This is a genomic window from Paraburkholderia sp. CNPSo 3272 (assembly GCF_024206495.1).
GTDB lineage: Bacteria > Pseudomonadota > Gammaproteobacteria > Burkholderiales > Burkholderiaceae > Paraburkholderia.
In genome coordinates, this window is sequence record NZ_JAMBPQ010000007.1 from 170,756 (window position 1) to 282,353 (window position 111,598).

106 protein-coding genes, 2 tRNA genes and 1 other RNA gene (2 of these 109 cut by a window edge) are annotated in these 111,598 nt (G+C 65.9%); 60 read left to right on the forward strand and 49 right to left on the reverse strand.

Annotation, left to right across the window (positions count from 1 at the left end; genetic code table 11):
• The 3 genes in view from fdhF to M3I53_RS11805 are tightly spaced (at most 13 nt apart) and all read right to left on the reverse strand, a layout consistent with a single transcriptional unit that may run on beyond the window.
• A protein-coding gene (gene fdhF / locus M3I53_RS11795; protein WP_254316109.1) for a formate dehydrogenase subunit alpha crosses the window boundary here: on the reverse strand, window positions 1-492 show its beginning. It extends 2,445 nt beyond the left edge of the window; 492 of the gene's 2,937 nt are visible here — the first part of the coding sequence; the start codon lies at window positions 490-492; its stop codon lies beyond the left edge, outside the window.
• A gap of 13 nt (window positions 493-505) precedes the next feature.
• Complete coding sequence (locus M3I53_RS11800) at window positions 506-2,077, reverse strand: NADH-quinone oxidoreductase subunit NuoF (protein WP_254316110.1); 1,572 nt, start codon at window positions 2,075-2,077, stop codon at window positions 506-508.
• Complete coding sequence (locus tag M3I53_RS11805) at window positions 2,074-2,586, reverse strand: NAD(P)H-dependent oxidoreductase subunit E (protein WP_254316211.1); 513 nt, start codon at window positions 2,584-2,586, stop codon at window positions 2,074-2,076. The genes M3I53_RS11800 and M3I53_RS11805 overlap by 4 nt, the downstream gene beginning before the upstream one ends.
• A gap of 130 nt (window positions 2,587-2,716) precedes the next feature.
• Here M3I53_RS11805 and M3I53_RS11810 point away from each other — a divergent pair, with 130 nt between their 5' ends.
• The gene (locus tag M3I53_RS11810; protein ID WP_254316111.1) at window positions 2,717-3,814 is read left to right on the forward strand and encodes a substrate-binding domain-containing protein; all 1,098 of its coding nucleotides are present in this window, start codon (window positions 2,717-2,719) and stop codon (window positions 3,812-3,814) included.
• A 112-nt stretch (window positions 3,815-3,926) separates the two neighbouring features.
• Complete coding sequence (locus M3I53_RS11815) at window positions 3,927-4,193, forward strand: hypothetical protein (RefSeq protein WP_028208188.1); 267 nt, start codon at window positions 3,927-3,929, stop codon at window positions 4,191-4,193.
• Window positions 4,194-4,389: 196 nt separating this feature from the next.
• Here M3I53_RS11815 and ssrA read toward each other — a convergent pair.
• The 4 genes from ssrA to ompA form a co-directional block, all read right to left on the reverse strand.
• Window positions 4,390-4,759, reverse strand: a transfer-messenger RNA (tmRNA) gene (ssrA, locus tag M3I53_RS11820).
• A 102-nt stretch (window positions 4,760-4,861) separates the two neighbouring features.
• Complete coding sequence (gene gph, locus M3I53_RS11825) at window positions 4,862-5,584, reverse strand: phosphoglycolate phosphatase (protein ID WP_254316112.1); 723 nt, start codon at window positions 5,582-5,584, stop codon at window positions 4,862-4,864.
• Between the two features lie 86 nt (window positions 5,585-5,670).
• The gene (gene ubiG / locus M3I53_RS11830) at window positions 5,671-6,369 is read right to left on the reverse strand and encodes a bifunctional 2-polyprenyl-6-hydroxyphenol methylase/3-demethylubiquinol 3-O-methyltransferase UbiG (protein WP_254316113.1); all 699 of its coding nucleotides are present in this window, start codon (window positions 6,367-6,369) and stop codon (window positions 5,671-5,673) included.
• Window positions 6,370-6,582: 213 nt separating this feature from the next.
• Complete coding sequence (gene ompA, locus M3I53_RS11835; RefSeq protein WP_042260999.1) at window positions 6,583-7,227, reverse strand: outer membrane protein OmpA; 645 nt, start codon at window positions 7,225-7,227, stop codon at window positions 6,583-6,585.
• A gap of 563 nt (window positions 7,228-7,790) precedes the next feature.
• On the opposite strand from ompA, the gene gyrA reads away from it, so the two are divergent.
• The 17 genes from gyrA (at window position 7,791) to cysM (ending at window position 27,239) form a co-directional block, all read left to right on the forward strand.
• A complete protein-coding gene (gyrA, locus tag M3I53_RS11840; RefSeq protein ID WP_254316114.1) occupies window positions 7,791-10,400 on the forward strand; it encodes a DNA gyrase subunit A in 2,610 nt (869 codons plus the stop codon).
• Between the two features lie 197 nt (window positions 10,401-10,597).
• Entirely contained in the window at window positions 10,598-11,203 is a 606-nt protein-coding gene (locus M3I53_RS11845; protein WP_254316212.1) for a DUF2059 domain-containing protein, read from the forward strand.
• 206 nt (window positions 11,204-11,409) lie between these two features.
• Window positions 11,410-12,492, forward strand: coding sequence for a 3-phosphoserine/phosphohydroxythreonine transaminase (serC, locus tag M3I53_RS11850; protein WP_254316115.1), 1,083 nt, complete (start codon window positions 11,410-11,412; stop codon window positions 12,490-12,492).
• A 63-nt stretch (window positions 12,493-12,555) separates the two neighbouring features.
• Window positions 12,556-13,641: a prephenate dehydratase gene (pheA, locus tag M3I53_RS11855; RefSeq protein WP_254316116.1), complete on the forward strand. Its 1,086-nt coding sequence runs from the start codon at window positions 12,556-12,558 to the stop codon at window positions 13,639-13,641.
• Between the two features lie 126 nt (window positions 13,642-13,767).
• Window positions 13,768-14,889 carry a histidinol-phosphate transaminase gene (gene hisC / locus M3I53_RS11860; RefSeq protein WP_254316117.1) on the forward strand — a complete coding sequence of 374 codons (1,122 nt, stop codon included), beginning with the start codon at window positions 13,768-13,770 and terminating at the stop codon, window positions 14,887-14,889.
• Entirely contained in the window at window positions 14,876-15,865 is a 990-nt protein-coding gene (locus tag M3I53_RS11865; RefSeq protein WP_302057650.1) for a prephenate dehydrogenase/arogenate dehydrogenase family protein, read from the forward strand. The genes hisC and M3I53_RS11865 overlap by 14 nt, the downstream gene beginning before the upstream one ends.
• Window positions 15,866-15,947: 82 nt before the next feature.
• Window positions 15,948-17,252 (forward strand): 3-phosphoshikimate 1-carboxyvinyltransferase, encoded by a 1,305-nt coding sequence (gene aroA / locus M3I53_RS11870; protein WP_254316119.1) that lies wholly within the window; start codon window positions 15,948-15,950, stop codon window positions 17,250-17,252.
• 28 nt (window positions 17,253-17,280) lie between these two features.
• Entirely contained in the window at window positions 17,281-17,976 is a 696-nt protein-coding gene (gene cmk, locus M3I53_RS11875) for a (d)CMP kinase (protein ID WP_254316120.1), read from the forward strand.
• Between the two features lie 182 nt (window positions 17,977-18,158).
• The gene (gene rpsA / locus M3I53_RS11880) at window positions 18,159-19,889 is read left to right on the forward strand and encodes a 30S ribosomal protein S1 (RefSeq protein ID WP_254316121.1); all 1,731 of its coding nucleotides are present in this window, start codon (window positions 18,159-18,161) and stop codon (window positions 19,887-19,889) included.
• A gap of 25 nt (window positions 19,890-19,914) precedes the next feature.
• Window positions 19,915-20,238 (forward strand): integration host factor subunit beta, encoded by a 324-nt coding sequence (locus M3I53_RS11885; protein WP_027817382.1) that lies wholly within the window; start codon window positions 19,915-19,917, stop codon window positions 20,236-20,238.
• Between the two features lie 296 nt (window positions 20,239-20,534).
• Window positions 20,535-20,828 (forward strand): lipopolysaccharide assembly protein LapA domain-containing protein, encoded by a 294-nt coding sequence (locus tag M3I53_RS11890; RefSeq protein WP_028208175.1) that lies wholly within the window; start codon window positions 20,535-20,537, stop codon window positions 20,826-20,828.
• Window positions 20,829-20,892: 64 nt separating this feature from the next.
• The gene (lapB, locus tag M3I53_RS11895; protein WP_254316122.1) at window positions 20,893-22,068 is read left to right on the forward strand and encodes a lipopolysaccharide assembly protein LapB; all 1,176 of its coding nucleotides are present in this window, start codon (window positions 20,893-20,895) and stop codon (window positions 22,066-22,068) included.
• Window positions 22,069-22,194: 126 nt separating this feature from the next.
• Window positions 22,195-23,592 carry a UDP-glucose/GDP-mannose dehydrogenase family protein gene (locus M3I53_RS11900; RefSeq protein ID WP_254316123.1) on the forward strand — a complete coding sequence of 466 codons (1,398 nt, stop codon included), beginning with the start codon at window positions 22,195-22,197 and terminating at the stop codon, window positions 23,590-23,592.
• Complete coding sequence (gene rfaE1 / locus M3I53_RS11905; protein WP_254316124.1) at window positions 23,564-24,568, forward strand: D-glycero-beta-D-manno-heptose-7-phosphate kinase; 1,005 nt, start codon at window positions 23,564-23,566, stop codon at window positions 24,566-24,568. The genes M3I53_RS11900 and rfaE1 overlap by 29 nt, the downstream gene beginning before the upstream one ends.
• Window positions 24,569-24,673: 105 nt before the next feature.
• The gene (rfaD, locus tag M3I53_RS11910; protein WP_254316125.1) at window positions 24,674-25,666 is read left to right on the forward strand and encodes an ADP-glyceromanno-heptose 6-epimerase; all 993 of its coding nucleotides are present in this window, start codon (window positions 24,674-24,676) and stop codon (window positions 25,664-25,666) included.
• Between the two features lie 73 nt (window positions 25,667-25,739).
• A complete protein-coding gene (locus M3I53_RS11915; protein WP_254316126.1) occupies window positions 25,740-26,087 on the forward strand; it encodes a helix-hairpin-helix domain-containing protein in 348 nt (115 codons plus the stop codon).
• A gap of 249 nt (window positions 26,088-26,336) precedes the next feature.
• Window positions 26,337-27,239, forward strand: a complete 903-nt coding sequence (gene cysM, locus M3I53_RS11920; protein ID WP_254316127.1) for a cysteine synthase CysM — start codon at window positions 26,337-26,339, stop codon at window positions 27,237-27,239.
• Between the two features lie 65 nt (window positions 27,240-27,304).
• Here the strand turns inward: cysM and mltB are convergent, their stop codons facing one another.
• Window positions 27,305-28,624 carry a lytic murein transglycosylase B gene (gene mltB, locus M3I53_RS11925; RefSeq protein WP_254316128.1) on the reverse strand — a complete coding sequence of 440 codons (1,320 nt, stop codon included), beginning with the start codon at window positions 28,622-28,624 and terminating at the stop codon, window positions 27,305-27,307.
• A 216-nt stretch (window positions 28,625-28,840) separates the two neighbouring features.
• Here mltB and M3I53_RS11930 point away from each other — a divergent pair, with 216 nt between their 5' ends.
• Window positions 28,841-29,767, forward strand: a complete 927-nt coding sequence (locus tag M3I53_RS11930) for a histone deacetylase family protein (RefSeq protein ID WP_254316129.1) — start codon at window positions 28,841-28,843, stop codon at window positions 29,765-29,767.
• A gap of 73 nt (window positions 29,768-29,840) precedes the next feature.
• A complete protein-coding gene (locus M3I53_RS11935) occupies window positions 29,841-30,626 on the forward strand; it encodes an enoyl-CoA hydratase (RefSeq protein WP_375542509.1) in 786 nt (261 codons plus the stop codon).
• Between the two features lie 13 nt (window positions 30,627-30,639).
• Here the strand turns inward: M3I53_RS11935 and M3I53_RS11940 are convergent, their stop codons facing one another.
• Entirely contained in the window at window positions 30,640-31,509 is an 870-nt protein-coding gene (locus M3I53_RS11940; protein ID WP_254316213.1) for an alpha/beta hydrolase, read from the reverse strand.
• A 321-nt stretch (window positions 31,510-31,830) separates the two neighbouring features.
• On the opposite strand from M3I53_RS11940, the gene M3I53_RS11945 reads away from it, so the two are divergent.
• The 6 genes from M3I53_RS11945 to M3I53_RS11970 all read left to right on the forward strand — a co-directional run bounded on the left by M3I53_RS11945 (window position 31,831) and on the right by M3I53_RS11970 (window position 38,192).
• Window positions 31,831-32,865: a methionine ABC transporter ATP-binding protein gene (locus M3I53_RS11945; RefSeq protein WP_254316131.1), complete on the forward strand. Its 1,035-nt coding sequence runs from the start codon at window positions 31,831-31,833 to the stop codon at window positions 32,863-32,865.
• Window positions 32,855-33,508, forward strand: coding sequence for a methionine ABC transporter permease (locus M3I53_RS11950; protein WP_254316132.1), 654 nt, complete (start codon window positions 32,855-32,857; stop codon window positions 33,506-33,508). The genes M3I53_RS11945 and M3I53_RS11950 overlap by 11 nt, the downstream gene beginning before the upstream one ends.
• Window positions 33,509-33,563: 55 nt before the next feature.
• On the forward strand, window positions 33,564-34,361 hold the full coding sequence (locus M3I53_RS11955) for a MetQ/NlpA family ABC transporter substrate-binding protein (protein WP_254316133.1): 798 nt from the start codon (window positions 33,564-33,566) through the stop codon (window positions 34,359-34,361).
• 211 nt (window positions 34,362-34,572) lie between these two features.
• Complete coding sequence (locus tag M3I53_RS11960; protein WP_254316134.1) at window positions 34,573-35,322, forward strand: electron transfer flavoprotein subunit beta/FixA family protein; 750 nt, start codon at window positions 34,573-34,575, stop codon at window positions 35,320-35,322.
• Window positions 35,323-35,337: 15 nt separating this feature from the next.
• Window positions 35,338-36,273, forward strand: a complete 936-nt coding sequence (locus tag M3I53_RS11965) for an electron transfer flavoprotein subunit alpha/FixB family protein (RefSeq protein WP_254316135.1) — start codon at window positions 35,338-35,340, stop codon at window positions 36,271-36,273.
• Between the two features lie 131 nt (window positions 36,274-36,404).
• Window positions 36,405-38,192, forward strand: coding sequence for an acyl-CoA dehydrogenase (locus tag M3I53_RS11970; RefSeq protein ID WP_254316136.1), 1,788 nt, complete (start codon window positions 36,405-36,407; stop codon window positions 38,190-38,192).
• An 81-nt stretch (window positions 38,193-38,273) separates the two neighbouring features.
• Here the strand turns inward: M3I53_RS11970 and M3I53_RS11975 are convergent, their stop codons facing one another.
• Window positions 38,274-39,560 carry a D-amino acid dehydrogenase gene (locus tag M3I53_RS11975; RefSeq protein WP_254316137.1) on the reverse strand — a complete coding sequence of 429 codons (1,287 nt, stop codon included), beginning with the start codon at window positions 39,558-39,560 and terminating at the stop codon, window positions 38,274-38,276.
• Window positions 39,561-39,737: 177 nt separating this feature from the next.
• On the opposite strand from M3I53_RS11975, the gene M3I53_RS11980 reads away from it, so the two are divergent.
• Both M3I53_RS11980 and M3I53_RS11985 read left to right on the forward strand, forming a co-directional pair.
• Window positions 39,738-40,226: an Lrp/AsnC ligand binding domain-containing protein gene (locus tag M3I53_RS11980; protein ID WP_042261052.1), complete on the forward strand. Its 489-nt coding sequence runs from the start codon at window positions 39,738-39,740 to the stop codon at window positions 40,224-40,226.
• Between the two features lie 129 nt (window positions 40,227-40,355).
• The gene (locus M3I53_RS11985; protein ID WP_254316138.1) at window positions 40,356-41,510 is read left to right on the forward strand and encodes a PA0069 family radical SAM protein; all 1,155 of its coding nucleotides are present in this window, start codon (window positions 40,356-40,358) and stop codon (window positions 41,508-41,510) included.
• Between the two features lie 16 nt (window positions 41,511-41,526).
• On the opposite strand, the gene M3I53_RS11990 is transcribed toward M3I53_RS11985, so the two are convergent.
• Both M3I53_RS11990 and M3I53_RS11995 read right to left on the reverse strand, forming a co-directional pair.
• Window positions 41,527-42,000, reverse strand: coding sequence for an NINE protein (locus tag M3I53_RS11990; RefSeq protein ID WP_254316139.1), 474 nt, complete (start codon window positions 41,998-42,000; stop codon window positions 41,527-41,529).
• Window positions 42,001-42,151: 151 nt separating this feature from the next.
• Complete coding sequence (locus M3I53_RS11995; protein WP_254316140.1) at window positions 42,152-43,345, reverse strand: sorbosone dehydrogenase family protein; 1,194 nt, start codon at window positions 43,343-43,345, stop codon at window positions 42,152-42,154.
• A 195-nt stretch (window positions 43,346-43,540) separates the two neighbouring features.
• On the opposite strand from M3I53_RS11995, the gene rpsP reads away from it, so the two are divergent.
• From rpsP to M3I53_RS12025, 6 genes are all read left to right on the forward strand, one after another.
• A complete protein-coding gene (rpsP, locus tag M3I53_RS12000) occupies window positions 43,541-43,804 on the forward strand; it encodes a 30S ribosomal protein S16 (RefSeq protein ID WP_028206744.1) in 264 nt (87 codons plus the stop codon).
• A gap of 97 nt (window positions 43,805-43,901) precedes the next feature.
• Window positions 43,902-44,654 (forward strand): ribosome maturation factor RimM, encoded by a 753-nt coding sequence (gene rimM / locus M3I53_RS12005; RefSeq protein ID WP_254316141.1) that lies wholly within the window; start codon window positions 43,902-43,904, stop codon window positions 44,652-44,654.
• A 65-nt stretch (window positions 44,655-44,719) separates the two neighbouring features.
• Window positions 44,720-45,487, forward strand: a complete 768-nt coding sequence (trmD, locus tag M3I53_RS12010) for a tRNA (guanosine(37)-N1)-methyltransferase TrmD (protein ID WP_069262619.1) — start codon at window positions 44,720-44,722, stop codon at window positions 45,485-45,487.
• A gap of 150 nt (window positions 45,488-45,637) precedes the next feature.
• The gene (gene rplS, locus M3I53_RS12015) at window positions 45,638-46,033 is read left to right on the forward strand and encodes a 50S ribosomal protein L19 (protein WP_028206741.1); all 396 of its coding nucleotides are present in this window, start codon (window positions 45,638-45,640) and stop codon (window positions 46,031-46,033) included.
• 86 nt (window positions 46,034-46,119) lie between these two features.
• A complete protein-coding gene (locus M3I53_RS12020; RefSeq protein WP_254316142.1) occupies window positions 46,120-46,842 on the forward strand; it encodes a CoA pyrophosphatase in 723 nt (240 codons plus the stop codon).
• A 150-nt stretch (window positions 46,843-46,992) separates the two neighbouring features.
• Window positions 46,993-47,931 carry a CobD/CbiB family protein gene (locus M3I53_RS12025; protein ID WP_254316143.1) on the forward strand — a complete coding sequence of 313 codons (939 nt, stop codon included), beginning with the start codon at window positions 46,993-46,995 and terminating at the stop codon, window positions 47,929-47,931.
• Window positions 47,932-48,008: 77 nt separating this feature from the next.
• On the opposite strand, the gene M3I53_RS12030 is transcribed toward M3I53_RS12025, so the two are convergent.
• From M3I53_RS12030 to M3I53_RS12040, 3 genes are read right to left on the reverse strand one after another with little or no spacing between them, the layout of a single operon-like run.
• On the reverse strand, window positions 48,009-48,332 hold the full coding sequence (locus M3I53_RS12030) for a DUF2007 domain-containing protein (protein ID WP_254316144.1): 324 nt from the start codon (window positions 48,330-48,332) through the stop codon (window positions 48,009-48,011).
• 23 nt (window positions 48,333-48,355) lie between these two features.
• Window positions 48,356-49,297: a ribosome small subunit-dependent GTPase A gene (rsgA, locus tag M3I53_RS12035; protein ID WP_254316145.1), complete on the reverse strand. Its 942-nt coding sequence runs from the start codon at window positions 49,295-49,297 to the stop codon at window positions 48,356-48,358.
• Window positions 49,294-50,571: a M48 family metallopeptidase gene (locus tag M3I53_RS12040; RefSeq protein WP_133183675.1), complete on the reverse strand. Its 1,278-nt coding sequence runs from the start codon at window positions 50,569-50,571 to the stop codon at window positions 49,294-49,296. Before M3I53_RS12040 ends, rsgA begins: the two co-directional genes overlap by 4 nt.
• Window positions 50,572-50,683: 112 nt before the next feature.
• On the opposite strand from M3I53_RS12040, the gene orn reads away from it, so the two are divergent.
• Entirely contained in the window at window positions 50,684-51,313 is a 630-nt protein-coding gene (orn, locus tag M3I53_RS12045) for an oligoribonuclease (protein WP_254316146.1), read from the forward strand.
• 67 nt (window positions 51,314-51,380) lie between these two features.
• On the opposite strand, the gene mog is transcribed toward orn, so the two are convergent.
• Complete coding sequence (gene mog, locus M3I53_RS12050) at window positions 51,381-52,004, reverse strand: molybdopterin adenylyltransferase (RefSeq protein ID WP_254316147.1); 624 nt, start codon at window positions 52,002-52,004, stop codon at window positions 51,381-51,383.
• Entirely contained in the window at window positions 51,991-52,605 is a 615-nt protein-coding gene (yjgA, locus tag M3I53_RS12055) for a ribosome biogenesis factor YjgA (protein WP_302057651.1), read from the reverse strand. Before yjgA ends, mog begins: the two co-directional genes overlap by 14 nt.
• A gap of 223 nt (window positions 52,606-52,828) precedes the next feature.
• Here yjgA and pmbA point away from each other — a divergent pair, with 223 nt between their 5' ends.
• Window positions 52,829-54,199: a metalloprotease PmbA gene (gene pmbA, locus M3I53_RS12060; protein WP_254316148.1), complete on the forward strand. Its 1,371-nt coding sequence runs from the start codon at window positions 52,829-52,831 to the stop codon at window positions 54,197-54,199.
• Between the two features lie 95 nt (window positions 54,200-54,294).
• On the opposite strand, the gene M3I53_RS12065 is transcribed toward pmbA, so the two are convergent.
• The 9 genes from M3I53_RS12065 to M3I53_RS12105 all read right to left on the reverse strand — a co-directional run bounded on the left by M3I53_RS12065 (window position 54,295) and on the right by M3I53_RS12105 (window position 63,180).
• The gene (locus tag M3I53_RS12065; protein WP_254316149.1) at window positions 54,295-54,792 is read right to left on the reverse strand and encodes a dihydrofolate reductase; all 498 of its coding nucleotides are present in this window, start codon (window positions 54,790-54,792) and stop codon (window positions 54,295-54,297) included.
• A gap of 91 nt (window positions 54,793-54,883) precedes the next feature.
• A complete protein-coding gene (locus tag M3I53_RS12070) occupies window positions 54,884-56,305 on the reverse strand; it encodes a sigma 54-interacting transcriptional regulator (protein WP_375542510.1) in 1,422 nt (473 codons plus the stop codon).
• A gap of 118 nt (window positions 56,306-56,423) precedes the next feature.
• Entirely contained in the window at window positions 56,424-57,926 is a 1,503-nt protein-coding gene (locus tag M3I53_RS12075; protein WP_254316151.1) for a hypothetical protein, read from the reverse strand.
• A 156-nt stretch (window positions 57,927-58,082) separates the two neighbouring features.
• Entirely contained in the window at window positions 58,083-58,928 is an 846-nt protein-coding gene (locus M3I53_RS12080) for a peptidase C39 (protein WP_254316152.1), read from the reverse strand.
• Between the two features lie 13 nt (window positions 58,929-58,941).
• Window positions 58,942-59,664, reverse strand: coding sequence for a C39 family peptidase (locus M3I53_RS12085; protein WP_375542502.1), 723 nt, complete (start codon window positions 59,662-59,664; stop codon window positions 58,942-58,944).
• Between the two features lie 114 nt (window positions 59,665-59,778).
• A complete protein-coding gene (locus tag M3I53_RS12090) occupies window positions 59,779-61,356 on the reverse strand; it encodes a cell wall anchor protein (protein ID WP_254316153.1) in 1,578 nt (525 codons plus the stop codon).
• Between the two features lie 27 nt (window positions 61,357-61,383).
• A complete protein-coding gene (locus M3I53_RS12095; RefSeq protein ID WP_254316154.1) occupies window positions 61,384-62,025 on the reverse strand; it encodes a hypothetical protein in 642 nt (213 codons plus the stop codon).
• The gene (locus M3I53_RS12100; protein WP_254316155.1) at window positions 62,022-62,519 is read right to left on the reverse strand and encodes a hypothetical protein; all 498 of its coding nucleotides are present in this window, start codon (window positions 62,517-62,519) and stop codon (window positions 62,022-62,024) included. The genes M3I53_RS12095 and M3I53_RS12100 overlap by 4 nt, the downstream gene beginning before the upstream one ends.
• A 121-nt stretch (window positions 62,520-62,640) precedes the next feature.
• Window positions 62,641-63,180, reverse strand: a complete 540-nt coding sequence (locus M3I53_RS12105; RefSeq protein WP_254316156.1) for a hypothetical protein — start codon at window positions 63,178-63,180, stop codon at window positions 62,641-62,643.
• A gap of 545 nt (window positions 63,181-63,725) precedes the next feature.
• On the opposite strand from M3I53_RS12105, the gene M3I53_RS12110 reads away from it, so the two are divergent.
• Together M3I53_RS12110 and M3I53_RS12115 are read left to right on the forward strand one after the other, a co-directional pair.
• Entirely contained in the window at window positions 63,726-65,111 is a 1,386-nt protein-coding gene (locus tag M3I53_RS12110) for a sigma-54 dependent transcriptional regulator (RefSeq protein WP_254316157.1), read from the forward strand.
• Window positions 65,112-65,414: 303 nt separating this feature from the next.
• A complete protein-coding gene (locus M3I53_RS12115; protein WP_254316158.1) occupies window positions 65,415-66,386 on the forward strand; it encodes a thymidylate synthase in 972 nt (323 codons plus the stop codon).
• A 96-nt stretch (window positions 66,387-66,482) separates the two neighbouring features.
• Here M3I53_RS12115 and M3I53_RS12120 read toward each other — a convergent pair whose 3' ends face one another.
• Together M3I53_RS12120 and M3I53_RS12125 are read right to left on the reverse strand one after the other, a co-directional pair.
• Entirely contained in the window at window positions 66,483-69,017 is a 2,535-nt protein-coding gene (locus tag M3I53_RS12120; RefSeq protein ID WP_254316159.1) for a DUF6600 domain-containing protein, read from the reverse strand.
• 227 nt (window positions 69,018-69,244) lie between these two features.
• Window positions 69,245-69,961, reverse strand: coding sequence for a helix-turn-helix transcriptional regulator (locus M3I53_RS12125; protein ID WP_254316216.1), 717 nt, complete (start codon window positions 69,959-69,961; stop codon window positions 69,245-69,247).
• Between the two features lie 222 nt (window positions 69,962-70,183).
• On the opposite strand from M3I53_RS12125, the gene M3I53_RS12130 reads away from it, so the two are divergent.
• The 3 genes from M3I53_RS12130 to M3I53_RS12140 all read left to right on the forward strand — a co-directional run bounded on the left by M3I53_RS12130 (window position 70,184) and on the right by M3I53_RS12140 (window position 72,100).
• The gene (locus M3I53_RS12130) at window positions 70,184-70,330 is read left to right on the forward strand and encodes a hypothetical protein (RefSeq protein WP_254316160.1); all 147 of its coding nucleotides are present in this window, start codon (window positions 70,184-70,186) and stop codon (window positions 70,328-70,330) included.
• A 102-nt stretch (window positions 70,331-70,432) separates the two neighbouring features.
• Window positions 70,433-71,470 (forward strand): GlxA family transcriptional regulator, encoded by a 1,038-nt coding sequence (locus M3I53_RS12135; protein ID WP_254316161.1) that lies wholly within the window; start codon window positions 70,433-70,435, stop codon window positions 71,468-71,470.
• 126 nt (window positions 71,471-71,596) lie between these two features.
• Entirely contained in the window at window positions 71,597-72,100 is a 504-nt protein-coding gene (locus tag M3I53_RS12140) for an acyl-CoA thioesterase (protein ID WP_254316217.1), read from the forward strand.
• A gap of 104 nt (window positions 72,101-72,204) precedes the next feature.
• On the opposite strand, the gene fumC is transcribed toward M3I53_RS12140, so the two are convergent.
• The 5 genes from fumC to M3I53_RS12165 form a co-directional block, all read right to left on the reverse strand.
• Window positions 72,205-73,587: a class II fumarate hydratase gene (fumC, locus tag M3I53_RS12145; RefSeq protein WP_254316218.1), complete on the reverse strand. Its 1,383-nt coding sequence runs from the start codon at window positions 73,585-73,587 to the stop codon at window positions 72,205-72,207.
• Between the two features lie 301 nt (window positions 73,588-73,888).
• The gene (locus tag M3I53_RS12150; RefSeq protein ID WP_254316219.1) at window positions 73,889-75,523 is read right to left on the reverse strand and encodes a phospholipase D family protein; all 1,635 of its coding nucleotides are present in this window, start codon (window positions 75,521-75,523) and stop codon (window positions 73,889-73,891) included.
• Window positions 75,524-75,757: 234 nt separating this feature from the next.
• Window positions 75,758-76,720 carry a bile acid:sodium symporter family protein gene (locus tag M3I53_RS12155; RefSeq protein WP_254316162.1) on the reverse strand — a complete coding sequence of 321 codons (963 nt, stop codon included), beginning with the start codon at window positions 76,718-76,720 and terminating at the stop codon, window positions 75,758-75,760.
• A gap of 346 nt (window positions 76,721-77,066) precedes the next feature.
• Window positions 77,067-78,476, reverse strand: coding sequence for an MATE family efflux transporter (locus M3I53_RS12160; protein ID WP_254316163.1), 1,410 nt, complete (start codon window positions 78,474-78,476; stop codon window positions 77,067-77,069).
• A 145-nt stretch (window positions 78,477-78,621) separates the two neighbouring features.
• On the reverse strand, window positions 78,622-78,843 hold the full coding sequence (locus tag M3I53_RS12165) for an RNA-binding S4 domain-containing protein (RefSeq protein ID WP_028206712.1): 222 nt from the start codon (window positions 78,841-78,843) through the stop codon (window positions 78,622-78,624).
• A gap of 309 nt (window positions 78,844-79,152) precedes the next feature.
• Between M3I53_RS12165 and M3I53_RS12170 the strand changes: the two genes are divergently transcribed.
• Together M3I53_RS12170 and M3I53_RS12175 are read left to right on the forward strand one after the other, a co-directional pair.
• The gene (locus M3I53_RS12170; RefSeq protein WP_254316164.1) at window positions 79,153-79,665 is read left to right on the forward strand and encodes a hypothetical protein; all 513 of its coding nucleotides are present in this window, start codon (window positions 79,153-79,155) and stop codon (window positions 79,663-79,665) included.
• Between the two features lie 199 nt (window positions 79,666-79,864).
• Window positions 79,865-82,090: an ATP-dependent helicase gene (locus tag M3I53_RS12175; RefSeq protein ID WP_254316165.1), complete on the forward strand. Its 2,226-nt coding sequence runs from the start codon at window positions 79,865-79,867 to the stop codon at window positions 82,088-82,090.
• Between the two features lie 46 nt (window positions 82,091-82,136).
• On the opposite strand, the gene M3I53_RS12180 is transcribed toward M3I53_RS12175, so the two are convergent.
• The 8 genes from M3I53_RS12180 to fdxA form a co-directional block, all read right to left on the reverse strand.
• The gene (locus tag M3I53_RS12180) at window positions 82,137-82,898 is read right to left on the reverse strand and encodes a DUF4088 family protein (protein ID WP_254316166.1); all 762 of its coding nucleotides are present in this window, start codon (window positions 82,896-82,898) and stop codon (window positions 82,137-82,139) included.
• A gap of 134 nt (window positions 82,899-83,032) precedes the next feature.
• Window positions 83,033-83,356, reverse strand: coding sequence for an AzlD domain-containing protein (locus M3I53_RS12185; RefSeq protein ID WP_254316167.1), 324 nt, complete (start codon window positions 83,354-83,356; stop codon window positions 83,033-83,035).
• Window positions 83,353-84,150, reverse strand: a complete 798-nt coding sequence (locus tag M3I53_RS12190) for an AzlC family ABC transporter permease (RefSeq protein WP_375542503.1) — start codon at window positions 84,148-84,150, stop codon at window positions 83,353-83,355. Before M3I53_RS12190 ends, M3I53_RS12185 begins: the two co-directional genes overlap by 4 nt.
• 70 nt (window positions 84,151-84,220) lie before the next feature.
• Window positions 84,221-85,159: an AraC family transcriptional regulator gene (locus M3I53_RS12195; protein ID WP_254316168.1), complete on the reverse strand. Its 939-nt coding sequence runs from the start codon at window positions 85,157-85,159 to the stop codon at window positions 84,221-84,223.
• A 28-nt stretch (window positions 85,160-85,187) separates the two neighbouring features.
• Complete coding sequence (locus M3I53_RS12200; protein WP_254316169.1) at window positions 85,188-85,679, reverse strand: CreA family protein; 492 nt, start codon at window positions 85,677-85,679, stop codon at window positions 85,188-85,190.
• Window positions 85,680-85,787: 108 nt separating this feature from the next.
• A tRNA-Asn gene (locus tag M3I53_RS12205) sits at window positions 85,788-85,863 on the reverse strand.
• Window positions 85,864-85,942: 79 nt separating this feature from the next.
• Window positions 85,943-86,018, reverse strand: a tRNA-Asn gene (locus tag M3I53_RS12210).
• Window positions 86,019-86,161: 143 nt separating this feature from the next.
• A complete protein-coding gene (gene fdxA, locus M3I53_RS12215) occupies window positions 86,162-86,485 on the reverse strand; it encodes a ferredoxin FdxA (protein WP_028206706.1) in 324 nt (107 codons plus the stop codon).
• A gap of 325 nt (window positions 86,486-86,810) precedes the next feature.
• Between fdxA and pncB the strand changes: the two genes are divergently transcribed.
• From pncB to M3I53_RS12240, 5 genes are all read left to right on the forward strand, one after another.
• Window positions 86,811-88,013 carry a nicotinate phosphoribosyltransferase gene (gene pncB / locus M3I53_RS12220; protein WP_254316170.1) on the forward strand — a complete coding sequence of 401 codons (1,203 nt, stop codon included), beginning with the start codon at window positions 86,811-86,813 and terminating at the stop codon, window positions 88,011-88,013.
• A 93-nt stretch (window positions 88,014-88,106) separates the two neighbouring features.
• On the forward strand, window positions 88,107-88,769 hold the full coding sequence (locus M3I53_RS12225; protein ID WP_254316171.1) for a lactate utilization protein C: 663 nt from the start codon (window positions 88,107-88,109) through the stop codon (window positions 88,767-88,769).
• Window positions 88,759-90,195 (forward strand): sodium:proton antiporter, encoded by a 1,437-nt coding sequence (locus M3I53_RS12230; protein WP_254316172.1) that lies wholly within the window; start codon window positions 88,759-88,761, stop codon window positions 90,193-90,195. The genes M3I53_RS12225 and M3I53_RS12230 overlap by 11 nt, the downstream gene beginning before the upstream one ends.
• A 106-nt stretch (window positions 90,196-90,301) precedes the next feature.
• Complete coding sequence (locus tag M3I53_RS12235) at window positions 90,302-91,291, forward strand: D-glycerate dehydrogenase (RefSeq protein ID WP_254316173.1); 990 nt, start codon at window positions 90,302-90,304, stop codon at window positions 91,289-91,291.
• Window positions 91,292-91,305: 14 nt separating this feature from the next.
• Entirely contained in the window at window positions 91,306-92,832 is a 1,527-nt protein-coding gene (locus tag M3I53_RS12240) for a DNA recombination protein RmuC (protein WP_375542511.1), read from the forward strand.
• Between the two features lie 80 nt (window positions 92,833-92,912).
• On the opposite strand, the gene M3I53_RS12245 is transcribed toward M3I53_RS12240, so the two are convergent.
• From M3I53_RS12245 to M3I53_RS12270, 6 genes are all read right to left on the reverse strand, one after another.
• Window positions 92,913-93,410 carry a GNAT family N-acetyltransferase gene (locus M3I53_RS12245; protein ID WP_028206700.1) on the reverse strand — a complete coding sequence of 166 codons (498 nt, stop codon included), beginning with the start codon at window positions 93,408-93,410 and terminating at the stop codon, window positions 92,913-92,915.
• Entirely contained in the window at window positions 93,410-93,685 is a 276-nt protein-coding gene (locus M3I53_RS12250) for a hypothetical protein (RefSeq protein WP_028206699.1), read from the reverse strand. The genes M3I53_RS12245 and M3I53_RS12250 overlap by 1 nt, the downstream gene beginning before the upstream one ends.
• A 67-nt stretch (window positions 93,686-93,752) precedes the next feature.
• Entirely contained in the window at window positions 93,753-95,057 is a 1,305-nt protein-coding gene (gene glp / locus M3I53_RS12255) for a gephyrin-like molybdotransferase Glp (protein ID WP_254316175.1), read from the reverse strand.
• Between the two features lie 107 nt (window positions 95,058-95,164).
• A complete protein-coding gene (gene mobA, locus M3I53_RS12260; protein WP_375542504.1) occupies window positions 95,165-95,797 on the reverse strand; it encodes a molybdenum cofactor guanylyltransferase MobA in 633 nt (210 codons plus the stop codon).
• A 7-nt stretch (window positions 95,798-95,804) separates the two neighbouring features.
• Window positions 95,805-96,926, reverse strand: a complete 1,122-nt coding sequence (gene moaA, locus M3I53_RS12265; protein ID WP_254316176.1) for a GTP 3',8-cyclase MoaA — start codon at window positions 96,924-96,926, stop codon at window positions 95,805-95,807.
• A gap of 161 nt (window positions 96,927-97,087) precedes the next feature.
• Window positions 97,088-100,342 (reverse strand): Rne/Rng family ribonuclease, encoded by a 3,255-nt coding sequence (locus tag M3I53_RS12270; RefSeq protein WP_254316177.1) that lies wholly within the window; start codon window positions 100,340-100,342, stop codon window positions 97,088-97,090.
• Between the two features lie 869 nt (window positions 100,343-101,211).
• Between M3I53_RS12270 and M3I53_RS12275 the strand changes: the two genes are divergently transcribed.
• Genes M3I53_RS12275 through M3I53_RS12290 form a run of 4 tightly spaced genes read left to right on the forward strand, consistent with a single transcriptional unit; the run spans window position 101,212 to window position 104,393 of the window.
• Window positions 101,212-102,255, forward strand: coding sequence for an RluA family pseudouridine synthase (locus tag M3I53_RS12275; protein ID WP_254316178.1), 1,044 nt, complete (start codon window positions 101,212-101,214; stop codon window positions 102,253-102,255).
• A gap of 33 nt (window positions 102,256-102,288) precedes the next feature.
• Entirely contained in the window at window positions 102,289-102,948 is a 660-nt protein-coding gene (locus tag M3I53_RS12280) for an HAD-IIIA family hydrolase (RefSeq protein WP_254316179.1), read from the forward strand.
• Window positions 102,945-103,349, forward strand: a complete 405-nt coding sequence (locus tag M3I53_RS12285) for a Rieske 2Fe-2S domain-containing protein (RefSeq protein ID WP_254316180.1) — start codon at window positions 102,945-102,947, stop codon at window positions 103,347-103,349. The genes M3I53_RS12280 and M3I53_RS12285 overlap by 4 nt, the downstream gene beginning before the upstream one ends.
• A 39-nt stretch (window positions 103,350-103,388) precedes the next feature.
• Window positions 103,389-104,393, forward strand: a complete 1,005-nt coding sequence (locus M3I53_RS12290; protein WP_254316181.1) for a S49 family peptidase — start codon at window positions 103,389-103,391, stop codon at window positions 104,391-104,393.
• A gap of 97 nt (window positions 104,394-104,490) precedes the next feature.
• Here the strand turns inward: M3I53_RS12290 and M3I53_RS12295 are convergent, their stop codons facing one another.
• Window positions 104,491-105,213, reverse strand: a complete 723-nt coding sequence (locus tag M3I53_RS12295; RefSeq protein ID WP_254316182.1) for an SAM-dependent methyltransferase — start codon at window positions 105,211-105,213, stop codon at window positions 104,491-104,493.
• Window positions 105,210-105,848, reverse strand: a complete 639-nt coding sequence (locus M3I53_RS12300) for a Maf-like protein (RefSeq protein ID WP_254316183.1) — start codon at window positions 105,846-105,848, stop codon at window positions 105,210-105,212. Before M3I53_RS12300 ends, M3I53_RS12295 begins: the two co-directional genes overlap by 4 nt.
• Window positions 105,849-106,278: 430 nt before the next feature.
• On the opposite strand from M3I53_RS12300, the gene M3I53_RS12305 reads away from it, so the two are divergent.
• The 7 genes from M3I53_RS12305 to acpP form a co-directional block, all read left to right on the forward strand.
• Complete coding sequence (locus M3I53_RS12305) at window positions 106,279-106,920, forward strand: DUF177 domain-containing protein (protein ID WP_254316184.1); 642 nt, start codon at window positions 106,279-106,281, stop codon at window positions 106,918-106,920.
• Window positions 106,921-107,054: 134 nt separating this feature from the next.
• On the forward strand, window positions 107,055-107,234 hold the full coding sequence (gene rpmF / locus M3I53_RS12310; protein WP_018441573.1) for a 50S ribosomal protein L32: 180 nt from the start codon (window positions 107,055-107,057) through the stop codon (window positions 107,232-107,234).
• A 135-nt stretch (window positions 107,235-107,369) separates the two neighbouring features.
• Complete coding sequence (plsX, locus tag M3I53_RS12315; protein WP_254316185.1) at window positions 107,370-108,509, forward strand: phosphate acyltransferase PlsX; 1,140 nt, start codon at window positions 107,370-107,372, stop codon at window positions 108,507-108,509.
• The gene (locus M3I53_RS12320) at window positions 108,509-109,498 is read left to right on the forward strand and encodes a beta-ketoacyl-ACP synthase III (RefSeq protein WP_254316186.1); all 990 of its coding nucleotides are present in this window, start codon (window positions 108,509-108,511) and stop codon (window positions 109,496-109,498) included. The genes plsX and M3I53_RS12320 overlap by 1 nt, the downstream gene beginning before the upstream one ends.
• A gap of 124 nt (window positions 109,499-109,622) precedes the next feature.
• Window positions 109,623-110,561 carry an ACP S-malonyltransferase gene (gene fabD, locus M3I53_RS12325; RefSeq protein WP_254316187.1) on the forward strand — a complete coding sequence of 313 codons (939 nt, stop codon included), beginning with the start codon at window positions 109,623-109,625 and terminating at the stop codon, window positions 110,559-110,561.
• Window positions 110,562-110,595: 34 nt separating this feature from the next.
• The gene (gene fabG, locus M3I53_RS12330; RefSeq protein ID WP_254316188.1) at window positions 110,596-111,345 is read left to right on the forward strand and encodes a 3-oxoacyl-ACP reductase FabG; all 750 of its coding nucleotides are present in this window, start codon (window positions 110,596-110,598) and stop codon (window positions 111,343-111,345) included.
• Window positions 111,346-111,512: 167 nt separating this feature from the next.
• Window positions 111,513-111,598 carry the 5' portion of an acyl carrier protein gene (gene acpP, locus M3I53_RS12335; protein WP_004197638.1) on the forward strand. 154 nt of this gene lie beyond the right edge of the window, so 86 of the gene's 240 nt are visible here — the first part of the coding sequence; its start codon is at window positions 111,513-111,515; its stop codon lies beyond the right edge, outside the window.

Consider the following 111,598-nt stretch of genomic DNA (forward strand, 5'->3'; position numbering starts at 1 on the left):
TTCGCGCAGGCCCGTCACGCCGGCCATGTCCTGCAGTTCGCAGTCGCCATTGGCGGGGCAGGTGAGGCAGTCGAGCGGGTGATCGGAGATGTACAGCTCCATCACGTTGCGGCGCAGCTTCTGCAACTGGTTGCTTTGCGTGCGCACCTTCATGCCCGCTTCGACGGGTGTCGTGCACGAAGCGGGATAGCCGCGGCGGCCTTCGATTTCCACGAGACACAGGCGGCACGAACCGAACGGTTCGAGCGAGTCGGTGGCGCAGAGTTTGGGCACGTTGATGCCGGCCTCGACGGAGGCGCGCATCACCGACGTGCCGGCCGGCACCGTGACGGACTGGCCGTCGATTTCGAGCGTGACGTCCACGTCGGCGTGGACGAGCGGCGTGCCGAAATCGGTATCGTCGAACGCAGAGCGTTGCTTCTTTGCCTGGGACTTGCAGGCGCAGTTGCCGGAACCGCAACCACCGGCTTGGGACATGAGCGTGTCGGACATGGTGGTTCCTCGTTCAGGCGGCCGCCGGTTGTTGGCCTGCGTGTTGGGCGACGGGTTCGAGACCGAAATCTTCAGGGAAATGGTTGAGTGCGGAGATCACGGGGTAGGGCGTCATGCCGCCCATCGCGCATAGCGAGCCGGACACCATCGTGTCGCACAGGTCGCGCAGCAGGGTGACCTGCTTTTCGGACGTGTCGCCCTTGCGGATCTTCGCGATCACCTCGACGCCGCGCGTCGAGCCGATGCGGCACGGCGTGCACTTGCCGCACGATTCGAGCGTGCAGAACTCCATGGCGTACTGGGCGAGTTCGGCGAGGTTCGACGTGTCGTCGTGCACGACGAGGCCGCCGTGACCTACGACCGCGCCAACCGCCGCATACGCTTCGTAGTCCATGGGAATGTCCCACTGGCTCTCCGGCAGATAGGTGCCGAGCGGGCCGCCCACCTGCACGGCGCGTGCCGGACGGCCGCTGGCGGTGCCGCCGCCGTAGTCGACCATCAGCTCGCGCAACGTCACGCCGAACGCAAGTTCCACGAGCCCACCGCGCGCGATGTTGCCCGCGAGCTGGAACGGCAGCGTGCCGCGCGAGCGGCCCATGCCGAAGTCCTTGTAGTACGCCGCGCCCTTGGCAAAGATGATGGGCACCGTGGCGAGCGTGATGACGTTGTTGATGACCGTGGGCTTGCCGTAGAGGCCGGCGAGCGCGGGCAGCGGCGGCTTGGCGCGCACGATGCCGCGCTTGCCCTCGAGCGACTCGAGCAGCGCCGTTTCCTCGCCGCATACGTAAGCGCCCGCACCCTTGGCCACGAACAGTTCGAAGCGCTTGCCGCTGCCGAGCACGTCGTCGCCGAGCCAGCCGGCAGCGCGTGCACGGCGGATGGCTTCTTCGAGCGCTTCGATCGAATGCGGATACTCGCTGCGCACGTAGATATGGCCCACGGTCGCGCCCACCGCGATGCCCGCGATCGTCATGCCCTCGATCAGCACGTACGGATCGCTTTCCATGACGAGGCGGTCGGAGAACGTGCCAGAGTCGCCTTCGTCGGCATTGCAGACGATGTACTTCTGGTCGGCTTGCGCATTGGCGACCGTGCGCCACTTGATGCCCGCCGGGAACGCCGCGCCGCCGCGGCCACGCAGGCCCGACTCGACGAGCGCTTCGCAGATAGCGGCGCCGGTCATCTTCAACGCATTGCGCAATCCTTCGAGGCCGCCGTGGGCGGCGTAGTCGTCGGTGGAGAGCGGGTCGGTGATACCGATGCGGGCGAACGTGAGGCGCTGCTGCTTGCGCAGATACGGGATCTGTTCGACGAGGCCGACGCTGCGTGCGTGCTGGCCGCCTTGCAGGAAGCCGGCGTCGAAGAGTGCGCCGACTTCATCAGGTTCGACGTTCGCATAGCCGACGCGGCCGTCGGGCGTTTGAACTTCGACGAGCGGTTCCAGATAGAGCAGGCCGCGCGAGCCGTTGCGCACGAGCTCGATGCTCGCGCCGCGCGCTGCGGCTTCGCGTTCGATGGCTTCGGCGATGGCGTCCGCGCCGAGCGCGAGGGCGGAGGAGTCACGAGGAACGTAGATGCGTGTCATGCGGCCTCCTCGGTGCGAACGGTCGCGAGCGCGGCAGCGTAGAGTTTGTCGAACTTCTGCGGGGTCACTTTTGCGTGCAACGTGCCGTTAATCATCATGGCGGGCGAGAGCGCACATTGGCCGAGGCAATAGACGGACTCCAGCGCGACCGGGCCTTCATGCGTGTGCGCATGTTCGCCGTCGTGGCCGTGCTGTCCGAACCGGCAGCCGGTATGCGCCTCGACGTGCTGCGCGAGCGCCTCGCTGCCCATGCTGCGGCAGGCCTCGGCGCGGCACAGCTGGACCGTGACCGGCGCGGGCGGCGCAGTGCGGAAATGGTGATAGTAGGTGATCACGCCGTGGACCTCGGCGCGCGAAAGATTCAGCGCCTTCGAGAGCGGCACGACCGTGGCCGGCGGCACGAAGCCGACTTCGTCCTGGATCGCATGCAGGATCGCAAGCAGCGTGCGGCCTGGTTGCGCGTGACGCAGGACGAGATCGTCCGGCGCGCTAACAGTTGTCTCGTCCATCATGGGGCTTCTCCTGGGCATATATGCACTTGTTATTCATAAAGTGTGCATCTATGCTGCGGTTGTCTTGTGGTCTGACCGAACAATAGGCCCGTGGAAAGGCAGACGCAATAGGAAGGAAAATTTCATAATGATCAAGGTCGAGTGCCAGGCACAGCTAGTCGTGCGCGACGCGGAAGGCCGCGAGGCAAGCCTGACGGACGTTGTGCCGTTGCTTGCGCTCGTCGCCGAAGAAGGAAGCATTGCGCAGGCGGCGCAGCGTAAGGGTTTGTCCTATCGCCATGCGTGGGGCGTTTTGCGTGAAGTGGAGGAGCGCCTGGGGGGCGCGTTGATCGCGAAAGCGCGTGGCCGCGGCTCCGTGCTCTCCGAACTGGGCGAGGCCGTGCTGCGCTCGCAGCGCCTGTGCGGGGAGCGGCTGCAGGGCAACCTCGAGGCGCTGGCTAGTGAAGTGGCGAGCGACCTGAACCGCTGGCTCGCGCCCGATGCGCAAGATCTGCGCATCCATGCTTCGCACGGTTACGCGGTGGCGGCGCTCGTGACGGCGTTGGTGGCCGACCAGGTGCCCGTGGAGATCAAATACCGCGACAGCGTGGATGCGATCACGGCGCTTGCGCGCGGTGAATGCGATCTCGCGGGTTTTCACCTCCCGCGCGGCGATTTTCGGGCCGCTTGTGCCAACGCCTACCGCAGCTGGCTCGATCCACAGCGGCACGTGCTCATCCATCTCACGCAGCGCAAGCAGGGACTCTTTGTCGGTCGCGGCAACCCGAAGCAGGTCACGGGTCTCGCCGACCTCGCGCGCGGCGATATCCGCTTCGTGAACCGGCAGCCGGGCTCGGGCACGCGCCTGCTGATCGATCTGCTGCTCACGCGCATTGGCGTCGATCCCGAGCGCGTGAACGGCTACGCGTCGTCGGAGCTCACGCATTCGGCCATCGCCGCGTTCGTGGCGAGCGGGATGGCCGACGTGGGCTTCGGCGTCGCGCCGGCTGCGCATCACTTCGGGCTTGATTTCATTGAAATTGCCGACGAAGACTACTATTTCGCGTGCGATCGCGGGCATCTCACGCACGAGCCGCTGGCGACCGTACTGGGTCTGCTGCGCGGCGCAGGGTTCCGTGCGTCCGTTGCGCAATTGGAGGGATACGATCCGGCGTCGTGCGGCGACGTAGTGGAACTCGAAGCGGCATGGGGCGGGACGCGTGAGGGCGATGCGCAGGCGTTGTAATAGAAGGCAACGGATTCGCCAGACTACGCTGCAGACTGGGGCGCTTTTTGTGATACTTTCAGTTTGTATCCGCTCTCACGTTTCAGATGCGCGCCCGCCGCGCCGATCGACCATGAAATTTGTCCTCAAAGTTGGTGCTGCTGCCGCTACGGCGGCAGCGTTGTTGGCTACATTCAACGTTGCGTTTGCGCAGAACTCGCCGGGCGTGCCTGGTGGCATTCTGAGCGATCAGTTCAAGTTCAACGAGCACCCACAGATGCAGTTCGCGGCTTCGGCGCCGTCGGCCAAGTATCAACATGGCAAGCCCACTGCCGCCCGCAAGCGTGGCGATCTGGGTGATCAGAACGGCTGTAATCTGCAGTGCCCGCAGGACAATTGACGATCTGGAGGCGCGCGCGAAAGTAGCGCCGCCGGTGGCATGAAGAAAAAACTCGCGAGGCCCGAAGGGGCTGTCGCGAGTTTTTTGTATGCGCTTTGGCGGGATGGTGAGCGTAAGGACCGTGGCAAGCAAAAAGCCCCGACCGCCTTGCGGCGCCGGGGCTCGAGTCCGTTCGTCGTGGACGAAAGGAGATATCTGGTGGAGCCGGCGGGAATCGAACCCGCGTCCAGAAGCAGTCCATAACCAGTTCTACATGCGTAGTTCTGTCATTTGATTTAACCGCAGCGACGCGGACGAACACGCTGCGCTACGGCGATTCACTAGATTTTCGACCTTGGCGTCGTGACGCCACCAAGGCTTAACTGACGTAAATGACCTCTGGCGGTATTGCTACCGGTCTTGCGACGCTAGCCCGTCAGTGAGCCAGGCAGAGGACGGCGGCCCTTAGGCTGCCAGTGCGAACGTATCGTCGTTTGCAGTTACGTTTTTCCCATTGATTAACGAGGTGACGGGTCCTCGGCATGCCCTGATTACTTCATAACCCCTGTCGAAACCAGGTCGGCCCCAGAGGAAAAAACATTATCCCATAGTTCGCCATATGAGGCGAACCGCGCCGGGTTCAAGGACGCACGGGACTCTTCGCGATCAAAAGCCGCTTTTACGTCGCCTCAGGCCGGCTTGCCGATGTGCTGAAGCAGGGCGAACAGCGTCGCCGTGGTGGCGGCGACATATTGCGCGTTCCACTGCGAGGGCGGTACGTCGTTGCCGCAGTAGCCGTAGGCGGCGGCGATCGTCGCCATGCCCGCCGCGGCGCCCGCCTGCACGTCGCGCAGATCGTCGCCGACATAGACCACGCGCTGCGGCGCAATGTCGAGCGCCTCGGCCGCGTGCAGCAAGGGCGCCGGATGCGGCTTGGAATAGGGCGTCGTGTCGCCGCTCACCACGCAGCTTGCGCGCGTGTCCAGGTGCATCAGCTTCACGAGCGGCTCGGTGAGACGGGCGACCTTGTTGGTCACGATGCCCCAGCGCACGCCGCGGGCGTCGAGGTCGTCGAGCACCGCATCGATGCCCGCGAAGAGCGCCGTCTCGATGCGTAGATTCGCCTCATAGTTGGCGAGGAACTCCTCACGCATTGCGGCGAACTTGCGATCGTCGGGGCCGATCCCGAACGCGCCGCCAATCAGGCCGCGCGCGCCCGCCGATGCGAGCGGACGCAGCTTCTCGAGCGGCGTGGGCGCGAGGCCGCGCGCGTGGCGCATCTGGTTGACGGCGGCGGCGAGGTCGGGGGCCGTATCGGCGAGCGTGCCGTCGAAGTCGAACAGCACGGCGTCGCATGCGGCAAGCGCTGCAGCGCTGTCTGCGGCAGGTTGGGCGTTCGTGGGTGAGTTCATGTCTGGAAGCGATGGCGCGGCGCGCCGGTGTGCAGGAAGTGCCGCCGGAGCAGGGGAAACCGGCGGCACCGCTCGCGCTAACGCCGTCAGGCGCCGCGCCGGCAGGCGATCATGTAATTGACGCTGGAGTCGTTCGAAAGCGCGAAGTGCCGCGTGAGCGGGTTATACGTGATGCCTTTGATCTCGGCGACGTGCATGCCGGCGTCGCGCACGAACGCGGCAAGCTCCGAGGGGCGGATGAAGCGCGCGTAGTCGTGCGTGCCCTTGGGCAGCATCTGGGCGATGTATTCCGCGCCGATCACGGCGAGAAGATACGACTTCACGTTGCGATTGAGCGTCGAAAAGAATACCCAGCCGCCAGGCTTCACGAGCGTCGCGCAGGCCTTCACGACCTCGGCGGGCTGCGGCACGTGTTCGAGCATTTCCATGCAGGTCACGACGTCGAACGATGCAGGTTCGCGCGCGGCGATCGCTTCGGCCGCGATCAGCTCGTAGTCCACCGTCACGCCGCTCTCGAGGCTATGCAGGTCGGCCACGCCGAGCGCCTCGCGCGACAGGTCGATGCCTTTTACGGTCGCGCCAAGCCCCGCCATCGATTCGGAGAGGATGCCGCCACCGCAGCCGATGTCGAGGACACGCTTGGACGATAGATGCGCATGGCTGTCTATCCAGCCCAGGCGAATGGGGTTGAGTTCGTGCAGCGGCTTGAATTCGGCATTCGGGTCCCACCAGCGATGAGCGAGATCGCTGAATTTTTGCAGCTCGTGGGGATCGGCATTCGTCATGTCGTGGCGGCCTGAAGCGCGGTGCGGGTCGGAAAGAATAAGCCCCGAGTATACAGGCGGGTGCACAGGGCAGCAAAATGCCGCACCTTGCCCTCAGGCTTTCCGCAACGATGACGCCGCGCGGAGACAGGCGAAATGAAAGAAGGATAAACGGGCGATAAAAAAAGCCCCGCCGAAGCGGGGCTTTTGAGACTTGCGGTCGAGAGCTCGCGATTACTGCTTTTGCGTGCCGACGACTTCGACTTCCACGCGACGGTCCGGTGCGAGGCAGGCGATGAGAGCCTTGCGGTTCTTCTGGTTGCAGCCCGTCGTAACCGGGTTGCGCTTGCCCTTGCCTTCCGTGTAGATACGCTCTGCCGGAACGCCCTTGCTGACCAGGTACGACTTGACGGCTTGCGCACGGCGCAGCGACAGGCGGTCGTTGTAGGCAACCGAGCCGATACGGTCGGTGTAGCCCGTCGCGACGACGACTTCGAGGTTCAGAGCCTGGATCTTGCTTGCCAGGTCGTCCAGCTTTTCCTTGCCAGCCGGCTTCAGGATGGCCTTGTCGAAGTCGAACAGGGCGTCAGCCTGGTACGTGATCTTCTGGCTGGTGATGGCCGGCGGCGGCGGAGCGACCGGCGGCTGCGGTGCCTGGGCGACCAGGGCGCCGTCGCACTTGGCGTTGGCGGTGGCCGGCGTCCAGAATGCATCGCGCCAGCAAAGCTCGTTCGTGCCGTTCATCCACACGTATTCGCCGGTGCCATTCACCCAGTTGTCATTGACGGCTTGTCGCGACGCCGGCACCGATTGTGCCTGAGCGGATGCAGCCACAACTGCGGTAGCTGCAATGAACGCGAGCTTTGAAAGTTTATTCATATTTCTCCTCTCGAAATTGAGATTACCGCAGGTTTACTGCGAGCCATGTGACGAAGACAAGTCATACATTGCTCGAAGTATAACATTGGCAAGTTGTGGGGAACGCTTTGCGTTGTGTAGACTTCGAGCAGTGTCTAACTTTGTGCGTTGGCATTTTGCCATATCGTTCCCCTCCGACGATAAAAAAAGTCCGCCCCTTTCACTGCTGCTGGTCGAACGTGGTACGCCCGCAACAAAAAAGTTCCCTTGATTTTACCTGGTATTGCGCCTGGGTAGCGCAAGCGTCACACATTGTCATCCAAATCGGTGGCGATGCATCTGATTCCGGTTCGCACTGCGGCGTTTGCGCCACGCTCAAGGCGCTTTTAAGCCCTTCGGCTTCATCCCTCTAATAGGTATACGCACGCCGCGGGCGAGGATGTCGTGCATGGTAGAATCGCGTGATGCGCTGCGTCCGCGGCGTCCATGCGACAGCTGGGCGTCCCGCGGTGACTGCGGCGACCTCCGCTCTTCCAGTTGGGGCGAGCCGCTAGCACACCGCGTGCCCAAATAAGACATCGATAATGGATCAATTCGCCAAAGAGACTCTGCCAATCTCCCTCGAGGAGGAAATGCGCCGCTCGTATCTCGATTACGCGATGAGCGTAATCGTCGGGCGAGCACTTCCGGATGTTCGTGACGGCCTGAAGCCTGTCCACCGGCGCGTGCTATACGCAATGCACGAGCTGAATAACGACTGGAACCGCGCTTACAAGAAGTCGGCGCGTATCGTCGGCGACGTCATCGGTAAATACCACCCTCACGGCGACACGGCTGTCTACGACACGATCGTGCGGATGGCGCAGAACTTCTCCCTGCGCTACATGCTGGTAGACGGCCAGGGTAACTTCGGCTCCATCGACGGCGACAACGCCGCCGCCATGCGATACACCGAAATCCGCATGGCGAAGATCGGCCACGAGCTGCTGGCCGACATCGACAAGGAAACCGTCGATTTCGGGCCGAACTACGACGGCAGCGAGAGCGAGCCACAGATCCTGCCCGCGCGCATTCCGAACCTCCTCATCAACGGTTCGTCGGGTATCGCGGTCGGCATGGCCACGAACATTCCGCCGCACAATCTCAATGAAGTCGTCGACGCTTGCCAGCATCTGCTGAAGACCCCGCAGGCAACGATCGACGAGCTGATCGAGATCATTCCCGCGCCCGATTTCCCGACCGCCGGCATTATTTATGGCGTCGCCGGCGTGCGCGACGGCTATCGCACCGGCCGCGGCCGCGTCGTGATGCGCGCGGCCACGCACTTCGAGGAAATCGATCGAGGCCAGCGCATGGCGATCATCGTCGACGAGCTGCCGTATCAGGTGAACAAGCGTTCGTTGCTCGAACGCATCGCCGAGCTCGTCAACGAGAAGAAGCTCGAAGGCATCTCCGATATTCGCGACGAATCCGACAAGAGCGGCATGCGTGTCGTGATCGAGCTCAAGCGCGGCGAAGTGCCCGAGGTCATCCTCAACAATCTGTACAAGGCGACGCAGCTGCAGGACACGTTCGGCATGAACATGGTCGCGCTGGTGGACAACCAGCCGAAGCTGCTGAACCTGAAGGAAATGCTCGAGCATTTCCTCTCGCACCGCCGCGAAGTGCTCACGCGCCGCACGGTGTACGAACTGCGTAAGGCGCGCGAACGCGGCCACGTGCTAGAAGGTCTCGCCGTTGCGCTCGCGAACATCGACGATTTCATCGAGCTCATCAAGGCCGCGCCGACCCCGCCCATCGCGAAGCAGGAGTTGATGAACCGCTCGTGGGATTCGTCGCTCGTGCGCGAGATGCTCACGCGCGCGGAGCAGGACAATGCCGCGGCGGGCGGGCGCGAAGCCTACCGTCCGGAAGGGCTGAACCCGCAATATGGTATGCAGTCCGACGGGCTCTACCGTCTGTCCGACACGCAGGCGCAGGAAATCCTGCAAATGCGCCTCCAGCGCCTGACCGGCCTGGAGCAGGACAAGATCATCGGCGAGTACCGCGAAGTGATGGCGCAGATCGCCGACCTGCTCGACATCCTTGCGCGCCCCGAACGCGTAACTGTCATGATCTCCGACGAACTCACCTCGATCAAAAGCGAATTCGGCGACGCCCGCCGCTCGAAGATCGAGATGAACGCCACGGAGCTCAACACCGAAGACCTGATCACGCCGCAGGACATGGTCGTGACCATGTCGCACGCCGGCTATGTGAAATCGCAGCCGTTGTCGGAATATCGCGCCCAGAAGCGCGGAGGTCGCGGCAAGCAGGCGACCTCGATGAAGGACGACGACTGGATCGACACGCTCTTCATCGCCAACACGCACGATCACATCCTGTGCTTCTCGAATCGCGGTCGCGTGTATTGGGTGAAGGTATATGAAGTGCCGCAGGGTTCGCGCAACTCGCGCGGCCGTCCGATCGTCAACATGTTCCCGCTGCAGGACGGCGAGAAGATCACGGTCGTGCTGCCGGTCAAGGAGTTCTCGGCTGACAAGTTCGTTTTCATGGCCACGGCGCTGGGCACGGTAAAGAAGACGCCGCTCGAAGCCTTTAGCCGCCCGTTGCGCAAGGGTATTATTGCGGTCGGCCTCGACGACGGCGACTACCTGATCGGCGCTGCGATCACCGACGGCGAACACGACGTGATGCTGTTCTCCGACGCCGGCAAGGCAGTGCGCTTCGACGAGAACGACGTGCGCCCGATGGGCCGCGAAGCGCGCGGCGTGCGCGGCATGCAGCTCGAAGACAATCAGCAGGTCATCGCGCTCCTCGTGGCGGGCGACGAGCAGCAGTCGGTGCTCACCGCGACCGAGAACGGCTATGGCAAGCGCACCCCGATCACGGAGTACACGCGCCACGGCCGCGGCACGAAGGGCATGATCGCAATCCAGACCTCGGAGCGCAACGGCAAGGTGGTTGCGGCCACACTCGTCGACTCCGAAGCACAGATCATGTTGATCACCACAACGGGCGTCTTGATTCGCACCCGCGTGTCGGAAATTCGCGAAATGGGCCGTGCAACGCAAGGTGTTACACTCATCAGCCTTGACGAAGGTACGAAGCTTTCCGGACTGCAGCAGGTCGCCGAAGCGGACGCAGAAGTGGACGCCGAAGGTGAGGGCGAACCGGGCGAAGGCGAAGAGTGATGCGTTGTCCGGGGCCCGCAGAAGCGTGTTCAATCGATGCGCTTACGCGGGCTTTAAGTTGGGTTTCAGCGAACCTTGTTAGTGTCAGCGAAATGAATGGTGTGCCGGGCGGACCGGTGAGCGGGCGCAGAACGCAATGCGGCGCCCCGCAGTCTGCGCGGCAGCGCAAATCGATTAATTTCTCAAAGGGAGTAATGATGCAAAAACGATTCAAGCAGGTGATGTTGCTGGCCGCTCTCGTGCCGACGTTTGCCATGGCTCAGGCGCTCCAGAACCAGGCGCCCGCCCAGGCACCGGCAGCGGCTGCAGCACCCGTCGATCCGGCCAAGCAAGCCGCGATCAAGGACCTGCTCGACGCAATCGATGCACAGAAGCTCGTCGGCGCAATCGGCAACAGCGCCCAGATGCAAGCCAAGCAGCTCGTCCCGGCGATCCTGTCGGACGCGCTCTCGGAAAACAAGACGATGACGGACAAGCAAAAGCAGGCTGCCGTGCCGTCGCTGCAGAAGAACGCCGTGCCGAAGCTGGTTGACTCGGCGGGCCAGGTCTTCGCGACCGACTCGTTCAAGACCGACGCCATGCAAGCCCAGTACGACGCCTATGCCAAGTACTACAGCACGCAGGAAATCAAGGACCTGACCACGTTCTACCGCAGCCCGACGGGCCGCAAGTTCATTCAGGTGCAAGATCAGGTTGGCCGCGACGTCGTGAACAGCCTGATGCAGAAGTACATGCCGCAGTCGATCAAGGCGACGCGTGACCAGGCCGACAAGGAAGTCGCTTCGGTGAAGATGAGCAAGTAAGCCGCCTGCTCCGCAGCCACGATGTAAGGGCAGCGGGGCCGGATCGGCCGCATAGACCGGGTAGCCCAGCGCCACGCTGTGCGTGGCGGGTTCCCGGCGACAATGCGATAATGGCCGTTTGCGCGATGAGCGCAAGCGGCCATTTTCTTTTTCTGGCGTGTTTTCCGGCGTTTGCCACAGCGCCTGCCTCGGGGATCCCTTTTACGATGCGCGTCTACAACTTCTCAGCCGGACCGGCAGCGTTGCCAGAAGAGGTTCTGCGTCAGGCCGCCGAGGAAATGCTCGACTGGCACGGCAGCGGCATGGGCGTGATGGAAATGAGCCATCGCGGCCCGGAATTCATGCAGATCCACGCCGAGGCGCTGCTCGATCTGCGCGAGCTGATGCAGGTGCCCGCAAGTCACCAGATTCTGTTCCTGCAAGGCGGCGGCATCGGCGAAAACGCGATCGTGCCGCTCAACCTGTTCGGTTCGAAGCCGCGCGCCGACTTCGTCGTCACCGGCTCGTGGTCGCAGAAGTCGCAAAAGGAAGCGCTCAAGTACGGCGCAGCGCATATCGCCGCGACGGGCCGCACCGAGGCTGGCTTCACGCATTCGCCGCCGAAAAGCGAATGGCAGCTCTCCGACGACCCCGCCTACGTGCACCTGTGCACGAACGAGACGATCGACGGCGTCGAGACCTTCGAAATTCCCGATCTCGGCGACATTCCGCTCGTGGCCGACGCCTCGTCGCACATCCTGTCGCGCCCGGTGGACATCGCCAAGTACGGCGTGCTCTACGGCGGCGCGCAGAAGAACATCGGCATGGCGGGCGTGACGGTCGTGATCGTGCGCGAGGATCTGCTCGACCGCTCGATGCCGATCTGCCCATCGGCGTTCGAGTGGAAGACCGTGGCCGCGAACAACTCGATGTTCAACACGCCGCCCACCTACGCGATCTATATTGCCGGGCTCGTGTTCAAGTGGCTGAAGCGCCAGGGCGGTCTGGAAGTCATCGAGGCGCGCAATGTGGAAAAAGCGAAGCTGCTCTACGACACGATCGACGCGAGCCGCTTCTATATCAACAAGGTGGAGCGCCGCGCGCGCTCGCGGATGAACGTGCCGTTCTTCCTCGCCGACGAAACACGTAACGCAGATTTCCTCGCCGGCGCCAAAGAGCGCGGGCTGTTGCAGCTGAAGGGCCACAAGTCCGTCGGCGGCATGCGGGCATCGATTTACAACGCGGTGCCACTCGAAGCAGTGAAGGCGCTGATCGAGTACATGAAGGAATTCGAGGCGAAGCACGCGTAAGCGCTCCTCGCTCACCGGGCGAGGCGGCGCCGCGCGCATCCTTTCAGATTGCCGGTTTCACGCATGGACGACGAACTCAACTCCCAACTCAAGCCGCTGCGCGAACGCATCGATGCGATCGACGCGCAACTCATCGCGCTCCTGAACCAGCGCGCCTCGGTCGCGCTCGAAGTCGGCGAGGTCAAGAAGCATTTCAACGCGCCGGTGTTTCGCCCGGAGCGCGAGCAACAGGTGATCGAGCGCCTGCAGAACATGAGCGACGGCCCACTCGGCAACGATCACATCAGCGCGATCTGGCGCGAGATCATGGCCGCGAGCCGCTCGCTCGAAAAGACGATTGTGGCGGCGTTCCTCGGCCCGGTCGGCACCTATAGCGAACAGGCGATGTACCAGTACTTCGGTCAGTCGATCGAAGGCCTGCCGTGCCCGTCGATCGACGAGGTGTTCCGCTCGGTCGAAGCGGGCGCCGCCGAGTTCGGCGTCGTGCCGGTTGAGAACTCGACAGAGGGCGCCGTTTCGCGCACCCTCGACCTGTTCCTCGAAACGCAGCTCGTCATTGGTGGCGAAATCGCGTTGCCGATTCAACACAATTTGATGACGCGAAGCGGCAACGTGCAAGGCGTTACGCGTGTGTGCGCGCACCCGCAGGCGCTTGCCCAGTGCCAGCACTGGCTGACGGCGAACGCGCCGCAGCTCGAGCGTCAGAGCGTGTCGAGCAACGCGGAAGCCGCGCGCCTCGCCGCCGCCGACCCGACGGTCGCCGCGATTGCGGGCGACCGCGCCGCCACGCATTACGGTCTCCTGATCGTGAACGCGCTGATCCAGGACGACCCGCACAACCGCACGCGCTTCGTCATGATCGGCAAGCAGCCGGCGGGCGCGACGGGTCGCGACCAGACCTCGATGATCGTGTCGGTGAAGAACGAGCCGGGCGCCGTGTACAAGCTGCTCGAGCCGCTCGCGCGCCACAGCGTGTCGATGACGCGTTTCGAGTCGCGGCCCGCGCGCCTTGGCAGCACGTGGGAGTACTACTTCTACATCGACTTCGAAGGTCATCGCGACGAACCCGCCGTGGCCGCCGCGCTCGACGAACTCAGCAAGAAAGCCGCGTATCTGAAGATCCTCGGCTCGTATCCGCGCGCGCGCTAACGGGCGGAAGGCGCGGGCGGCCCGCCGCCAATCGCCCGCGGCATGAGGATGCCGCGCGGCGCGCCTTTTCCGATCCGTCTGGATGAGACCGTTGTACGCACGGCGCCTTGAGCCCTGGAGAGACGCATGACCACGCAATTCGGCCCCTCGTATGTGCGCGCCATCGCGCCTTACATCGCCGGCAAACCGATTTCCGAAGTCGCCCGCGAGTTCGGGCTCGACGAAGCGCGCATCGTGAAGCTCGCGTCGAACGAGAATCCGCTCGGTATGCCCGAATCGGCGCAGCGCGCGATCGTGCAGGCCGCGAGCGAACTGGGCCGCTATCCCGATTCGAACGCGTTCGAGCTGAAGGCCGCGCTGGCCGCGTGCTACGACGTGCCGCCCGAGTGGATCACGCTCGGCAACGGCAGCAACGACATTCTCGAAATGGCCGCGCATGCGTTCGTCGAGCGCGGGCAGTCGATCGTCTATTCGCAGTACTCGTTCGCCGTCTACGCACTCGCGACCCAGGGCCTCGGCGCGCGCCATATCGTGACGCCGGCCGTGCGCTACGGCCACGATCTCGACGCGATGCTCGCGGCGATCGACGAAGACACGCGTCTCGTGTTCGTGGCGAACCCGAACAACCCGACCGGCACGTTCGTCGACGGCGCGCAGCTCGAGGCGTTCATCGCGAAGGTGCCCGCGCATGTCGCGGTCGTGCTCGACGAGGCGTACACGGAATACCTCGCGGCCGGGAAGCGCTATGACTCGATCGCGTGGGTGCGCCGCTATCCGAACCTGCTCGTTTCGCGTACGTTCTCGAAGGCTTACGGACTGGCCGGCCTGCGCATCGGTTTCGCGATTGCGCAGCCGGAACTGACCGATCTGCTCAACCGTCTGCGCCAGCCGTTCAACGTCAACACGCTTGCGCAGGCCGCTGCGATTGCCGCGCTCGGCGACGCGCCGTTCCTCGAGCGCAGCGCGGCGCTCAACGCCGAAGGCTATCGCACGCTCACCGCGGCGTTCGAGCGCCTCGGCCTCGAATACGTGCCGTCGGACGGCAATTTCGTGCTGGTGCGCGTGGCGAAGGAGGCAGCGGACGACGGCGCTGGCGAGCGCGTGAATCTCGCGCTGCTCAAGCAAGCCGTGATCGTGCGTCCGGTGGGCAACTATGGCCTGCCGCAATGGCTGCGTGTGACGATCGGCTTGCCCGAGGAGAACGGGACATTCGTCGCGGCCCTCGAGCGAGCGCTTGGCGCGCCGTGAGCGCGCAACCCTTACTTTTTTCGGTGACGTCGTGAGTACGTTTTCGTTTAACAAACTGGTGATTTTCGGCGTGGGCCTGATCGGCGGGTCGCTCGCGCGCGCGTTGCGCGAGCGAGGCTCGCACGGCGGCGAAGGCGCGCAGGTGATCGGTGTGGGCCGCAGTGCAAAGTCGGTATCGCGCGCGCTCGAACTGGGCGTGATCGACACCGCCGCGACGCTCGACGACGAAGCGGCGCTCGCCGCCGCGCTCGACGGCGCCGACATTGTGCTGATCGCCGCTCCCGTCGCGCAAACCCAGGCGCTGCTCGAGCGCATCGCGCCGCACGTGGGGCAAGCAACCATCGTCACCGACGCCGGCAGCACCAAGAGCGACGTGATCGCCGCGGCCCGTGCCGCGCTCGGCGCGCGCATCGCCCAGTTCGTGCCGGGGCATCCCATCGCCGGGCGCGAATCGAGCGGCGTCGACGCCGCGTTGCCCGATCTCTACGTGGGCCGCAACGTCGTGCTGTGCCCGCTCGCGGAAAACGCGCCGGCATCGGTCGAGCGCATCGCCGCGATGTGGCGCGCCACGGGCGCCGTGATCGGCGAGATGCCGGCCGCGCAGCACGATCGCGTGTTCGCTTCGGTGAGTCATCTGCCGCATGTGTTGTCGTTTGCGCTCGTCGACCAGATTCTCGCTTCGCCCGACGCTCAGCTGAAATTCTCGTTCGCAGCGGGCGGCTTCCGCGACTTCACGCGCATTGCGGCGTCGAGCCCCGAAATGTGGCGCGACGTGTGCCTCGCGAACCGCGCCGCGCTTCTCGCCGAACTCGACGGCTACACTGAAGTGCTGGCCCGCCTGCGCGCGGCCATCGACGCCGGCGACGGCGCAGCGCTCGAAACCGTGTTCGCGCGTTCGCGCGCGGCGCGCGAGGCGTGGCAGGAGCGCGGCGGCAAGGGCGCGGCAGCGTCCGTCGATATGACACCAGGCAAATAAGCAAGCAGGACTCAGCCCGACGGCGCGAGCGCCGCAACCCCAGGCAACTCCAGCTAACACCAGGCATTCTCAGGACACGCTCATGGAACACCTCGATCTCGGACCGTTCACCCGTGCGTCCGGCACGATCCGTCTGCCCGGCTCGAAAAGCATCTCGAACCGCGTGCTGCTGCTCGCGGCGCTGGCCGAGGGCGAAACGACCATCACGAACCTGCTCGACTCCGACGACACGCGCGTGATGCTCGACGCGCTGGAAAAGCTCGGCGTGAAGGTGAAGCGCGAGGACGACACCTGCGTCGTGCAGGGCACGCGCGGCGCGTTCCAGGCGGTACGCGCGGATCTCTTTCTCGGCAACGCAGGCACGGCGGTGCGTCCGCTCACGGCCGCGCTCGCGGTGAACGGCGGCGACTACCGTATTCACGGCGTGCCGCGCATGCACGAGCGGCCTATCGGCGATCTCGTGGACGGCCTGCGCCAGATCGGCGCGAAGATCGATTACGAAGAAAACGAAGGCTTTCCGCCGCTGCGCATCCGCCCGGCGCCGATTTCGGTCGAGGCGCCCATCCGCGTGCGCGGCGACGTGTCGAGCCAGTTCCTCACCGCGCTTCTGATGACGCTGCCACTCGTGCGCGCGAAGGACGGCGTGACGATCGTCGAGGTGGACGGCGAGCTGATCTCCAAGCCCTACATCGAAATCACGATCAAGCTGATGGAGCGCTTCGGCGTGAAGGTCGAGCGCCACGGCTGGCATCGTTTCGAGATCCCGGCGGGCGTGCGTTACCAGTCGCCGGGCAAGATCATGGTCGAAGGCGATGCGTCGAGCGCGTCGTACTTCCTCGCCGCGGGCGCGATCGGCGGCGGCCCGCTGCGCGTGGAAGGCGTGGGACGCTCGAGCATCCAGGGCGACGTTGCGTTCGCAGCGGCGCTCATGCGCATGGGCGCGAACGTCACGGTCGCCGACGACTGGATTGAGGTTCGCGGGATCGGCAACGATCACGGCAAGCTCGACCCCATCGATATGGACTTCAACCTGATTCCCGACGCAGCGATGACGATCGCCGTGGCGGCGCTCTTCGCCGACGGCGCGACTACGCTGCGCAACATCGCGAGCTGGCGGGTGAAGGAAACCGACCGCATCGCCGCGATGGCCACGGAACTGCGCAAGGTCGGCGCGAACGTGGAAGAGGGCCCCGATTATCTGATCGTGCGCCCGCCCGAGAAACTCACGCCGAACGCCGCGATCGACACCTACGACGATCACCGCATGGCGATGTGCTTCTCGCTCGTGAGCCTCGGCGGCGTGCCGGTGCGCATCAACGACCCGAAGTGCGTCGGCAAGACGTTCCCCGATTACTTCGAGCGCTTCCTGGCGCTCGCGCAACCTTGATTCAAATGAAGCCGAGTCCCTTTGCCGCATGAAATCGACCCGCCCCTTTTATCCGACGCCCGTCATCACGATCGACGGCCCGACCGCTTCCGGCAAGGGCACGGTGGCCGCGCTAGTCGCCGCGCAACTCGGTTTTCACCTGCTCGACAGCGGCGCGCTGTACCGGCTGGCGGCGCTCGCGAGCGTGCGCTATGCGATTGCGGCCGACGACGCCGAGAGCCTTGCGAAGCTGATCGACGATCTCCATATCACGTTCCGCGAGGGGCTTGCGCAGCTCGACGGCGTCGACGTTTCGAACGAAATCCGTGCCGAGGAAGTGGGCAACCGCGCCTCGACGATCGCCGCGCATCCGGCCGTGCGCACCGCGCTCGTGGCGCGCCAGCGGGCGTTTCGCAAGCTTCCCGGGCTCGTCGCGGACGGCCGCGACATGGGCACGGTGATCTTCCCCGACGCCGTCCTCAAGGTGTTTTTGACGGCCAGCGTGGAGGCCCGTGCGGCCCGCCGGCATAAGCAATTGATCCAAAAAGGTTTTTCTGCTAATATGGATGACTTGCTTCGGGATTTGCGCGAACGCGACGCGCGCGACAGTAACCGCGCGGCCGCGCCGCTCAAGCCTGCAGCGGATGCGCAGCTACTCGATACCTCGGCGCTCTCCGTCGACCAGGCGGTCGAACAGGTGGTGCAGTGGTATCAGGAGTTTAGCCAGCTGCGGCCCGTCCGGTAATCCGCGAACGGGGCAAAGCGCAGTCAAGAAAGCAGTAAGCAGTGCCAGTAGGTGCCCTGGAAAGCAACAGGGCGTGTGTTAAACCCTTTAACCCCGTATGGCTTTTGCATCTGCGCCGCGAGCATCGTGTTCCGGCCTCAACGCCCGGTAGTCAAGACCGACTGGCCGAGGTAGCGAAAACCATGCAAATCCAGATTTTTATGTCCGACCTGCAAACCTCCACCCCGAATACCGAATCTTTCGCGGCTCTGTTCGAAGAGTCGCTGACCCGCCAGGACATGCGCGCCGGCGAAGTGATTTCCGCCGAAGTCGTGCGCGTCGACCACAACTTCGTGGTCGTCAATGCTGGTCTCAAGTCCGAAGCCTATATTCCGCTCGAAGAATTCCTGAACGACGCGGGTGAAGTGGAAGTGCAGGCGGGTGATTTCGTTTCCGTCGCGATCGACGCGCTGGAAAACGGCTACGGCGACACCATCCTGTCGCGCGACAAGGCGAAGCGTCTCGCTTCGTGGCTGTCGCTGGAAAAGGCTCTCGACAACAACGAACTCGTGACCGGCACGATCACGGGCAAGGTCAAGGGCGGCATGACCGTGATGGTCAACGGCATCCGCGCGTTCCTGCCGGGTTCGCTCGTCGACACGCGTCCGGTCAAGGACACGACGCCGTACGAAGGCAAGACCCTCGAATTCCGCGTCATCAAGCTCGACCGCAAGCGTAACAACGTCGTGCTGTCGCGCCGCGCAGTGATCGAAGCCACGCAAGGCGAAGAGCGCGCAAAGCTGCTCGAAACGCTCAAGGAAGGCGCGATCGTCAACGGCGTGGTCAAGAACATCACCGACTACGGCGCGTTCGTGGACCTCGGCGGCATCGACGGCCTGCTGCACATCACCGACATCGCATGGCGTCGCGTGCGTCACCCGAGCGAAGTTCTCTCGGTTGGCCAGGAAGTCACCGCGAAGATCCTCAAGTTCGACCAGGAAAAGAACCGCGTTTCGCTCGGTATCAAGCAACTGGGCGACGATCCGTGGGAAGGCATCTCGCGCCGTTACCCGTCGGGCACGCGCCTGTTCGGCAAGGTCACGAACATCACCGACTACGGCGCGTTCGTCGAAGTCGAATCGGGCATCGAAGGCCTGGTTCACGTCTCGGAAATGGACTGGACCAACAAGAACGTTGCTCCGTCGAAGGTTGTCCAGCTGGGCGACGAAGTCGAAGTCATGGTCCTCGAGATCGACGAAGACCGCCGCCGCATCTCGCTCGGCATGAAGCAGTGCAAGCCGAATCCGTGGGATGACTTCAGCCGCAACTTCAAGAAGGGCGACAAGCTGCAAGGCGCAATCAAGTCGATCACCGACTTCGGCGTGTTCATCGGCCTGCCTGGCGGCATCGACGGTCTGGTTCACCTCTCCGACCTGTCGTGGAGCGAAACCGGCGAAGAAGCCGTTCGCAAGTACAAGAAGGGCGACGAAGTCGAAGCCGTGGTTCTGGGCATCGACGTCGAGAAGGAACGCATTTCGCTCGGCATCAAGCAGCTCGAAGGCGACCCGTTCAGCAACTTCGTTGCTGTCAACGACAAGGGTTCGATCGTCGACGGCGTGGTGAAGTCGGTTGACGCCAAGGGCGCAGTCGTGACGCTGAACGCCGATGTCGAAGGCTACCTGCGTGCTTCGGAAATCGCCCAAGACCGCGTCGAAGATGCTCGCAACGTGCTGAAGGAAGGCGACAAGGTCAACGCGATGATCATCAACATCGATCGCAAGTCGCGTGGCATCAACCTTTCGATCAAGGCGAAGGACTCGGCTGAAACGCAGGAAACCCTGCGCAGCATGTCGGCTGATTCGGGTCAGGCTGCCACCGGCACGACCAACCTCGGCGCGCTGCTGAAGGCCAAGCTCGACGGCCAGAACCAGTAAGCCTCAAACGGGGGCAAGCTGAAGTATGACCAAATCTGAATTGGTCGCGCAGCTGGCTACGCGATTTCCGCAACTTGTTCTCAAGGACGCGGATTTCGCGGTCAAGACGATGCTCGATGCGATGTCCGAGGCGCTTGCCAAGGGCCATCGCATCGAAATTCGTGGCTTTGGCAGCTTCGGCCTGAATCGTCGGCCGTCGCGCGTCGGTCGCAATCCCAAGTCGGGTGAAAAGGTGCTGGTGCCTGAGAAGTTCGTACCGCACTTCAAGCCGGGCAAGGAACTGCGCGAGCGCGTGGACCGTAATTCGGGCGAGCCGCTGAAGGCGGACGAGCCGGACGACGACCTGTAAGCGCTGGATCGTTTGCGATCAGGCGATTGCGGTCGTCGGCGGTCAATGCCAGATGGCCAGAATGCATGGACCGGTAAAAAGCGCTGGGGTGAACAACCCCGGCGCTTTTTTTTCGTCTGCGCCTTTTTGGACGCCGCTTGCGCGGGCGCCCCGGTTTGATCCGGCGCTGCGCTCGCTGACACGTGTCGGCCCGCGAGCCGTTCAATTACAATACGGGACACTTCGGCGCGGCTTGTGCTGCAGCGCAGCATGTCCGCCACGCCGGCGCCTTTCTCAACTGCCAAGAGAATCCTTCAATGAGATTGATCGCCTGGGTGATCCGTGTGCTGGTGTTCGTACTGCTGCTCGTACTCGCGCTCGCCAACACGCAAACCGCGACGCTGAACTTTCTGGCCGGATATTCGTGGCAGGCCCCGCTGATCCTGATCGGCCTCGCGTTTTTTGTCGTCGGGCTGCTGGCGGGGCTGCTGTCCGCGCTGCCCGGCGTGTTCCGGCTGCGCATGGAAAACGGCCGCCTCAAGCGCGACTTGCGGGTGGCGCGTGAAACCCCGACGCCGAGCGTCGAGCCGCCGCTGCCGCCGCTCATCTGATTTGTATTGCCGTGCCGCGCGCCTGAACGCGTGCGGCTGATTTTTCGCTCATACCATCGCTCGCATGGATCTCGATTTTTGGTGGCTACTCGTCATTCCCGTGGCTTTCGCGCTCGGCTGGATGGCGTCGCGCTACGACCTGAAGGCACTGCTTTCCGAAAGCGCCAATCTGCCGCGCTCGTATTTTCGCGGCCTGAATTTTCTGCTCAACGAGCAGCCGGACAAGGCCATCGACGCGTTCATCGAGGTCGCCAAGCTCGACCCCGAAACCGTCGAGCTTCACTTCGCGCTCGGCAATCTGTTTCGCCGCCGCGGCGAGACCGACCGCGCGATTCGCGTGCATCAGAATTTGCTCTCGCGCTCCGACCTGCCCGTGAACGAGCGCGACCACGCGCTCTATGAACTCGGCCAGGACTTCCTGAAGGCCGGTATGCTCGACCGCGCCGAGGAGACCTTCGGCAAGCTCAAGTCGGGCGACTTCGCGCTCGGCGCACAGCGCGCACTGCTCGCGATCTACGAGATCGAGAAGGACTGGAACCGCTGCATCGACACCGCACGCCATCTCGAAACGATGGGCGCGGCCTCGCTCGACCTCGAGATCGCACAGTTCCACTGCGAACTCGCGCAGGAAGCGCTCCAGCAGAAAAAGCCCGACGAAGCGCGCCGTCAACTGGCGCTCGCGCTGAAGGCCAACGTGCAGAACGTGCGCGCGACGATCCTCGCGGGCGACGTCGACGCGGCCAGCGGCGCTTGCGAGACGGCGCTCGACCACTGGCGCGAAGTCGAGGCGCAAAATCCCGCTTATCTGCCGCTCGTCGCCGAAAAGGTCATGAAAGCCTACGAGACGCTCGGCCGCGCCGAAGAGGGCGCGCAATTGCTCACGACGTGGGTCGACGCGTATCCGACGAACGATCTGCTCGACGTTGCCTACAAGTATGTCGCCGCACTGCGCGGCGCCGATGCGGCGCATGCGCTCGCCCGTACGCAGATGCAGAAGTCGCCGAACCTCGCCGGCATGGCGCGCCTTCTCGAAGCGCAGCAGGCAACGGCCGAAGAGCCGCGCCGCAGCGAACTCGAACTGATGCGCAAGCTGCTCCAGCAGCGCACCAAGAACCTGCCTCGCTACACCTGCCAGAACTGCGGCTTCCGGGCGCGCCTCTTTTACTGGCAGTGTCCGGGCTGCAGCGGCTGGGAAACCTATGCGCCGCGCCGCGTCGAGCCGGTTCCCGCCTCGAGCTGAGCCTCAAGGGCGCGCGCCCAGCCCGGCGCCTGGCCGGCCGCGCCTGGCCGGCCGCGCCTAGCCGGCCGCGCCTAGCCGGCCGCGCCCACAGTCATTCCATCATCAGCATCTGTCACCGGAGCGCCTATGAAGATCACCATTGTCGGTACCGGCTACGTCGGCCTCGTCACCGGTGCGTGTCTTGCCGAAATCGGCCACGACGTGTTTTGCCTCGATGTCGATCCGCGCAAGATCGAGATCCTGAACGGCGGCGGCGTCCCGATTCACGAGCCGGGCCTGCTCGAACTCATCGCGCGCAACCGCGCGGCCGGGCGCATTACCTTTTCCACCGACATCGCGGCGAGTGTCGAGCACGGCGAGGTGCAGTTCATCGCCGTGGGCACGCCGCCCGACGAAGATGGCTCGGCCGATCTCCAGTACGTGCTCGAGGCGGCGCGCAGCATCGGCCGCCACATGAACGGCTTCAAGGTGGTCGTCGACAAGTCGACGGTGCCGGTCGGCACGGCGCAGCGCGTGCACGGCGTGCTGGCCGAGGAGCTGGCAAAGCGCGGCCTCGCACAGAGCGTGGATCACCGCTTCTCGGTCGTCTCGAACCCCGAGTTCCTGAAAGAGGGCGCGGCCGTGGACGACTTCATGCGCCCGGACCGCATCATCATCGGCCTCGACGAGGACGAGAACGGCACCGCGGCGCGCGAGAAGATTAAGCGCCTCTACGCCCCGTTCAACCGCAATCACGAACGCACCATTTACATGGACGTGCGCTCCGCCGAATTCACGAAGTACGCGGCCAACGCCATGCTCGCCACGCGTATCTCGTTCATGAACGAGATGGCGAATCTCGCCGACCGCGTGGGCGCCGACATCGAGTCGGTGCGCCGTGGCATCGGCTCCGACCCGCGCATCGGCTATCACTTTCTCTATGCGGGCTGCGGCTATGGCGGCTCGTGCTTCCCGAAGGACGTGCAGGCGCTGATCCGCACGGCCGCGGAGTCGGGTCAGAATCTGCGCGTGCTCGAAGCGGTCGAGGAGGTCAATCACGGCCAGAAGGAAGTGCTCGTGAAGAAGATCGCCAGAGTGTGCGGCGACGACCTTACCGGCAAGCACTTCGCCGTGTGGGGCCTCGCGTTCAAGCCGAACACCGACGACATGCGCGAAGCGCCGAGCCGCCGCCTGATCGCCGACCTGCTCTCGCGCGGCGCCACGGTGGCGGCGTGGGACCCGGTCGCGGCAGAAGAGGCGCAGCGCGTGTTCGCGCTCGATCTCGCGCACGCGCCGGATCAGCACGCGCGCCTGACGTTCGCGTCGAGCCAGGACGATGCGCTCATGGGCGCGGACGCGCTCGTGATCGTCACCGAATGGACCGCCTTCAAGGCGCCCGATTTTGCGCATTTGAAGAAGGTGCTCAAGGCACCGCGGATCTTCGACGGACGCAACCTCTACGAGCCCGACACCATGGCGGAGCTCGGCATTGACTATCATTCGATTGGGCGGCCCCATGTCAATCTCGCAAACTCCGCAGCCTGAAGCCGCACCCGTCGCCGCGCTTGCCGCCGCCATCGCGCCCGAAGTGCGCGTCGTGCCGCGCGAAAAGCTCGCGACCTCGCGCGTGCTGGTGGTGGGCGACGTCATGCTCGACCGCTACTGGTTCGGCGACGTCAACCGCATCTCGCCAGAAGCGCCGGTGCCGGTCGTGCATGTGCAGCGCAAGGAAGACCGCCTGGGCGGCGCCGCGAACGTCGCGCGCAACGCGGCGGCGCTCGGCGCCCATGCGGGCCTGCTGTGCGTGGTGGGCCACGACGAACCCGGCGAGCGCATCGTCGAGCTGCTCGACGAAAGCAACGTGAACGCGTATCTCGAGCGCGATCCCGCGTTGCCGACCACCATCAAGCTGCGCGTGCTTTCGCGCCAGCAACAGCTGTTGCGCGTGGACTTCGAAAACACGCCCGCGCATGAGATCCTGCTCGCCAGCCTCGCGCGTTTCGACGCGCTGCTGCCCACGCACGACGTGATTCTGCTCTCCGACTACGCGAAGGGCGGCCTCACGCACGTCACGCAGATGATCGCGAAGGCGCGCGCTGCGGGCAAGGCGGTGCTCGTCGATCCCAAGGGCGACGACTGGGAACGCTATCGCGGCGCGAGCCTCATCACGCCGAACCGCGCGGAGCTGCGCGAAGTGGTGGGCACGTGGAAGTCCGAGGAGGACCTGCACGCGCGCGTGACCAAGCTGCGCCGCGAACTGCAGTTCGACGCGCTGCTGCTCACGCGCTCGGAAGAGGGTATGACGCTCTTTTCCGATGACGGCGCGCTGCACGCGGCGGCCGATGCGCGCGAAGTGTATGATGTCTCGGGCGCCGGCGACACGGTGATCGCGACCGTCGCGGTCATGCTGGGCGCGGGCTTGCCGCTCGTCGAAGGCGTCGCGCTCGCGAATCGCGCGGCCGGCATCGTGGTCGGCAAGCTCGGTACGGCCACCGTCGACTACGACGAACTCTTTCAATAATGTTGTGCACGCGAGCGCGCAGCGCTCGCACCCCAGCCGGAATTTCCGCAGCGTTTTTCCGGCCGGGCATCAACCACGCGTGAACCTCGTCACCGCAGAACTATCATGACCCTCATCGTCACCGGCGCGGCCGGCTTCATCGGCAGCAACATCGTCAAGGCGCTGAACGAACGCGGCGAAGACCGCATCATCGCCGTCGACAATCTCACCCGCGCGGACAAGTTCAGGAATCTCGTCGATTGCGAGATCGACGACTACATCGACAAGACCGAGTTCGTCGAGCGCTTCACGCGCGGCGATTTCGGCGACGTGCGCGCGGTGTTCCATGAAGGCGCCTGTTCGGACACGATGGAAACCGACGGCCGCTACATGATGGACAACAACTTCCGCTATAGCCGCGCCGTGCTCGACGCGTGTCTCGCGCAGCGCGTGCAGTTTCTGTATGCGTCGTCGGCGGCGATCTATGGCGGCTCGACGCGCTTCGTCGAAGAGCGCGAAGTGGAAGCGCCGCTGAACGTGTACGGCTATTCGAAGTTCCTGTTCGACCAGGTGATCCGCCGCGTGCTGCCCACCGCGCAAAGCCAGATTGCGGGCTTTCGCTACTTCAACGTGTATGGCCCGCGCGAGACGCATAAGGCGCGCATGGCGTCGGTGGCGTTCCACAACTTCAACCAGTTCCGCGCCGAAGGCCGCGTGAAGCTGTTCGGCGAATACAACGGTTATGCGCCGGGCGAGCAGACGCGCGATTTCGTCTCCGTCGAGGACGTGGTGAAGGTGAACCTGTTCTTCTTCGATCATCCGGAGAAGACGGGCATCTTCAACCTGGGCAGCGGCCGCGCCCAGCCGTTCAACGACATTGCCACGACCGTGGTGAACACGCTGCGCGCGATGGAAGGCAAGCCCGCGCTCTCGCTCGGGGAGCAGGTCAAGGAAGGGCTGATCGAGTACATTCCGTTCCCCGACGCGCTGCGCGGCAAGTACCAGTGCTTCACGCAAGCGGACCAGTCGAAGCTGCGCGCTGCCGGCTACGACGCGCCGTTCCTGACGGTGCAGGAAGGGGTGGATCGTTACGTACGTTGGCTTTCTGGCCAGGTGTAACGCGAAGCCCTGACTTCATAAACTGGACTCTCCTCGCCGGCGAGGGTCGCCGGCGTTTTCAGGGAGATCCAGCATGTTCCGAAAAGTCCTTGCGGCGGCCGCGCTTCTGGCCGGTTTCAGCCACGCCTTCGCGGCCGTGGACGTCAACACCGCCAACGAAGACGCGCTTCGCGGCATCAAGGGCGTTGGGCCCACGCGCGCGAAGGCCATTCTCGACGAGCGCAGCGCGCACGGCCCGTACAAGGATGCCAGTGACCTCGGCAAGCGCGTGAAGGGCATGGGCGGCCATACCGTCGAACGTTTGCAGGCCGAAGGATTGGCGATCGGTCCCGCGAATGCTCAGGCGGCGCAGGCGAAGGTTGCGCAGGCAACGCCCGCGAAGGCGGGCGCACCTCAGGCTGCCGTGGCGGTCAAGAAGTAGCAGGCCGCTTGCGCTTGCGTTTTACCCCGCGCGTCGTGCTTCGCCGTTGCGGGGCGCAGTTTCCTTCAGGTGTCGCTCAGGTGATGTCGACCCGCGACGTTGACCCGCGGCCCGGGCCGCGGGCTTTTTGCCGCGTATGGTGGCCGTGTCGCCAACCTGCGTCCATACCAGCGTTATGGGTCCCCTGCGGTCGCTGCCCACGTGGTTTAGAATCAATGGATCACGTCATCGCGCCTCACTGCCATTCCCATGCCCTACAAGACCATTGAAGACACGATCGGCAATACCCCGCTCGTGCAGCTCGTCCGCCTGCCGGACGATGAAATCCGCGCCCGCAACAACGTGGTGCTGGCCAAGCTGGAAGGCAACAACCCGGCTGGGTCGGTGAAGGACCGCCCGGCGCTCTCGATGATCCGTAAAGCCGAAGAGCGCGGCCGCATCAAGCCGGGCGACACTCTCATCGAAGCGACGAGCGGCAACACCGGCATCGCGCTCGCCATGGCGGCGGCTATCCGCGGCTACAAGATGGTGCTGATCATGCCGGAGGACCTCTCGGTCGAGCGCCGCCAAAGCATGGCGGCTTACGGCGCCGAAATCATGCTCACGCCGGTCAAGGGCGGCATGGAATATGCGCGCGACCTCGCCGAGCAAATGCAGCGCGACGGCAAGGGCATCATCCTCGACCAGTTCGGCAATCCCGACAATCCACTTGCGCACTACGAGACCACCGGCCCGGAAATCTGGCGCGACACCGAAGGGCGCATCACGCACTTCGTTTCGTCGATGGGCACGACCGGCACGGTCATGGGCACGTCCCAGTTCCTGAAAGAAAAGAATCAGGCGATCGAGATCGTCGGCGCGCAGCCGGAAGAAGGCTCGCGCATTCCGGGCATTCGCAAGTGGCCCGAAGCGTATATGCCGAAGATTTTCGACCGCAGCCGCGTGGATCGTGTGGAGAACGTGAGCCAGGCCGCCGCCGAGAACATGGCGCGCCGTCTCGCCTCGGTCGAGGGCATCTTCGCGGGTATTTCGTCGGGCGGCGCATGCGAGGTGGCATTGCGTCTTGCGCGCCAGCTCGAGAACGCGACGATCGTGTTCATCGTCTGCGATCGCGGCGACAGGTATCTCTCTACGGGTGTGTTTCCCGCCTGATTGAAGCGTGGACGCAGAAAAACGGCCTTCGATTCCGAAGGCCGTTTTGCTTTGTAGCGCCGAAATCAGTCTTGCTGCGCGGGAGGCGTCGTCGTGCCCGCACCATTCGGGGCGCTGTTCACCCCGTTGCCGTTGTCATTTCCGTTGCCGCCGTTGATGCCGCCATTTCCACCGTTTCCGTTCGCCGGGCCCACACCCACGCCCGGCTGCGTTGCCAGCATCTGCGCCTTCACGCGCATGCCCAGCTGATACACCGCGAGCGCGTAGAAGAAGCTGCGGTTATAGCGCGTCAGCACATAAAAGTTTTTGAGCCCGAGCTTGTACTCGGTGCCGCGGCCGGGCGAGGGCAGGTCGATCACCGTGACAGGCGTGCTTGCCTCGGCGGCGATATCCACGTCCGGCTGGTCGAGCGCGAGGCCCGAGTGCAGCAACTGGCTTAGCGGCCAGCGCGGTTCGGGCTTGCCGTCGGCGGCGGCTTGAGCGATGCCGAGGCTGCCTGCATCGGTGGCGATATTCCACACCACCGGCCGCCCTGATTCCCAGCCGTTCTGCCGCAGATAGTTCGCCACGCTGCCGATCGCATCGGCCGTGCTTCCGCGCAGGTCGATATGATTGTTGCCCTCGTAGTCCACCGCGTACTGCACGATGCTGCTCGGCAGGAACTGCGGAATGCCGATCGCGCCCGTGTACGAGCCGAGTACCGACGACGGATCGATCTGCGCGTCGCGCGTCCACACGAGGTAGTCCTCGAGGTTCTTGCGGAACGTCGCCATGCGCTCGGCGCGGTTCGGCGTGTTCGGGTAATCGAAGGCGAGCGTGGTGAGTGCATCGAGCGCACGGAAGTTGCCCATGTAGCGGCCGTAGATCGTCTCCACGCCGATGATGCCGACGATCACCTCGGGCGGCACGCCAAACTCTTCCGACGCGCGCTGCAGCGTGGCCTGGTTCGCGCGCCAGAAGCGCACGCCCGCATTGATGCGCACCGGGTCGAGAAAGCGCGCCTGATACGCGCGCCAGTTCTTCACGCCCGGAACCGGCGAGGGCGTGACGAGCTTCACCGCCGTCGCCGAATAGTTCGCGCTCGCGAACAGCGCATGCAGTGCGGTCGGATCGAAGTCGTAGCGCGCCACCATGTCGTTGATGAAGCCGTCGACGTCCGGATTGTTCGCGTAGCGCTGCGGGACGATTTCCTCTTCGAACGTCTGGCCCTGCGTCGGCGTTTGCGGCTGTGCCTGCGCGAGCGTGAGCGGCGTCTGTCGCGATTTCGGCGCGGCAGTTTGCGCGCGCGCCGCGCCGGAGCACAACGACGCGGCGACGCAAAGCGCGAGGGCGAGGGTCGTGCGACGTGGGCGGCCGGAGGCGGACAGAGCGGTCTTGAGGGTCATGAGAGCGAGAGGCGGAGAGCGGTCCAGGAAGAACCCGGGCAGTATAACCGAGCGCCTTCTGGGAATTGGGCCGCTGCGCGCCGGCGTGGCGCGTGAGCACCAGGTCGCTGTGGTAACGTGGTGTCTGTTCGCGCGCCAACCGGCGCGCCGCCAGACAATAGACAGAAGGAGACCCGCGGCCGCGCGCATGCGCGAAGCCCGCGGCGAGTGCGACTCATGACGACCGGTTTCTTCTCTCACCCCGATTTTCTGCTGCACGAGATGGGCGAATGGCATCCTGAATGCCCCGCGCGTCTGCAGGCCATCGAAGACCAGCTGATCGCGAGCCGCATCGACGCGCTGATCGAGCGCGACGAATCGGCGCCGCTCGCGACCGAGGCGGACCTCTTGCGCGTGCATACCCAGGCGCACATCGACTTCATCCGCAACACGGCGCCCAAGGAAGGCTACGCGAGCATCGACCCCGACACGCTGATGAATCCGCACACGTGGCTGGCGGCGCTGCGCGCGGCGGGCGCGGCGATCGCGGCCACCGACGCGGTGCTCGCCGGGCGCTACGAGAACGCGTTCTGCAGCGTACGCCCGCCCGGCCATCACGCGGAGCCTGCGCGCGCGATGGGCTTTTGCTTCTTCAACAACATCGCGATCGCGGCGCGCCATGCACTCGAAGTCCACGGCCTCCAGCGCGTAGCGATCGTCGACTTCGACGTGCATCACGGCAACGGCACCGAGGCGGCGTTCGCCGGCGATTCGCGCGTGCTGATGTGCAGCTTCTTTCAGCATCCGTTCTATCCGTACTCGGGGGCCGAGAATTCGGCGCCGAACATGGTCAACCTGCCGATCGCGGCGCGCACGAAAGGCATGGAAGTGCGCGAGGCCATCGACATCATGTGGCTGCCGCGGCTGCGCGAGTTCAAGCCGGAGATGGTGTTCGTCTCGGCGGGCTTCGACGCGCATCGCGAAGACGATCTCGGCAACATGGGGCTCGTGGAGGACGACTTCGCATGGATCACGGAACAGATTCGCGAGATCGCGGGCCGCTACGCGAAGGGGCGCATCGTGAGCAGCCTCGAAGGCGGCTATAACCTCTCGGCGCTCGGCCGCAGCGTGGTGGCGCATCTGCGCGTGCTGGCGGATATCTAGGCGGCCCGCGCGGCACTGAGCGCGGACCCGCATCGCGCACATTCGAACGAAGGAGACACGCAACGTGAGTGCTATCCCCTCTTCATCGCCGGCGCTCGTCGAAGTCACGCGCGAAGCGTATGGCGTGCCAGGCGTCGTGCGCCTCACGCTGAACCGCCCGGATGCGTTCAACGCGCTTTCCGAAGCGCTCATCGATGCATTGCAGGGCGAACTCGGCGCGCTGGCGCAATCCGATGCGCGCGTGGTCGTGATCGCAGCGGCGGGGCGCGCGTTCTGCGCGGGCCACGATCTCAGGGAGATGCGCGCGGCGCCCTCGCAGGAGTACTATGCGAAACTGTTCGAGCGCTGCTCGAAGATGATGCTCGCGATTCAAAAGATGCCGCAGCCCGTCATTGCGCGCGTGCAGGGCGTGGCGACGGCGGCGGGCTGCCAGCTCGTCGCGATGTGCGATCTGGCGGTGGCGGCGGACTCGGCGCGCTTTGCGGTATCGGGCATCAATCTCGGGCTCTTTTGCTCGACGCCCGCCGTGCCGCTTTCGCGCAACGTGTCTCGCAAGGCGGCCTTCGAGATGCTGATGACCGGCGAATTCATCGACGCAGAGAAGGCGTTGCGCGAAGGCCTCGTGAACCGCGTGGTTCCCGCCGACGAACTCGACGCCGCCGTGACCGCACTGGCCGCGAGCATCTGCGCGAAGCCGCGCGAGGCGGTCGCGGCAGGCAAGGGGCTCTTCTACCGGCAGCTCGAAATGGGCATCGATGCCGCGTATCAACTAGCCGGGCAGACCATGGCCTGCAACATGATGACCGACCCCGCGCTCGACGGCGTGCAGGCGTTCATCGATAAACGCGGCGCGAAGTAACGCGCCTGGCCGCTCAGTTGTGCCGCTCGATCCAGTCGATCAGCGCGTCGATCACGCGTTCCCGATCGAGGTCGTTGAGCGTCTCGTGGTAGCTGCCGTCATATAGCGTGAGCGTGCGATCTGGCGATCCCACGTTCGCGCCGAATGCGCGGCTGCCTTCGGGCTCGGTGAGCTTGTCCTCGGTGCCATGCCAGATCAGTACGGGTAGCCGCAGATGCGCGCGTCCCGCCTCGATGCGCTTCATCGCTTCCAGCAATTGCGCCCCCGTGCGGGCGGGAATCGCGCCGTGATGCACGAGCGCATCGGCGCGATTGGCTTCGACCACATCGCGCACGCGCGCGAGCAGCGCCGCGTCGATCTTCATGGCCGGAAAGGTCGGCCAGATTGCGCTCATTACGCGGCTCGCGGCGATTTTCCACGCGGGCACGTCGCGGCCCGGCGCCAGCGCCGCGCTCGAGAGCAGCAGGCCCGCGAGCGGCACGCGCGATTGCGGCAGGCGCTCGACGGCGTAGAGCGCGGCGATCGCGCCGCCCATGCTGTGTCCCATCAGGAAGAGCGGTGTGCCCTGAGTCGCGCATTGCGCGCTCGCGTAGGCGAGGAGCGCCTCGGCGTCATCGAGATATTCGTCGAAGTGCGAGATCCACGTCCGGCGCCCAGGGGCATGCCCGTGGCCGCGCAAATCGATTGCGTAGACATCGATGCCCGCGGCGTTCAGCCGAGCGACGAGCGCAGCATAGCGGCCCGCGTGTTCCGCCAGGCCATGAACCAGCGCAATGGCCGCGCGCGGCGGCGCGCTCGCGCGCCAGACGTAGCGCGGCAGTTCGACGCCGTCGCGTGTAGGCAGCGTCGTCGCTTGCCCGACGGGTTCTGCGGCTTGCGCCATGGCGATGTTCTGACTGGTCTCCATCTCGCTCCCTGTTTGGGCTGTACGTGGTGGTGCGGGGCGGTTCGTTTTCGGTATCAGTCTGTCGGCAGCAGTGTAGCGGCCGCGCGGCGGCCATGCGCCGCCAGAACCCTCTAATGCAAATCAGTTATGAAATTATCGAAATTGATTATTAAAAGGAATTTTGCGTGCCAGGGTAGAATCGCGGGCTAAATCCAGTCCATCAACGGCGGCTGTCTGCCGGCGCGACGCGTTTTCCGCTACTCACAAGGGCGGCCTGCGCGAGCGGCGCGCGGCACACCCGCCGTTTTGCTTTTTTCCATGATCGAAATTCGAAACGTGTCCCAGCGCTTCGCCGGCCCACAAGGCTGGATCGAGGCACTGCACAACGTCAATCTGACGATTCCGCCGGGCGAAGTGTTCGGCATCATCGGGCGCAGCGGCGCAGGCAAGAGCACGCTCGTGCGCACCATTAACCTGCTCACGCGGCCCACCGAAGGCGACATCGTCGTCAACGCTCGCACGCTCACGTCGCTCTCGTCGGCCGACCTGCGCGAAGCGCGCCGCGAGATCGGCATGATTTTTCAGCACTTCAACCTGCTGTCGTCGCGCACCGTGTTCGACAACGTCGCGCTGCCGCTCGAACTGGCCGGCGTGAAGCGCGCCGAGATCGAAGCGACGGTGCTGCCGCTGCTCGAACTCGTCGGCCTCACCGCGCAGAAAGACCGCTATCCCTCGCAGATCAGCGGCGGCCAGAAGCAGCGCGTGGGGATTGCGCGCGCGCTCGCGAGCAAGCCGAAGGTGCTGCTTTCGGATGAAGCGACCTCGGCGCTCGACCCTGAAACCACGCGCGCGATTCTCGACCTGCTGCGCAAGATCAATCGCGAACTGAACCTGACCATCGTGATGATCACGCACCAGATGGAAGTGATCAAACAGGTCTGCGACCGCGTGGCCGTGCTCGATGCGGGCCGCGTGGTGGAAAGCGGCCCCGTGATCGACGTGTTCCTGCAGCCGCGCCACGAAGTCACGCGCGCGCTGCTCGGCGACGTCATCGCCCAGGAATTGCCGCCAGCGCTCAAGGCGCGCGTGGCCGAGCATCTCGCCAAGGGCAGCGGCCACTTGCTGCGCCTCGCGTTCAAGGGCACGGGCGTCGACCAGCCGGTTCTCTCGGAGACGATTCGCCGCTTCGAACTCGATTTCAACATCCTGCACGGCCAGATCGACGAGATCCAGGGGCAGGCGTTCGGCTCGCTCGCGGTGCTCGCGGGCGGCGATCCGGTGAAAGTGGCGCAGGCCATGGCGTGGCTGCGCGAACAAGGTGTCGTGGTGGAGGAACTGTCCCATGTGGAGTGAAATGTTCGACATGTTCGTCCAGTCGTTCTGGGAGACGCTCGTCATGGTGGGCATCTCGGGACTCGTGGGCGCGGCCATCGGCCTGCCGCTCGGCGTGCTTCTCTATCTGACCGATCGCAACGGCGTGTTGCAGAACATCGCCGCGAATCGCGCGATGGGGGTGATCGTCAATGCCGTGCGTTCCACGCCGTTCATCATCCTGCTCGTTGCCGTGATTCCGTTTACGCGCCTCGTGGTCGGCTCGTCGATCGGCACGGCGGCCGCCGTCGTGCCGCTGACCATCGCCGCTGCGCCGTTCATCGCGCGGCTCGTCGAAACGGCGCTGCGCGAAGTCGATCGCGGCCTGATCGAAGCGGCCCAGGCCATGGGCGCGAGCACGAGCCAGATCGTCTTCAAGGTGCTGCTGCCCGAGTCGCTGCCGGGCGTGGTGGCGGGGCTCACCATCACGTTCATCTCGCTCGTCGGCTATTCGGCGATGGCCGGCGCGATCGGCGGCGGCGGTCTGGGCGACCTCGGCATCCGCTACGGCTATCAGCGCTTCGAACCCGAAGTCATGCTGATCGTAGTCGTGATCCTGATCGTGTTCGTGCAGCTCGTGCAGTCGTTCGGCGACTGGCTCGTGCGCCGCCTGAGCCACAAATAAGCCTTAAAACAAGCGGTTTTTCGATCAACCTAACTACACAAGACAAAGGTTGGGTATGCAACGTCGTTTCATGATCCGGCTCGTCGCGGCGCTTGGCGCGGCTTCGCTCATCGCACCGCTTGCTGCGCACGCGGACGAAACCATCAAGGTGGGCGTGACGGGCGGCCCGCACGAGCAGGTGCTGGAAGTCGTGAAGAGCGTGGCTGCGAAGAACGGCCTGAACATCAAGATCATCGAGTTCTCGGACTACGTGCAGCCGAACGCGGCGCTCGCGGGCGGCGACCTCGACGCCAACAGCTACCAGCACGCGCCGTATCTCGACGCGCAGGTGAAGGATCGCGGCTACAAGCTCATCAAGATCGCGGACACGGTGACGTTCCCGATGGGCATCTACTCGAAGAAGATCAAATCGCTCGCCGAACTGAAGCCTGGCGCCCGCATCGCGGTGCCGAATGATCCGACGAATGGCGGCCGCGCCTTGCTGCTGCTGCAGAGCCAGGGTCTCATCAAGTTGCGCGCCGACGCAGGGTTGAAGGCGACGCCGCTCGACATCGTGGAAAACCCCAGGAAGCTGAAGATCGTCGAACTCGACGCCGCGCAGATTCCGCGTTCGCTCGACGACGTGGACGCCGCCGCAATCAATACGAACTTCGCCATGCAGGCGGGCCTGAAGCCGAAACAGGACGCGATCGCAATCGAAGACCCGAAGGGGCCGTACGTGAATATCCTCGCGATCCGCGAGGCGGACCGCAACAAGCCCTGGGTCGCGAAACTGGTCGCCGCGTACCACTCGCCGGAAGTGAAGCACTACGTCGAAACGACGTTCGGCGGGGCGGTCATCACCTCCTGGTAGAGCCCGTCGATGCCGTGAAATTAGAGATATTTTTCGGCGCCCGGGCTTGATGCCCGGGTTTTTTTCACCGTAAAATCGCACGATCGTTCGCTACTGACGACCGGGGTGCGGCAGCGGTGGTTCGTGAAAATTGCTGGTGGCAGATCGGCCCGACAGGGCTATCGCTATAATGTCCGCCAGGTTGACGTATTCGTAACTTCGGAGCATGTGAATGAAAGTCCTTGTGCCAGTCAAACGCGTAGTCGATTACAACGTAAAGGTTCGTGTGAAGTCGGATGGCACGGGCGTCGACATCGCCAACGTGAAGATGTCGATGAACCCGTTCGACGAAATCGCCGTGGAAGAGGCGGTGCGTCTGAAGGAAGCGGGCGTGGCGACGGAAGTCATCGCGGTGTCTGCGGGCGTCACGCAAGCGCAGGAAACGCTGCGTACGGCGCTGGCCATCGGCGCGGATCGCGCGATCCTCATCGAGTCGAACGAAGACCTGCAGCCGCTGGCTGTGGCCAAGCTGCTGAAGGCGCTGGTCGACAAGGAACAGCCGCAACTGGTCATTCTCGGCAAGCAGGCCATCGACGACGATTCGAACCAGACCGGCCAGATGCTCGCCGCGCTGGCGAACCTGCCGCAAGCCACGTTCGCCTCGAAGGTGGTCGTAGCCGACGGCAAGGCGACCGTGTCGCGCGAAGTGGATGGCGGCGCGGAAACGCTGTCGCTCACGCTGCCCGCAGTCGTCACGACGGATCTGCGCCTGAACGAGCCGCGCTACGTCACGCTGCCGAACATCATGAAGGCGAAGAAGAAGCCGCTGGAAACCGTGAAGCCGGAAGACCTGGGCGTCGACGTCACGCCGCGTCTGAAGACGCTGAAGGTTGCCGAGCCGCCGAAGCGAACGGCCGGCGTGAAGGTGCCGGACGTGAAGACGCTGGTCGAGAAGCTGAAGACCGAAGCCAAGGTGCTGTAAGGGGAGCGAAATAAAATGACGAATCTGGTTATTGCCGAACACGACAATCAGTCGATCAAGGCCGCGACGCTGAACACGGTCGCTGCAGCACAGAAGATTGGTGGCGACGTGCACGTGCTGGTCGCGGGCCACAATGCGCAGTCCGCAGCGGACGCAGCTGCGAAGATCGCAGGCGTGGCGAAGGTGCTGCTCGCCGACGCGCCGCAACTGGAGCAGGGCCTTGCTGAGAACGTCGAAGCAACGGTGCTGGGCATTGCGAAGAACTACACGCACATCCTCGCGCCGGCAACGGCAGCGGGCAAGAACGTCACGCCGCGTATCGCCGCGAAGCTCGACGTCGCGCAGATCAGCGATATCACGGCAGTCGACAGCGCCGACACGTTCGAGCGTCCGATCTACGCCGGCAACGCAATCGCAATCGTCCAGTCGAGCGACCCGATCAAGGTGATCACGGTCCGCACGACCGGTTTTGATCCCGTCGAGGCCGTTGGCGGCAGCGCAGCAGTCGAGAAGATCGAAGCGGCAGCAGACAGCGGTCTCACGCAGTTCGTGGGCCGTGAAGTCACGAAGCTCGACCGTCCGGAACTCACGAGCGCGAAGATCATCGTTTCGGGTGGCCGCGGTCTCGGCAGCGGCGAGAACTACGCGTTGGTGCTGGAGCCGCTCGCGGACAAGCTCAACGCCGCACTTGGCGCATCGCGCGCAGCAGTCGATGCAGGCTACGTGCCGAACGACTACCAGGTCGGCCAGACCGGCAAGATCGTCGCGCCGCAACTCTATGTGGCGGTCGGCATCTCCGGTGCGATTCAGCACCTTGCGGGCATGAAGGACTCGAAGGTCATCGTCGCGATCAACAAGGACGAAGAAGCACCGATCTTCAGCGTGGCCGATTACGGCCTCGTGGGCGACCTGTTCACGGTCGTGCCGGAACTCGTGAAGGAACTCGGCTGAATCCGGCCGGTGTATCCAGCGACGAGCGCCGCGATCATGATTGAACGCGTGGCGTAAGACGAAGCAACAAAGGGGCGCCGCGGCGCCCCTTTGTCATTTGAGGAACCGCATACCGACAGGAGGAGACTGAAATGTACCAGGCGCCCACGAACGACATGCTGTTCGTCATGAAGGAACTTGCCGGCCTCGAAGAAATCGCCAAATTGCCGGGCGGCGAAGACGCCACGCCCGAAACGGTCGAAGCGGTGTTGCACGAAGCCGCGAAGCTGTGCGGCGAAGTGCTCGAGCCGCTGAACGCCGAAGGAGACCGCAATCCGAGCCGCTGGGAAAACGGCAACGTGCACGCCACGCCCGGTTTCACGGCGGCATTCCGGCAATACGTGGAAGGCGGCTGGCAAGGCGTGCAGCATCCTCAGGAATACGAAGGACAAGGTTTGCCGAAGCTCGTCGGCACGCCGTGCGTGGAAATGCTCAACGCGGCGAATCTCTCGTTCGCGCTGTGTCCGCTACTCACCGACGGCGCCATCGAAGCGCTCCTCACCGCCGGCAGCGAAGCGCAAAAGCAGCGCTTCGTGCCGAAGCTCATCTCCGGCGACTGGACCGGTACGATGAACCTCACCGAGCCGCAGGCGGGCTCCGATCTCGCCGCCGTGCGCACGCGCGCCGAGCCGCAAGGCGACGGCACGTACAAGGTGTTCGGTACGAAGATCTTCATCACGTGGGGCGAGCACGACATGGCGGAGAACATTGTCCATCTCGTGCTCGCGCGCACGCCCACGGCGCCCGAAGGCGTGAAGGGCATCTCGCTGTTCATCGTGCCGAAGTTTCTCGTCAACGACGACGGCACGCTGGGCGCGCGCAACGACGTGCACTGTGTGTCGATCGAACACAAGCTCGGCATCAAGGCGAGCCCGACCGCCGTGCTGCAGTTCGGCGACCATGGCGGCGCGATTGGCCAGTTGATCGGCGAAGAGAATCGCGGCCTCGAATACATGTTCATCATGATGAACGCGGCGCGTTTCGCCGTGGGCATGCAGGGCGTGGCCATCTCCGATCGCGCCTACCAGAAGGCGCTCGCCTATGCGAAGGAGCGCGTGCAGAGCCGCCCGGTGGACGGATCCGCGAAAGCGGCGGTGAGCATCATCCATCACCCCGACGTGCGCCGCATGCTCGCCACGATGCGTGCGCTCACCGAAGCCGCGCGTGCGCTGGCTTATGTGGCGGCGGGCGAGAGCGACCGCGCGCATGGCGACCCCGACGAGGCGGCCCGTGCGCGGCATCAGGCGCGCTACGAGTATCTCGTGCCGATCGTGAAGGGCTGGAGCACCGAACTGGCGCTCGAAGTGACGAGCCTCGGCGTGCAGGTGCATGGCGGCATGGGCTTCATCGAGGAAACGGGCGCGGCGCAGTTCTACCGTGACGCGCGCATTCTGCCGATCTACGAGGGCACGACGGCGATCCAGGCGAACGATCTCATCGGACGCAAGACGTTGCGCGACGGCGGTGCGGCGGCAAAGGCGCTGCTTGCCGATATCGCGCAGACCGTCGACGCGCTGGCCGCGCAACAAGGCGCGGCGTTCGAGTCGATGTGCAAGCATCTCGCGCTCGGCAAAGAGGCACTGGCGTCGGCCGTGGACTTCGTGCTCGCGAAGGCGAAAAGCGATCCGAACGCGGTGTTCGCGGGCAGCGTGCCGTATCTGGAGCTGGCGGGCATCGTGCTGGGTGGCTGGCAGATGGCGCGCGCGATGCTCGCCTCGCAGCGTCTCATGCAGGAGGACCCGAAGTTTCATGGCGCGAAGATCGCCACGGCGCAGTTCTTCGCGCAACACGTCTTGCCGCAGGCGGTGGCGCTCGAAGCGGCGATCGTCAGCGCAAACGGCAGCGAGGGCGTGCTGGCGCTGGGGGAGGATCAGTTCTGACGCCGCCGCGCGCGAGTCAAGGCGAGAAATGAAACACGGCGCCCTGGAGGCGCCGTGTTCGTTCACGCAGCGTGACTAGCTTCAGGCGTATGCCGGGCGATGCGAGCCCTGCGTGTCGCCGAGATAGCGGTGCACCGAAAGATCGTCGGCGCGGATGGCGGGTTGCTTGCCCGAGATCAGGTCGGCGAGCAACTGGCCCGAGCCGCACGACATCGTCCAGCCGAGCGTGCCGTGACCCGTGTTCAGGAACAGGTTCGAGATCGGCGTGCGGCCGACGACCGGGGTGCCGTCCGGCGTCATCGGGCGCAGGCCGGTCCAGAAGGTGGCCTTCGTCGTGTCGCCGCCGCCCGGGAACAGGTCGTTGACGCACATTTCGAGCGTTTCGCGGCGCGCTTGCTTGAGCGTCTTGTCGAAGCCGACGATCTCGGCCATGCCGCCCACGCGGATGCGGTCGTCAAAACGCGTGATCGCGATCTTGTAGGTTTCGTCGAGCACGGTCGAAACCGGCGCGGCACTCGCTTTCACGATCGGCGCGGTGATCGAATAGCCCTTGAGCGGATAGACCGGAATCTTCATGAGGCCTGCGAGCATCTTCGTCGAGAAGGAGCCGAGTGCGACCACGAACGAATCAGCACGCACCAACTCGCTGCCGCATTGCACGCCCGCGACACGGTCACCTTGCATGGCGAGGCCGTCGATCGGCGTGTTGTAGCGGAATTTCACGCCCAGCTGTTCGGCCATCGCGGCAAGACGCGTGGTGAACAGCTGGCAGTCGCCGGTTTCGTCGCCGGGCAGACGCAGCCCGCCCGTGAGCTTGCCCGACACCGCGGCGAGCGCGGGTTCGGCGCGGCCGAGTTCGGCGGCAGTGAGCAGTTCGTACGGGACGTTCGCGTCTTCGAGCACAGCGATGTCCTTCGCCGCGCCTTCAAACTGCTGCTGGGTGCGGAACACCTGGAGCGTGCCGCCCGTGCGGCCTTCATACTGAATGCCGGTGTCGGCGCGCAGCGCCTGCAGACAGTCGCGGCTGTACTCGGCGAGGCGCACCATGCGGCCCTTGTTGAGCGCGTAGCGTTCGGGCGTGCAGTTCTGCAGCATCTGCCACATCCACTGCAGCTGGAATTTGGTGCCGTCCAGACGAATGGCGAGCGGCGCGTGCTTCTCGAACATCCACTTGATCGCCTTGAGCGGGACGCCAGGTGCTGCCCACGGCGCGGCGTAGCCCGGCGAAATCTGGCCGGCGTTGGCAAAACTGGTTTCGAGCGCGGGACCGGCCTCGCGGTCGATCACCGTGACTTCGTGGCCCGCGCGGGCGAGATACCAGGCGCTGGCCACCCCGACCACACCACTGCCCAACACGACGACTCGCATAGCTGCTCCATAGAGATTCGTTGAGCTACGCCGCGTTGCCCGGACCCTGGAAGCGGATGTTGTGGCACCCATAGGGGAGAAGGCATGAAAATTCGGCTATAGCCAGTATTTGTAGCTATGCTATTGTTGTACGTCCAGGTTTTGTTATCGTATTTTTCGGATTTTCGGGAAGAAATCATGAGAACGCAGCGCCAACCGGTCCGCGCGCTCGACCGGCTCGATCACCGCATCCTGAAGCTGCTTCAGGAGGACGGCCGCATGGCGATGAAGGACCTCGCGGAGCAGGTCGGGCTCTCGGTCACACCGTGCATCGAGCGCGTCAAACGCATGGAGCGCGACGGCGTGATCACGGGCTACTTCGCGCGCGTGAATCCCTCGGTGCTGGGTGCGGCGCTGCTCGTGTTCGTGGAGATCACGCTCGACCACAAGAGCGGCAACATGTTCGACCAGTTCCGCCGCGAGGTGCAGAAGATTCCCGAAGTGCTCGAATGCCACCTCGTCTCCGGCGACTTCGACTATCTCATCAAGGCGCGCATTGGCGAGATGGCCGACTACCGCAAGCTGCTCGGCGACATCCTGCTGCAACTGCCGGGCGCTGTGCAGTCGAAGAGCTACGTGGTGATGGAAGAGATCAAGGAGACGCTGACCATCGCCGTGGGTGAATGACCTGGCTCACTGCGGCGGCTGAAAGCACCCCGTTTTTAGGACTCGACAACGCGGATCGATACTGTATATTTATACAGTATCGATCCGCGTTTTTTATGTCCGCGTTTTCTTGCCTATTTCGCTTAAGCCGTGACCGACTCCCATCACCCCGATCCCGACGCCTGGTATCCCGTTGCGCCGCCCACGGCGCGCAAGGGGCGCGGGGCGGTCACGAACCTGCAAGGGCGCTACGAAGTCGACCAGCGCGAAGCGTTCGATGACGGCTGGCAGCAGGCGGGTGTCGGCGGGGAGCGCGATGGCGAAGGCGATGAAACCGGCGAGCCCAGGCTGCGCACCGAAGTCTTTGAAGAGCGCGCGAAAAGCATCCTCACGCGCAACCAGTCGCCGGACATTCCGTTCAACGTCTCGCTCAATCCTTACCGCGGCTGCGAACATGGCTGCATCTATTGCTTCGCGCGGCCCACGCACAGCTATCTCGGTCTGTCGCCAGGGCTGGATTTCGAGAGCCGCATCTACGCGAAGGTCAATGCGGCGGAATTGCTTGCGCGGGAAATCGCGAAGCCGTCGTACGAGCCCGAGCCGATTGCGCTGGGCGTGAATACCGACGCCTGGCAACCAGTGGAGCGCGAGATGCGCATCACGCGCCGCGTGGTCGAAGTGCTGGCGGAACGGCAGCATCCGTTCGCGGCCATCACGAAATCCTCGCTGATCGAGCGCGATCTCGACCTCCTCGCGCCGATGGCAGCGCGCCAGCAGTTCATGGCGGCGATCACGATCACCACGCTCGACGCCGATATCGCCCGCACGCTCGAACCGCGTGCGGCGACGCCCGCGCGGCGGCTACGCACCATCCGCACGCTGGCCGAAGCCGGCGTGCCGGTGGGCGTGAGCATCGCACCGGTGATTCCGTTCGTGACCGAGCCCGACATGGAGCGCGTGCTCGAAGCCTGCGCCGAGGCCGGTGCGACAAGCGCGAGCTACATCGTGCTGCGTCTACCATGGGAGGTCGCGCCGCTGTTCCAGGACTGGCTGGCGGCGCACTTCCCGCAGCGCGCCGAGCGCGTGATGAGCCGCGTGCGCGACATGCGCGGCGGCAAGGATTACGAGTCGGCGTTTTCGCAGCGCATGAAGGGCACGGGGCTTTGGGCCGACCTGCTCAAGCAGCGCTTTCATAATGCCGCGCGGCGCCTCGGGCTCAACGAGCGGCGCCACGGCATTCTGGATATGTCGGCGTTCGTGCAGTCGAAGGCCGTGCGCGAAAAGCCGCAGCTCGACCTGTTCTGAGCCGTTACCGTGCGATTTACTGCGAGAGCGCCTTCGCGGCTTCGACCTGCGACTCGAAGTACGTTTGAAACGAGAGCGCGAGTCCCGTCATCAGCAGGAATGCGCCTATCAGGAGCGAGAAGATCACGACGAAGATCACCGTCCAGCCCGAGCGGCTCGTGCGGCCTTGCTCCACGAACGCGGCGTTGAACTGCTCGTCCCATTTGGCGTCGGGGCGTAGCCCGTAGACGATCGCCGCGAGGAACGCCGAGAAGACCGACAATGCGCCAATCACGGCGAGCACCCAGCCGGGAATCGAGGCGCGCTCGGTGGCGACGAGCAGCATTACGCCCGGAATGCCGATGAGCGTGCCGAACAAATGCGCCCAGCCCCACACGTCGCGTGGGCCGTACAGATAGAAGCGGTGTGCGCCGAGGCTGCCAAACAGGAAGGCGAGGGCGGCGGTGAGCGTCTTGGAGCGAAAGCGTGCGAGGTTCTTGTCGTTGGGCATGGGCTCGGGCGAAACGTGGGCGTTCGGCCGCCATGGGCGCATCACGTCGAACGCACACGGGCCGCCGGGCATTGTATGCCGCTCGCCGCGCTTGCAGCACAAGCGCGCTTATGCCCGGCACCATGGCTGCAGCTTCAAGATGGCTGTCGCGTCACGGGTTCGTGTAGGTCACGCGATAAATCGCGCCCGCATAGTCGTCGCTGACGAGGAGCGAGCCGTCGGGCAGCGTGAGTACGTCGGCGGGGCGGCCCCATTGGGTCTCGTCGGAGTTGAGCCAGCCCTGCGCGAATACGTCCTGGCGCGCGTTCGTGCCGTCGGGGTTGGCGCTCACGCGCACCACGCGATAGCCGACCTTCTTGCTGCGGTTCCACGAACCGTGCTCGGCGATAAAAATGCTGTTCTTATAGTCGGCCGGGAACATCGATCCGGTATAGAAGCGCATGCCGAGCGACGCCACGTGCGCGCCGAGTTTGAGGGCCGGCGGCGTAAAGCCGCTGCACGGATGACCTGCGCCGAACTCGGGGTCGGCGACATTGCCGCCGTGGCAATACGGAAAGCCGAAGTCCTCGCCCACGTGCGCGAGGCGGTTCAGTTTGTCGTCGGGGATGTCGTCGCCGAGCATGTCGCGGCCGTTGTCGGTGAACCAGAGTTCGTGCGTCTGCGGATGCCACGCGAAGCCGACCGTGTTGCGCACGCCGCGAGCGATGGTCTCGTAGTGCGAGCCGTCCGGGTCCATACGCCCGATCATCGCAAAATGCACGCGCTGCGGGTCGCTGGCGGGCAGGCAGACGTTGCATGGCGCGCCCTGCGGCACGTAGAGCTTGCCGTCGGGGCCGAAGGCGATGAATTTCCAGCCGTGGTGGCGCTCGGAGGGCAGCGAATCCGTGACGACGACGGCTTTGGGCGGATCATCGAGATGACGGTCGATCTCATCGAGCCGCACGATCGACGACACCGCCGAAACGTACAGTGCGCCGTTGCGCCAGGCCACGCCCACCGGCATCGACAGTCCCGAGGCCACGATATGGCGCTTGGCGGCTTTGCCGTCCTTGAGTTCGAGCGCGTAGACATCGCCGCCTATACTCCCCACATACAGGAGGGTGCCGTTGCCCGACAGCGTCATTTCGCGCGCGCCGGGTACGTCGGCGCAAAGCACCTCGATGTGGAAGCCCGGCGGCAGCTTGATGCGGTCGATGGGAAGCGCCGCGTGAGCGTACGGCGCCGCGAGCAGGGCGGCGGCAACGGCGAACCACGCCGCTGTGAAGCGTCTGGCCGATGCGCGAGACACCGGAAAACGGGAGCCGCCGCCCACGCCGCCGCTACAACCGCGACGCAGCCATTGCATGAGTCGTCTGAAAGTCGCCACAATTCGCTCCAGGGCCCGCCCATCGTGGGCATGAGCCGCAGTTTGACCGCTGTATCTCGCCGCTTTGCGCGCGCTGGCGCGCAATTTCCCGTTAAGTGTTTGTTATGCCTCCGGTTTCGGGCTATAATCGCATGTTTCAGTAGTCCCGAACCCCCGGTTTTCAAGGATTTTAGTATGGTCATCATCCGTCTGGCACGCGGCGGCTCGAAGAAGCGCCCGTTCTACAACATCGTCGCAACCGACTCGCGCAACCGTCGCGACGGCCGTTTCATCGAGCGCGTGGGCTTCTACAACCCGGTCGCTACGAAGGGTGAAACGCTGCGTATCGCTCAAGATCGCGTGACGTACTGGAAGGAAAACGGCGCGCAAATGTCGCCGGCCGTCGAGCGCCTCGTGAAGGAAGCGCAAAAGACCGCCGCCGCTGCGCCGGCTGCTTAAGTCTTTAAGCGTCTTTTCAGTCTGTTGTCCGTGTTTTGCCCGCGTACGCGCTGCATGATCCGCGTATGCAATATCAAGCTGGTCGCAAGGGGTGCCGATGTCCGCGCATGACGCAAAATCTGCCGTAGAGGCGAACGACGCGTCGGAAAGCGGGGCGCCCGAAGTTGCGACTGGCGGCGCCGGCAAGGCTGCCGCCCGCGGCGCGCCGTCGTTTGGCGCGTTCGTGCGCAAACCTGCGCGCGAGAACGCCGCGAAAGCCGCGCCCGCAGGTGAGAGCCTACGCGCCGAAACCGAAGCGAGTTGGCCGGCCGACGCCGTTGAAGTCGGCGCCGTGATCGACGCCTATGGCCTCAAGGGCTGGCTGAAGATCGCGCCGCACGCGCAGGACGGCCGCGCGCTGCTTTCCGCTAAACGCTGGTGGCTCCTCAAGGGCCGCGAGGGTCAGGCGCATCGCGAGCGTCATTGCGCGGTGCGCGTGAGCGCCAAGGTTCATGGCGACAGCGTCGTCGGCCAGTTGGCGGGCCTGGACGACCGCGATGCCGCGCTGCTGTTGCGCGGCGCACGCGTGTACGTGAGCCGGGCCGACTTCCCGGCGCCTGCGGCCGATGAATATTACTGGGTCGACCTGATCGGGCTCGACGTCGCCAATGAGGCCGGCGTCGAGCTCGGCAAGGTTGCCGACCTGATCGACAATGGCGCGCAATCGGTGTTGCGTGTCACGTATGCGTCCACGGACAAGGATGGCAAGCCGGCCAGCGGCGAGCGCCTGATCCCGTTTGTAGGCGTGTTCGTGAAGACGGTGGACCTGGCGGCGAAGCGTATCGTCGTCGACTGGGAAGCCGACTACTAAGCAGCGGCAACGCTGCGGCAACCCCGCCGCGCGCCTTGATTCAATTTCGCTGAACGGAGAGAGCGATGCAGTTCGATGTCGTCACGCTCTTTCCCGAGATGTTCCGCGCGCTGACCGACTGGGGTATTACTAGCCGGGCGGCGAAGCAGCAGCGTTACACGTTGCGCACGTGGAATCCGCGTGATTTCACGACCGACAACTACCGTACGATCGACGACCGCCCCTACGGCGGCGGGCCCGGCATGGTCATGCTGGCGAGGCCGCTCGAAGCGGCGATCGACGCGGCAAAGGCCGCGCAGGCGCAAGCCGGCGTGAGCGCTCCGCGGGTGCTGCTGATGTCGCCGCAAGGCAAGCCGCTCACGCACGAACGCGTCATGCAGTTCGCGCAGGAGCCGGGTCTCGTGATGTTGTGCGGCCGCTACGAAGCGATCGACCAGCGTCTCGTCGACCGCTGCGTGGACGAAGAAGTGAGCCTCGGCGACTTCGTGCTCTCGGGGGGCGAATTGCCCGCGATGGCCTTGATGGACGCCGTGGTGCGCAACCTGCCGGGCGTGCTGGGCGATGCGCTTTCGGCGGTGCAGGACAGCTTCGTCGACGGTTTGCTCGACTGCCCGCATTACACGCGCCCCGAGGAATACGACGGCGTGCGCGTGCCCGATGTGCTGCTTGGCGGCCATCATGCGGAAATCGAGCAATGGCGTCGCCGCGAGGCGTTGCGCAACACGTGGAACAAGCGGCCCGATCTGATCGCGCGGGCCAGAAAGAACAAGATGTTGAGCCGGGCCGACGAGGCGTGGCTCGCTAGTCTCGCGAAGGGCTCGAACGAAGCGTAAGGCTTCGGGCGTGCGCGACAAGGGGCGCAAAAGGCGGTGCCGCTTCATGCGTGAACGGCGCCAGTTGTGAATCCATCCTCTATCGGGGCCGTAGTGCAGCCAACCCTGCACAGGTACGAACGCCGACAAGATGGCATACGGAGTCAATCCATGAATCTGATTGAAAAACTCGAGCAGGAAGAGATCCAGCGCGTGCTGGGCGAGAAGACCATCCCCGAATTCGCCCCCGGCGATACGGTGATCGTCAACGTGAACGTGGTTGAAGGTAACCGCAAGCGCGTTCAGGCATACGAAGGCGTCGTGATCGCGAAGCGTAACCGCGGCCTGAACTCGTCGTTCATCGTGCGCAAGATCTCGTCGGGCGAAGGCGTCGAGCGTACGTTCCAGACGTACTCGCCGCTGCTGGCCAGCATCGTGGTGAAGCGTCGCGGCGACGTGCGTCGCGCGAAGCTGTACTACCTGCGCAACCTGTCGGGCAAGAAGGCACGTATCAAGGAAAAGCTGGTGTCGAAAGACCGCGCAGCTGCTCCGGCCGACCAGGCGTAAAAGCTGTAAGAAAGAAGCACCCTTCGGGGTGCTTTTTTCTTTTTGGCCGCAAAATAATCTCGTGTACATGTAATCCGAGACGCCCGTTGATCCGCCCAGTATTTGAACCCGAAAGCCTGCCGATCGAATCGACGGGCGCGAGCCTTCCGCAAGTCGCCGCGGAGCGCCTGACCGCCGCTGGTTTGCGCACGCGCTTTGAGCAGCGCCTGCCGTGGGACCCTGAACCCCAGGAAGCGCGTCTCTTCGAGATGCGCGATCCGCGCGAGGCCGCCGTGCTGATGCCCATCGCGTTGCGCCCGGCCGGCCTGACTGTGCTGCTCACCCAGCGCGCCGACAACCTCAGCAATCATGCGGGCCAGGTGAGCTTTCCCGGCGGCAGCCGCGAACCTTCCGACCCCACGCCCATCGCCGCCGCGCTGCGCGAGGCGCACGAGGAAGTGAACCTCGACCCCGCGCGTGTCGAGGTCCTCGGCGCATTGCCCGACTACCTCACTGGCACGGGCTTCAGGGTCACGCCCGTGGTCGGTCTCGTGCACGAGCCATTCAGTCTCGCGGCGGACTCGCTCGAAGTGGCGAGCATCTTCGAGGTGCCGCTCAGCTTTCTCATGAACCCGGTGCATCACCAGGTGCGCGTGCTCCGTTGGGAAGGCGGCGAGCGGCGCTTTTATGCGATGCCGTATCCGGACCGCAATGCGCCGGATCTCAACGGGCCCGAACCCGTCGTCGCGTCCGGCGTCGGGTCCTCGCACTTCATCTGGGGGGCGACAGCGGGCATGCTGCGCAACTTCTACCGTTTCCTGCTCGCGTAGCACGTCTGGCGGCGCGTGCAAGCGCCGCCGCGCACTGTTGCGAGTTTGCCGCCCGAATTGCCGGCGATGGTCAGGCACATCTGGCCCTGTGATATCGTTGCAACACTTTAATAAAACCCCTTCCGCAACCCGATCTGCACGGCGCGTCGCATGACCTTCTTTTCCGTATTGCTGGCTCTCGTCATCGAACAGGTGCGGGCGCTGTCGCCCAATAATCCGGTCATGGCGCTCGTGCGCCTCAATGCTGAATGGGCCGCCCACGGCTTCGACGCGGGCAAGCAGAAGCATGGGCTCCTCGCGTGGCTCGTGGTCGTGCTGCCGTGGACGCTTGCCACGGCGCTCGTGTACTACGTGCTGTACCACATCAGCTTCGTGCTGGCGTTCCTGTGGAACGTGGTGGTCGTGTACTTCACGCTCGGCTTTCGCCAGTTCAGCCACTATTTCACCGACATCCATCTCGCGCTGAACAACGACGACGTACCGCGCGCGCGTGAAATCCTCCACGAATGGACCGGCATCGACGCCGTGGACATGCCCGTGAGCGAGATCGTGCGCCACACGCTCATTCACGCGGTGATCGCGTCGCATCGGCACGTATTCGGCGTGTTCTTCTGGTTTCTCGTGCCGATCGGGCCCGCGGGCGCCGTGCTGTACCGCATCGCCGAATATCTCGCGCGCGAGTGGGCGCGTCCCGCCGAGGACCGTACCGAGGCGTTCTCGAACTTCGCACAGCATGTGTTTTTCGTGATCGACTGGGTGCCTGCGCGGCTCACGTCGCTGGGCTTTGCGATCGTCGGCAACTTCGAGGACGCGATCTACTCCTGGCGCAACCACACGAACCAGTGGCCCGACACCAACGAAGGTGTGCTGCTCGCCACCGGCAGCGGCGCGCTGGGCGCGCGGCTTTCGGGCCCGCTCGCCGAGCAGTCCAGCGTCGATGTGCTCGCGCAGCCGGGCGAGGGCGGTCCGTACACCGTTGGCGACGACTGCACGCCGCGCACGCTGCAATCGGCCGTGGGCCTCGTGTGGCGCGCCGTGATCCTGTGGATGATTCTGCTGCTCATGCTGACGATCGCTGTCTGGCTCTGAGCGCTGCAGCGCTGAGTCGCAGAAATGCAAATGGGCCGCTTCTAGCGGCCCATTTTCGTTTGGGTCGGCACCTGACGTCACTCGTCGTGCACGTCGCGATCGCGTCCGCAATTCCAGCACACGGTGAACTGCGCTTCGAGCACCTCGCCGCAGCGCGCGCAGCGCCACGTCGGCGAGCCCGGCGGCGGGCCGTTCACCGCTTCGTCGATTAGACGCCGGGCGAGCTTTTCGTCGCGCTCGTCCACGAGCCACAGTTCGGGCGCGCACTGCTCGGCCGGAATCTCGCCCATCGCGCCGCTCAGGTAGCGGTTGTGCAGCTCGCAAGGCACGCCCGCCGTCGCCAGGATGTTCATCCAGTGCTGGGCGATCAGCAGATTCGGCGCGCGCACGAGCTTGAGCATAGGGCCTTGGGGCAGGCGGCGCGTCAGCGCACGATCTGGCTGATCTCGTGCATGAGCTGCGCGTAGAGCGCCTGGCGCTCGGGCGCGATGCGGCCGCCGTCGACGGCTTCCAGAATCGCGCAACCGGGCTCGTGCAGGTGATGGCAGTTGTAGAAGCGGCAGTGCGCGAGCAGCGGCCGGAACTCGGGGAACGCGCGCTCGAGCTTGCCTTCGGTGAGGTGATAGAGGCCGAACTCCTGGAAGCCCGGCGAGTCGATCAGCGCGCCGCCCTCGGGCAGCATGTAGAGCCGCGTGAACGTCGTGGTGTGGCGGCCGCTGTTGAGCGCCGTCGAAATCTCGCGCGTAGCCGCTTCGGCGTCGGGAATCAGCAGGTTCACGAGCGTCGACTTGCCCATGCCCGACTGGCCGAGCAGGATCGTCTGATGGCCGTGCAGATGCTCGGCCAGGGTCGTGCGCGCCTCCTCGGGGCGGCCCTTCACCGACACCTCCAGCACCGTATAGCCCAGCGCGCGATAGCGTTCGAGGCGCTGGCGCGCGAGCGGCAGCGCGGCCTCTACGTCGATCTTGTTGAGCACGATGAGCGGCTTGAGGTCGTTGGCCTCGGCGGCCACGAGCGCACGCCCGAGCAGGTCCTCGCTGAAGTGCGGCTCCGTGGCGAGCACGATCAGCAACTGGTCGAGGTTCGCCGCGAAGAGCTTTGACTTGAACTGGTCGGAGCGATAGAGCAGGTTGCGCCGCTCGCCGATCGCGACGATCACGCCCTGGTCGGCGGATGTCGACTGATACTCGACGCGGTCGCCGACCGCGACCTCGCTCTTCTTGCCGCGCGGGAAGCATTGCAGGTGCGCGCCGCCGCCGTCGGGCGCGACGAGATAGTGGCGCCCGTGGGCGGCGATCACCACGCCGTGCAGCGTGGCGCCTGCAGCTTTTGCGTTGCCGGCGGCTTTGGTTGCGCGCCGGTTCATGCGTGCGCGAGCAGTCGGTCGATCCGCTGCGAAGCCGGCGGATGCGAGTAGTAGAACGCGGTATAGAGCGGGTCGGGCGTGAGCGTCGACGCGTTGTCCTCGTAGAGCTTCACGAGCGCGTTGACGAGATGCTGCGCGTCGGTTTGCGTGGCGGCGAAGGCGTCCGCCTCGAACTCGTGCTTGCGCGAGGAGAGGCTGCCAAGCGGCGTGACGAAGAACAGGAACACGGGCACGGCGAGGAAGAACAGCACGAGCGCGAGCCCTTCGTTGCCGCCGAGCAGCGACGGCCGCACGCCGAGACCCTCGTAGAACCAAACGCGCTGCGAGAGCCAGCCGAGCAGGGCGAGCAGCGCGAGGCTGATCGCGAACGTGACGACCATGCGCTTGATCACGTGCCGGCGCTTGAAGTGGCCCAGCTCGTGCGCGAGCACGGCCTCGATCTCGCTGCCGGAGAGGCGCGCGAGCAGCGTGTCGAAGAACACGATGCGCTTGGCGGCGCCAAAGCCCGTGAAATAGGCGTTGCCATGCGCGGAGCGGCGGCTGCCGTCCATCACGAACAGGCCCTTGGCCGCGAAGCCGCAGCGCTGCATGAGCGCCTCGATGCGCGAGCGCAGCGCTTCATCGCGCAGCGGTTCGAACTTGTTGAAGAGCGGCGCGATGAAGGTGGGGTAGAGCACCAGCACGAGCATCTGGAAGGCGACCCATACGGCCCACGTCCAGAGCCACCAGAGGCTGCCCGCCTGCTTCATGAGCCAGAGCACGACGAAGAGCAGCGGAATGCCGAACGCGGCGCCGATCAGGAGCCCCTTGATGCGGTCCATGATGAAGATGCGCTTCGTCATGCGATTGAAGCCGAAGCGCTCCTCGACCACGAACTGGCGGTAGTAGTCGAGCGGCAGCTCGACCACGCCGGAAATGGCGAGCACGGCGCCGATCAGCGCGATCTGGCCCACATAATCGCGACCGATCGCATCCGAGATGCCGAGATCGAGCGCCTGCACGCCGCCGAGCAGCGTGAGCGCGATCAGCACGACGGCGCCGAGCACGATCTCGATCATACCGAGGCGCGTGCGCGCGACCGTGTAGTCGGCCGCGCGCTGGTGCGCGGCGAGCGGGATGGTGGCGGTGAACTGCGCAGGCACCGCGCCGCGGTGGGCGGCGACGAAGCGGATCTGGCGCGACGCGAGCCAGAGCTTGGTCGCGACCATGGCGAGCACGCCGACGACGAACAGCACGCTGAAGTACAGCGCAGGGGAGGGGGACAGATTAGGCATCCAGGAAGTCCGTGGTATGTATGCGACAATTATATGTTCTCGCCGGCCGGGCATCGCATCCTGTCGATGCCGCGCACGCGCCGCGCTTCCAACGCTCTCCGGGTTGCCTTTCATGACTGACATTACCGCTGCCGGCGCGCCGCTCATCGAGCGCACCGACATGAACCTGATCTGGCTCGATATGGAAATGACGGGCCTCGATCCGGACAACGACCGCATCATCGAGATCGCCGTGGTGGTGACGAACTCGACGCTCGACAAGCTCGTGGAAGGCCCCGTGCTGGCCATCCATCAGCCGCAGTCGGTGCTCGATCGCATGGACGAATGGAACCGCAACACGCACGGCCGCTCGGGCCTCATCGAGCGCGTGCGCGCCTCGACCGTCACGGAAGAAACCGCGACCGAGCAAATCATGGCGTTCCTTTCGCAATACGTGCCGCCGGGCAAGTCGCCGATGTGCGGCAACTCGATCTGCCAGGACCGCCGCTTCATGGCGCGCTGGATGCCCACGCTCGAGCGCTTCTTCCACTACCGCAACCTCGACGTGAGCACGCTCAAGGAGCTTTGCCGCCGTTGGCAGCCCACCATCTACAAGGGCTTCCAGAAGCGCGCGATGCACACGGCGCTCGCCGACATCCATGAATCGATCGACGAGCTTAAGTACTACCGCGAGCACTTCCTGGTTCCGGCGCCGGGCATCGTGCCTGACATGGCGGCGGGCGAGGCCGGTCCGGCGCTCTGAGCGCCGTTGAGATACGCAGCGGCGGCGGTGCTGCCGCTGCTGCTGCACGATCGTTGAAGTTCGAGTATTAAGCGCGCGGCGCCCGCTGTGCGTTTTTAGGCCGGAACGCCGCCACGACGTTCGGGTCGGTTTCGATGTACGGGCCGCCGATCAGGTCGATGCAATACGGCACCGCAGCAAAAATACCGGCCACCTTCGCGGCGCCCTGATCGTCGCGCAAGCCTTCCAGCGTTTCCTTGATCGACTTCGGCTGCCCCGGCAGGTTGATGATGAGCGCCGCGTGGTCGTCGTTTTCGCGGATCACGGCAACCTGGCGCGACAGAATGGCCGTCGGCACGAAATTCAGGCTGATCTGGCGCATCTGCTCGCCAAAGCCCGGCATTTCCTTCGTCGCCACCGAGAGTGTCGCCTCGGGCGTCACGTCGCGGCGCGCGGGGCCGGTACCGCCCGTCGTCAATACGAGGTCGCAGCCGAGGCCGTCCACGAGCGCCGTGAGCGTCGCGGATATCGTGGCCGCGTCGTCGTGGATCAGGCGCGTTTCGGCGCGCCACGGTGTTTTCAGCGCGTTGCCGAGCCACTCCATCAGCGACGGAATGCCCTTGTCCTCGTAGACGCCGCTCGTCGCGCGGTCGCTGACCGACACGAGGCCGATCACGAGTTCGTCAGGATGGCTGCGCTCAGGCTTCGTCATCTTCGCGGTCCTCGTCGGCACGCTCGTCGTCGTGATCTTCGCTGTCGCCGGCGCCTTGGGCGCTCGCGTCCTTGATCCACTGGAACAGCTCGCGGAAGGACTTCGGCGGCTTGCCTTGCTCTTGCTCGCGGCGCGCGTTGCGGATCAGCGTGCGGCCTTCCTGCGGGTCGACGGCGGGGTGCTGGCGGATGAATTCGGTGAGCGCGGCGTCGTCCGCGAGCAGCTTGTCGCGCGTGCGCTCGATCCAGTGCAGGCGCGCCGTGGCGGCCTTGTTCACGCCGCGGTGCTCGTCGAGCTTCGTGCGCAGCGCGGCGACTTCGGCTTCGGTCAGGCCGCGCATCATGCGGCCCACATACTGGAGCTGACGGCGTTTGCCTTCGTGGTCGGTGATGCGGCGGCACTCGTGGACGGCGTCCGCGAGGTCTTCGGTCATCGGCATGCGCTTGAGCGCGTCCCTGGGCAGTTCCACGAGGGCCTCGCCGAGTTCCTGGAGCGCTTCCATGTCGCGCTTGAGCTGCGATTTGCTCGGGCGATCGTAGCCGTTGTCGTCCTGCTCGGCGACAGCGTCGTTCATCGGTTGAATGCGGGTTTTGCGTTTCATGGGGCGTATTGTAGCGTGCGCGGGCGCCCGGCTCGGGCTGTAAGGCGGCGGACGGCGGCGCCGGCAGCCAGGCGGCGAAAGCGCCTGTGATGCGTGTTCACATACCTTGCTATGATCGCGGGATGCGCTTTGCGAACGCTGCGCGTTCCGAGGCACCTGAATCGATACCAGCGAAACACGACATCAGCGGGCCGCACCGGCCCAATACCGGACCGTAACGACAATGGCAGCAGACATCGAAGCCCGGCAACGCTTTTTCCCGCACACCCAGGACGAGCTGAAGGAGATCGCCTCAGACATCCTGCGGCACGCCAGCGCGCTCGGCGCGAGCGACGCCGCGACCGAGATCTCCGAAGGCGACGGCTTGTCCGTCTCAGTGCGGCGCGGCGAGGTCGAGACGATCGAGCACAACCGCGACAAGATGGTCGGCGTGACCGTCTATATCGGCAACAAGCGCGGTAACGCGAGCACCTCGGATTTTTCGCCGCAGGCGCTCAAGGACACGGTGGCGGCCGCGTACAACATCGCGCGCTTCACCGCCGACGACGACTGCGCGGGCCTCGCCGAGCGCGATCTGCTCGAAACCGCACCGCGCGACCTCGACCTCTACCACCCGTGGAATCTCTCCGCCGACGAGGCCGTGGAAATCGCGCGCCGCGCCGAAGACGCCGCGTTCGCGGTCGACCCGCGCGTGAAGAACTCCGAAGGCGCGAGCGTGTCGGCACAGCATTCGCAGTTCGTGCTCGCCACCTCGGGCGGCTTCATGCACGGCTATCCGTACTCGCGCCACTACGTCTCGTGCGCGCCCATCGCGGGCGTCGGCCGTAACATGCAGCGCGACGACTGGTACACCTCGCGGCGCAGCGCCGCCGAGCTGGCCTCCCCGGAAGCCGTCGGGCGCTATGCGGCCGAGCGTGCGCTCTCGCGCCTGAACGCGCGCAGCCTCGACACGCGGAAGGTGCCGGTGCTGTTCGAGGCGCCGCTCGCCGCGGGTCTGCTCGGCGCGTTCGTGCAGGCGGTGAGCGGCGGCGCGCTGTATCGCAAGACGTCGTTCCTCGTCGACAGCCTCGGCAAGCCGGTGTTCGCGCCGCATATCCAGGTCGTCGAGGACCCGCATGTGCCGCGCGCGGCCGGCAGCGCGCCGTTCGACGAAGAGGGCGTGCGCACACAGCGACGCGAGGTCGTGAAGGACGGCATCGTGCAGGGCTATTTCCTGTCGTCGTATTCGGCGCGCAAGCTCGGCATGCAGACCACCGGCAATGCCGGCGGCTCGCACAACCTGCAGTTCCAGAGCTCGCTAACGAAGCCTGAGGACGACTTCGAGGAGATGCTGAATAAGCTCGGCACGGGCCTCTTGCTGACCGAGCTGATGGGGCAGGGCGTGAACTTCGTGACGGGCGACTATTCGCGCGGCGCGTCGGGCTTCTGGGTGGAGAACGGCAAGATCCAGTACCCGGTGGAGGAGATCACGGTGGCGTCCACGCTGCAGGAGATGTTCCACCACATCGTCGCCGTGGGCGCGGATACGCTCGCGCGCGGCACGCGCCAGACCGGCTCGGTGTTGATCGAGCGGATGACGGTGGCGGGGCAGTAAGCGCCTTTTAGCGCCTTCTGCGCAGGCTCGATGAAAAACGGCACGCTCTGGCGTGCCGTTTTGCTTTTGGGGGCCGCGATCCGCGCCCCCGTCGATCAATCCCGCCGCACGTACCGCACGAAAGCGAAATCGAAGTCGTTCGGCGCATTGGCATGCAGCGTCTCGCGCGACGTTTCCTGCCACACGTCGGGGTCGGGCGCGGGGAAGGTGGCGTCGCCCTCGAAGTCCGCGGAGATTTCCGTCACCACGAGTTCATGCGCGAGCCGGAGTCCTTCGCCGTACAGCTGCGCGCCGCCGATCAGGAACGCCGCGGGCGCCTGATCCTGAGCCGCGAGGGCGAGCGCCTCGTCGAGGCTCGTGGCGGTGTCGCAGCCGGGAAAGCGCTTGCCCGCGTCGCGCGTCACGACGATATTGCGGCGGCCCGGCAAGGCGCGGCCGATCGATTCGTGCGTTTTGCGGCCCATGATGATGGGCGCGCCCATGGTGGTGCGCTTGAAGAACGCGAGGTCTTCGGGGAGCCGCCAGGGCAGCGCGTTGTCGCGGCCGATCACGCCGTTGCGGGCGCGGGCGACGATGAGGGTGAGCGTCGTCATCGAAAGGGTAGGGGCGAGATTGTAAGCTGTTCGCAGTGATTCTACCTGAGCGCGCCGGGCGCCCCGGCGCGCTTCCTCGGTATTGGCTGTTTCAGTCCTGCCCGTCGGGCGGCAATTCCGCCTGGTTCTCCGCTTCGCCGCCGAAGAAGGTTTTTTCGTCGCGCAGGCCGTGCGCGCCCATCAGCCGGTAAAGCGTCACGCGCGAGATGCCGAGATCGGCCGCGGCTTCCGTGAGCCGGTGCCGGTGCCGCAGCAGCGCCGACTCGATCGCGCGCCGCTCCGCGGCCTCGCGCGCCTGCGCGAGCGTGACCGTCTGCTGCGCGGTGAACTGCGCGAGATCGAGATCCTCCGCCGAAATCAGCTTGCTTTCGGCCATCACGATTGCGCGGCGCACGCGGTTGATGAGCTCGCGCACGTTGCCAGGCCAGTTGTAGTTGTACATGGCCTCGATGGCGTCGGGCGTGAAGCCGCGGATGCGGCGCGCGCTGTCCTGTTTGAACTTGTGCAGCACGTGGTGCGCGAGGATTTCGATGTCCTTGCCGCGCGCGCGCAGGGGCGGCTCGTCCACGCGCAGTACGCACAGGCGGTGAAAGAGGTCAGCGCGAAAGCGTCCGTCGCGCATCGCCGCCTCGAGATCGACGTGCGTGGCCGAGATGATGCGCACGTCCACGGGAATCTGCTCGTGTCCGCCCAGCCGTTCGATCTTGCCTTCCTGCAAAAAGCGCAGCAGGCTTGCCTGACTCTCCAGCGGCAGGTCGCCGATTTCGTCGAGAAAGAGCGTCCCGCCGTTGGCCGATTCGACGCGCCCGATCTTGCGCTGGTTCGCGCCCGTGAATGCGCCGCGCTCGTAGCCGAACAGTTCGGATTGCAGAAGATGATGCGGGATCGCGCCGCAGTTGATCGGCACGAAGGTCGCCTTGCGCCGCGCGGAGCGCTCGTGGATCGCGAGCGCCGTGAGTTCCTTGCCGGTGCCCGATTCGCCCGAGATGAACACGGTGGCGTCGGTGTTCGCCACCTTGCGGATCGTGCGAAAGAGCTGCTGCATCGCTTCGCAGGTGCCGACCATCTCGTCTTCGTCCTGGCTCGCGGCGGCCGGCGTGTCGAGATCGCACAGCGACACCATGCCGAACGCATGGCCCACGAGGTAGTCGAGCGTCGCATGCGCGACCGGCACATGCACGTAGTCGAAGCAGTAGTGGCGGATCAGGCGCCGCACTTCGGCGTCGGTGAGGCGCGAATCGTCGGTGAGCGCGATCCATCCCATCTGCTGCAGCCGCAGGATCGTCTCGAGGCCCGCGAACTCGCGCGGCGCGAAACCCGTGAGATCGACGATGCCGGCATAGGCCGCCTCCGGCTTCACGAGGCGCGAGGCCTCGTGCACCGTGCGTGCGGTCGCGATTTCCCAGCCGCGGCTCTTGAGGTAAGCGCACAGCAGCGGGTCGGGCGTGCGCGCGACATACAGCAAGGTGCGCTCGAGACGCGCCTCGGGCTTCGCATCGCGCGCGCGGCCCACGTCGGGGACATCTCCGGCAAGCGGCGGCCCGCCCACGGCGAGACGCTGCCCGGCTCCGGCGAGCGGTGTCACAGTGGCGCCCAGATGTGAGGATTCGCGCACGATCGGCCCCATGTCATCAGAAGGTATAAGGGAAACGCACGCCGACGACGAAGTTCGGTGCATCGGGCGTGAGCCCGACGGACACCGCGCCGTTGATCGTCAGGTGCTTGTTGACCACGTGATTCAGGCCGAAGTTGAGCACCGAGGCGGTCGTCTCGCTGCCCGGCACGCCGGTCCAGGCGCCCCCCGGCGACTTGGTCTTCGACTGCGGCTCGATGGCCATGGTGTACGAAATGCTCGCCGAGTCCTTGTCCGAGAAGGCGAGCGCGACGCCGCCGCCGAACTGGATGATGTCGCCGAGCTTCACTTCGGCAGGCTCGGTTTGCCCGATCACCGAAGAGATGTCGGAGAACGAGCGCGAGATGTTGTACGTGTACGAGAAGCTGCCGAACAGCACCACGGGGTCGTAGGTCTTCAGCACCGAGAGGCCGGCCGTCACGTTCCAGAAGCCCGTGCCCGTGGGCAGCTTGCTGGGGGCGACGAGATTGGTGTTGTCGGGCGTGATCTGCTGAACCTTGATGCCGAATGGCGAGGTGCCGGTGGCGGTCTTCACGCGCAGGCTGCCGACGACATCGGGAATGTTGTTGGTTTCCTTCAGGAACTGATAGTAGATCCCGAAGTTCACGTCACCGATCGCGTTCGAATTGACCGATGCATCCGTGAGCGTGCTGGCCGAGCCGCCCGCGCCACCGACGATGAAGGTGCTGTGCCGGTAGACGTAAGGCACGTCCACGTCGATGCTCATGCGGTCGGTGAGGCCGTAGCGCGTGTCGAGGTCGGCGGTGATCGTGTGCGACTTGGTCTGCCCCAGATTGATGTTGCCGAGGAAGATCGCGTCGAGGGCAAGGAAGCCCGAAAGCTGCAGCTGGCGGCGATCGTAGTAACTGTCGCTGATGCCCCAGTCCAACGTCAGCTTGTGGTCGAAGAGCGGCGCGTGCTCGCGCTGCACGACCGCTTCTTCGGCTTGCGTGCGGGACGGCTCGGCGCTCTTTTGCGTCTCGCCCACCGTCGGGCTGCCGTTGTTGGGGTTCACGCCCGGGTTGATACCAACGGGCGCGCCCTGCTGCGGCCCGCTCGCGGCCGCGCTGCCGGTCGCGCCATTGGTCGCGCCCGCGTCGGGCGAGGGCGGATTCACGGGCACGCCCGTTGCCGTGCCGGTGAGCGCACCCGGCGCCGTCGCGCCCGGCAGCGCCTGGGCGAGCGGCGGCAGGGGCACAGGCAGACCGTCTGCGCCCGGCTGCTCGGCGACCGTCGCGTCCGACGCGGCGTCGGGCGCACCCGCGCCCGGCATGCCGCGGCCGCGTTGCGCCATTTCGAGGTTCGTCACCTGGCGCTCGAGTGACTGGATTTGCCGCTGCTGCTCGTCGACGACGCGCATGAGCGTATTCAGGCGGTCTTCGATCGACTGGCTTTGTATCGCCTGCGCGTGGGCGGATTGCGAGAGCGCGAATAGTAAAACGGCTGCTGGAATGGCGGCCAGCGACACGTGTGGCGCGGCCGACCTGGACATCATCTTCATTGTTCTTCCCCCGGGATCGAATGCGGGCGCCCGGCGGAACCCCCTGGTTCCACGCCCGCGCACGTCGATGCTCCTCATTCAAAATGCTGCTTCTCGCGCGGGTCCTTGCCCGCGTGGTGGTCTCCTTGGCTGGTACGTCTCGTTATGGGCCCTCGGTTAGTGGAGATTTCGCAGAGCCTGTAGTACGCCGGTCTGCCGGATCATTTGCGACGTCATCTGCTGCGTCTGCAGACTCAGTTGCAACTGGTTGGCGACCTGCTGGTTATTGCCTGCGACCTGGAGTAACTGGGCGATCGCGCCGGCCTGCTGCATGTTGCCTGGCACGATGTTCTGCGTGGCGATGCCCGCCGGCGTCTGCAGCGTCACATTCACGCCGTTACTGCCGAAAGAGATGCCCGCTTTTATGCTGCCGGCCGCGTTCGATGCCGACGCGCTCGACTGGTTGGCGGCGCCTGACAGATTGGCGAGCTGCGGCGCGTTGTTGTCGTAGGAGATGGTTGCGGCATTGGCGCCCGTATTGCCATTGCCGGCCACCTGGGTGATCTGCGAGACGCCGTTGATCGAGACGTTCTGGCCGCCGGTGGCCGTCGCGTTCGGGTTGGCGCCGCTGTGTGCGCCCGTGGTGCCGCCATGCGTCGGGTCGACCACGGTTGCATAGGTCTTCACCTGCGCGCTCACCTGGTTGGCCGCATTCTGGGCGACCGCGAGCGCGCCTTGCGCGACTGCGGTCGCGCCGTTTGGCAATTGCCATTGAGAAAGCAGGTTCAGAACGAACCCGGAAATCATGTCGCTGCCGGCATATTTGCCGGTCTGATGCGCGAGCACGTCGTCGCCGACGGCTTCGCAGCGGATGCCTTGCGCCTGCGCGTCGGCGTTCGAGAGAAACGCCGGCATCGGTTGCGGCAAGCCGATGCCTTCGGCCGCTAGCGCACCGCTCGAAAAAGCGCAGGCGAGCGCGCAGACGGCTGCCGCGATGCCACACTGTGAGAGGTTGCGTTTCATGATTCTTTCGACTTCAGAACATCACGGCCTTATCGAGGCCGTATTCGAAGAAGGGAGTCGCCGCCGTGCCGTTGAGCAAGGCTTGTTCACGCAGCTTGAGCGCGAGCGACTCGTTGTTCTGCAACAGCGGAGAGTCCTCCAGGAACGGCTTGCCGAGCACCGCGAAGACGAGGCCGTTCCATGTCTTCGCGAAGTCGTCTTCGGCGACGATACGGTTGCCGAGCGCGGGGTCCGCAATGAAAATGCGGCCGTTCTCGGCGTGCTTGACGATCACGAAGTGCTCATAGCCATCGATGTTCATGAGCACCAGCACGGGTATCTGCAGGTGGTAGAGCGCGTCGGTGTTGACGCGAAAACCGCGGCCGCGCAAGCCGATCGTCTCGACGAACTTCTTCATGTCGAGCATGGAGAAGCCGTTCTTGACGACCACCTCGGGCGTGGAGAACACCATCATCTCGCGGATCAGCTCAGGTTCCGGAATGTCGATGCCGTAGCCGTACCTGAGCAGTGTGGCGAGTGCGGCGGCGCCGCAGCTGTAGTCATACTGCTGGCTGACGATGCTGCGATAGCGAAGGTCGCGCATCGAGTGGACCGGCAGCTTCACCGGTACGCCGACGAGGTGGGTCGCGTCGAGCGTCGACTGCTGCGCATGCACAGGCACAAGGGCCGCGCTGGCCGAGAGCGTCAGCGCGACGACAAACATCCTTGACGCCGGGGTCGATACGGGCCCGGACATGGTGGTCTCCTGCCTTCTGATATGCGCGCCGGCTGCGGTGGACAGCCGGCGCGCGTTGCTTGCTGCGTTTTCTGCCTGGGGCGAGCCCAGTTCCTGCAGCGCTGCCAGCCGTGCTTAGTGGCCGTTGTTCATCGCGGCGATTGCCATGCCGTTGTGCTGCAGGTTGCCGATACCGCCGGCAATGTTCACGCCGATGTTGCCTTGCGCGCCGGTGAGCGTATTGGCGCCGAGGCTGGCCGTCCCCTGGAACTGGCCGGTGGCCGTCATGGCAGCGTTTTGCGAGTTGTTATCCGTCGCGACCATCGCAACCGTCGAGAAGTCCCCCTTGGTTGCCGTCGTCACGGAGCCGGCGAGGCTATTGTTCTGCGCGTTGCCGATGCCGGATGCGACGTTCACGCCGACGTTGCCCGATACGTTGGCGAGCGAGCCGTCGCCGACCGACGCGTTCAGGTTGAAGTTCTTCACGGTGGCCTTACCGCTGGAAGCTTGCGTGTTGAAGATCTGCGCGTTGCCGAACACGTTGCCCATGTCGACAGAAGCGAGCGCGACATCGTTGCTTTGCGCGTTGTTGATGCCTTCCGCGATGTTCACGCCGAGGTTGCCCGTCACGTTGGTCGCGGCGCCGCTGCCGGTGTTGGCGTCGAGCGTGCCCGCTGCCTGCGTGTTGTAGTGCTGCGTGATCGAGCCCGTGGTGTGCTCGTCGACCGTGTTGAGCGTGTCGCTCACGTTATAGCCCCAGCCGCTGTTCGAGCTCGAGCTTCTCGAGGACGAATGCTGATGCGAGTCCGAGCTCGTGCTCGACGTGCTGTACGTGTGGGCGTACGTGTCCGAAGAATTCTTCGTCTTCGAGCTCGTGCCGTTCACGCTTGCCGAAAGCGCGGCGCTGGCCGTGCCGTCGGCATGGGCCGTATTGGCCGTGGTCGAGCTGTTGCTGGTGTTCTTGTTGTTGTTCACGGCCCACGCTGCGCCGACGTTCGTCGTGTCGCTGTCGTTATGCGTGTTGGTCTTCGTGTGCGACGTGCTTTCCGAGCCGCTGAGGTTGATGCCGGCCGAGCCGTTGTGTGAGTTGCCGCTGTGCGACCACGATGCGTTGGCCTGGAGGCTGCCATTGCCGCTTTGCGACTTCGTCGACGTGTTGTTGCCTACGCTGCTGTAGCTCGTGCCGAGGGCCGCGCTGCCGGTGTCGCTATAGGTGCTGGCGGTCGTGTGGTCGTGCGTGCTGCCGTTGTCGGTCGCGACGTGATAGTCGGCGTTCACGCTTGCGTTGAACGTCTTGCCGAAGGTCGAGCTGCTCGACGAGGCCTTCGTCGTCGACGCATTGACGTCATGCGTGTGCGACGAGCTGCTCGAGGAGGACGACATGCTCGAATTGCTCGAGTTCGAATACTTGTAGAACGAGTTGTTGCCGGTGCCCGTCACGCTGGCGTTCGTGTTGTTGAACGTCGTCGTGACCTTGCCGCTCGCATAGCTTTGCGCTTGCGGAAGAAGCGTGCCGCCACCGGTCGTCTGATTGTTGTTGATGACGGCGCCGGCGGTGCTCGAAACTGACACGCAGCCGAACAGCGTGACAAAGCCTTCAATGCCGACGTATTGCGTGACGCCTGTGGCATTGAAGAGATACGCTGAATTAGCTGCGTGAGCGGAACCTACCGCCGACGCAAGAACTGCCGCTGCTATGAGGGTGCGCTTCATGATTTCGCTCCGATACTGAGTGGTCAGTTAAAAAAGAGTGCCCGCCGGGGGACGGAGCACAAAACTGTTTGCCGTAGCGTTACCGGCGCCGGCCGTCTGGTTCACCTGCACGAGGCCCGTCGCATTCCTGAATGCCGCATTGTCGATGCGTACCTCACGAATACCCCCTGCCTGGGCCGTTTGCCCATGACCGCCGTTTTGAGCAGCCGCCGCGGACAGCTCCCCGTCCGAGACCGCCACTACACCAATCGCACCACTGCTGATGAGAGCAGTGTTGCGCTGGATATTGCCCACGCCCGCCGACTGATTCACCATCATTGCGCCGTTCGTGTTCGCAAAAGCTCCTGCACCTATCGTCGCGCTCGCGCCCTTGAGTCGCGCGGTGACGCTGGCGAGCTGGTCGTCGCCGTTCACGTTGATCGACACGTTGCCGGTCGTGATCGTCAGCTGGTTGGCCTGCGCGTTGTCGACACCCGCGGTCTCGTTCACCGTGAGCGCGCCGGTCGTCGAGGTGGCGGCGCCCGGGGCGATGATCGCCGTGGCGCCGACGCTCACCTGGGCCTGCGCGGCGCTCGCGCAGGCGAGCGCGGCGCAGGCGAGCGCGGCGCAGGCGAGCGCGCTGGGAAGCGCCGTGCGAAACGTGCGTGACGTCTGGATCGAACGGCTCATTTCATGCCTCCCATGGCGCCCGTGAGTGGGCCGAGCGCGCCTGTGATAGTCGAGGAAATCGTGCCGCCGAGGCCGGCGCCGACGCCGCCGCTCGCACCGGCGCCTGCCGCCACGTTCGAGCCGGTCGCGCTGCCTGTGAGAATGCGCGTGAGCGCCTGGACGCCGGCGGTTTGCGCGCTCAATGCGCCGTTCGCATTCACGCCGCTCGAGCCGTGTGCGTTGGTGAGATCCGTGTCGGTGACGAGCGTCGCCATTGCCGGATCGAAGCTGTTCTTGGGAAAGGTCGTGGCGCGCACGAGCACCGGGTCCTGACTCTTCGGCACGTTGTCGAAGGCGCTGCGCGGCGTGACGTCACGTTCGACGATGACGTCGCCGGGGTTCGTGACCTGGGCGGTCACGCCCGCCGTGACGCTTGCGGCCAGGATGCCGCACAGGGCGGCGGCGACCTGGGCCGACCGGCGGCTGGCGCCGTGCGTCGAGTTGCGTGCTCTCATGCTGGTCTCCTCCTGGCCGGCGGCGGCGCATGGGCGCGTCGTCCGGTCCTTTTGCCCTGGCTTCGCGCATTCGCAGCGAACCGGACTCCGCGCCGCAAGCGGCACGGGTGCTATCTCATCGTTACTTTCTCGTGTAGCTCGCGAGGTTGCCCTGCGCGTTCTGGGTGGCGTCGACGGGAATCGGCAGCGGTGCAGGCGGCGCGATTTCGTCCCATAGCGTCACGTTGTTGCTGCCGCGCGTCAGTTGCGGCGTGACAGCCACCATCACCATGCCGACGGCGCCGCCGCGCTGGCGCGCAAGCGTCTGGTCGTCGAGAGAGCCGATGCCCGCGAAGACCCCGTCGTTGCCAAAGGCGACAGGGTCGGCCGGTGCGCTGGCGGCCGTGGTGCTGGCCGCGTCGGCCGGGGCCGGGGGGGCGTCGCCGGCCGGCGCGCTCACTGCGGCCGTGGCGGGAACGAGTGCCGCAGGTGTTGCAGGAACGACATCCGGGGCCGCGTTGGCGACGCTGGCAACCGCGGTTCGCGCGGCAGGCGCATCGTCGAGCGACTGTGCGCGAACGCCGGGCGAGAGGACGAGGAGGGCGGCGGGAACGAGCATGGCGGCGCATGTACTGCCGTAGCCGATGACACTGCGCCGGACCTGCTGGATGTTGAGTCGCATGGCGTATCTCCTGGTGCGAGACATTTAGCGAAACGTGTGCCATCGCCCGCAATCCATTGATACGCTTCGAACCGCACTATTTTCTGCAAGATTTGAATGGCGGATATTCGTCAAAACGTTTCAGCGCTGAAACGTGAGGCCGTTTAAAACCGTTTGGAATGCGATAGGGTTTCAAAGGAGAACGTTTGCGCGCGGGACGCTTTACGATTGAGAGAAAGGAAACATCCGTAATTATTTCTGCACTGACAAAATCGGGGAAACTGGTGGAAACACTTCCATCGGTCCCTTATCCATCCCCATTGCATAAATTCTATCCAAGTGCCACGAGGCTATAGTAAGCTTCAGACAAAGCCGTAATGCCTAAAAGAAAAAGCCCGCAACTGGGCAAGTTGACACACACGCCACAGCTCGGGGATTCACTGTCAGCAAAAGCATGCGCGTTCACTGTTTTTTCAGTACGCGAAAGTCGCTTTTTGCTGCGTGTCTGTACATTCAGGTGCGTGCCGTCATTCCCAAACGATGGTGTTGGCAAGAGGATCTGAATAATGGAACCTGCAACGCGGCAATTGGTGTACGTGACGCGAAAACCGGTCGAAGCGTTGAACGAGCGGTTCCACGAACGCGGCTGGCAGGTGGAGATCGTCGGCAACGCTCGGGACGCGCGTCGCGCCTTCCGCGCGGGTATGCCTGCGGGCGGCCTGCTCGATCTCTCAAGCGAATTCCATCTGCATGAAATCGGCTCGTTCGAACCGTGCCTCACGCTGCCCAACGTCGGCTGGGTCGCGGCGACCACGACGGGGCAGCTGCAGGACGCAACGCTGCGCCGTCTGGTGCGCGATTACTGTTTCGATTACGTAACGGTCCCCTGGAACGGCGACCGCATCGTCGATTCCGTCGGCCACGCGTATGGCATGGTTTCGCTCGGCGAAGTCGCCTCGAACGACACCACGGGCGGCACCGAAGGCGAAATGGTCGGCTCGTGCGAGGCGATGCTGGCGCTGTTCCGCTCGATCCGCAAGGTCGCGCTGACCGATGCGCCGGTGTTCATCTCGGGCGAGTCGGGCACGGGCAAGGAACTCACGGCCGTCGCGATCCACGAGCGCTCGGCGCGCCGTAGCGCGCCGTTCGTGCCGATCAACTGCGGCGCCATTCCCCCGCATCTGCTGCAATCCGAGCTGTTCGGCTACGAACGCGGCGCGTTCACGGGCGCGAGCCAGCGCAAGGTCGGCCGGGTCGAATCGGCCAACGGCGGCACGCTCTTTCTCGACGAAATCGGCGACCTGCCCATGGAAAGCCAGGCGAGCCTGCTGCGCTTCCTGCAGGAAGGCAAGATCGAGCGCCTGGGCGGTCATCAGTCGATTCCCGTTGACGTGCGCATCATCTCGGCCACTCACGTCGACATGCGCGCGGCGATGGTGGAGGGGCGCTTTCGCCAGGACTTGTATCACCGCCTGTGCGTGCTGCAGATCGACGAGCCGCCGCTGCGCGCGCGCGGCAAGGACATCGAGTTGCTCGCGCGGCACATGCTCGAGCGCTTCAAGAAGGACGGCAGCCGGCGCCTGCGCGGCTTTTCGCCCGACGCCATCGCCGCTCTGCACAACTACAGCTGGCCCGGCAACGTGCGCGAGCTGATCAACCGCGTGCGGCGCGCCATCGTGATGTCGGAGGGCCGCGCGATCACGGCGCGCGATCTCGAGCTCGGCGACTATGTCGAGGTGGTGCCGGTCTCGCTCGCCCAGGCGCGCGAAGCCGCCGAGCGCCAGGCCATCGAACTCGCGCTGTTGCGCCACCGCGGCCGCCTGGGCGACGCCGCCCAGGAACTCGGCATCTCGCGCGTGACGCTGTACCGGCTCTTGTGCGCGCATGGCATGCGCCATATGGAAAGCGAGCCGCTCGCGCCGCATCCGGGCGGCCTGGCTTCGGGCGGTTGAGGTTGATCGCGGTTGACTAGCGTTGATTGAGGCGAGCGGCGCTTTCGCGTTCCGCGCATTGGCCGCGGGCCGGCGCTTCTGACGGCCATCCCCGTGGCGTTTCGACTCGCCGCGCCTGCTGCGCCGCGGGCATGTCTTTGGGCTCGCCATAGCCCGTCCTGTGGGCATTCCACCCTTGTCCCCCGTTGCGTGACGGGCTCGCACTTTCGGCGCGGCCGACCCGCAACGCGCGCGCCGGGTAAAATCCCTCTTTTCCATCCTGAATCCGAACCGGGCGCCACCTGCCCGATGAGGGAACCGCGCATGAAACAGTACCTCGAGCTCGTCCGCTCGATTCTCGACACCGGCACCTGGCAGGAAAACCGCACCGGCATCCGCACGATCAGCCAGCCGGGCGCCATGCTGCGCTTCGACCTGCAGGAGGGCTTTCCCGCAGTGACGACGAAGAAGCTGGCGTTCAAGTCGGCCGTGGGCGAGCTGATCGGATTTTTGCGCGCCTCGCGCAGCGCAGCCGACTTCCGGGCGCTGGGTTGCAAGGTCTGGGACGCCAATGCGAACGAGAACGCCCAGTGGCTCGCCAACCCGTACCGCGAGGGCACGGACGACCTGGGCGACGTGTACGGCGTGCAATGGCGGCGCTGGCCTGCTTACAAGGTGCTCGACGGCGACGCCGCCGCACAGCTCGCCGACGCGCAGTCGCGCGGCTATGCGCGCGTGGCAGAATTTACCGAGGATGGCCGCTCCAAGGTGCTGCTCTACAAGGCGGTGGACCAGCTGCGTCAGTGCCTCGATACGATCATGAGCAACCCCACCGATCGGCGAATTTTGTTTCATGGCTGGAATCCGGCCGTGCTCGAAGAGATCGCGCTGCCGGCTTGCCACCTGCTGTACCAGTTCCTGCCGAACCCGACGAAGCGCGAAATTTCGCTGTGCCTCTATATCCGCAGCAACGATGTGGGCCTCGGCACGCCGTTCAACCTGACCGAAGGCGCGGTGCTGCTGCACCTCGTGGGCCGGCTGACGGGCTACACGCCGCGCTGGTTCACGTACTTCATCGGCGATGCGCATATCTACGAGAACCAGCTCGATATGCTCAACGAGCAGTTGCGCCGTGAGCCTTACGCGAGCCCGCGTCTGGCCATCTCCGAGCGCGTGCCCGAGTACGCGAAGACGGGCGTCTACGAGCCTCAGTGGCTCGAAAAGGTCGAGCCGTCCGACTTCTCACTCGTCGATTACCGGCACCACGAGCCGCTGACCGCGCCGATGGCGGTGTGAGGCGCTTGCATTTGCGTGAGTGGCCGGTATGACCGGGCCATGAAAAAAGCCCGCGAACGGCGACGTTCGCGGGCTTTTTCGTTGGCGGCGCGACGATCAGCCGTGGTGGTGATCGTCGTGATTGCCCCCGCTTGCGCGCTCTTGCGGATGAGGCGCGGGCTGCGGCTGCGGACGCGGTTGGGGCTGCGGCTGCGGGCGGGCCTCCGCGTGCTGCTGCGGCTGGGGCTGGGGCTGCGGATGGAATTCCGGGCGCGGCTGCGGTTGCGGCTGCGGACGGGCTTCCGCGCGCTGCTGCGGTTGAGGCTGCGGATGGAATTCCTGACGCGGCTGGGGTTGCGGCTGCGGCTGCGGACGGACCTCGGCGCGCTGCTGCGGCTGGGGCTGCGGACGGACCTCAGCACGCTGTTGCGGTTGCGGCTGCGCTTGCGCCTGCGGATGAAACTCGGGGCGCGCCGCGGGCTGCTGCGCCTGCCGCGCCTCCGCTTGCGGCTGCATCTGCTGGCCGTGCTGCGCCGCGGCTGGCTCGGGCATCCGTTGCTGCGCTTGCGGCTGGCCACGCGCCGCGTCACGCTGCTCCTGCATCGCGACGGCGGGCGGTCTGCCTGCCTCGTTGCCGCCCGGCTGGCCTCGTGTGGCCATCGGCGCGTGCGGCTGCGTCCAGGCCGGTTGATGCGCTTCGCCGCGCGCCGCGTTGGCCGCGTTCATCGCTCCCGGGCCGGGCTGACCGGCTGCGGGCGCGCCGCCTTCGGGACGGCCCGCAAACTGCGGCGGACGCGGCACGCCATGTTCCTGCGCGGCAGAGGGCGGCACGCCCGGCTGGCCATGCTCGGGGCCGCGCGGCATGGCGTTGCCAACCGCGGCGCCCGGTTGGGGCGCGCCGCCAGGCATACCCGGACCGCCGCCTTGCGCCTGCGGGGCCGACGGCCTGCCCGTCGTGCCAAGCACCGGTGAATGCGGCGCCACGACACGCACATTCTGTGCAGGCCACGCGCCGTGGGCCGCCGGAGCGAACGGCGAGGACGGCGCATGCGACGGCGCCGAGACGCGCACCACGGGCGCGCCCGCACCCGGCACCGTGCCGCCGGCGTGGGCGAAGCGCTGCGCCAGGTTGTCGTGGAACGCGGGCGGCGCGACCGGCGCGCGCGTGGCCACGACCTGGCGCTGATTGAGCGCTGCGGGCGGCCGGTAGTCGGCGCGGCGCATGTTGGGTCCGAAACTGCCCTTCACAGGCGCGATGCCGGGCGTGCCCGGGTCGATACGCGCGTTGCGCCATTGCTGCGGATCGACATGTTGCGCGAACCGCGAAACCGGCTGACCGTGGACGAACGCCGTGGCCGGCACCGCCGTCACCGCACCCGGCGCGCGATAGTTCACGTAGGTGTTGTGGACGTTGATATTCGTGATGTTGACGTCGCGCCGGTAGTTGTTGACGACGACAGTCTGGTTCACGCGTTCGTAGTAGTGCGGGCTCCAGCCGCCCCAGTGCGGATGCCACGGCTCGCCCGGCCCGAGCGCGAACCACGCGACGCCCGCGGCAGCGACGCCGCCGACTGCGAGGTTGACGCCCCAGTCCGTGCCGCCGTCGCCGCCGCCCACGAACGCAACCAGCGCCGGCGCATACACGGGAGGCGCGCTCTCGACGATCGGCCCGGGCACCCACGCCCACGAATCGTCGACGTAAGCCCAGCGCCCGTAGTGGTACGGCGCGAAGCCCCAAGGCGCGTCATCGACCCACGTCCAGCCCCATGGCGCCTGCCACACCCAGTGGCCGTCGTGATACGGCGCCCAGCCGGTGGGCACCGAGTTCGGCGTCCAGACTTCGCCGTACTGCGGATCGTTGCGCCACGTGCCGTTGTTGTCGAGGTCCTGGTAGCCCGGGACGTCGCGCGAGACATAGCGCGCCGAGACCGAGCGCTCCTCGGCAGCGTCGCGCGCGAGCGCCCACTGGTCGAAGGCGTCCGGCGGCGGTGCCTGGTCGCTTGCCACCTGCTGCAGGTCGGTGCCGGCGAAGCGGATCTGCTGGCCGGCCGTCATCGGCGTCTGACCGTTTTCGCCGTACACGGTCACGCTTCCGCTGCGCACGGTGACGGTCGTGCTGCTGCCGTCGGGCGCCACGTCCACGCGATAGTCGCCGGGGCTCGTCACGCCGAGTGCGAGGTTCGGCGTGTCGATTTCATAAGAGCTGCCGGGCGGCACTTCGCGCACACGCGTCGAGAGCGTGCCCTGGGCGACCTTGAGCTGCGCGGTTTGATCGTCGAGATTGAGGACATCGAGGCTCGTTTGCGCGCCGAGACGCACCGCCGTCGAGCCGATGTGTAGTTCGGAGCGCCCATTGGAGTCGTTCCAGAGCTGGTCGCCGGTCGTGAGAGGGCGGTTGAGCTGCGCGTACGACCAGTCGCTCGCGCCGGCCGGCTCGGTGGTCACGGCGCCGGCCATGTAGTCCAGACGCGCGACGCGGCTCGGCGGGTCGCCGCCGGTGGCGGCGGGGGCGGTCGCGGCGTCGGGCGGCGCCGCCTGCGCGAAGACCGCGGGCGCGGCGGCGAGGTTCAGCGCCGCGAGCGCGGCGAGCGCAAACAGCGTGCGGCGCGAAGTGCGCCGAAACTGGGTGATCGTAGGTGTGCGCGTCATCATCGTTGTTCTCCTGTCGATGGGATTTGGCGCTTATGCCGCAGCGTTTAGCGCCATCCCATGCAGGGCACTGTATCCGGCGGGCTTGTTTCCATGCTCACGGATTTGTTAAGGCTTATGCACCAGATGTAACAGAACGTGTGAGCGCACGTGAAACGCGCATTTTTGCCCGTGAAACCGGCGATTTTGTCGGATATTTGTCAGTGAATTCGGCGCGCGCACGCGGTGCCTCAAGCGCCGGCGATTGCGTCGAACTCGCGCTGTCCCCTGGGCGTGATGCGCAACACGCGCGGGCGGCTCGTGCGCTCGATCCAGCCGCCCTGCGTCCACGAATCGAGCAGCGCCGCCCCGAGTGCGCCGCCCAGATGCGGCCTGCGCTCGCTCCAGTCGAGGCAGGTGCACGCGAAGCGCCGCCGCCGCGCGCGCAGCGCCGCCACGTCCACGCCCCAGGCCGCGAGACGCGCCGCGCCCTCGGGCGTGGCTTCGAGGGTGTCGCCGTCCCGCACCAGCAGGCCGCCGTCCACGAGGTGCTCGAACACCTGTACGGCCACTTCGCCGGCCATGTGGTCGTAGCAGGTGCGCGCATGGCGCATCTCGAGCGGCACCGTACGCACGGGGCGCGCCGCCGGGCGCTGCGAGGTGACGGCGTTGGAGACCTGCGCTACGTTCATGAGCGCCTCGATCGCCGCGGCGATCTCGGGGTTGGCGATGCGGTAGTAGCGGTGGCGGCCGCGCACGTCGAGCGCGAGCAGCCCGCCATCGGTCAAGCGCGCGAGGTGACCGCTCGCCGCGGAAGGCGAAAGGCCCGCGATCATCGTGAGTTCCCCTGCGGGCCGCGCGCTGCCGTCCATCAGCGCCCACAGCATGGCGGCGCGGCCCGGATCGGCGAGCAGTGCGGCAACGCGCGCGAGGCCCGGGAAGTGGCTCGATTCGTCGGTGGCGGACAGGTTCATGGCGGCTCCTTCGTGGTTTGCGATGGCGGCTGACGTCGCCCACACCGTGATTTTAGCGAAATCGCGCATTCGACGTTTCAGTCTTCGATGAAGTGTCGATTGCAGCCACTCGATGGCCCCGCGATGAGGCCGGAGCATTGCCTGCGGCGCTCCGTACTGCGGCGCGCAAGAGCCCCGCGCTAAAATCGTTTATTGATGCAATTGGTCTGGCCTTTTATGAAACGCTTCCTGGCTCTTTTTGCCGTCGCCGCACTCGCCACCTTGTGCAGTGCCTGCGCAGGCGGTTCCGCGCCGTCGTCGAGCGGCGCGAGCGGCATCACGATGTACGGCACGATCGACCAGGGCGTCACGTTCCGCAAGTGAGCGGCCAGGCGTCATCTGGCAGTATTCAATGTCACCTTGACCCGACTGCCAAGCGCGCGCGTGCCATGATGCGGACATATCGTCAGCATCGAGTCCGCCGCCATGCCGCCTCAACCGTCGTTCCCAGCGCCCGCACGCCATGTCGTGTTTGCCGTCGCGCCTGAGCTCGTGCTGCTCGACGCCTGCGGTCCCGTCGAGGCGTTCTGGAGAGCCGAACTGGCGATGCGCGCAGCGAGCGGCACCAGCGGCGGCGAGCCCTGCGCCTACCGCACGACGCTCGCCTCGGTCGCAGGCGGCGTGCTGCCGACCTTTGCGGGCATGTCCATCGTCACCGAGCGGCTCGACTCGCTCGACCCCGCCACGATCGATACGCTGATCGTGCCCGGCGTCCCTATCTACGACACTGCGGACGACATCACCGCACTGCAACCCGAACTCGTCGCCTGGATCGCGGCGGCGGCACGCGACGCGCGCCGCGTCGCCTCGGTCTGCACGGGCGCGTTCTATCTCGCCGCGGCGGGCCTGCTCGACGGCCGCCGCGCGGCCACGCACTGGCGCAACGCCGCCCAGCTCGCGCGCCGTTTTCCCCGCGTCGAAGTCGATCCCGAGCCGATCTTCATCCGCGACGAGCGCGACGGTCGCGCCGTGTGGACGTCGGCGGGCGTGACGGCGGGCATCGATCTCGCCCTCGCGCTGATCGAGGAGGACTGCGGCCATGCGGTCGCAATGCAGGCGGCGCGCCGCCTCGTCGTTTTCATGAAGCGGCCCGGCGGGCAGTCGCAGTTCAGCGAGGCGCTCACGGCTCAGGCCAGCGCGGGCGCGGAGTTCGACGCGCTGCACGGCTGGATGGCCGCCAACCTGCACGGCGAGCTGAGCGTCGAGCGTCTGGCCGAAGAAGCACGCATGAGCCCGCGCACGTTCGCGCGCCGCTATGTCGATGCGGTGGGGCGCACGCCGGCGCGCACGGTGGCGGCGATGCGCGTGGAGGCCGCCGCGCACGCGCTCGTGCAGTCGCGCCGGCCGCTCAAGCGCATTGCGGCCGACTGCGGGTTCGGCACCGAGCAGAATCTGCGGCGCGCGTTCGAAAGGTCGTATGGCGTGCTGCCGCTCGACTATCGGGCGCGATTCGCGGCGAGCTAAAAACGCCGCCGATGGCGTTTCGCAAGCGGCTGCGACCGTCTGTCTTATTGCGCTCGTATAATCGACGCCTCCTTACCTCACCCTACGAGCCGCCGTTCGCGGCTTTTCGCCATGAGCCAAGCCGAGATGAAGACGCCTGCCCAGCCGCTTGACCGTTCGGAAACGACGTTCCGGTTCCTCGCCGAGCCGACTTCGGTGAACTTCGGCGGCAAAGTGCACGGCGGTGCGCTGATGAAGTGGATCGACGAGACGGCCTATGCGTGCGCCGCGGTCTGGTCCGGCCGCTACTGCGTGACGGTGAGCGTGGGCAATATCCGCTTTCGCCGGCCGATTCTCGTCGGCAACATGGTCGAGCTGCGCGCGCGCGTGGTCGCCACGGGCCGCACGTCGATGCATATTCACATCACCGTGCACGCCGGCGACCCGAAGAGCGGTCAGCTGCGCCTCACCACGGACTGCCTGATCGTGTTCGTGGCCGTCGACGAAAACGGCAATCCGATTCCCGTGCCGACCTACGTGCCGGAAACGGACGAGCAGAAGCGCCTCGCGAAGTACGCGCTCGACGTGAAGGAAGCGCTCGACGCGATCGTCGAACTCAAGCCCGAGGAAGTGGCGAAAGGGCAGGTTTAAGCAGGTTTGATACGCAGGCACGCTGTTGCGACAGCAGAAAAAAAACAGGCGGCGATGGGTTGAGCCACGCCGCCCGTTTTGCATTTGAGCCCTGCAAATGAAGCTTATTTGTTCGTGTTGCCGACCATCTCGCCGGGCTTCACCCATTCGTCGAACTGCTGCTCGGTCACATGTCCCAGCGCGAGCGCGGCGGCCTTGAGCGTGGTGCCTTCCTTGTGCGCCTTCTTGGCGATTTGCGCGGCCTTGTCGTAGCCGATATGAGGATTGAGCGCCGTCACGAGCATGAGCGATTCGTTGAGCAGCGTGTCGATGCGCGAGCGGTTCGGCTCGATTCCCACCGCGCAGTGATCGTTGAAGCTGAGCGCGCCGTCGGCGAGCATGCGGATGGACTGCAGCACGTTGTGCGCGATCATCGGGCGGAACACGTTCAGCTCGAAGTTGCCGCTCGCGCCTCCCATGTTCACGGCGACGTCGTTGCCGAACACCTGGCAGCAGAGCATCGTCACGGCTTCCGACTGCGTCGGGTTCACCTTGCCCGGCATGATCGAGCTGCCCGGCTCGTTCTCGGGAATCGACAGCTCGCCCAAGCCGCAGCGCGGGCCGCTCGCGAGCCAGCGAATGTCGTTGGCGATCTTCATGAGGCTCGCCGCCACGGTCTTGAGCGCGCCGTGCGCGAACACGAGCGCGTCGGCGGCGGCCATCACCTCGAACTTGTTGGGCGCCGTGACGAAGGGCACGCCGGTGAGCTTCGCAATGCTTTCTGCCACCTTGTGCGCGAATTGCGGATGCGCGTTCAGGCCGGTGCCTACGGCCGTGCCGCCCTGCGCGAGTTCGTAGAGATGCGGCAATGAAGATTCCACGTGCCTGATGCCGTGATCGAGCTGCGCAACGTAGCCCGAAAACTCCTGGCCGAGTGTCAGCGGCGTGGCGTCCTGCAGGTGCGTGCGGCCGATCTTCACAATGTCGGCGAAGGCCTTGGCCTTCGCGTCGAGCGTATCGCGCAGCGTCTTGAGCGCCGGCAGCAGATGCTTGACGATGCCGTAGGCGGCGGCCACGTGCATCGCGGTCGGGAACACGTCGTTGGAAGACTGGCCGCGATTGACGTCGTCGTTCGGATGCACCTTGCGCGCCTCGCCGCGCTCGCCGCCCAGAATCTCGCTCGCGCGGTTCGCGATCACCTCGTTGAGATTCATGTTGGTTTGGGTGCCGGAGCCCGTTTGCCAGACAGCGAGCGGGAATTCGCCCGGATGCTTGCCCGCGATGATCTCGTCGGCGGCCTGCATGATGGCGTGCGCCTTGGTCTCGTCGAGCACGCCTAGCGAGAGATTCACTTCGGCTGCGGCGCGCTTGATCGTCGCGAGCGCGGTGATGAGTTCCGGCGACTGCTTTTCGGTGGAGATGCGGAAGTTCTGCAGCGATCGTTGCGTCTGCGCGCCCCAAAGCTGCTGGGCGGGCACGGCGATCTCGCCGAACGTGTCGCGCTCCATGCGGACATTTTCGTTGCTTGCGGTCATTTGATACTCCGGTGATTGAGGCGGCGCCTTCGGCTCGCGCGGCTTGCGCTGCGTGGGAGGGCGCCGCCTTCGTGACGGGTTCGGATCCGCGTGGTGGCTGGGCTGCGGGGGCGCTGCGCGTCTCGCGTGACAAATGTGACACAAGCGGTGACACAAGCGTTGACACAAGCGTTGACACAAGCGGCTTCGCGGCTGGCTCGACGGCGGACGGTACGACGCAAATTAAGCGTTCTACGTTTTGCGCGCCCGATAGCGATGTGCGCTCAAAGCCGTTTCAAAGCTGGCTATCGACCGGCAAGAGCAAGAATAGCCCGGTTAGGACATTTCTGTAGAAACCCGCACCAGGGTCGAGGTCGTAGGTGCGGATCATGCCGTTCTCCTCGTCTGTCCAGACGAGCGCCGAGTTGACCGTGGTGCCTTTGAGCAGCGCCAGTTGTTCGGGCGTCGCGAGCGTCACGCGGTAGCTCACCTGCGGCGAGGTCGCCCGCTTGAACAGGTCGGCGACTTCATGCGCGATCGGCGGACTCTCGATGGTGAGCGCAAGCTCCGTGTTCAGGCGCGCCGAGCGCGGATCGAGATTGAGCGAGCCGATCACGAGCGTGCTGTCGTCGATCACGTAAGCCTTGGCGTGCAGGCTCGCGCGCGAGCGCGAACCGACCACGCCGAAGCGCCGCTCGTCGTCGGGCCCTTCCTGCTGCGGCTTGAACTCGTAGAGCTCGGTGCCGCCCTCGAGCAGTGGAACGCGGTAGGGGCTGTAGCCGGCCTGCACCGCCACGGCGTCGGTAGCGGCGAGCGAATTGGTGAGGATCGCCACGCGTACGCCGTGCGAGGTGAGCGCACGGATGGTCTGCACGCCCGCGTCGTGCGGCACGAAGTACGGCGAGAATACGAGCACGCTGCTGTGCGCCTGATGGATGCGATCGAGCAGCGCGCGCATGGCGTCGCCCAACTCGCCTTTTTCGTTGCCCGCGATCTTGCCGGGCGAGTCGGCCACGAAGGCCCATTTCGCCCAGACGAGCCCGAGCGCGTTGCCCGTGATCTGCTGCGCGAGCGGCGTCGCGTTGAGCGGCTTGGCGTTGTAGGGTTCGGCGCTCTCGTGCCAGTGGCGGCGCAGGTCGTCGCGTGCGGCGTCGAGATCGTGTGCGTCGAACTTCTGATGATTGAGCACGCTCAAGGGGTAGGAGATCGAACTGTTCCAGTACTCGTCGAAACTTGCCGAGACGCTTTGCGCGACCGGGCCTGCTGTGAGCACATCGAGGTCGCGGAAGTCGATCGTCGGGCTTGCGTTGAAGTACTCGTCGCCGAGATTGCGGCCGCCGACGATCGCCATCTCGTTGTCGACGATCGTCGCCTTGTTGTGCATGCGGCGCGTGAACTGGTCGACGTTCGTGAAGAAGTTGCGCGTGCGCAGGTACATCGATTCGCTCGTGCTGCCGTACGGATTGAACACGCGGATCTGGATGTTCGGATGGCTATTGAGGGCGGCCATCAGGCGGTCGACGTCGTGAAAATTCAGGTCGTCGACCAGCATGCGCACGCGTACGCCGCGATCGGCCGCATAGAGCGCCGAGCCGAGCAGGAGCTTGCCGGTGGTGTCCTCGTTGGCGATGTAGTACTGCATGTCGAGCGTTTTCGTCGCCGCGCGCGCGAGCGCGATGCGCATCTGCAGCGAGTCGGTGCCGGTGGCGAGCAGGCGAAAGCCCGATTCGCCCGGGTGAGCGGCAACGGGTGCGGCGAGCGCGGCGCCCAGCGGCGTGGCGCTGGCTTGCTGGGCCGGCAGCGCCGCGCTCGTCTCACGCGGATAGTCCGTGGCGGGCGGGCGCGTCGCGCAGCCGGCGACCAGCGCGAGGCAGACGAGCGCGAAGAAGGCTCGAAACGGGGCTTGCAACGGCGCGCGGCGCAAGGTCATGTATTGCGTAACGGCTTCGGATCGGGCGGGATGCGCGGGCAAACGGATTCTCCATGGCGGCGCGCCGCATGATGGTTCGTTTTCATTGCACGGCTTCACGAAGATTCTACGGGAAGCGGCACGTCTCGCATGCGGCCGCGGATACGTTGCGTTTGCAATTTCCGGGCCGCACGCAACCGACGATTGAGCGCGGGCGCAAACGTCCCAGTCGCTTGCGCCCGGCCGCCGCGTCGATCAAACGCGCCCGGTCGACGCGTTCGCAGCGCCTTGCGCATCGCGCGTGCTGCCGCGCGCCGGCTTGCCGGCCCAGTAGCCGGCGAGCACCGAGCCCGAGAGGTTGTGCCACACCGAGAAGAGCGCGCCGGGCAGGGCGGCGAGCGGCGAGAAGTAGAGCTTGCCGAGAGTCGCGGCGAGGCCCGAGTTCTGCATCCCCGCCTCGATGGCCAGCGTGCGGCATACCGATTCGTCGAAGCCGAGCAGGCGGCCGCCCCAATAGCCGCCGAGCAGGCCGATGCCGTTATGCAGCACCACGCCGAGCGCGACGAGCGGTCCGACCGTGGCGATGCTCGCGTGCGTGCCGCCCACCACGGCGGCGATGATCGCGAGGATCGACACCATGGAGGCGAGCGGCAGCACCGGCTCGACGCGGCGCACGAGCGAGCCCGCGAGGCGGTTCACGACGAGGCCGATGACGATCGGCAGGCCGACGATCTGCAGGATGCTCATGAGCATGCCGCGCACGTCGACGACGATCGAGGCATCGACGTAAAGGCGCGTCAGCAGCGGCGTCGCGAATACGCCGACCAGGGTGGAGAGCGCGCTGATCGTCACCGAAAGCGCGACGTCGCCGCGTGCGAGATAGATCATCACGTTGGACGCCGTGCCGCTCGCCACACTGCCCACGAGCACCATGCCCGCGGTCAGATCGGGTGGCATGTGCAGCACCTTGGCGATCGCCCAGGCGGCGAGCGGCATGACGAGGTAATGCAGGAAGATGCCCGCGGCGACCGGCGCGGGCCGCGTGAAGACGCGCTGGAAGTCGGCGAACGAGAGCGTGACGCCCATCGCCAGCATGATGATCATCAGGAGCGTGGTGACGTGCGGGGCGATCGGCGCGACGAGGCCAGGATCGAAATAGGCCAGCAGGGAAACGAGGACGGCCCAGAGCGGGAAGAGTCGGGTGATCGGGGCAAGCATGAAGGGGTGGTCCGTGAGTGGGTTCGTTATGCGTTGGCGCACGGCAAGCGGTGCCGGGGTGGCCGGCGGCGCTCACGGGGCGCGGCTGTCTCGTGTGTCGACTGGAGTTGGCGCTTTAGCTGTCGGCCGGAGTTAGTGCTTCAGCACTTACTCCGGGCCCATGCAGAGCACTTACTCCAGTCCCATGCAAAGCTCGACTGGAGTTGGCGCTGTAGCGCCTCGTCCCGCGCCATGCAGCGCACTGTTCTTGCCCTCGTGGGACGGACGCCTTTGGCGGCGTCAGCGCGTATTTTACCCGGTCGAGCCGGTGCGGCCCGGTCGATTAAGTAAACGCTTCAACTCGCGCTCACCCTGCATGGCCCGCCGTGGCGGCGTGAGCCTGCGAGCGCAGGCTCATCCGGTGAAACCGCCACGTCATGAGCACGGCGACGGTGGTAAGCCCGGCCGCCAGCCCCCACCAGAGTCCGAGCGCACCCAGGCCGAAGCGAAACGCCAGCGCGTAGCCGAGCGGAAAGCCAATGCCCCAGTAGCCCAGCGTGGCCGCGAGCATCGGCACGCGCGTGTCCTTCAGGCCGCGCAGGCACCCCGAACCGACGGTCTGCGCGCCGTCGACGATCTGGAAGATGGCCGCGACGCCTAGCAGCGTGGCGGCGAGCGAGACCGTGTGCGCGTTGGCCGGGTCGTCCAGATGCAGGTAGAGCCCGACGATCCAGTGCGGCGCCAGCACCATCACGAGCGCCGAGAGCGACATGAAGCCGACGCCGAGCCCGAGCGCGACGAAGCCCGCATGGCGTGCCGCGCTCGGCACGCCCGCGCCGGACCAGTAACCCACGCGCACGTTGGCCGCCTGGCCAATCGCGAGCGGCACCATGAACGTGACGGACGCCACGTTCAGGGCGATCTGGTGCGCCGCGAGCGGCGTCTCGCCGAGCAGGCCCGCGAGCAGGCCGGTGGCGAGAAAGAGCGTCGCTTCGACCGCATAGGTGATCGCAACCGGCCAGCCGATCGTGAAGAGTTCGCCCATCAGCGGCGCTGTGGGCCGGCGCGCGAGGACGAAACGCTGGTGCGAAGGCCGCAGGTGCAGCAGCGCCATCAGCACGAACGCGGTGAGCCACACGGTGATGGTCGTCGCCACCGCCGAGCCGAGAAAGCCGAGACGCGGCAGGCCCCAGGCACCGTGGATCAGGCCGAAGTTCAGAAAGCCGTTGATGAACACGCACGCAACCGACACCCACAGGAGGCGCCGCGCCGCGCCGATGGCGGGCAGGAACGAGCGCATGAGCCCCACGCCGATGAGGCTGGCGGGCGCGCCCCAGCGCAGCACGGCCGTGTATTCGCCGATGTGATGCGCGAGCAGCGTCGGCTCCCCGAGGGCGCGCAGGATCGGCTCGGCGAACGAAAGCAGCGCGAACGCCGGCACCGAGAGCAGCAGGGACAGCGCGAAACCGGTCCAGTAGATGTGCGCCACGTGGCTTTCGTTGTCGGCGCCGCGCGCCTGCGCGACGCTCACGCTCACGGAGGTCAGCACGCCCTGCAACACGGTCACCACCACGAAGAACATGTTCGCGCCGAGGCCGCCAGCGGCGAGCGCGTCGGCGCCTAGCGAGCCGAGCAGCACCGTGTCGGTCACGCTCATCGCCATCTGCGAGAGTTGGGCGATCGCGAGCGGCCCGGCGAGGCGCGCGGTATCGGCGGCATGGCGGCGCAGCGTGGGCGGCGCGGAAACGGCGCGGCGGGAAAGCGTGGTTCGAGTCATGAAAAACAAGCGGCGCGAGAAAAGCGCGCCGCGTGGCAGGGGTCGTCTGTCAAAACTGAAAGCTTATTGCGAGACAGCGACCTTGTCGATCCCGATGCTCAAATCTGGTGCATCGCTGGCGCCTGCGGGCAAGTTCCGGCAGGGTTCACTCGCTCGCCTTGATGGCGATGCGCGTGTCGCCGAGCAGCACGGCCTGGCCCGCGCGGATCTTGCACGTCTTGCGCAACTCGACTTCGCCGTCCACCTTCACCGCGCCCGAGGCGACGATCTGCTTGGCCGAGCCGCCGCTGTCGGCGAGTCCGGTGATCTTCAGGAGGTTGTGCAGTTCGACGTAGTCGCCGGTCAGCGTGAAATCGAGGTTGGGCATGGCGGATTCAAATTCGAAAGGCGTGCGGCTAGCGCGCAAAGGATGAGCATCATAAGGGATGGCGGCCTGCCCCAGCGCGTGCCACCGAATTCGTCGCATCCAAGGGCCAGATGTTATGAATTCGTCAGTAAATGAAACGTTGAGTAACGTCGCGGGACCCCACAGCGAACTTCATACCAAAATGGTTTCACCCCGGATCGACAGCGCCGCCCAGTTTTTTCCCAAGGCGGCACCATCGAGCGGGGGCGCGATTGTGGCGGGCTTGCCCCCGCAAAAGTGCCTTCGGAACCATTGCAAAGAGGATACGCCATGACCCAGATCGCCAAGCTGCTCACTGCTACCGCCGCTTTTGCCACCGTGACCACTGCCGCCGTATTTGCGCAAGGCGCGTATGCCCAAAACGCGACCCAGGGCGCGACACAGGCCGGCGAAGCCCCAACGATGGCGCCTTCCGACGCACCGGCCATGGCGCCGGGTGCCGTCCCGGGCCAGATGACCGGCCATGCGCCGAGCCAGGCCCCGGCGGCCGCAGGGATCGCGCAACCCGCGCCCGCGCCGCAGGCCCTGACCGCACCGCAGTCCGCGGACCCGCTGGTGCAAAAGCGCAACGCGAACGCCGCGGCGAATGCCGAGTACCGGAGCGCGAAGAAGTCGGCGAACGCCGAGTACGGCGACGCGAAGAAACAGGCGAAGTCGCAGTACAAGGCGCAGGTGAAGGACGCGAAGATCAACCACAAGGCCGACCGTCAAGCCAACGACTCGGAAATGAAGGATCAGATGAATGGCATGTCGGCCCAGCAGCAGGGCGGCCAGTCGCAGTGACGAGCGGCTGATGCCGAAGGCGCCCGGGCCTTTTGGGGCGCCGGTCTTTGACAGCGCTTGTGAGCGGCGGCGTCCGGCAACGGGCGCCGCCGTTTCGTCTGGCGGCTCCCGGGTGTCGGCGGCGGTGAAATGCGCCGCGGCGTTGTGGCTAAATCCCGCCAGATCGCCATGGAATCAGGCGCTTGCGGACGCAGGGTGTATGGATATACAGTATGCGTCGCTCCTTTCCGATTCGCCACGTTCATCGTCCCAGCCCCTCGTGTCCACCGTTTCCGTTGCCGATTCCTCCGCCTCCGATGCCAGCCAGGCGCGCGCCGAAGCGGCCAATGCCGTCTGCGCATGGCTCGCGAAACTCAACGACGCGCAGCGCGAGGCCGTCGAGCACGGCGGCGAAGCGGGCTATGCGCCGGGTTCGGCGCTGCCCGGCCCACTGCTCGTGATCGCGGGCGCCGGGTCAGGCAAGACGAACACGCTCGCGCACCGCGTCGCGCATCTGATTGCGGGCGGCGCCGACCCGCACCGCATTCTGCTGCTCACGTTCTCGCGGCGCGCCGCGCAGGAAATGACGCGGCGAGTGGCGCGTATCGCCGCCAGCGCGCCAGGCGCGGCCGGCGTGCTCGCGCAAGGGCTCGCCTGGGCGGGGACCTTTCACGGCGTGGGCGCGCGGTTGTTGCGCGAGTACGCGGACCACATCGGCCTGTCGCCGGCGTTCACGATCAACGACCGCGAGGATTCCGCGGATCTTATGAATCTCGTGCGCCACGAACTGGGTTTCTCGGCCAAGGAAAAGCGCTTCCCCTCGAAGTCGACTTGCCTTGCGATCTATTCACGCGCGGTCAACACGGGCGATTCGCTCGCCAATGTGCTCAACCGTTCGTTCTCGTGGTGCCTCGAGTGGGAGCCGCAGCTACGCGCGCTGTTCGCGTCGTACGTGGACGCCAAGCAGAAGCAGAACGTCCTCGACTACGACGACCTGCTGCTCTACTGGGCGCACATGGCCGCGGAGCCGGCCATCGCTGCCGATCTCGCGGGGCGCTTCGATCACATCCTCGTCGACGAATACCAGGACACCAACCGCCTGCAGGCCTCGATCCTGCTCGCGCTCAAGCCCGATGGCCGCGGCCTCACCGTGGTCGGCGACGACGCCCAGGCGATCTATTCGTTTCGCGGCGCGACCGTGCGCAACATTCTCGACTTCCCGGCGCAGTTCGACCCGCCCGCGCGTCAGGTGACGCTCGAACGCAATTACCGTTCGACGGCGCCGATCCTCGCCGCCTCGAACGCCGTGATCGACGCCGCTGCCGAGCGCTTCACCAAGAACCTGTGGACCGACCGCCCCTCGCAGCAGCGCCCGCGCCTCGTCACCGTGGCCGACGAGGCCACCCAGGCGCGCTACGTCGTCGAGCAGATTCTCGAGGCGCGTGAAGCGGGCATGAAACTCAAACAGCAGGCCGTGCTGTTTCGCGCGGCGCACCACAGCGCGACGCTCGAAATCGAACTTGCGCGGCGCAATATCCCGTTCGTGAAGTTCGGCGGACTGCGTTTTCTCGACGCCGCGCACGTGAAAGACGTGCTCGCGGTGCTGCGCTGGGCCGAGAATCCGCTCGACCGTGTGGCGGGGTTTCGCGTGACGCAGCTGCTGCCGGGCGTCGGGCCCGCCAACGCCGCGCGCCTGCTCGACCAGGTGTCCGCGTGCACGGGCGCGTATCGCGCCGCCGAGGCGCTCGCGGCTTTCGCGCCGCCGCCGCGCGCGGCCGAGGACTGGCCCGCGTTTGCGTCGCTCATCGACAGCCTCTCGATGCGCTCGACACCGTGGCCGGCCGAATTCGAGCGCGTGCGGCGCTGGTACGAGCCGCATCTCGAGCGCAATCACGAAGACGCTCAGGTGCGTCTCGCCGACTTGCTGCAGATGGAGAGCATTGCGAGCACCTACGCCTCGCGCGAGCGCTTTCTCACCGAACTCACGCTCGATCCGCCCGACGCGACGAGCGCCGAATCCGCCGATCCGCTGCTCGACGAGGACTATCTGATCCTCTCGACGATTCATTCGGCGAAAGGCCAGGAGTGGCGCAACGTGTTGGTGCTCAACGGCGTGGACGGCTGCATTCCGTCCGATCTCGGCGCGGGCAGCGACGAGGAGCTGGAGGAGGAGCGGCGGCTGCTCTATGTGGCGATGACGCGGGCGAAGGAAGATCTGCACATCGTCGTACCGCAGCGCTTTTACGTGCACAACCAGGTGGCGTCGGGCGACCGGCACGTGTGGGCCTCGCGCACGCGCTTCATCGCCACGCCCATGCTGCCGCTGTTCGAATCGCGCGCGTGGCCGCCCGCGCCAGTGGCGAGCGCGCCGAGCGCGGTGGGACTCGCCGCCGCCGCGCAGGCGAAGATCGAGATCGCCGCGAAGCTCAGGAAGATGTGGGATTAGGGGAGGCAAGCGTGGCGCGCGCCGTTTTCAGGCGACGCGCCAGCGCTTAGCGCCGTTGCTCGCGCGCGGTGCCGCGCTGCGGCGGCATGAAGAAGTTGCGCATCCACGCGGCGAGGCGCGTGAACACGTCGTCGGGCTCCTCGACGAAAATCTCGGGCTTGAGCAGGCGCAGATACTCCATGATCTGTTGCGCTTCCTGCTTCTGGAACACGCCATGCGTGACGCCGAGCCTGAGCAGCCCACGCAGTTCGCCCAGACGCTCGCGCGCCGCGCTGCCGCTCGCCTGTTCGCAGCCGATCTTCGCTTCGTACACACGCTGGCGCAGCGACTCGGTGAGGCGCCACGCGGGCGTCTGCATCGACTCTTCGAGCGCCTGGATGTCCTGCACGCCCGACTTGATCTGCGCCGCCAGCGGATCGACCAGCGTCTCGTCGCCCTGGGCTTCGCTCACGATGGCCGCCGCCCAGTCGCGGCACTGCTTCGAGAGTTCGTCGGGCGTCCACTCGGGCCGCGACGCGAAGCCGAAACCGAATTCGCCCGCCTGACGCATCAGGATCGAGACGACCTCGGGGAATTCCTTGTCGAGCGTGCGCTTGGCCCACGCGTACTGGCCGCCTTGCAGGAGCCGCTGGACCGCGTGCTCCGTGAGCGGCGTCATGTTGTCGAGCAGCTTCGCGCGCAGGTAATCCTCGAATTCCGGCGTGGCGAACTGCGGGTCGAGTTTGAGCGAGACGCGCAGGAACGCGTCGAAATCCTTGCGCAGCGACGCAAGCGTTTCATCCTTCAGGTTGAGGGTGATATGCCCCATTGTGGTTGCCCCGGTGTAATCCTTGTCGCTTCTCGCGTGCTCTCGCCGTTCGAGCAGTGGCCTGCCAGAGCAGGCCTTGTCGGGTTTAACGGCGCTCCGGGGTGAAACTTGAGCGTAAGGGGCGACGCTCGGCTCTAGCGCAGGACGACGCCTTGCCAGAGGAAGAACACGCCGAGTCCGACCGCGATCGTGAGGAGCGGGCGCTTCGTGAGCGCGCTGACGACGATCGCCGCGACCGCGCCGACGAGCTGCGCATTGCGCCAGGTCAGCTCGGCGCCCTGGCCGTGGGGCGACACCGCCATCGGCACGATGATTGCCGTGAGCACGGTGACGGGCACGAAGCCGAGCGCGGTGCGCACGAGCGGCGGGAACACCAGCCGGTCGCCGAGCACGAACACCGCAGTGCGAATGACAAGGGTGATGAGGGCCATGCCGAGAATCAGGGCGACGTAGTTCATTGCCCGGCTCCTGCGGTGCGTTGGACGTTGGGGGACTTGCGGGGGGACTCGCTGGCGGCGCGGGCGCCGCGCGAGGAACCCGGGCGCGAGAGCACGACACCCACGACCACGCCCGCGAGCACGGCGCCGAGCAGCCCGAGCTTGTACGGCCAGCCCTGCCAGAAAAAGGCGAGCGCGCCCGCAGTCGCGGCGGCGGCGAGGTAGCGCAGGGCAACGAGCTGCGGCACGACGATGGCGATGAAGGTCGCGACCATCGCGAAGTCCAGGCCGAGCGACTGCAGACCCGGGAACGCCGCGCCGAACAGCAGGCCGGCCGCGGTCCAGAGTTGCCAGTTCAGGTACATCGAGAGTCCCGAACCGAGGAAATGCCACGGTGAGACGTCGTCGCCGGGCGGATGGCGGCGGAAATGCGCCCACGCGACAGCGAAGACCTCGTCGGTGAGCAGGGCGCCGAGCACGAGGCGCCAGCGCAGCGGCAGGTGCGAGACATAGGGCGCGAGCGTCGCGCTGTAGAGCACGTGCCGCAGGTTCACGATGAGCGTGGTGGCGAGAATCACGGCGAAGCTCGCGTGCGAAGCGATCAGCCCGAGCGCGATGAACTGCGCGGAGCCGGCGAACACGGCGAGCGACATGAACTGGCCGTGCCAGAGCGAAAGCGGGCCCGAGGTGACGAGCGTGCCGAAGATCACGCCGAAGGGCGCGGCGCCGATCATCATGGGAATCGTGTCGCGCGCGCCGGCGACGAATTCGGTAAGGCGGTTGGGATGCGTGGTCAAGCTGTCCTCCTGATACATGGGGACAGCATAGCGGGCCGCCTTACGCGTGGCTTGTACGTTCTTGCGGCGCAAACGCGGGCTGGCGCGTTCAGGAGGACTGCCAGCGCCCCGGCGGCACGCCGAACACGCGCCGAAAGTGCCGCGTGAAATGGCTCTGGTCGGTGAAACCGCTCGCCGCCGCGACATCGGCGACCGTGGCGCCTTCGCGCAGCGGGGCGAGGGCGCGTTGCAGGCGCAGCTGGGTGCGCCAGGCATGCGGCGGAAGCCCGGTCGCCTGCGTGAAGAGCCGGGTGGCGTGAAACGGCGAGAGGCCGACCGCCTGGGCGAGATCGGCCACGCGCAGCGGCGTGGCGAGATCGGCGGCGAGGAGCGCTTTCATCGTTTCCACGCGCGGATCGTTCGGACCGTGCCTGAGCGCCGCCTCGCGCGTGCGGCCATAGCGCGTGAGCAGCGTCGAGAGCGCGTCGAGCAGCGAGCCCTCCACGGCGAGCAGATCGGCACACGGCGCCGGAGTCGTGGCTCCGCTGGAACGCGCGGGAAGCGCCGCCACGCCAGCCAAACTGGCGCTCGTGGCGGAATCCGGCACGGCCGCGGCGCGCCGCCAGTCGGCGTCGGCTTCCAGCAGCCGGTGAGCGCGCGAGAGCCGATGCGCGAGATCGAGATCGTGGATCACCTCGGCGTCGAACCACGGCAGCGGCTGCGTGCGCCCGGCGATTTCGCTGGCGAGGTCGTGCAGGAAGTCGATCGGCACGTACATCACCCGATAACTCCAGCCTTCTTCGACGGCGCGCGAGCCCGTATGCAGCTCCCCGGGATTGATCACCGGCACGCTGCCCGTTGCGGCGACATGCTGCATGCCGCGATAGCGAAAGCGTTCCGCGCCGCCCTCGATCACGGGGACTGTGTAGGCCTCGTGCCAGTGCGGCGCGAACGTATGTTCGTTGTATTCGGCCGTGACGAGATCCGCGCCGGGCAGAAGCGGCGTGCGCCAGTAGCGGGCGGAGTCTCGAAAACGGGAATCGGTCATGGTGAAGGATCCTGCGCGGATCCCCAGTTTAGCGCAGCGGAATCGTCGTGCCCGCGGGCACCGGCACGGCCGTGACGCTGTTCTTGGCGCTGCCGCTCACCACGCGGTCGCTGTAGGTCAGATACACGAGCGCGTTGCGCTTCGCGTCGACTACGCGCACGACGTGCAACGTCTTGAAGAGGAGCGACATGCGCTCGTTGAAGACGTCGGCCTGCTGTTTGAGCGGGCCTGCGAACGAGATCGGCCCGACCTGCCGGCACGCGATCGACGCCTCGGTCGGATCTTCCGCAATGCCGAGCGTGCCCTTCACGCCGCCCGTGCGTGCGCGGGAGACGTAGCAGGTGACGCCTCGCACCTGCGGATCGTCGTAGGCCTCGACGACGACCTTGTCCGAGCCGGTCACGCGGAAGTTGGTGTTCACGCTCCCGATCTGCTCGGCGTGGGCGGCGGCGCAGGCGACGAGGCTCGTGCAGGCGAGCAGCGCTCGCGCGAGGCGAGCGGCAAGGCGAATGGATTTCATGCGGACTCCCGAGGATGACGAAGCGACATTATCGGGGAGGGCGGCGTGCGCCACGCGCGCACCAAAAGAAAAAGGGGTTGCGTGCAAACACGCAACCCCTCGATATCTTGGCTCCCCGACCTGGGCTCGAACCAGGGACCTACGGATTAACAGTCCGGCGCTCTACCGACTGAGCTATCGGGGAACAGCAGTACAGCTACAACACTTTACGTCATAAAAAAACCCGTTTTGCGTTGTGAACGCCAACGGGCTTTTGCGAATCTTGGCTCCCCGACCTGGGCTCGAACCAGGGACCTACGGATTAACAGTCCGGCGCTCTACCGACTGAGCTATCGGGGATCAACAAAAGCAGAGAACGAGATTCTATGGGGTCTGGCTGGGCCTGTCAATACCCTGTCGCGATCTGTTTTGGGCAATCCGCTGCGCGAGGGACCGTCCAGACAGGCGACGGGAAGACACCCGAAGAAGCGGTCAGCGCGCGATTAGCGTGCGAGCAGCGCGAGCTTGTCCTTCACGTCCTTGAATTCGTCGGCTTCCGGCAGGGGGGCCTTGGTCTTGGTGATGCTCGGCCAGCCCTTCGCGAGGTCGGCGTTCAGCTCGATGAACGATTGCTGGTCGCCAGGCACGTCTTCCTCAGCGTAAATGGCGTTCACCGGGCATTCGGCCACGCACACGGCGCAGTCGATGCACTCGTCCGGGTCGATCGCGAGGAAGTTGGGACCTTCGCGAAAGCAGTCCACCGGGCACACATCGACGCAGTCGGTATAGCGGCACTTGATGCAGCTTTCGGTCACAACGTGAGTCATTCAGGCAACTCCTGCAAGCTTTTTGTATCGGGGGATGGCGGTTCGCCAAAAGCGCTATTGTAACTGATGAGGAATTACCCCAACCACAGGCCCGCAACCGTCCTTAGATCGTTTCGTGATTAGTTTATATGCCGGGGGGATTCGCAACGTTTTAGCCCTTGTGCGCGGAGGGCCGTGCCTGCGCGCACGCGGCGCGCGCAGGCATTCGGGTAACATGGACGCACCGCTGGCGCCTGCCGCCCGGAGCCGCTGCGGGGCACTGCCCGGCAGCGGCTCCGGTTCCCGCTTCGCGGGCGCTATCCGATTGCAGTCCGGCTGGCCCATTATGATCATTACTTCGCTGCTCGATACCGATCTCTACAAATTCACCATGATGCAGGTGGTGCTGCATCATTTCCCCGCGGCCAATGTGGAATATCGTTTCCGCTGCCGCACGCCGAACGTCGATCTCGTGCCCTACGTCGACGAGATCCGCAGCGAGATCCAGAAGCTGTGCAGGCTGCGTTTCGCCGAGACCGAGCTCGACTACCTGCGCAAGATGCGCTTCATCAAGAGCGACTTCATCGACTTTCTCGCGCTCTTTCACCTCAACGAAAAATACATCTCGGTCACGCCGTCGCCCAAGGCCAACGGCGAGATCGACATCGAGATCAAGGGGCCGTGGCTGCACACGATCCTCTTCGAGATCCCGGTGCTCGCCATCGTCAACGAGGTGTATTTCCGCAACACGCAGCATCATCCGCAGTACGAGGAGGGGCGCGAGCGCCTGCGCCACAAGATCGAGCTGCTCGGCGCGAAGCCCGAATTCGCCGACTGCAAGATCGCCGATTACGGCACGCGCCGCCGCTTCTCGAAGCGCTGGCACGAGGAGGTGATCCTCACGCTCAAGGACGATCTCGGCGAGCAGTTCACCGGCACGAGCAACGTCTACTATGCGATGAAGCACAACCTCACGCCGCTCGGCACGATGGCGCACGAGTACCTGCAGGCGTGCCAGGCGCTCGGGCCGCGTCTGCGCGACTCGCAGATCTTCGGCTTCGAAATGTGGGCGAAGGAATACCGCGGCGACCTGGGCATTGCGCTCTCGGACGTCTACGGCATGCAGGCCTTTCTGCGCGACTTCGACATGTACTTCTGCAAGCTCTTCGACGGCGCGCGGCACGACTCGGGCGATCCGTTCGAATGGGGCGAGCGCCTGCTCAAGCACTACGAGGACAACCGCTGCGATCCCCGCACGAAGACGATGATCTTCTCGGACGCGCTCGACATTCCGAAGGTGCTGCGCCTGTACGAGCGTTTCGGCGAGCGCTGCCGCCTCGCGTTCGGCGTGGGCACGAACCTCACCAACGACCTGGGCTACCAGCCGCTGCAGATCGTCATCAAGATGGTCCGCTGCAACGGTCAGCCCGTTGCCAAGCTCTCCGATTCGCCGGGCAAGAACATGTGCGACGACAAGGCGTATCTCGCCTATCTGCGCCAGGTGTTCGGCATCGAGCAGCCCGTGGAAGAAGAGTGCGCGGGCAAGTAAGCGGCTGAAAAACGCACCCCCGCGACCCGCGGATCGCAGGCGACGCCCCGGTATAATCGGCGCGTCGCTTTTCTTCATCTGATGAGGACGTTCATGGATACGACGGCCGCCCGCCGCAGCATACTCGCGCGCATTCGCGCGGCGCAGGGACGCGAGACTACGCCCGCGCCGCAAGAACGGGAAGCCGTGGCCGACTATCTCGCGCGTCATCCCGAAGGTCCGCGGCCGCCGCTGGAAGGCGATCTCGTCGCGCGCTTCGTTGGCGAGGCGCGCAAGATGTCGAGCACGGTCGACGAAGTCCAGCAGCTCGCCGACGTGCCCGCCGCCGCGCAACGCTATCTCGCGGAGCGCAGCCTGCCGATGCAGGCCGTCGCGTGGCAAACGCTCGACACGTTCGACTGGGCCGGCGCGAGTCTCGCCGTTCAGTTCCGCAAGCCCGAAGATCGCGATCTCGTCGGCCTCACGGGCTGTTTTTGCGCCACAGCCGAAACCGGCACGCTGGTGCTGCTCTCCAGTCCCCAGACGTGGGCCTCGGGCGCGCTGCTGCCCGAAACGCACATCGCGGTCGTGCCCGCTTCGCGCATCGTTGCGGGCCACGAAGATGCCTTCGCGCTCATGCGCGCCGAACGCGCAGAGCTGCCGCGCGCGGTCAACTTCGTTTCGGGGCCTTCGCGCACCGGCGACATCGAGCAGACCATCATCCTTGGCGCACACGGGCCGTATCGCGTGCATGTGATCGTCGTGCATGGCGCGTAGGCGCAACACGGCGAACCCTTGTGCGGGGACGCTCTTCGCCGCGCTGACGCTCTTCAGCACGAACGCACACGCGGCGGCCCTGGACAGCGCATCGCTCAGCGTCGCCTGGGCGCTGCCGTTCGCCGGCATGCTGCTGTCGATCGCGTTCTTCCCGATGTTCGCGGCCACGTTCTGGCATCACCACTTCGGCAAGATTTCGGCGGGATGGGCGCTCGCGTTCCTGCTGCCGTTCGCGGCCACGCATGGTGTCGGCGTGACGTATCCGCTTTTCGTGCACGCCGTCGTCGACGAATATCTGCCCTTCATCGCGTTGCTCGGCGCGCTCTATACGATTGCGGGCGGCATCTGCGTGTATGGGAATCTGCGCGGTTCGCCGCGCATGAACACGGCGATCCTCGCGCTCGGCACCGTGCTCGCGAGCGTGATGGGCACGACGGGTGCGGCGATGCTGCTGATCCGCCCGCTCCTGCGCGCGAACGACAACCGCCGGCACAACGTGCACGTGGTCGTGTTCTTCATCTTTCTCGTCGCGAACGCGGGCGGCCTGCTCACGCCGCTCGGCGATCCGCCGCTGTTCCTCGGCTTTCTCAACGGCGTAGGATTCTTCTGGACTGCGCAGCATCTCGCGCTGCCGATGCTGTTCGTTTGCGGCGTGCTGCTCGCGGTGTTCTACGCGCTCGACAGCTGGTACTTCCGCCGCGCCGGGGAAGTGCGCGCCGTTTCGCTCGATCCGACGCCGGACACAGACGCGCTCTCCATCGGCGGCAAGGCGAATTTCGCGCTGCTCGCCCTGCTCATCGCGCTCGTGCTGATGAGCGGTGTGTGGCGTCCCGGTATCGTCTTCGAGGTCGCGGGCGCGCACCTGCAGTTGCAGAACCTCGTGCGCGATGCGGGACTCGTTGCGCTCGCACTCATTTCGCTCGCGTTAACGTCGAAAGCGGCGCGCGCCGACAACGATTTCGAGTGGGCGCCGATCGTCGAGGTGGCCAAGCTGTTCGCAGGCATTTTCGTGACGATCACGCCGGTCATCGCGATGCTGCGCGCGGGCGAGGTGGGCGCGTTCGCCGCGCTGATCCGCTTCGTGAACGACGCGCCGGGCCGCCCCAACGAGGCGATGTACTTCTGGGCGACCGGGCTCCTCTCGTCGTTTCTCGATAACGCGCCCACCTACCTCGTGTTCTTCAATCTCGCAGGCGGCGACGCCAACGCGCTCATGTCCGGCGGCGCGAAAACGCTCGCCGCGATCTCGGCGGGCGCGGTGTGGATGGGCGCGCTCACCTATATCGGCAACGCGCCGAACTTCATGGTGAAGGCGATCGCGCAGTCGCGGGGCGTGCGCATGCCGGGCTTCTTCGGCTATCTTGGCTGGTCGGGCGTGCTGCTCGCGCCGGTCTTTCTCGCGGCCACCTGGCTCTTTTTCGTCTAGCCGGAAGCCGCTTGCTGGCCGGTCTGCGAAAAAGCGCGCCAGACTTCCCTGAGCGCCCCGTCACGCGCAACAATGACGGACATCGACTGAAGTGTGGAGAGCAACGATGCAAAAGATTCTCGTGGCGCGCCCGATCTTTCCCGACGTGATCGACCGGCTAAAGCAGTATTTCGACGTGGACTGGAACAACGGCGAAGCGCTTTCGCCCGAGGCGCTGCACCAGCGTCTCGCCGACAAGGACGGCGCGCTCACCGCGGGCGACCCGATCGGCGCTGCAACGCTCGCCGCGGCGCCGCGCTTGCGCGCGGTGTCGAACATGGCCGTGGGCTACAACAACTTCGACATGGGCGCCTTCAACGCGGCCAATGTGCTCGGCACCAACACGCCGGACGTGCTCAACGAAACCACGGCCGACTTCGGCTGGACGCTGATGATGGCGGCCGCGCGCCGCGTGACGGAATCGGAGCACTTCCTGCGCGCGGGCAAGTGGGACAAGTGGTCGTTCGACGCGTTTCTCGGCTCGGACATTCATGGCGCCACGCTCGGCGTGATCGGCATGGGCCGTATCGGCCAGGCGCTCGCGCGCCGTGCGCGCGGCTTCAACATGCGCGTGGCGTATCACAACCGTTCACGCGTCGCGCCTGAGATCGAGCGCGAGCTGAACGCCGAATATCTGTCGAAGGAAGACCTGCTCAGGCAGGCCGACCACGTCGTGCTCGTGCTGCCGTATACGGCGCAAAACCATCACACGATCGGCGCAGCGGAACTCGCGCTGATGAAACCCACGGCCACGCTCACCAACATCGCGCGCGGCGGCATCGTCGACGACGCGGCGCTCGCGCACGCGCTGCGCACGCGCCAGATCGCGGCGGCGGCCCTCGACGTGTTCGAGGGCGAGCCGCGCGTGCATCCGGCGTTGCTCGAAGTGGAGAACGTCGTGCTCACGCCGCACATCGCGAGTGCGAGCGAAGCCACGCGCCGCGCCATGGCGAACCTAGCCGCCGACAACCTCATCGCGGCGCTCGGCGAAGGTCCGCGCGCCGGGCAGCCGCCCAATCCGATCAACCCCGCCGTGCTGGGGCAAGCGCGTAAATGAGTCCGCTCGCAGTCATGTCGCTGGCCATCGTTGCGCTGGCGATTGCATTCGTCGTGACGCTCGTGGCGTTGCTGCGCGCGCGTCAAGGCCATGGCGACGGCGATGCCGAAGCCACGCTCGACGCGCTCGATCAACTGAGCGACCGCCTCGCGGCCTCGACCGACACGCAGGCGCGCGCAGCCGAGCGCATCGAGCGCGAGCTGCGCAACGAGATCGCGCGCACGGCGCAAAGCTCGCGCAGCGAGTTCGGCGGCGGCTTCGCGCAGGTGCAGCAGGCGCTGGCGGCGCAGCTCGGCAGCATCGCGACCGTGCAGAACAGCCAGATCGACGGTTTCGCCCAGCAGCTCGCCAAACTCACGGCGGCCAATACGCAGCAGCTCGACGCCGTGCGCCAGAGCCTGCAGCAGCAGGCCCAGCAGGCGCGCGACGAGCAGGGCGCCGCGCTGCGCCACTTCGGCGCGTTGCTCACGCAGCAGCTCGGGCAACTCACCGAAGTCAACGACCGGCGCTTCGCCGAAGTGCGCGCGACGCTCGAACAGCGCCTCAAGGACATCGAAGCGAACAACGCGGCGAAGCTCGAGGAAATGCGCCGCACGGTCGACGAGAAGCTGCACGCCACGCTCGAACAGCGCCTTGGCGAGTCGTTCAAGCTCGTTTCCGATCGGCTGGAGCAGGTGCACCGCGGGCTTGGCGAGATGCAGACGCTGGCTGCGGGCGTGGGCGACCTGAAGAAGGTGCTCACCAATGTGAAAACGCGCGGAACCTGGGGCGAAGTGCAGCTCGAAGCGCTGCTCGAACAGATGCTCACGCCCGACCAGTACGCGAAGAACGTCGCGACGGTGCCGAGGAGCACGGAGCGCGTGGAATTCGCGATTCGGCTGCCGGGACGCGGCGTAGGCGGCGCGGAGCAAGGCGAGCCGGTCTGGCTGCCGATCGACGCCAAATTCCCGCGCGAAGACTACGAGCGTCTCATCGATGCGCAGGAGCGCGCGGACGCGCTCGCGATCGAGGAGGCCGGGCGCGCGCTCGAAGTGCGCATCCGCGCGGAGGCGCGCACCATCGCCGAGAAGTACGTCGCGCCGCCGCACACGACCGATTTCGCGCTGCTGTTCCTGCCGACCGAAGGCCTTTACGCCGAAATCTTGCGGCGGCCGGGCTTGACCGACGTGCTGCAGCGCGACTACCGCGTGAGCGTGGCGGGTCCGACCACGCTCACGGCGCTCCTCAATAGCCTGCAGATGGGCTTTCGCACGCTCGCGATCGAGCGTCGCTCGAGCGAGGTGTGGCAGGTGCTGGGCGCGGTGAAGACGGAGTTCGGCAAGTTCGGCGACGTGCTCGCGCGCACGAAGTCGCAGCTCGAAACGGTCACGCGTTCCATCGAGGCGGCGGAGGTGCGCACGCGTGCGATGAACCGCAAGTTGCGCGACGTCGAGGCGCTGCCGGGCGAGGCCGCCGCGAATCTCCTCGGCGACGCGCTGCGTAACGGTAACGGCAATGGTAACGGCGACGCAGAAAGCGAAGCGGGCTTCGGCGACGAGTGACCGCAACCTGCGCGCCAAAAGCAAACGGGCCGCCTGATCCAGGCGGCCCGTTTGCTTTCGGGCGTGTGGGGTGCGCTGGCTTACCCGATCATCGTTTCACCGGGCGCGGCGAGCTTTTCGAGCGCATCGCCGGTCATGCGCACGACGCGCCAGTCGGGCAGCACGGTCGCGCCGAGCTTTTCATAGAAGCCGATGGCGGGCGTGTTCCAGTCGAGCACGGTCCACTCGAAGCGGGCGCAGCCGCGTTCGACGGCGATCGCCGCGAGCGCGCGCAGCATCGCCGTGCCGAGGCCGGTGCCGCGTTGCGACGGCTGCACGTAGAGGTCTTCGAGATACAGGCCGCGGCGGCTCAGGAACGTCGAGTAGTTGTGGAAGAAGAGCGCGTAGCCGACGATGCGGCCGGCATCTTCCGCCACCAGCGCTTCGGCGGCGGGGCGCGTGCCGAACAGGGCGTCGGCGAGGCCATCGGCCGTGCCCGTGAACAGATGCGTGAGCTTTTCGAACTCCGCGAGCTCGTACATCAGCGCGTGCATCGCGCCGACGTCGGCGGCCGTGGCGGCGCGGATCGTCGCGGCCATCACGCTTCCTCGGGCACGTCGGAGAGATGGATCTCGATGCCGCCGAAGCGCGAGGCCACCCAGTTGTAGGCGTGGCAGGCGATCCACAGCAGGATGAAGCCGACGATCGCGTTGAGCAGCAGCGCGCTGAAGATGGTCGAAAGTTCGACCGCGCCATAGCGCACGAACGCCACGAGCACGCCAAGCAGCACGATCGGCACGCTGAAGGTCAGGTACACGAGGATGAGCGCCTTGGCGGTCTGGCCCGCAGCGATGAACGAGATCTGTTTTTTCATAGTAGTCGGTCCGTTATGCAGGTGTGGACGTGTGGTTAGATTTGATGGCCTCTCGCGCGCCGCCGCGCTAGACGACTCCATCGAACAGCATGATGTCGACGGCGTCGCCGGCATCGAGATCGCCGGCCTCATGGGCGAGCACGATGAAGCAGTTCGCCTCGCTCATCGTGCTGAGCGCGCCGGAGCTTTGCGAGCCGGTCGGCGCGACGCGCCACTGGCCGCTGGCGTCGCGGCGCGCGAGGCCGCGTTGGAATTCGGTGCGGCCCGCGCGCTTTTTGATCGGCTGATCGCTCAGTGCCGGAACGAGCGGGACGGGCTGCGCTTGCGCGCCCGCCATCGCCATGAGCGCGGGGCGCACGATCTGGTAGAACGAGACCATCGTCGCGACCGGGTTGCCGGGCAGCCCGAACAGCAGCGCCGCGCGGCCCGCGCCCGGGCGTCCGCCCGACCAGATGCGGCCGAACGCGAGCGGGCGGCCGGGGCGCATGGCGAGGCCCCAGAACGAGACGTCCCCGAGCGTTTGCAGCTGAGTGCGCGTGAAATCGGCTTCCCCGACCGAGACGCCGCCGGAGGTTAGCACGACATCGGCGGTTTCGGCAGCGAGTTTCAGTGTGGCGGCGAGCGCCGCGGGGTCGTCGCGCACGACGCCCAGGTCGATCGCCTCGACGTTCAGGCGCTGCAGCATCGCGCCGAGCGCGTAGCGGTTGCTGTCGTAGATGCAGCCGGGCTCGAGCGGCTCGCCCGGCGAGCGCAGTTCGTCGCCGGTCGAGAAGTAGGCCACGCGCAGGCGCTGCTTCACGTGCGCCTCGACGAGCCCGAGCGAGGCCAGCAGGCCAATGTCGGACGCACGCAGCACGCGGCCGGCCGCGAGCGCCACGCCGCCGCGCGCGAGATCCTCGCCCTTGCGGCGGGCGTTCGCACCGCGCTTGACGGCGTTCGCGTCGAAAGCGATGACGTCGCCTTGCGCAGACACATGCTCCTGCGGCACGACGGTGTCGCAGCCCGCGGGCATCGGCGCACCGGTCATGATGCGCACGCATGCACCGGCGGCAACATCGCCCGAGTAGGCGTGACCGGCGAATGCCTTGCCGCACACGGCGAGCGAGAGGCCGCCGGAGGCGTCGGCCAGGGCCGCGCCGTCGAACGCGTAGCCGTCCATCGCGGCGTTGTCGTACGCGGGGACGTCGATAGGCGAAATCACGTCTTCGGCCAGCACGCGTGCGAGTGCACCCCGCAGCGGCACGCGTTCGCTCGCCGCAAGGGGCGCTGCCCACTGCAGCACGATGGCCTGCGCGGCGCTGACGGGCAAAGCTTGCGGATCGTACTGACTGATGCACCCGGCTTGGCCGGTGGGATGGTTAAGCGTGGTCATCGAGTGAGGAAGCGTCGCATCCGCACGGCGTGTGCGGCGATCGTCCGGGCGGGCGTGCCGGCCGTGTGCCGGGGACGGCGGCTGGCCGGATGCCGCCCGATTGCAATTCAGGCGCGTTCGAGGTCGGCCAGTTCCTGTAAGGAATTGATATTGTAAAACGCACGTTCGTCGGCAAAGGCGACTTCGGCGGCCGTGTGGCGCGCGTACCACGCACGCACCTTGCGCTCGCCGCCGGCGAGGAAGGCGGCGAGGTCATCGGCGAGCGAGGTGCGTACTAGCGCGAATACCGGGTGCAGCCAGACCTCGCCTTCGGCATTCGTCGTGGTCGCCGTCACGATGTCGGCGCGCGCCGAGAGCGCGGCATGGCCCAAGCGCTCGGCGAGATCGGCTGGCAGCCAGGGCGAGTCGCAGGGCGCCGTGAGGAGCCATTCGGTTTGCGCCGCGCGCAGTCCGGCGAGAAGCCCCGCGAGCGGGCCGGGGAAGTCGGGCAGCGTATCGGCGAGCACGCTCGCTCGCCATGGTGCGCCGAGTGCCGCATAAGCGTCGCCGTTGCGGTTCGCGCTGATCGAGAGGGCGCCGACTTGCGGCGCGAGGCGCGCGAGCACGTGCGCGGCAAGCGGTTTGCCGTGCAGCACCTGCAAGCCCTTGTCCGCGCCGCCCATGCGCTGGCCGCGGCCGCCCGCGAGCACGAGGCCCGTGATCGATGCGGGGGAAATGGCATTGGCGCTCATCGGCGTCATGGGGTCTTCAGCCGCCGATATAGGACATTTCGATGCGGCGCTCGTCGGAGGCCGCCGGCGCCTGTGCGCTGCCTCGCAGCTGCGAATAGCGGTCGGCGCGGCCTTCCCAGACCTGCGCGATGGCGCCGGAGATCGCCGTGTCGGTGGCGCCGTTGCGCAACAGCGCGCGCAGGTCGTAACCCATCGACGCGAACAGGCACAAGTACAGCTTGCCTTCGGTCGAAAGACGCGCGCGCGTGCAGTCGCCGCAGAATGCGCGCGTCACGCTGGAGATCGCGCCGATTTCGCCCGCGCCGTCCGCGTAGCCCCAGCGTTGCGCCGTTTCGGCGGCACTGTGGGGTTCCAGCGACACGAGCGGCCAGTGTTCCGAAATGCGCGCGACGACCTCCGCCGACGGCAACACTTCGGCCATGTTCCAGCCGTTCGAGGTACCGACGTCCATGTATTCGATGAAGCGCAGCGTCACGCCCGTGCCGCGGAAATGCCGCGCAAGCGGCACGATCTCGCCGTCGTTCGTGCCGCGCTTGACAACCATGTTGACCTTGATCGGCGCGAGCCCCACGACTTGTGCCGCCGCAATGCCGTCGAGCACGTCGGCCACCGCGAAGTCGGCGTCATTCATGCGGCGAAAGAGGGCGTCGTCGAGGGCGTCGAGGCTCACCGTCACGCGTGTGAGGCCTGCGTCGCGCAGGGCGCGCGCCTTGCGGGCAAGCAGCGAGCCATTGGTGGTCAGCGTGATGTCGAGCGGCTGGCCTGCGGGCGTGCGCAGCGCGGCGAGGCGCTCGATCAGGAATTCGATGTTTTTGCGCAGCAGCGGCTCACCCCCCGTGAGGCGGATCTTGGTGACGCCATGCGCGACGAAAAGCCGCGCGAGCCGCTCGATTTCTTCGAGCGAAAGCAGCGCGGAATGGGGCAAGAACGGATAGTCCTTGTCGAACACGGCGCGCGGCATGCAGTACACGCAGCGGAAATTGCAGCGGTCCGTGACCGAGATGCGAAGGTCGCGCAGGGGTCTGGCGAGCGCGTCGAAGACCGCGCCGGACGGCGCGCGCACCGCTCCCGCGGCCGGCCCGGGCAGTTCGGGCGGCAGCGATCGAACGTCGGCAACAGGGATGATGCGTCGTGTCATGGTCTCTTGGTTCTCGCGTTGGCTCAATTTTAGCCGAACCAGCAGATGCCGACAGACAAGGGAGAACGCTGATATATCAAAAAAAGCCCGCCGGGAAGGGCGGGCTTTTCGGGGTGCGCCGGACTCGAGGCCCGGCGCGCGGCCAGTTGCGCTTGCAGCGCTTACGGCTGGCGCGTGGTTTCGACCTGCTGCATCGGCGCGCTGTCGACCGGCGGCAGCGGTTTGCGCTCGCGCGGCGCGCGTGCCGGCTTCACCAGCTGGGCGGCGGCCTGCTGCGCGGCGCGCAGCTTGTCGGCGTCGGTATTGACCCAGACGAGCCCCGCCGATTCCAGCATCGGGCGCAGCGTGTCTGCAGCGGCCGCAGCCGTGGGTGCCGCGGATGCCACCGGGGCCGGATGCGGTGCGGCCGGCTCGGTGATCGCGACGACCGCCGGAGCGGCTGCCGCCGCTTCTTGCGCCGGCTCCGGTTGAGCGACGGGCGCGGCTGCGACAGGCTCTTCGGTCCGCGGTGCTTCGACGCGGTCTTCCCGCACGACAGGCTGCGTTTCGGCCTGAACCGGCTCAACCGGGGCTGCCGGCGCGACCGGTTCGTCCGCTGCGGCAGGCGCCTCAGGGGCTACAGGTGCGACGGGCGCCACAGGTTCCTCGGCCTTCGGCTCGATCACGTGCGCCGTTTCAACGCTCACCGGTGCGGCTTCGGCGGGAGCCGGAGCTTGCTCGGTCGGAGCCGGAGCTTGCTCTGCAGCGGCCGCGACGGTTTCGACCGGCGTAGTCGTCTCGGCGGCGGCCGGCACATGCCCGGCTTCGGTGGCGACGATTGCGGCCGGCTGTGCGGTCACGACAGTCTCGACAGGAGCCTCGGTGTGCGCTTCTACGGCCGATGATGCTTCATGCTCATGCACTTGCGCGGCAACGGCTGGCTGCTCAATCGCGGGTTGAGCGGGTGCGGCTTGCTCTTCGCCTTCCGGTGCGTCTGCACCCGGCGTCAGGCCTGCTGCATCCGTCTCGCGCTCGCGGCGACCACCACGGCGGCCGCGCCGGCGGCGGCGGCGTTCTTCGCCTTCACGCTGTGCGCCTTCTTCGTCGGCACCGGCGCTCATGCCTTCGGGCAGTTCCTCCGTGTGCGGCGCTTCGACGCCTTCGGCGCCTGCCGACGCGGCGTCGAGACGCGCTTCCTGAGCTTCGGCGGCCTCGGCTTGCTGACGGCGACGCGGTTCATTGCGTTCGCCGCGCTCGCCACGTTCACCACGCTCGCGGCGCTCGCCACGCTCCTGGCGCTCGCCGCGTGCGGCGCCGGCTTCCGCCGTCACATCGCTACGTTCCTGCCCGCGCTCGACGCGTTCGATGCGCTGCTCGCGCTCGGCGCGTGCTTCGCGGGATTCACGCGGTTCACGTTGCTCGCGCGGTTCGCGTTGTTCACGCGGCTCGCGGGCACCACGGCCTTCGCGCGGTTCACGTTGCTCGCGCGGCTCGCGCTCCTCACGGCGGCCAGCCGGCTGACCGGTACGTGCGCCGGCTGCGCTTTCGCCGCGGCCTGCCGCGTCGCGGCCGCCGGAACGGCGATTACGGTTGCGGTCGCCGCTGCCGGTCTTCTCGCCGCGCTCGGTACGCGCTTCGCGGGTCGAACGGGCGGTCTTTTCGGGTTGAGCGACCGGTGCCGGCGCGGGCGCCGCAGCCGGTGCGCCGCCAAAGAGGCGCTTGACCCAGCCAAAGAAGCCGCCGCCCGCAGGCGTGACGGCCACTTGCGCCGCGACGGGCGCGGTTTCGGCCGGCTTGACCGGCGCGCTCGGCGCCGGACGCTCCGGCGTGATGCCCTTCACCGCGGCTTCCTGCTTGGGCTTGGCTTCGGCGGTGCGCTTGCTGTAGCCGGTTTCCGACTCGAGCTCGCGAGCCGCTTCCTCGGCCATCTTCCACGAGGCGCGCGGGTCGTCGAGGCGCGCATCGTCGTGACGCAGGCGCTCGAGCTTGTAGTGCGGCGTTTCGAGGTGCTTATTCGGGATCAGCACGACGCCGACCTTGAAGCGCGACTCGATCTTGTTGATTTCCGAACGCTTTTCGTTGAGCAGGAAGGCGGTCACTTCGACCGGCACCTGGCAGTGAATTGCCGCGGTGTGCTCCTTCATCGCCTCTTCCTGGATGATGCGCAGGACCTGAAGCGCCGACGATTCCGTATCGCGGATATGACCCGTGCCGTTACAGCGCGGGCAGGTCACGTGGCTGCCTTCCGAGAGGGCGGGGCGCAGGCGCTGGCGCGACAGCTCCATGAGGCCGAAGCGCGAGATCTTGCCCATCTGCACGCGTGCGCGGTCGTGGCGCAGCGCGTCTTTCAGGCGCTGCTCGACTTCGCGCTGGCTCTTGGCCGACTCCATGTCGATGAAGTCGATCACGATCAGACCGCCCAGGTCGCGCAGACGCAGCTGGCGCGCCACTTCGTCGGCGGCTTCGAGGTTGGTGCGCGCGGCGGTTTCCTCGATGTCGGCGCCCTTGGTGGCGCGCGCCGAGTTCACGTCGATGGCGACCAGGGCTTCGGTGTGGTCGATCACGATCGCGCCGCCCGAGGGCAGCGGTACCGTGCGCGAATACGCCGTCTCGATCTGGTGCTCGATCTGGAAACGCGAGAAAAGCGGCACGTCGTCGTGATACCGCTTCACCTTATTGACATTGTCCGGCATCACGATATCCATGAAGGCGCGCGCCTGGTCATAGATCTCGGTGGTGTCGATGAGGATTTCGCCGATGTCGGGCTGGAAGTAGTCGCGGATCGCGCGAATGACGAGGCTCGATTCCAGGTAGATCAGCATGGGCTGACCGGACTGGCCGGCCTGCGACGCGGCTTCGATGGCGCGCCACAGTTGCAGCAGATAGTTCAGGTCCCACTGGAGCTCTTCGGCGGAGCGGCCGATGCCGGCCGTGCGCGCGATGATGCTCATGCCGTCCGGCAGTTGCAGCTGCGCCATGGTTTCGCGCAGTTCCTGACGGTCGTCGCCCTCGATGCGGCGCGAGACGCCGCCGCCGCGCGGGTTGTTCGGCATGAGGACGAGGTAGCGGCCGGCGAGCGAGATGAACGTGGTGAGGGCGGCGCCCTTGTTGCCGCGCTCTTCCTTCTCGACCTGGACGATCAGCTCCTGACCTTCCTTGAGGGCGTCCTGAATGCGCGCACCGCGCATGTCGATGCCATCGCGGAAGTACTGGCGGGCGACTTCCTTGAATGGCAGGAAGCCGTGCCGGTCTTCGCCGTAGTTGACGAAGCACGCTTCGAGGGAAGGCTCGATGCGGGTGACGATCCCCTTGTAGATATTGCCTTTGCGCTGTTCGCGCCCGGCGGTTTCGATGTCGATATCGATGAGCTTTTGTCCATCGACGATGGCGACACGCAGTTCTTCCTGCTGTGTCGCGTTGAACAGCATTCGTTTCATTGAACGACTCCAGTGCGTTCGCGCGCGAGCCGCACGGTGCGCGGCGGCGACGCCAGGCAGCACGGTACGGGCAGCGGCGAGCCGCGCCTTATTGTGTTGTCACAAGCACGCTGGAGCGGGAACGATGGCGGGGAGAATTGCCTTTTCTGGGCGCCGGTCCGGCGTTGCATTGCCTTGGACGGGGCCGCGTGGGCACATGCGAAATACGTCTTCAAGAAGCGAAGAGACATGTCGCGGGTTCGCGACGGCAACGTTTTCCTGCGCTTCCAATCCACCTGCCTGCCGTGGCCATGATCGTGCCGATGGGTTAGCCCATCGCACTGGCCGTGACAGACGCCTGCCGCAGCGGCGAACCGCGCGCGCTTGCGGCTGGATCAGGTTCGCGGCCTCGAGTTTCAATCTGGGCCGCGCACGGGAAGCTTTTCAGGAACGCCCGTCTTCCCCCACGGGGTGTCTCGCCACTTTTTGACGTCGCCGTGTCCCGCACATTGCCAGGACGCTTCGGGCGCTCGCCGTATTTTCGCCACCAGCGCCTCCTGCGGCGGTCACTTCGACCGCGCGGCGGGACGCGCCGGATAAATTCTTTATACCAATGTTCCGTTACCGTCGGAGCCACTCCTGACCGAACGTGCCTGTGGGCGCCGTCCCTGCCGGAATGGTGATCCGTGCGTGCAACTCGTTGCTTCTCATCAAGCGGGGTGAGCAACCAGCCCCGGGCGCAAGTAAAATAACCGTTTATCGCTTGCAGCCTGCGCTCGCCGCGCGGTCCAAGTCCAGGATAACCCCCTTGGGGTTCGCAGAACATTTGGCCGTTTGGCCTGGGCCATTCGGCCTACCGTTGCGTCGGCGCTAGGCAAATTATATTCAGAATGAAAGGGTTAGGCAAAACATCCCAGAATCAGGTCGCAAGCGACCAGGTTTCGTTCGTCGAAATCGACGAGGGCGCGGCCGGTCAGCGCATCGACAATTTTCTCCTGCGCGTCTGTAAGGGCGTGCCGAAAAGCCACATCTATCGTATTTTGCGCAGCGGGGAAGTGCGGGTAAATAAGGGGCGAATCGATGCGCAGTATCGGCTCGCAGAAGGCGACATCGTCCGCGTGCCGCCCATCCGCACGTCGCAATCGAGCGCGCCGGCCGGCGCCGTGCCCGTGCCGGCGGCCCAGTTTCCCGTCCTCTACGAGGACGACGCGCTGCTGGTGATCGACAAGCCCGCCGGCGTGGCCGTGCACGGCGGCAGCGGAGTGGCGTTCGGCGTGATCGAGCAATTGCGCGAGGCGCGAGCGCAGGGCAAGTTTCTCGAACTGGTCCACCGGCTCGACCGCGAAACCTCGGGCGTGCTGATGCTCGCCAAGAAGCGCGCGGCGCTCGTGGGCCTGCATGCGCAGATGCGCGATAACCAGACCGACAAGCGCTACTACGCCTGCGTGCACGGCGAATGGGCGAGCGACTGGGGGCGTCGGCGCGCCGTGAAGGAGCCGCTCCACAAGTATCTGACCCCGGAAGGAGAGCGCCGCGTGCGCGTGCAGCCGGACGGCATGCCTTCGCATACGGTGTTCAATCTCGTCGAGCGCTGGCCGGGCTACGCGCTGCTCGAAGCCGAGCTGAAGACGGGCCGCACGCACCAGATCCGCGTGCACCTCGCTCACCTCGGCCTGCCGATCGTCGGCGACGCCAAGTACGGCGACTTCGCGCTCAACAAGGATCTCGCGCGCACGGGCGCCCGGCCGGGCATCAAGCGGATGTTTCTGCATGCGCACCGGTTGAAGCTCACCCACCCGATTACGGGCGTCCCGTTGCAGTTCGAGGCGCCGCTGCCGGCGGATTGCCGCGGTTTCGTCGACGCGCTGCGCGGGCTGCGCGAGGAAGGCGCGGCGACTGACGCGGCCCGACCTGACGCGGCCCGTCCCGAATGACACCGAATCTGACAGCGTTTGGAGAAGTCCTGCATGGCTCGAGAGCTATTTGACCTGATTGTGTTCGACTGGGACGGCACCCTGATGGACTCGACCGCCCATATCACGCGCAGCATCCAGGCGGCGTGCCGCGACCTCGGCCTGCCCGTGCCCGGCGACGAGGCGGCGAGCTACGTGATCGGCCTCGGCCTGCGCGAGGCACTGCAGATTGCCGCGCCCACGCTCGATCCGGCCGACTACCCGCGGCTCGTCGAGCGCTATCGCATCCATTATTTGCTGAAGGACCAGCAGACCGAGCTGTTCACAGGCGTGCGCGAGATGCTCACGGAACTTCGCGACACCGGCTACCTGCTCGCCGTCGCGACGGGCAAGAGCCGCGTGGGGCTGAACCGTGCGCTGGCGGATTCGCGGCTCACGAGCCTTTTCGACGGCACCCGCTGCGCCGACGAAACCTTCTCGAAGCCGCATCCGGCCATGCTTCAGGAACTCACGCGCGAACTGGGGCAGGATCTGGGCCGCACGGTGATGATCGGCGACACGACGCACGACCTGCAGATGGCGATCAACGCGGGCGCGGCGGCCATCGGCGTGGCGTATGGCGCGCATGCGTCCGGCGCGCTCGAAAAGCTCGAGCCGCGCTTCGTCGCGTCGGACGTGGCCGCGCTGGCGGGCTGGCTGCGGGTGCACGCATGAGTACGGCGCCCGAGACAGCGCCGCGCGAGCCGGTGCGCGTCTGCGCGGCCGACGAACTCGCCGAGGGCGGTGAGGGTCGGCGCATGAACGCGACCTACGCGGGCGGCGACGCCGTGGTGTTCTTCGTGCGCTACGGAGGAGCGGTGTACGGCTATCTGAATCGCTGCGCGCACGTGCCGATGGAGCTCGATTGGGTCGAGGGCCAGTTTTTCGAGTCGTCGGGGCTCTATCTGATGTGCGCCACGCACGGCGCGATCTACCAGCCCGACACGGGCAAGTGTGTGGGCGGCCCATGCCGCGGCGGGCGTTTGCGCCCCGTGCAAGTCGAGGAACGCGACACGCCCGAGGGGCGTGCGGTATTCTGGCTGCCGGACGACGCTTTGCGTCCGACCCCAACCTGATTCCTGAATTTCGACCCCTTTCGAACCTAACCCGCTCGCATGTCCGACAATCCGACCCCTGATTCGAACGAAGCGCCTCGCGCGGCTTCGTCAGACCGCGGCGCGCCCGCGCCGGGCTGGGAGCGCGAGGCGCTCGAACGCATCGCGCTCGCGGCCATCACCGAGCAGCGCGCGGCGCGGCGCTGGCGCATCTTCTTTCGCTTCGCGTTTCTCGCGGTGTTCGTGGTGATCGCGTGGGCGATCCTCGATCTTTCGGGGGCGCGCGTGGAGAGCGAAGGGCGCCACACGGCGCTCGTTTCGCTCGACGGCGAAATCGGCTCCGACACCCCGGCGAACGCCGAGGACATCATCAGCGCGCTGGACAGCGCCTTCGACGACGACGGTACCGCCGGCGTCATCCTGCATGTCGACAGCCCCGGCGGCAGCCCGGTGCAGGCCGGCATCATCAACGACGAGATCCACCGTCTGCGCACCAAGTACCCGGCCATCCCGCTGTATGTGGTGGTGGGCGACATGTGCGCTTCGGGCGGATATTACGTCGCGGCCGCCGCCGACAAGATCTACGTCAACAAGGCGAGCATCGTGGGCTCGATCGGGGTGCTGATGGACGGATTCGGCTTCACCGGCCTCATGGACAAGCTCGGCGTCCAGCGGCGCTTGCGCACCTCGGGCGAAAACAAGGGCTTCTTCGATCCCTTCTCGCCCGACACGCCGAAAATGGACGCGCATGCCCAAGAGATGCTCGACCAGATTCACCAGCAGTTCATCGATGCCGTGAAGGCCGGCCGCGGCAAGCGTCTGAAGGACTCGCCGGATATCTTCTCGGGCCTGTTCTGGACCGGGCAGAAGAGCGTGGAACTCGGCCTCGCGGACGGCTACGGTGACACCGATTACGTGGCGCGCGAGGTCATCAAGGCGCCGGACGTGGTCGATTACACGGTCAAGCAGAGCCTCACTGATCGCGTGGCGAAGCGTGTCGGCGCGAACATCGGCTCGGCGGCTATGCATTCGCTGCTGATGGGCGGCAAGGTATCGGTGCACTGAGCGGCAGCGGCGCTTTAGCTTCCGGTCGTCCTCGAGAAAAATCGGCCGTTGCGCGATGGTTGCACAGCGGCCGACTCGTTTTTGCGCGCCGCTGCGTTCAGTGCGCGAGCAGCAGGAAGATCGCCGGCCGCTTGTGCAATTCGGGCGCGGGCTTCTTTTTCCAGTCGGACACGGCGCGGCTCACGATTGTCTCGGTGGGCAGGGTGAGATCGGCGGCGACGCACACGAGCGTCGAGGGCGCGCAGGTCGCGAGCAGCGCGTCGAGCAGGGTGCGGTTGCGGTAGGGCGTCTCGATGAAGATCTGCGTCTGCTTGATCTTGCGCGAGATCTGCTCCAGATCGCGCAGCTTTTTCACGCGCTCGTTCGCGTCGACGGGCAGGTAGCCGTGAAACGCGAAGCTCTGGCCGTTCAGGCCCGACGCCATCAACGCGAGCAGGATCGAGCTCGGGCCCACGAGCGGCACGACCTTGATGCCGCGCTCGTGCGCGCGCCGCACGAGCAGCGCGCCCGGATCGGCGACGGCGGGCACGCCCGCCTCGGAGACGAGCCCCGTGTCGATGCCCGCAAGCAACGGTGCGAGCAGCTTCTCGACCTCGCCGGCGGGCGTGTTGACATTGAGTTCGCGGATCTCGATTTCCTGGATCGGGCGCGTCGTGCCCACGCGTTTGAGGAAGGCGCGCGTGGTTTTCGCGTTTTCGCCGATGTAGCTGGCGAGCGCGCCCGCGCGTTCGCGCACGGGCGTGGGCAGCACGGCGTTGAGCGCGGCGTCGTCGCCTTCGCCCAGCGTGTTGGGAATCAGATAGAGGGTGCCGAGGCTCATGCCTGCGTCTCCAGCAACGGATAGCCCGCGGCAAGCAGCATGCGCGTGAGCGCGATGAGCGGCAGGCCGATCAAGGCGGTGGGGTCGTCCGATTCGATCGCTTCGAGCAGGGCGATGCCAAGCCCCTCCGATTTCGCGCTGCCCGCGCAGTCGTATGGCGTTTCGGCGCGCAGATAGGCGTCGAGCGCAGCGTCGGGCAGGTCGCGAAAGCGCACCTTCGTGACGACATCGACGGTATCCGTTTGGCCAGTCGCGGTGTCGAGCACGCTCAGGGCACTATGGAACAACACTTCGCGGCCGCGCATCGCCTGCAGCTGTTCGAGCGCGCGTTCATGCGTGCCGGGCTTGCCGATCTGGCGGCCATCGAAGGTGGCGACCTGGTCGGAGCCGATCACGAGCGTGCGCGCGGCGCCGGCGGGCAGGGCGGCGGCCACTGCGCGGGCCTTCGCGGCAGCGAGGCGCAGCGCCGTCGCGTCAGGGGTTTCGCCGGGCTGCGGCGTTTCATCGACAGCGGGCACGGCCGTGTCGAACGGAATGCGCAGACGTTCGAGCAACTCGCGCCGGTAGCGCGAGCTGGAGGCGAGGATGAGGGCGGGGCGGCCCGTGCGCGGGGCCTGCGAGAGAGAATCCTGCATGGTCGATCGGAGTATCGGAGTATGAAAGAGCGGCGGTGGTTCGGCGATTTTCGGGTGGATTTCGCGTCGAAAATGGGGTGGATATCCCGCAAAACGTCGTCGGAGGCTCCCGAAAACGGCGCTCGCACAAACACTTGCGTATGCGAGCTTAAGTGTTTGACTCACAAAGATAAAGGCGATATGATTTTGGGCTTTTCATCGGTATGCTCTCGTCGCACGTCTTGTGCGGGTGCCTTGATTTTGCGGCGTCACGGCTCAAAAGACCTTGCCGGCAGCGGCGTGTCGATGGTGAATGTAGGCAAATGCAGGTAGGCAAGCGCAGGTCGATAAAGACCCGTGCGGGCGGGCACAAGCTGGATTGCTGCGAGCCGCTGGCGGCTTTCGCGCATCGCTTGCCGGTCGCCCCAAGCCTTGAAGCAGGAGAGCGCACATGACCGAATACACTGGCAAGCCTGCTGGCGCGGAACTGAATCCGCGCGACTTCGATATCTTCGAATTCGCGCGCAGCGAGCGCGAGGCGGCAGGCGTCGTGCGCGTTTCGCAACTGCCGCGCATGTTAAACGAAGTCCCGGCCGAGGCGCCAGACCGCGACACCGTGTTCACCTGGCAGGCTGGGGGCTTTGCCCAGCAGGAATTGCAGGACAACGGCACCGAAGGGCCGCAGCCATACCTGCGGCTTGCTGTTCACGGTGGCGCGTGGCTCACGTGCCAGCGGTGCCTCGCTCCGTACGAGCAGGCATTCAATGCGGATGCGACCTTCCGTATCGTCCAGACGGAAGAAGAGGCGGACGAGTTTCCGCTCGACGACGATGAAGTCGAAGTGATCGTGGGCTCGCGCCATTTCGATCTCGTCGACTTGATCGAAGAGGAGCTGTTGCTCGCGTTGCCGCTGGTGCCGAAGCACGAAGTCTGTCCGGAAATTCACGAAAGCCTCGCCTCGGGTCCCGACGGCGCGGAGGGCGTGGATTCCGTGGACGACGTGCCGGAGCAGGAAATCGAGCCGGAAGAGCGCGTCAACCCGTTTGCGGCGCTCGAATCGCTCAAGAAGGACGGTCCTGGCAGCAAGCACTGAGGTCAGCCTTGGGCGGCTGTGCGGGGCAGGCAGTACCAGACGCGTGGGCCTGAGCCCGGAGTCCGGCCATCCCCCAAGGGTGGCGGCGGCCGGATAGGGCTGTGTTAGAATTCGGAAAATTTTCAGGAGTTATCATGGCAGTTCAACAAAACAAGAAGTCGCCGTCGAAGCGCGGTATGCACCGCTCGCACGATTTCCTCACGGGCGCGCCGCTGGCCGTCGAGCCGAGCACGGGTGAAGTGCATCTGCGTCACCACATCAGCCCGAACGGCTACTACCGCGGCAAGAAAGTCGTCAAGACCAAGAACGACTAATCGTTTCAGCGTGCGGCGCAGTGTTTGACATCTGGCGCCGCATCTGACGATTCCGTTCGCTTGACCATATTTCGGCTCGGCAAAAAAGGCGGCATTCAACTGCCGCTTTTTTGTGCCTGAAATCCGTCGCATTCCATGACTGTTACGCTCACGATAGATTGCATGGGAGGCGACCACGGCCCGTCTGTGACGGTGCCTGCCGCAGTCCATTTCGTCCGCTCGCACCCCGACGCGCATCTCATGCTCGCGGGCGTCGAGTCGGCGGTTCGCGCCCAGTTGAAGAAGCTGAAGGCGTTGGACCATCCCGCGCTTACCGTCGTGCCCGCCACCGAGGTCGTCGAAATGGACGATCCGGTCGAAGTCGCCCTGCGCAAGAAAAAAGATTCGTCGATGCGCGTCGCGCTCAATCGCGTGAAAGAGGGCGAGGCGCAAGCCTGCATCTCGGCCGGCAACACCGGCGCGCTGATGGCCGTGTCGCGCTATGTGCTCAAGACGTTGCCGGGCATCGAACGCCCGGCCATCGCCTTTGCGCTGCCGAACCCGCGCGGCTACACGACGATGCTCGACCTCGGCGCAAACGTCGACTGCGAACCGCAGCACCTGCTGCAGTTCGCGGAGATGGGGCACGCGCTCGTCGCCGCGCTCGAGGGCAAGGATCGCCCAACCATCGGGCTCCTGAATATCGGCGAAGAAGTCATCAAGGGCAACGACACCATCAAGCGCGCGGGCGAGCTTCTGCGCGCGAGCACGCTGAACTTCCGCGGCAACGTCGAAGGCAACGACATTTACAAGGGCACCGTCGACGTCATCGTCTGTGACGGTTTCGTTGGGAATGTCGCGCTCAAGACGTCGGAGGGCCTCGCGCAGATGCTCAACGACATGATCAAGGAAGAGTTCGGCCGCTCGTGGCTCACCAGGCTCATGGCGATTGCCGCGCTGCCGGTGCTCATGCGCTTCAAGAAGCGCGTCGACCATCGCCAGTACAACGGCGCGGCGCTGCTCGGCTTGAAGAGCCTCGTCATCAAGAGCCACGGCTCGGCCGATGCCTACGCGTTTGAGTGTGCGATCAATCGAGGGTATGATGCCGTCAAAAATGGCGTGCTGGAGCGCCTCGCGCACGCCATGGAAGAAAACGCCGGTTCGCTCGAACAGGCGGCAGACGAGCCCGGCGGCGCCCAGAACGTGCAAGCCGCGCAGGCGGGGCAGGCTAACAGTGCGCCCAGCCAGGCAGCGGGCGAGGTACCGCCCGGCGCCGCATCATCCTCGAAGGCATAATGGCTCAATCGACTCTCTACTCCCGCGTGATCGGCACGGGCAGCTACCTTCCGCCTGATCGCGTCACCAACCAGGAACTGGCCGAACGGCTCGCCGCGAAAGGCGTCGAGACAAGCGACGAGTGGATCGTGGCCCGCACGGGCATTCACGCGCGCCACTTCGCCGCGGCCGACGTCACGACGAGCGATCTCGCGCTTGCGGCGTCGCAGCGCGCGATCGCGGCCGCCGACGTCGATCCTCAGTCGATCGACCTCATCATCGTCGCCACTTCCACGCCCGATTTCGTCTTTCCGAGCACGGCCTGCCTCCTGCAGAACAAGCTCGGCATCCGCAATCACGGCGCGGCGTTCGACGTGCAGGCCGTGTGCTCGGGCTTCGCGTACGCCGTTTCGGTGGCCGACAGCCTGATCCGCAGCGGCCAGCATCGCACGGCGCTCGTGGTCGGCGCGGAAACCTTCTCGCGTATTCTCGATTTCAACGATCGCACCACCTGCGTGCTGTTCGGCGACGGCGCAGGCGCAATCATCCTGCAGGCGTCGAGCGAACCGGGCGTGCTTGCGAGCGCGCTGCACGCGGACGGCAGCTACGCGCACATCCTGTGCACGCCGGGCAACGTGCACGGGGGCGTGATCGCAGGCAACGCGTTCCTGCACATGGATGGCCAGGCTGTGTTCAAGCTGGCCGTGAACGTGCTCGAAAAGGTCGCGATCGAGGCGCTCGACAAGGCGCAGCTCTCCGCCGACCAGGTCGACTGGCTGATCCCGCACCAGGCCAACATCCGCATCATGCAGGGCACCTGCCGCAAGCTCGGCCTGCCCGCGGAGCGCATGGTGGTGACGGTGGGCGAGCATGGCAACACCTCGGCGGCCTCGATTCCGCTCGCCTTCGACGTCGCGGTGCGCGACGGCCGCATCAAGCGCGGCCAGAACGTGCTGATAGAAGGCGTCGGCGGCGGCTTCACCTGGGGCGCCTCGGTCATCCGCTTCTAAGCATCCTGAGCGGGCTCTCGCGCTCCCGCAGCCGGTTCTGGCGCACGACGTGCATGTCGCGCGCGGCCGGCGGCGGTTCATCCGAGCGCATTGCCCACCCGTATTGATCGAATTTGGGGACGTTATGAAATTCGCGTTCGTTTTTCCCGGACAAGGCTCGCAGGCCGTCGGCATGCTCGACGCCTTTGCCGATAACGCCATCGTGCGCGAGACGCTGCAAGAAGCGTCCGACGCGCTGGGCCAGGACCTCGGCAAACTGATCGCCGAAGGCCCCGCCGAAGAACTCAATCTCACCACCAACACGCAGCCGGTCATGCTTACCGCCGCCTACGCCGTTTATCGCGCGTGGCAGCAGGCGGGCGGTCCCCAGGCTGCCATCGTCGCGGGCCACAGCCTCGGCGAATACACGGCGCTCGTCGCCGCCGGCGTGCTCGCATTCCGCGACGCCGTGCCGCTCGTGCGCTTTCGCGCGCAGGCGATGCAAAGCGCAGTGCCGGTGGGCGAGGGCGGCATGGCTGCCGTGCTCGGTCTCGACGACGACACCGTGCGCGCAGTCTGCACGGAAGCCGCAGCCGCGAGCGGTGGCGTGGTCGAAGCCGTGAACTTCAACGCGCCGGCGCAAGTCGTGATCGCGGGCCACAAGGGCGCGGTCGAAAAGGCCTGCGAAATCGCCAAGGCGAAGGGCGCCAAGCGCGCGCTGCCGCTGCCGGTTTCGGCGCCGTTCCACTCGTCGCTGCTCAAGCCTGCCTCGGATCAGCTGCGCGAGCATCTCGCGAACGTCACGCTGAACGCGCCGCAGATTCCCGTGGTGAACAACGTCGACGTGGCTTTCGAAACCGACCCCGCGAAGATCCGCGACGCGCTCGTGCGCCAGGCCGCGGGCGCCGTGCGCTGGGTCGAATGCGTGCAGGCCATCGCGGCGCACGGCGCGACGCACGTGGTCGAATGCGGTCCGGGCAAGGTGCTTGCGGGCCTCACCAGGCGTATCGACGGCGACCTGGTCGGGGCCTCGGTGCTCGATCCGAAGTCGCTCGACGAAGCGCTCGCGCTTCTGAAGGCCTGAGCGAATACGCCACCACCGCTAACGGATTCAAACGATGGAAAAGACTCTCGACAATCAAGCCGCGATCGTCACCGGCGCCACGCGCGGCATCGGCCGCGCGATCGCGCTGGAACTGGCGCGCCAGGGCGCGACGGTGATCGGCACGGCAACGAGCGAAGCCGGCGCGCAGGCCATCTCGGCCGCCTTCGAAGAAGCGGGCCTCAAGGGCCGCGGCGCGGTGCTCAACGTGAACGACGCCGCTGCGGCGGAAGCGCTGATCGACGCAACGGTCAAGGAATTCGGCGGTCTTGCGATCCTCGTCAATAATGCGGGCATCACGCAGGACAACCTGGCGATGCGCATGAAGGACGACGAATGGGATTCGGTCATCGACACCAACCTGAAGTCGGTGTTCCGCCTCTCGCGCGCCGTGCTGCGCCCGATGATGAAGGCGCGCACGGGCCGAATCATCAACATCACCTCGGTGGTGGGCTCGTCGGGCAACCCTGGCCAGGCCAACTACGCCGCCGCCAAGGCCGGCGTGGCGGGCATGACGCGCGCACTCGCACGCGAGATCGGCAGCCGCGGCATCACCGTGAACTGCGTCGCGCCCGGTTTCATCGACACCGACATGACGAAGGACCTGCCCGCGGAGCAGCAAGCCGCGCTCAAGCAGCAGATTCCGCTGGGGCGTCTCGGCAGCCCGGACGACATCGCGCATGCGGTCGCGTTCCTCGCGTCGCCGCAGGCGGCCTACATCACGGGCACGACGTTGCACGTGAACGGCGGCATGTATATGTCTTAACCGGATTCAGGTACTATCCGCGCCTTGATGCGCTTGATGCAAAACATTGCGCAAGCGCCGTCGCGGATAGCCTTCCGGAACCTTGAGCGCCGCTTTTCAGCCAGGTCAAACCTGATAAAATGCGCGCACTCGCATTCATGAGCTAACTTTTTTCCCTTGGAGGGGTAATGGACAACATCGAACAGCGCGTCAAGAAGATCGTCGCCGAGCAACTGGGCGTCGCCGAAGCTGAAATCAAGAACGAAGCTTCGTT

Excerpts from the sequence above, each read along its gene's own strand:
- M3I53_RS11800 (WP_254316110.1), bottom strand. The coding sequence starts at position 2,077 with ATGACACGCATCTACGTTCCTCGTGACTCCTCCGCCCTCGCGCTCGGC.
- M3I53_RS11805 (WP_254316211.1), bottom strand. The coding sequence starts at position 2,586 with ATGGACGAGACAACTGTTAGCGCGCCGGACGATCTCGTCCTGCGTCAC.
- M3I53_RS11810 (WP_254316111.1), top strand. The coding sequence starts at position 2,717 with ATGATCAAGGTCGAGTGCCAGGCACAGCTAGTCGTGCGCGACGCGGAA.
- M3I53_RS11815 (WP_028208188.1), top strand. The coding sequence starts at position 3,927 with ATGAAATTTGTCCTCAAAGTTGGTGCTGCTGCCGCTACGGCGGCAGCG.
- gph (WP_254316112.1), bottom strand. The coding sequence starts at position 5,584 with ATGAACTCACCCACGAACGCCCAACCTGCCGCAGACAGCGCTGCAGCG.
- ubiG (WP_254316113.1), bottom strand. The coding sequence starts at position 6,369 with ATGACGAATGCCGATCCCCACGAGCTGCAAAAATTCAGCGATCTCGCT.
- ompA (WP_042260999.1), bottom strand. The coding sequence starts at position 7,227 with ATGAATAAACTTTCAAAGCTCGCGTTCATTGCAGCTACCGCAGTTGTG.
- gyrA (WP_254316114.1), top strand. The coding sequence starts at position 7,791 with ATGGATCAATTCGCCAAAGAGACTCTGCCAATCTCCCTCGAGGAGGAA.
- M3I53_RS11845 (WP_254316212.1), top strand. The coding sequence starts at position 10,598 with ATGCAAAAACGATTCAAGCAGGTGATGTTGCTGGCCGCTCTCGTGCCG.
- serC (WP_254316115.1), top strand. The coding sequence starts at position 11,410 with ATGCGCGTCTACAACTTCTCAGCCGGACCGGCAGCGTTGCCAGAAGAG.
- pheA (WP_254316116.1), top strand. The coding sequence starts at position 12,556 with ATGGACGACGAACTCAACTCCCAACTCAAGCCGCTGCGCGAACGCATC.
- hisC (WP_254316117.1), top strand. The coding sequence starts at position 13,768 with ATGACCACGCAATTCGGCCCCTCGTATGTGCGCGCCATCGCGCCTTAC.
- aroA (WP_254316119.1), top strand. The coding sequence starts at position 15,948 with ATGGAACACCTCGATCTCGGACCGTTCACCCGTGCGTCCGGCACGATC.
- cmk (WP_254316120.1), top strand. The coding sequence starts at position 17,281 with ATGAAATCGACCCGCCCCTTTTATCCGACGCCCGTCATCACGATCGAC.
- rpsA (WP_254316121.1), top strand. The coding sequence starts at position 18,159 with ATGCAAATCCAGATTTTTATGTCCGACCTGCAAACCTCCACCCCGAAT.
- M3I53_RS11885 (WP_027817382.1), top strand. The coding sequence starts at position 19,915 with ATGACCAAATCTGAATTGGTCGCGCAGCTGGCTACGCGATTTCCGCAA.
- M3I53_RS11890 (WP_028208175.1), top strand. The coding sequence starts at position 20,535 with ATGAGATTGATCGCCTGGGTGATCCGTGTGCTGGTGTTCGTACTGCTG.
- lapB (WP_254316122.1), top strand. The coding sequence starts at position 20,893 with ATGGATCTCGATTTTTGGTGGCTACTCGTCATTCCCGTGGCTTTCGCG.
- M3I53_RS11900 (WP_254316123.1), top strand. The coding sequence starts at position 22,195 with ATGAAGATCACCATTGTCGGTACCGGCTACGTCGGCCTCGTCACCGGT.
- rfaE1 (WP_254316124.1), top strand. The coding sequence starts at position 23,564 with ATGTCAATCTCGCAAACTCCGCAGCCTGAAGCCGCACCCGTCGCCGCG.
- rfaD (WP_254316125.1), top strand. The coding sequence starts at position 24,674 with ATGACCCTCATCGTCACCGGCGCGGCCGGCTTCATCGGCAGCAACATC.
- M3I53_RS11915 (WP_254316126.1), top strand. The coding sequence starts at position 25,740 with ATGTTCCGAAAAGTCCTTGCGGCGGCCGCGCTTCTGGCCGGTTTCAGC.
- cysM (WP_254316127.1), top strand. The coding sequence starts at position 26,337 with ATGCCCTACAAGACCATTGAAGACACGATCGGCAATACCCCGCTCGTG.
- mltB (WP_254316128.1), bottom strand. The coding sequence starts at position 28,624 with ATGACCCTCAAGACCGCTCTGTCCGCCTCCGGCCGCCCACGTCGCACG.
- M3I53_RS11930 (WP_254316129.1), top strand. The coding sequence starts at position 28,841 with ATGACGACCGGTTTCTTCTCTCACCCCGATTTTCTGCTGCACGAGATG.
- M3I53_RS11940 (WP_254316213.1), bottom strand. The coding sequence starts at position 31,509 with ATGGCGCAAGCCGCAGAACCCGTCGGGCAAGCGACGACGCTGCCTACA.
- M3I53_RS11945 (WP_254316131.1), top strand. The coding sequence starts at position 31,831 with ATGATCGAAATTCGAAACGTGTCCCAGCGCTTCGCCGGCCCACAAGGC.
- M3I53_RS11950 (WP_254316132.1), top strand. The coding sequence starts at position 32,855 with ATGTGGAGTGAAATGTTCGACATGTTCGTCCAGTCGTTCTGGGAGACG.
- M3I53_RS11955 (WP_254316133.1), top strand. The coding sequence starts at position 33,564 with ATGCAACGTCGTTTCATGATCCGGCTCGTCGCGGCGCTTGGCGCGGCT.
- M3I53_RS11960 (WP_254316134.1), top strand. The coding sequence starts at position 34,573 with ATGAAAGTCCTTGTGCCAGTCAAACGCGTAGTCGATTACAACGTAAAG.
- M3I53_RS11965 (WP_254316135.1), top strand. The coding sequence starts at position 35,338 with ATGACGAATCTGGTTATTGCCGAACACGACAATCAGTCGATCAAGGCC.
- M3I53_RS11970 (WP_254316136.1), top strand. The coding sequence starts at position 36,405 with ATGTACCAGGCGCCCACGAACGACATGCTGTTCGTCATGAAGGAACTT.
- M3I53_RS11975 (WP_254316137.1), bottom strand. The coding sequence starts at position 39,560 with ATGCGAGTCGTCGTGTTGGGCAGTGGTGTGGTCGGGGTGGCCAGCGCC.
- M3I53_RS11980 (WP_042261052.1), top strand. The coding sequence starts at position 39,738 with ATGAGAACGCAGCGCCAACCGGTCCGCGCGCTCGACCGGCTCGATCAC.
- M3I53_RS11990 (WP_254316139.1), bottom strand. The coding sequence starts at position 42,000 with ATGCCCAACGACAAGAACCTCGCACGCTTTCGCTCCAAGACGCTCACC.
- M3I53_RS11995 (WP_254316140.1), bottom strand. The coding sequence starts at position 43,345 with ATGCAATGGCTGCGTCGCGGTTGTAGCGGCGGCGTGGGCGGCGGCTCC.
- rpsP (WP_028206744.1), top strand. The coding sequence starts at position 43,541 with ATGGTCATCATCCGTCTGGCACGCGGCGGCTCGAAGAAGCGCCCGTTC.
- rimM (WP_254316141.1), top strand. The coding sequence starts at position 43,902 with ATGTCCGCGCATGACGCAAAATCTGCCGTAGAGGCGAACGACGCGTCG.
- trmD (WP_069262619.1), top strand. The coding sequence starts at position 44,720 with ATGCAGTTCGATGTCGTCACGCTCTTTCCCGAGATGTTCCGCGCGCTG.
- rplS (WP_028206741.1), top strand. The coding sequence starts at position 45,638 with ATGAATCTGATTGAAAAACTCGAGCAGGAAGAGATCCAGCGCGTGCTG.
- M3I53_RS12025 (WP_254316143.1), top strand. The coding sequence starts at position 46,993 with ATGACCTTCTTTTCCGTATTGCTGGCTCTCGTCATCGAACAGGTGCGG.
- M3I53_RS12030 (WP_254316144.1), bottom strand. The coding sequence starts at position 48,332 with ATGCTCAAGCTCGTGCGCGCGCCGAATCTGCTGATCGCCCAGCACTGG.
- rsgA (WP_254316145.1), bottom strand. The coding sequence starts at position 49,297 with ATGAACCGGCGCGCAACCAAAGCCGCCGGCAACGCAAAAGCTGCAGGC.
- M3I53_RS12040 (WP_133183675.1), bottom strand. The coding sequence starts at position 50,571 with ATGCCTAATCTGTCCCCCTCCCCTGCGCTGTACTTCAGCGTGCTGTTC.
- orn (WP_254316146.1), top strand. The coding sequence starts at position 50,684 with ATGACTGACATTACCGCTGCCGGCGCGCCGCTCATCGAGCGCACCGAC.
- mog (WP_254316147.1), bottom strand. The coding sequence starts at position 52,004 with ATGACGAAGCCTGAGCGCAGCCATCCTGACGAACTCGTGATCGGCCTC.
- yjgA (WP_302057651.1), bottom strand. The coding sequence starts at position 52,605 with ATGAAACGCAAAACCCGCATTCAACCGATGAACGACGCTGTCGCCGAG.
- pmbA (WP_254316148.1), top strand. The coding sequence starts at position 52,829 with ATGGCAGCAGACATCGAAGCCCGGCAACGCTTTTTCCCGCACACCCAG.
- M3I53_RS12065 (WP_254316149.1), bottom strand. The coding sequence starts at position 54,792 with ATGACGACGCTCACCCTCATCGTCGCCCGCGCCCGCAACGGCGTGATC.
- M3I53_RS12075 (WP_254316151.1), bottom strand. The coding sequence starts at position 57,926 with ATGAAGATGATGTCCAGGTCGGCCGCGCCACACGTGTCGCTGGCCGCC.
- M3I53_RS12080 (WP_254316152.1), bottom strand. The coding sequence starts at position 58,928 with ATGAAACGCAACCTCTCACAGTGTGGCATCGCGGCAGCCGTCTGCGCG.
- M3I53_RS12085 (WP_375542502.1), bottom strand. The coding sequence starts at position 59,664 with ATGTCCGGGCCCGTATCGACCCCGGCGTCAAGGATGTTTGTCGTCGCG.
- M3I53_RS12090 (WP_254316153.1), bottom strand. The coding sequence starts at position 61,356 with ATGAAGCGCACCCTCATAGCAGCGGCAGTTCTTGCGTCGGCGGTAGGT.
- M3I53_RS12095 (WP_254316154.1), bottom strand. The coding sequence starts at position 62,025 with ATGAGCCGTTCGATCCAGACGTCACGCACGTTTCGCACGGCGCTTCCC.
- M3I53_RS12100 (WP_254316155.1), bottom strand. The coding sequence starts at position 62,519 with ATGAGAGCACGCAACTCGACGCACGGCGCCAGCCGCCGGTCGGCCCAG.
- M3I53_RS12105 (WP_254316156.1), bottom strand. The coding sequence starts at position 63,180 with ATGCGACTCAACATCCAGCAGGTCCGGCGCAGTGTCATCGGCTACGGC.
- M3I53_RS12110 (WP_254316157.1), top strand. The coding sequence starts at position 63,726 with ATGGAACCTGCAACGCGGCAATTGGTGTACGTGACGCGAAAACCGGTC.
- M3I53_RS12115 (WP_254316158.1), top strand. The coding sequence starts at position 65,415 with ATGAAACAGTACCTCGAGCTCGTCCGCTCGATTCTCGACACCGGCACC.
- M3I53_RS12120 (WP_254316159.1), bottom strand. The coding sequence starts at position 69,017 with ATGATGACGCGCACACCTACGATCACCCAGTTTCGGCGCACTTCGCGC.
- M3I53_RS12130 (WP_254316160.1), top strand. The coding sequence starts at position 70,184 with ATGAAACGCTTCCTGGCTCTTTTTGCCGTCGCCGCACTCGCCACCTTG.
- M3I53_RS12135 (WP_254316161.1), top strand. The coding sequence starts at position 70,433 with ATGCCGCCTCAACCGTCGTTCCCAGCGCCCGCACGCCATGTCGTGTTT.
- M3I53_RS12140 (WP_254316217.1), top strand. The coding sequence starts at position 71,597 with ATGAAGACGCCTGCCCAGCCGCTTGACCGTTCGGAAACGACGTTCCGG.
- fumC (WP_254316218.1), bottom strand. The coding sequence starts at position 73,587 with ATGGAGCGCGACACGTTCGGCGAGATCGCCGTGCCCGCCCAGCAGCTT.
- M3I53_RS12150 (WP_254316219.1), bottom strand. The coding sequence starts at position 75,523 with ATGACCTTGCGCCGCGCGCCGTTGCAAGCCCCGTTTCGAGCCTTCTTC.
- M3I53_RS12155 (WP_254316162.1), bottom strand. The coding sequence starts at position 76,720 with ATGCTTGCCCCGATCACCCGACTCTTCCCGCTCTGGGCCGTCCTCGTT.
- M3I53_RS12160 (WP_254316163.1), bottom strand. The coding sequence starts at position 78,476 with ATGACTCGAACCACGCTTTCCCGCCGCGCCGTTTCCGCGCCGCCCACG.
- M3I53_RS12165 (WP_028206712.1), bottom strand. The coding sequence starts at position 78,843 with ATGCCCAACCTCGATTTCACGCTGACCGGCGACTACGTCGAACTGCAC.
- M3I53_RS12170 (WP_254316164.1), top strand. The coding sequence starts at position 79,153 with ATGACCCAGATCGCCAAGCTGCTCACTGCTACCGCCGCTTTTGCCACC.
- M3I53_RS12175 (WP_254316165.1), top strand. The coding sequence starts at position 79,865 with ATGGATATACAGTATGCGTCGCTCCTTTCCGATTCGCCACGTTCATCG.
- M3I53_RS12180 (WP_254316166.1), bottom strand. The coding sequence starts at position 82,898 with ATGGGGCATATCACCCTCAACCTGAAGGATGAAACGCTTGCGTCGCTG.
- M3I53_RS12185 (WP_254316167.1), bottom strand. The coding sequence starts at position 83,356 with ATGAACTACGTCGCCCTGATTCTCGGCATGGCCCTCATCACCCTTGTC.
- M3I53_RS12190 (WP_375542503.1), bottom strand. The coding sequence starts at position 84,150 with ATGTATCAGGAGGACAGCTTGACCACGCATCCCAACCGCCTTACCGAA.
- M3I53_RS12195 (WP_254316168.1), bottom strand. The coding sequence starts at position 85,159 with ATGACCGATTCCCGTTTTCGAGACTCCGCCCGCTACTGGCGCACGCCG.
- M3I53_RS12200 (WP_254316169.1), bottom strand. The coding sequence starts at position 85,679 with ATGAAATCCATTCGCCTTGCCGCTCGCCTCGCGCGAGCGCTGCTCGCC.
- fdxA (WP_028206706.1), bottom strand. The coding sequence starts at position 86,485 with ATGACTCACGTTGTGACCGAAAGCTGCATCAAGTGCCGCTATACCGAC.
- pncB (WP_254316170.1), top strand. The coding sequence starts at position 86,811 with ATGATCATTACTTCGCTGCTCGATACCGATCTCTACAAATTCACCATG.
- M3I53_RS12225 (WP_254316171.1), top strand. The coding sequence starts at position 88,107 with ATGGATACGACGGCCGCCCGCCGCAGCATACTCGCGCGCATTCGCGCG.
- M3I53_RS12230 (WP_254316172.1), top strand. The coding sequence starts at position 88,759 with ATGGCGCGTAGGCGCAACACGGCGAACCCTTGTGCGGGGACGCTCTTC.
- M3I53_RS12235 (WP_254316173.1), top strand. The coding sequence starts at position 90,302 with ATGCAAAAGATTCTCGTGGCGCGCCCGATCTTTCCCGACGTGATCGAC.
- M3I53_RS12240 (WP_375542511.1), top strand. The coding sequence starts at position 91,306 with ATGTCGCTGGCCATCGTTGCGCTGGCGATTGCATTCGTCGTGACGCTC.
- M3I53_RS12245 (WP_028206700.1), bottom strand. The coding sequence starts at position 93,410 with ATGGCCGCGACGATCCGCGCCGCCACGGCCGCCGACGTCGGCGCGATG.
- M3I53_RS12250 (WP_028206699.1), bottom strand. The coding sequence starts at position 93,685 with ATGAAAAAACAGATCTCGTTCATCGCTGCGGGCCAGACCGCCAAGGCG.
- glp (WP_254316175.1), bottom strand. The coding sequence starts at position 95,057 with ATGACCACGCTTAACCATCCCACCGGCCAAGCCGGGTGCATCAGTCAG.
- mobA (WP_375542504.1), bottom strand. The coding sequence starts at position 95,797 with ATGACGCCGATGAGCGCCAATGCCATTTCCCCCGCATCGATCACGGGC.
- moaA (WP_254316176.1), bottom strand. The coding sequence starts at position 96,926 with ATGACACGACGCATCATCCCTGTTGCCGACGTTCGATCGCTGCCGCCC.
- M3I53_RS12270 (WP_254316177.1), bottom strand. The coding sequence starts at position 100,342 with ATGAAACGAATGCTGTTCAACGCGACACAGCAGGAAGAACTGCGTGTC.
- M3I53_RS12275 (WP_254316178.1), top strand. The coding sequence starts at position 101,212 with ATGAAAGGGTTAGGCAAAACATCCCAGAATCAGGTCGCAAGCGACCAG.
- M3I53_RS12280 (WP_254316179.1), top strand. The coding sequence starts at position 102,289 with ATGGCTCGAGAGCTATTTGACCTGATTGTGTTCGACTGGGACGGCACC.
- M3I53_RS12285 (WP_254316180.1), top strand. The coding sequence starts at position 102,945 with ATGAGTACGGCGCCCGAGACAGCGCCGCGCGAGCCGGTGCGCGTCTGC.
- M3I53_RS12290 (WP_254316181.1), top strand. The coding sequence starts at position 103,389 with ATGTCCGACAATCCGACCCCTGATTCGAACGAAGCGCCTCGCGCGGCT.
- M3I53_RS12295 (WP_254316182.1), bottom strand. The coding sequence starts at position 105,213 with ATGAGCCTCGGCACCCTCTATCTGATTCCCAACACGCTGGGCGAAGGC.
- M3I53_RS12300 (WP_254316183.1), bottom strand. The coding sequence starts at position 105,848 with ATGCAGGATTCTCTCTCGCAGGCCCCGCGCACGGGCCGCCCCGCCCTC.
- M3I53_RS12305 (WP_254316184.1), top strand. The coding sequence starts at position 106,279 with ATGACCGAATACACTGGCAAGCCTGCTGGCGCGGAACTGAATCCGCGC.
- rpmF (WP_018441573.1), top strand. The coding sequence starts at position 107,055 with ATGGCAGTTCAACAAAACAAGAAGTCGCCGTCGAAGCGCGGTATGCAC.
- plsX (WP_254316185.1), top strand. The coding sequence starts at position 107,370 with ATGACTGTTACGCTCACGATAGATTGCATGGGAGGCGACCACGGCCCG.
- M3I53_RS12320 (WP_254316186.1), top strand. The coding sequence starts at position 108,509 with ATGGCTCAATCGACTCTCTACTCCCGCGTGATCGGCACGGGCAGCTAC.
- fabD (WP_254316187.1), top strand. The coding sequence starts at position 109,623 with ATGAAATTCGCGTTCGTTTTTCCCGGACAAGGCTCGCAGGCCGTCGGC.
- fabG (WP_254316188.1), top strand. The coding sequence starts at position 110,596 with ATGGAAAAGACTCTCGACAATCAAGCCGCGATCGTCACCGGCGCCACG.